The sequence below is a fragment of the Streptomyces sp. M41 genome (assembly GCF_043673425.1).
In the GTDB taxonomy this organism is placed as follows: domain Bacteria; phylum Actinomycetota; class Actinomycetes; order Streptomycetales; family Streptomycetaceae; genus Streptomyces.
Genome location: NZ_JBIMKE010000026.1, coordinates 1 through 112155, shown reverse-complemented (window position 1 = coordinate 112155; position 112155 = coordinate 1). Strand labels below are relative to the sequence as shown.

The window sequence follows — 112155 nt, the reverse complement described above, 5'->3', positions numbered from 1 at the left end:
GCCCGGCACGAGGTTGCAGCGGACCCCTTCGGTGTCCGGGTGCTCGGGACGCGGGCCGAGGCCGTGGACGTACGACACGGCCAGGGCACGCTGCGGCTCGCTGTAGGGGGACCGCTCCGCGTCCCGGCCGAACATCTGGACGAGCTCGCCCTTGCCCGCCGCGACCAGCACCAGGTCGTAGGTGCGGGAGAAGTAGTCGAGGTCGCCGACGGCCGCGCCGTGGATGACGAGCTGCCCGCCGCGCTGGGCGAACGTCTCCATCCAGCCGGCCATCTTCACCCGCTGGTCGACGGACTGGGCGTACCCGTCGAGCCGGCCCAGCCAGTCGATCGCGCGCGCGGCGGGGCCCTCGGCCCAGGAGCCGGGGGCGGCGACCGAGACACCGAGTCCTTCGATCTTCGGGGCCTGGGACTCCCAGAAGTTCAGCTGGAGATCACGCTCGTGCTGGAGGGCCGTGTGGAACATGCACTGCGTGGACATGACCCGACCGGTGCGGATCTCGTCCGCGGTCCGGTTCGACATCAGGGTGACCTCGTACCCCTGCGACTGGAGGCCGAGAGCGATCTGGAGCCCGGACTGACCGGCTCCGACGACGAGTATCTTCCGCATGCGGGGCTGTCTCCTACTCGGGGGTTTCGTCGAGCGCGTGGCCCACGAGGGCCAGGAGGGTCTCGATCACGGAGATCCGGCGACGCGCGTCCATGATCATGACAGGTATGTGGCGCGGGATGGTCAGGGCCTCCCGCACGTCCTCCGGCTCGAACAGATCGCTGCCGTCGAAGTGGTTGACCGCGACGACGTACGGCAGGCCGCAGCTCTCGAAGTAGTCCAGCGCCGGGAAGCAGTCCTTCAGTCGGCGGGTGTCGGCCAGCACCACGGCACCGATCGCGCCGCGCACGATGTCGTCCCACATGAACCAGAACCGCTGCTGGCCCGGCGTGCCGAACAGATAGAGCACCAGGTCGTCGTCGAGCGTGATGCGCCCGAAGTCCATGGCGACGGTCGTGGTGGTCTTGCCTGGCGTGCCGGTGAGGTCGTCGGTGGCCTCGCTCGCCTCGGTCATCAGCGCCTCGGTCTGCAGCGGCGTGATCTCCGAGACCGCGGTGACCAGCGTCGTCTTGCCGACGCCGAAGCCACCGGCCACGACTATCTTCGTGGCGACGGGCGCGCGGGTGCGGTCCGTCTGCCAGGACCTCAGGTTCTCGTCGGGCGGGACGAACGGGGTGGCGCCGCCCACGGAGGGGGCGGCGTCAGAGACGACGGAGTCCACTCAGCACCCTTTCCAGCAGAGCGCGGTCCGGACGGCCCGTGCCGTGACCGGTTCCGGTGCCGTACACACGGATCTTTCCCTGGTCCGCGAGATCGCTCAGGAGCACGCGGACCACGCCGAGCGGCATCTTCAGCAGCGCGGCGATCTCTGCCACCGTGCGCATACGGCGGCACAGTTCGACGATGGCCCGCATCTCCGGCATGACCCGGGTGGCGAGGGAGCCCGTCGTCAGCTCCTTGCGCTCCTCGGCGGCCTCCAGGGCGGCCGTGCTGCCGACGAAGGTCTCGACGAGCAGCACATGGCCGAAGCGGGTACGGCCGCCGGTGAGCGAGTAGGGGCGCACCCGGGCGGGTTTGCGGTCGCCGCCGCGGGTGGGGAGGTGGGGTTTGGTGGGCGGCTTCTTCTGGATGTTGCTCATCGGGTACTCCCTGCCGACGGGGTCTCGAGGGATTTCCGTAGCTCGCTGCGCAGTTCCGGGGTGAGGACATGGCCGGCGCGGCCGACGAAGAGGGCCATGTGGTAGGCCACCACGCTCATGTCGCAGTCCGCGGAGCCGTGCACGCCGAGCAACGAACCGTCGCTGATGGACATCACGAAGAGGCTGCCCTCGTCCATCGCGACCATCGTGTGCTTGACCCCGCCGAACTCCATCAGCCGGGCGGCGCCGATGGTGAGGCTGCCGATGCCGGAGACGACGGTGGCGAGGTCCGCGGAGGATCCGCGGGGGCCGGTCGGACGGTCGGTCCTGGCCGCGCGGGCGGCGGAGTTGCGGGCGTGGTCGGAGGAGAGCAGAAGCAGTCCGTCGGAGGAGACCACTGCGACCGACTGGATGCCCGGCACCTCCTCGACCAGATTCGTCAACAACCAGTGCAGGTTGCGGGCTTCACTGCTCAGTCCGAAGGTACTGGGCGCGGTCAACTGCTTGCCTCCTCGACTGTGCCCCCCGTGGCTGCTTCGGATTCCGTGCTCGGTGTGGTGCTCCGGCCGGTCTGTTCGGCGATCTCGGCTCGTACGTCGCGGTATCCGGCCTCCGCCCCCCGGCGGAAGCCCCCCAGCCTCCGGCGCAGGGCTTCGGCGTCGACACCACCGGTGCGCTGGCGCGGGGCCGGGGCGGGGGCGGTGATCTTCGGCGTGCGCTTGGGGAGGCCCTTGTCGGTGAGCTGGTCCTCGTCCGGGGTGCGGGTGTGTTCCGCGCCGGCCCCGGCCGCTGCTTCGTCAGGTGCGGGTGGCCCTTGCCGGGTGTCCTCACCGTCGGCGACCGCGGGTTCATGGGTCACGTGCTCCCCGGTCGGCTGCGCAGGGATCAGGAGCTCCATCGTGGTCTCGGCAGGATGCTCCCGCCCACGCTCAGGCTCCGGATCGACCGACACGACCTCCTCGGCCCCGCCGGCCTCCTCTACGGAGTCCTCCGCGCCCTCGGTTTCCGGTACGGAGTCCTCCGCGTCCTCGGATTCCCGTACGGGCGCGTCGGAGTCCCCGGCGTCCCGTACGGGCGCGTCGGCGTCCTCGGTCCCCCGGGCCGCCGCCTGCTCGGCGAGGGCCACCAGGGGGTCAGTGCTCTTCGCCCGGCCGTGCAGGACGTTGGAGTTGGCCTCCGCGTCGGCGCCGGGGAGGGAGAAGGTGTGGGTGCCGGTGTGGTGCGGGGACTGGGCGGGCACCGCGGCCGTGGGCGCCGCCGCCAGCAGGCTCTTGGGCAGTACGGCGACCGCCGCGACGCCGCCCTGCTTCTGCTCGCGGAGCTGCACGCGGACGCCGTGCCGGTGGGCGAGCCGGGCGACGACGTAGAGGCCGAGACCGAGGCCCTCGTCGCCCTCCTGGTCGTAGGTGGCCTCGGGGTCGAAGTCGGAGAGGCGGGAGTTGAGACGCGCCAGGCGCTCCTCGGTCATGCCGATGCCCTCGTCCTGGACGGAGAGCATGACCTCGCCGTTCTCCAGCAGCCAGCCGGAGACCTCGACGGGCAGGTCGGGCGGGGAGAACGAGGTGGCGTTCTCCATCAGTTCGGCCAGCAGGTGGGAGAGGTCGTCGGCGGCGAACCCGGCCACGTGCGCGTGCGGCGGAAGCGCGGCGATGCGGACGCGTTCGTACCGCTCGATCTCGCTGACCGCCGCGCGGACGACGTCGACGAGCGGCACCGGCCCGGCGTGCTGCTGGACGTGCTCGGTGCCGGCGAGGACGAGCAGGTTCTCGCTGTGCCGGCGCATGACCGTGGCGAAGTGGTCGAGCTTGAACAGGGTCGCCAGGCGATCCGGGTCCTGCTCGCGCTCCTCCAGGCCCTCGATGACGGCCAGTTGCCGCTCGACCAGGCCGAGGGTGCGCAGCGCGAGGTTCACGAAGGTGCCGCCGATGCTGCCCCGCAGCCGCTCCAGCTGGGCGGCGGAGTCGGCGAGTTCGGCGCGCAGCTGCTCGCGGGCGTCCGCCATCTTCTGGCGCTGGCCGACGAGGTGCTTGCGGTCGGCCTCCAGGGTGCCGATGCGCTCGTGCAGGGCGGCGGCGTGCGCGTGCAGGGCGTTGACCGAGTCAACGACCTGGGCGAACTCGTCCTTGCGGCCGGTGAACTTGACCGGCTCCTCGGCCGCCGGGTCCTCGGCCCGGGCGAGCCGGGCGGAGCCGAGCCGCAGCACGGCGAGCGGGCGGGTGAGGCTGCGGGCCATGCCGGTGGCGACTCCGACGGCGAGCAGCATCAGGGCGCCGAGGATCGCGATCCGGATCTCCAGCGCGGTGACGTCGTCGTCGCGGAGCTCTTCGAGGGCCTTGGTGCGGCGGTCGTACAGGGCGGACTCGGCGCCGCGCATCAGGTCGACGCGGGCGGAGAGGGCGGCCTCGGCGCGCCGGAGGTCGGTGGCCAGGTCCCGGTCGGAGAAGGCGGGCTGGTCGGTGAGGGCCGCCAGGTACTTCGCGGCGCTGTTGACCTCGGGGCCGGTGACCGTGGAGTCGTAGGACGCCCGTGCGGTCTTGGGGGCGGTGTCGCGGAAGTCGGAGAGGGCCGCGTCGGAGCGCACCCGGGCCTGCTGGGCGGCGGCGCTGAGCAGGGCGCGCTGCTTCGCGCCGGCGGCCGAGGAGGTCTTCTGCGTGGTCGCGACGCCGGTGAGCGGGTCGATGACCGTCTCGGTCGTGGTCGGCACGCTGAGGGCGGCGAGCAGCAGCCCGCGGGTGGCGGCGGCCTGCTGGACGGCGGAGTCCAGCTCTGCCAGGGCGTGTCCGCCGGCACCGGCGCGGGGCGGCAGCTGCTCCGCCAGCCGCTCGGCGAGCCGGTGGAGTTCGGTGATGGTGGCGGAGTAGGCGCCGTGTGCTTCCAGCGCCGTGCTCTTGCCGGTGAGCGCGGCCCTGCGCACGGCCGCGATGCCGTCGAGGTCGTCGCGCAGCGAGGCGGGGGCGTCGGAATCGGCCCGCAGCTCCTCGACCTGCCGGTCGACGCGGGCGCTGCGCTGCTCGCTGGGCGCCTTGGCCTTGGGCCGGCCGGCGGCGATGTAGGAGGTGACCTCGTCGCGCTCGTCGGCCAGGGAGTGCGCGAGCGTGAGCGCGTTCTCGGTCTGCTCGCCGAGGGTCACCAGTTCCTGGGAGTCGTGCAGTTGCCCGGAGGCGGCGACGACCGAGGGCACACCGGCGCCGGCGATGGCGGCGGCCACGACGGCGACGGCGACGATCAGCCGGTTCCGTACGTGTGTGGGGCGCCCCTTGCCGGCGGGTGCCGCGTCGGTCGTGGTGCCGGGAGTGGGCTGCGTGGCCCCTGCGGAGGCCGACTGCTTGCCTGAGCGACGAGGCCGCATCTTGTGCACCGGTGCTCGCATTCCTGACTCGTGATACCCATGGGTCCGGATGACGCTCCGTCAACTACGGCTGACCTCGCGTCCATCCCTCCCCCAAGCTCTCGACATTGCTCGAGCAGGGGGTGCCCTCACCGGTCCCCGACCCTCCCAGTGCCGGTGGGCAACGGTCGCGCATCACCTGACCCGCCACCCGAAGGAGTGAACCCCGGAGGGGAGTTGGCGGGCAAGTTCCTCCGGCGTGTGCACGGGCTCCGTACGGCGGGCCGGTTGGACGTCTGCGGCAGGCGATGGCAGGATTCGCCGCCACGCCTCCCAGGAGGCGACCATTCCGCCCCAAATCCGGCGCCTGACCAGCGTGACCGCGCCCTTTCGGCGACCGATGCAGGCCACCGGCGAACGTTGTGAAGGGCTCGTGCAGACTGGCCGGATGCGAACCCAGCTTGTTTCGGAACCCGGCGATCCGGCCCGCCCCAACGAGGACTTCGCGAGCGTCGCGCTGCCCGCCTCGGGACAGGGCGGCGTACTGGTGGTCCTGGACGGGGTGACACCGCCGAGAGGCGAGACCGGCTGCCTGCATTCCGTCCCCTGGTTCACCGCACGGCTCGGCGGAGCGCTGACCGAACTGACCGTTTCACTCCCGGATGTTCCTCTCACCGAGGCCCTGACCCGCGCCATCGCGCGTACCGCGGAGTTCCACGCCGAGACCTGTGACCTTTCTCACCCGCGCACTCCCCAGGCAACCGTGGCGCTCGCCCGGTGGTCGCCGGCGTCGGTGGAGTACCTGGTCCTGTCCGACTCGGCGCTCCTGGTGGAGTCGCCCGACGGCACCGTCACCCCGCACCTGGACGACCGCCTGACCCTCCTGCCGCGCGCCTCCCTCGCCACGGACGCACTGATCGACGCGGAGATCCGCAACAAGGAGGGCGGCTTCTTCACGGCCGCCGCGGATCCGTCGGTGGCGGCCCGGGCGGTGACAGGGACACTGCCCCGCGCGGAGGTACGAGCACTGGCCGCCCTCACGGACGGGGCGACCCGTTGGGTGGAGAAGTTCCACGAGGGCGACTGGGCGGACTGCTTCGGCTTCGTACGAAAGGAGGGGGCCCGGGCCCTGATCGACCGCGTCCGGGAACTGGAGGCCGCGGACACCGAGGAGCGAACGTTCCTGGGACGCAGCAAGACGCACGACGACGCGACGGTGGTGTTCGCGGAGCTGTGAGCCGCGCGAAGCGTGGTCCTACCTCTCCATCCCCCGGTTCAGCTGATTGAGCAACCGCGCCAGTTCCGCCACCTCGCCCCGGTCCCAGTGGGAGAGCTGTTCGACGTATCGTGCCCGCCGGGCCTCGCGGACCTTGGCGACCCGGCCGCGGCCCTCTTCCGTGAGGTGCACCAGCCAGGCCCGTCCGTCGGCGGGGTCGGGTTCGCGGGCGACCAGGCCCAGGTCCTCCAGGGCGCGCAGCTGGCGGGACATCGTGGCCTTGCCGACGCCGATGTAGGCGGCGAGCTCGGTCGCCCGCTGCCGGCCGCACTCACCCAGTCGTACCAGCAGCCCGTAGGCGGCGGACTCCAGGTCGGGGTGGACCTCGCGGGCCATCTCGCCCTGCTTGGCCCTCGCGCGCCGCAGGAGCACGGTCAACTCGCGCTCCAGGTCGAGGAACTCGGGCTGGTCCATGCCACCACCGGACGCGCCGGTTCCGACACCACGCCCGTCGCCGTTCCCGTTGTCGTGCACGTCAGCCCCTGCCTTGAGTTTCCCGGTCCGGAAAGTTCCGCCGGCCGCCGTCATTGCCCCCGCTCCGCCAGTATTTCGCAGGCCTGGACCAGTGGCAGCCTTCGGACCCCTTCCACACCCCCTCCACCTGCCGTTCTGCCCGCCCGGCGTCGGCACCGGCCACCTTGACCGGCATGTGCGCGCCACGCCCTGCGCCTGAGCCGCGGCGGGCCGGCTCGACGAGCACCACCGAGCCTTCGGAGGCACGCTGTGCCCGTGCCCAGACCCGAACCGCTCCGCCCCCGGCGCCCGCACCTCGCCGTGCTCGCGCTCGCCGCCGCCCTCGCTCTCCTGCTCGCCACCCAGACCTCCCCCGCCGGTGCCGAGGACACCCCGCCCCGCGGCTCCGCCCACATGGGCATGGGCGTCGCGGAGCACGACGGTGTGCACGGCCATCCGGCCGGAACCAAGGCCGCCCAGACCGAAGGCGTGGACGTCTCCAGCCACCAGGGAGACGTCGCCTGGCCGACCCTGTGGAACAGCGGGGTCAGATGGGCCTATGTGAAGGCCAGCGAGGGGACGTACTACACGAATCCGTACTTCGCCCAGCAGTACAACGGCTCCTACGACATCGGCATGATCCGCGGCGCCTATCACTTCGCGACCCCGGACACCTCCGATGGCGCAACCCAGGCCGACTATTTCGTCGACCACGGCGGCGGGTGGTCCCGTGACGGCAAGACCCTGCCGGGCGCCCTCGACATCGAGTGGAACCCGTACGGCGACGCCTGCTACGGCAAGACGCCGAGCGCGATGGTCACCTGGATCCGTGACTTCCTGACCCGCTACAAGGCCCGCACCGGCCGCGACGCCGTCGTCTACACGGCGACCAGCTGGTGGACCCAGTGCACCGGCAACCACGACGGCTTCGCCGCCGCCAACCCGCTGTGGATCGCCCGGTACGCGGCGACGGTGGGACAACTCCCGGCGGGCTGGAGCTACTACACGATGTGGCAGTACACGTCCTCCGGGCCGACGGTCGGCGACCACAACCGGTTCAACGGAGCCATCGACCGGGTCCAGGCCCTGGCCAACGGCTGATCCGCCGCCGTACCGCATCCGTCGTGATCCGCCGTGATCCGTCGTGATCTGTCGTACGGCGAGGGCCCGGCCTCCCGTGCGGGAGATCCGGGCCCTGCCTGTCCGGCCGCGTCCGTCACGCCGCGACCGGAACCTCGGGGGCCGCGCCGTCGGTGGCCGGCGACAGGGCCAGTTCCAGGACCTGGCGGACATCGGTCACGGCGTGGACGTCGAGCTTGTCCAGCACCTCGGCCGGGACGTCGTCCAGGTCGGGCTCGTTGCGCTTGGGGATGATCACCGTGGTGACCCCCGCCCGGTGGGCCGCGAGCAGCTTCTGCTTCACACCGCCGATCGGCAGGACCCGGCCGGTCAGCGAGACCTCACCGGTCATCGCCACGTCGGTGCGGACCAGCCGGCCCGACAGCAGTGACGCCAGGGCCGTCGTCATCGTGATGCCGGCGCTCGGGCCGTCCTTCGGCACCGCGCCCGCCGGGAAGTGGATGTGCACACCCCGGTCCTTGATGTCCGCGACCGGCAGTTCGAGTTCGGCGCCGTGGGAGCGGAGGAAGGACAGGGCGATCTGGGCGCTCTCCTTCATCACGTCCCCCAGCTGACCCGTCAGCGTCAGGCCCGCCGCACCCGTCTCCGGGTCGGCCAGCGATGCCTCCACGAACAGCACGTCGCCGCCCGCACCGGTCACGGCCAGGCCCGTCGCCACGCCCGGCACGGCCGTGCGGCGCTCGGCCGGGTCCTGCGCGGACTCGGGCACATGGTGCGGCCTGCCGATCAGCGCACGCAGGTCGCCGTCGGTCACGGTGAACGGCAGCTCGCGCTCGCCCAGTTCGTGCTGTGCCGCGACCTTGCGCAGCAGCCTCGCGATGGAGCGCTCCAGATTGCGCACGCCCGCCTCGCGCGTGTACTCGCCGGCGAGCCTGCGCAGGGCGCCCTCGTCGATGGTGACCTCGTCCTGGTCCAGCCCGGCCCGCTCCAGCTGGCGCGGGAGCAGATGGTCCCGGGCGATGACGACCTTCTCGTCCTCGGTGTAGCCGTCGAGGCGGACCAGTTCCATACGGTCGAGCAGGGCTTCCGGGATGGCTTCCAGGACGTTGGCCGTGGCGAGGAAGACCACGTCGCTCAGGTCCAGCTCCACCTCCAGGTAGTGATCCCGGAAGGTGTGGTTCTGCGCCGGGTCCAGGACCTCCAGCAGGGCCGCCGCCGGGTCGCCCCGGAAATCGGACCCCACCTTGTCGATCTCGTCGAGGAGGACGACCGGGTTCATCGAACCGGCCTCTTTGATCGCGCGCACGATCCGGCCGGGCAGCGCGCCGACGTAGGTACGCCGGTGGCCGCGGATCTCGGCCTCGTCCCGGACACCGCCGAGCGCGACCCGGACGAACTTGCGGCCCATGGCGTGCGCGACGGACTCGCCGAGCGAGGTCTTGCCGACGCCGGGCGGGCCGACCAGCGCGAGCACGGCACCGCCGCGCCGGCCGCCGACGACGCCGAGGCCGCGGTCGCCGCGGCGCTTGCGCACCGCCAGGTACTCGGTGATCCGCTCCTTCACGTCCTCCAGTCCGGCGTGCTCGGCGTCCAGCACGCCCTTGGCGCCCTGGATGTCGTAGGCGTCCTCGGTCCGTTCGTTCCACGGCAGTTCGAGGACGGTGTCAAGCCAGGTGCGGATCCAGGAGCCCTCCGGGGACTGGTCGCTGGACCGCTCCAGCTTGTCGACCTCCTTGAGCGCGGCCTCACGGACCTTCTCCGGCAGGTCGGCTGCCTCCACACGGGCGCGGTAGTCGTCGGACTCCTCGCCGTCCTGCTCGCCGTTCAGCTCGCGCAGCTCCTTGCGGACCGCCTCCAGCTGACGGCGGAGCAGGAACTCGCGCTGCTGCTTGTCGACGCCCTCCTGGACGTCCTTGGCGATGGTCTCGGCCACGTCCTGCTCGGCGAGATGGTCGCGCAGCTGCTGGGTGGCGAGCTTCAGGCGGGCGACCGGATCGGCCGTCTCCAGGAGCTCCACCTTCTGTTCGGTGGTCAGGAAGGGCGAGTAACCGGAGTTGTCGGCCAGCTGGGACACGTCGTCGATGGCCTGGACGCGGTCCACGACCTGCCAGGCGCCGCGCTTGCGCAGCCAGGCGGTGGCCAGGGCCTTGTACTCCTTGACCAGTTCGGCGACCTGTCCGGGCAACGGCTCGGGCGCGCCCTCGTCGACCCGGGTGCCCTCGACCCACAGCGCGGCGCCCGGCCCGGTGGTGCCGGCGCCGATCCGCACCCGGCCCCGTCCGCGGATCAGGGCGCCCGGGTCGCCGTCGGCGAGCCGGCCGACCTGCTCGACGGTGCCGAGCACACCGGTGCCGGCGTAGGTCCCGTCGATGCGTGGCACCAGCAGCACCCGTGGCTTGCCCGGCTGTGACCGGGCGGCGGCCTGCGCGGCCTCCACCGCGGCGCGCACATCGGCGTCGTTCAAGTCCAGCGGGACCACCATCCCGGGCAGTACGACCTCACCGTCGAGCGGCAGCACGGGCAGGGTGAGCGGTGTGGACGTCGAAGCCATGATCTCCCCTTCGGCAGTCAAGTTGAGTTATGCCGACTCAATGCACGGGAGGATCCGAATGTTCCCCGACCGCCGTTCGCTCTGAGCGATCACTGGCGGACACCCGGCGCTCTCCGCCGTCCCGGGTATTTCCCTCGGCCCGCCCGCACCGACCTGAAAGGATGACCGGATGCCCACTTCCTACGACACCCCGGAAGTACTGGACCGGCGCGAGGGCCCGCACGGCGAGGTCGTGCTGCGGCGGCACGGTGAGCTGCTCCAGATCATCGCGAACGGCTGCTTCCTGATGGACACCTCCGACGGGCGCTCGGAGCGGCTCCTCGTCGACGCGGCGCTCGACGCCCTGGACGGGCGGGCGCGGCCGGACGTGCTGATCGGCGGGCTCGGGGTCGGGTTCTCGCTCGCACACGCCACCGCTGACCCCCGCTGGGGACGGATCACGGTGGTGGAGCGCGAGCGCGCGATCATCGACTGGCATCTCGACGGGCCGTTGTCCGAATTCTCCGCCGATGCCCTCGCCGACCCGCGCACCCGGATTCTGGAATCCGATCTCGTGGCCCATGTACATGAGACTTCCGCCACGTATGACGCCCTGTGTCTCGACATCGACAACGGCCCCGGCTGGACCGTCACGGAGGGCAACGACAGCCTCTACTCACCGGCCGGACTGGCAGGCTGCGCAGGGGCGTTGAGACCGGGTGGAGTGCTGGCCGTATGGTCCGCCCAGCCCTCTCCGGAATTCGAAGAAACCTTGCGTAATGCCGGATTCCAGCAGGTGCGTACCGAAGAGATCCCCGTTGCCCGGGGCGTTCCGGACGTCGTCCACCTCGCCGTCCGACCTGGATAGCCGTGGCGCGGTGACTCCCCGTACTCTGCTTCTCTGACGCGGATCATTCAAGCGTCAATCGCAAGCATGCGCAGGCACAGCCAGTCAGAGGAATCACCCCCACGGATTCCGGAAAGCAACTTGGGGCGGGCGATGGAGCAGACACACACCTCCCACAACGGCACGGCGGCAACCCCTGGCGCACAGCGCCGGGTCCTCGTGGTCGAGGACGATTCGACCATCGTGGACGCCATCGCGGCCCGTCTGCGCGCCGAGGGGTTCCTCGTGCAGACCGCGGGCGACGGTCCGGCGGCGGTCGACACGGCCGAGGCGTGGCAGCCCGACCTGCTGATCCTCGACATCATGCTGCCGGGCTTCGACGGCCTGGAGGTGTGCCGCCGGGTGCAGGCCCAGCGGCCGGTGCCGGTGCTGATGCTGACGGCGCGGGACGACGAGACCGACATGCTGGTCGGGCTCGGCGTCGGCGCCGACGACTACATGACCAAGCCGTTCTCGATGCGGGAGCTGGCGGCGCGCGTGCATGTGCTGCTGCGCCGCGTCGAGCGGGCCGCGCTGGCCGCCACGACCCCGCGCTCGGGCATCATGCGGCTCGGTGAGCTGGAGATCGACCACGCGCAGCGGCGCGTGCGGGTGCGCAGTGAGGATGTTCACCTCACCCCCACCGAGTTCGATCTCCTGGTGTGCCTGGCGAACACCCCGCGCGCGGTGCTCTCCCGCGAGCAGCTGCTTGCCGAGGTGTGGGACTGGGCGGACGCCTCCGGCACGCGCACGGTCGACAGCCACATCAAGGCGCTCCGCCGGAAGATCGGCGCCGAGCGGATCCGTACGGTGCACGGCGTGGGCTACGCCCTGGAGACACCGACTCCATGAGCGACGGGCCGGCCGCGCCAAGACGCCCCGGGCAGCCCTGGGGCAGCGTCAGTCCGTTCTCGATCAAGACCAAGCTGGGCGCACTGGTCGTCATCGCGGTGCTGATCACGACAGGTCTGTCGATGATCGCGGTGCGCACCCAGACGGAGCTGCGCTTCATCACGGTCTTCTCGATGATCGCCACACTGCTCATTACGCAGTTCGTGGCCCATTCGCTCACCGCACCGCTGGACGAGATGAACGCGGTGGCCCGGTCCATCTCGCACGGCGACTACACCCGCCGGGTGCAGGACAACCGCCGCGACGAGCTGGGCGACCTCGCCGGCACGATCAACCTCATGGCCGACGAGCTGGAGGCCCAGGACCAGCAGCGCAAGGAGCTCGTGGCGAACGTCTCGCACGAGCTGCGCACCCCCATCGCGGGCCTGCGGGCCGTCCTGGAGAACGTGGTCGACGGCATCGCCGAGGCCGACCCCGAGACGATGCGCACGGCGCTGAAGCAGACCGAGCGCCTCGGCCGCCTCGTGGAGACCCTCCTGGACCTGTCCCGCCTGGACAACGGCGTCGTACCGCTGCGCATGCGGCGTTTCGAGGTGTGGCCCTATCTGTCGGGGGTGCTGAAGGAGGCCAACATGGTCGCCTCCGCGCGCGGGGGCATGGCGTCGGGCTCCGGGAGCCACACCCGCACGGACGTCCATCTGCATCTCGACGTCTCCCCGCCGGAGCTGACCGCGCACGCCGACCCCGAGCGCATCCACCAGGTCGTCGCCAACCTCATCGACAACGCGATCAAGCACAGCCCGCCGCACGGCCGGGTGACGGTCAAGGCGCGGCGCGGGGCCCAGCCGGAGTCGCTGGTGCTGGAGGTCCTGGACGAGGGTCCGGGCATTCCGAAGTCCGACTGGCACCGGGTGTTCGAGCGGTTCAACCGGGGGGCCGTCAGCCGGCCGCACGGACCGGGCAGCGACGGCGGTACGGGTCTGGGGCTGGCGATCGCGCGCTGGGCCGTCGATCTGCACGGCGGCCGGATCGGTGTGGCCGAATCCGAGCGGGGTTGCCGGATCCTGGTCACGCTTCCGGGGCAGCCTTCTTTGCCAAGTTGACGTAAAGTTCGAGGCGGAGCCACAAGATCCATGTGCGTCCGGGCTGACGGACACGTGTGATCAGGCACAGGCCCGCACCTTCGCAGTGCACGGGGCCTGCCGGGCCTTTCCCTGCTGCAGCGGAACCACGCTTGTTTCCCGCCATTTACAGGCCCGAAACACGGTTTCCGATGTGACTTACACGACGATGACCATGCCCGGCCTGACCTTCCCGGCCGGGGAGGCGTAGCCTTTATTCCCGCTGTCCATCACCTTGTGAAGCGGAAGAGGGCGGTTGCCGCCGTGTCGCCACAGTCCCCCAGTAACTCGAGCTCCCCCACCCTTCGGGCGGGTGGTACCCCCACGACCGACACCGACCAAGCGGGCAAGAACCCCGCGGCCGCGTTCGGTCCGAACGAGTGGCTCGTCGACGAGATCTATCAGCAGTACCTCCAGGACCCGAATTCGGTAGACCGCGCCTGGTGGGACTTCTTCGCCGACTACAAGCCGGGGGCGGCTGCCGCCTCGGCTCCGGCGGGTACCGCGGCCACGGGGGCCGCGGGCACCACCACGCCCCCGGCGGCGCCCGCCGCACCGGCCGCTCCCGCCGCTCCGTCGGTCCCCGCGCCGGCTCCCGCGGCCCCGAAGCCCGCCGCCGCGGCTCCGGCTCCCGCCCCGGCGAAGCCTGCCCCGGCCGCGAAGCCCGCTCAGCCGAAGAAGGCCGAGCCCGCCGCCGCTGCCGACGGTCCCGAGCTGGTGACGCTGCGCGGCCCCGCCGCCGCGGTCGCGAAGAACATGAACGCCTCGCTGGAGCTGCCCACGGCCACGTCCGTGCGCGCGGTGCCGGTGAAGCTGCTCTTCGACAACCGCATCGTCATCAACAACCACCTCAAGCGCGCCCGGGGCGGGAAGATCTCCTTCACGCACCTGATCGGCTACGCGATGGTGCAGGCCATCAAGGCCATGCCGGCGATGAATTACGCGTTCGGCGAGAAGGACGGCAAGCCGACGCTGATCAAGCCGGCCCACGTCAACCTCGGCCTCGCCATCGACCTGGTCAAGCCCAACGGCGACCGCCAGCTGGTCGTCGCGGCGATCAAGAAGGCCGAGACGCTGAACTTCTTCGAGTTCTGGCAGGCCTACGAGGACATCGTCCGCCGCGCCCGCGACGGCAAGCTGACGATGGACGACTTCACCGGCGTCACGGTCTCCCTGACCAACCCCGGTGGTCTCGGCACCGTCCACTCGGTGCCCCGCCTGATGCCCGGCCAGTCGGTCATCATGGGCGTCGGCTCCATGGACTACCCGGCGGAGTTCCAGGGCACCTCCCAGGACACCCTGAACAAGCTCGGCATCTCCAAGGTCATGACGCTCACGTCGACCTACGACCACCGGGTCATCCAGGGCGCCGCCTCCGGCGAGTTCCTGCGCCAGGTCGCGAACCTCCTGCTCGGCGAGAACAACTTCTACGACGAGATCTTCGAGGCGCTGCGCATCCCCTACGAGCCGGTCCGCTGGCTCAAGGACATCGACGCCTCCCACGACGACGACGTCACGAAGGCCGCCCGCGTCTTCGAGCTGATCCACTCCTACCGGGTCCGCGGCCACGTCATGGCCGACACCGACCCGCTGGAGTACCAGCAGCGCAAGCACCCCGACCTGGACATCACCGAGCACGGCCTCACGCTCTGGGACCTGGAGCGCGAGTTCGCCGTCGGCGGCTTCGCCGGCAAGTCGATGATGAAGCTGCGCGACATCCTCGGCGTCCTGCGCGACTCGTACTGCCGCACCACCGGCATCGAGTTCATGCACATCCAGGACCCGAAGCAGCGCAAGTGGATCCAGGACCGCGTCGAGCGCCCGCACACCAAGCCGGAGCGCGAGGAGCAGCTGCGCATCCTGCGCCGGCTGAACGCCGCGGAAGCCTTCGAGACCTTCCTGCAGACCAAGTACGTCGGCCAGAAGCGCTTCTCCCTGGAGGGCGGCGAGTCCGTCATCCCGCTGCTGGACGCCGTGCTGGACTCGGCCGCCGAGTCCCGCCTGGACGAGGTCGTCGTCGGCATGGCCCACCGCGGCCGGCTGAACGTCCTCGCCAACATCGTCGGCAAGTCGTACGCGCAGATCTTCCGCGAGTTCGAGGGCAACCTCGACCCGAAGTCGATGCACGGCTCCGGCGACGTGAAGTACCACCTGGGCGCCGAGGGCACCTTCACCGGCCTGGACGGCGAGCAGATCCGGGTGTCGCTGGTCGCGAACCCCTCGCACCTCGAGGCCGTCGACCCCGTCCTGGAAGGCGTCGCCCGCGCCAAGCAGGACATCATCGGCAAGGGCGGCACGGACTTCACGGTCCTGCCGGTGGCGATCCACGGCGACGCGGCCTTCGCGGGCCAGGGCGTGGTGGCCGAGACCCTGAACATGTCGCAGCTGCGCGGCTACCGCACCGGCGGCACGGTCCACATCGTCATCAACAACCAGGTCGGCTTCACGGCCGCCCCGGAGTCCTCCCGCTCGTCGATGTACGCGACGGACGTGGCGAGGATGATCGAGGCCCCGATCTTCCATGTGAACGGCGACGACCCGGAGGCCGTGGTCCGCGTGGCCCGCCTGGCCTTCGAGTTCCGTCAGGCGTTCAACAAGGACGTGGTGATCGACCTCATCTGCTACCGCCGCCGCGGTCACAACGAGTCGGACAACCCGGCCTTCACCCAGCCGCTGATGTACGACCTGATCGACAAGAAGCGCTCGGTGCGCAAGCTCTACACCGAGTCCCTGATCGGTCGTGGCGACATCACCCTGGAAGAGGCCGAGCAGGCGCTCCAGGACTACCAGGGCCAGCTGGAGAAGGTCTTCACGGAGGTCCGCGAGGCCACCTCGCAGCCGGCCGCCGCGGAGCCCTCCGACCCGCAGGCCGAGTTCCCGGTCGCCGTCAACACCCCGGTGACCACCGAGGTCGTCAAGCGGATCGCCGAGTCCCAGGTCAACATCCCCGACCACATCACCGTCCACCCGCGGCTGCTGCCACAGCTGCAGCGCCGGGCGTCGATGGTCGAGGACGGCACCATCGACTGGGGCATGGGCGAGACCCTCGCCATCGGCTCCCTGCTGCTGGAGGGCGTCCCGGTCCGGCTGGCCGGCCAGGACTCGCAGCGCGGCACCTTCGGCCAGCGGCACGCGGTCATCATCGACCGTGAGACGGGCGAGGAGTACACGCCGCTGCAGTACCTCTCCGAGGACCAGTCGCGGCTGAACGTCTACAACTCCCTGCTGTCCGAGTACGCGGCCATGGGCTTCGAGTACGGCTACTCCCTGGCCCGCCCGGACGCGCTCGTGATGTGGGAGGCGCAGTTCGGCGACTTCGTCAACGGCGCCCAGACGGTCGTGGACGAGTTCATCTCCTCCGCCGAGCAGAAGTGGGCCCAGACGTCCGGCGTCGTCCTGCTCCTGCCGCACGGCTACGAGGGCCAGGGCCCGGACCACTCGTCCGCCCGCCCGGAGCGGTTCCTCCAGCTGTGCGCGCAGAACAACATGACGGTCGCCATGCCGACGTCGCCGTCGAACTACTTCCACCTCCTGCGGTGGCAGGTGCACAACCCGCACCACAAGCCGCTGGTGGTCTTCACGCCGAAGTCGATGCTGCGTCTGAAGGCGGCGGCCTCGTCGGCGGAGGAGTTCACGACGGGCCAGTTCCAGCCGGTCATCGGCGACGCGTCGGTCGACCCGGCCGCCGTGAAGAAGGTCGTCTTCTGCGCCGGCAAGGTCTACTACGACCTGGAGGCCGAGCGGAAGAAGCGCGGCGTCACGGACACGGCGATCATCCGCATCGAGCGCCTGTACCCGCTGCCGGGTACCGAGCTCCAGGCCGAGATCGCCAAGTACCCGAACGCCGAGAAGTACCTGTGGGCCCAGGAGGAGCCGGCGAACCAGGGTGCCTGGCCGTTCATCGCGCTCAACCTGATCGACCACCTGGACCTGGCGGTCGGCGCCGACGTGCCGCACGGCGAGCGCCTGCGGCGCATCTCGCGTCCGCACGGCTCGTCCCCGGCCGTCGGTTCCGCGAAGCGGCACCAGGCCGAGCAGGAGCAGCTGGTGCGGGAGGTGTTCGAGGCGTGAGCCTCTGAACCCGCCTGTACGAGCTGTGCGAGCCTTACGAAGGGGCCCGCTTCCGGAGCATTCCGGGGGCGGGCCCCTTCGTCATGGGAGGTTCGGGGGGTCGTAGTGGATGACCAGGTGCCGCACCCAGGCCGCGTCGGGGTAGGGCTCGGCGCCGGCGTTGAGGATGCGCAGACGGGCCACGCGGCTGAGGAGTTCACCGGGTGAGGGTGCCCACTCGACCAGTTCCTCGGCCCGCTCGTGGAACTCGCCGCAGTCCTGGTGAAGTTCGGCACGACTCCAGAGGATGAGGGGGCAGCCGTGCCTCCATGCCTCGTGCAGCGCGGCCGGCTCATGCAGGCAGCCCACGACCACCGCGGACGGCGGAGCCTCCTCCAGGAGCACGCGGAGCAGCGTGCCGCTGGAGGCGGGTAGGCGGACCGGCCGCAGCGGGCCCTCCAGCAGGGCGTTCCAGCGTCGCAGCCAGGGGTCCGACGGGCGGCCCACGCGGTCTCGGGCGCGTACCACGACCGATCGCGGTGTCCCTCCCGGCGGTCCCGTCAGCTCGGCCACCGTCCGCTCCTCCCAGGGCGGCGCCCACACGAGTTCCGCGGGCAGGGAGAACATGACGTTGGTCCCGGTCTCGGCGATGCCGCAGTCGCGTACCGCGTCCATCAGCTGCCGGCCGAGGTCGTGCGGAACGCCCGCGTGGTGGTCGGCCTCGCCCTCGGAGAGGAGCACGCGCTCGTCGCCCCGTATCCGGGTGATGCTCCACAGATACCGCTCGCGTACCGGAAGCCGGGGCCAGACATCGACCAGAAGGCAGTCGTCCGAGAAGGGCATGACCCCACGCATCGACTCGAAGACGTCCACGACGGCCCGCTGGACCTCCTGGTCCCGGGTCCGGGCGGTCCGCGTGATCCAGGCCCGCAGCCCCACGAGCCCCGCATCCCAGGCCGACCCTCCGCGCGCCGCGAGCTCGGCCCATACGCGCGCCGCGTACGTCAGGGCGAGGTCCGCGGAGTCGCCCGGGTGCATCAACCCGACCCCGTCCCGCCAGCTGTACGGCGGATAGCGGTCGTCCCGGAGCTCACCGAGAAGTTCGACCACGATCTCGGGCCGCTCCGGCGGCGGGAGTTCGGCCAGGTGGCCGTACAGTTCCGTGCGCTCGGCGGGCGACAGCTTCCCGACGGTGAGCGATCGCCCGGCAAGCCATTCGTGCACCCCGGTCCACGTCATGTAGGAGCCGCGCTCCCGCAGCCGTCGTGCATGGTGACGATCATGCTCCCGCACGATGCCGTGCCACAGTTCGGCCCTCCCGGCCTGGCAGAGCATCCGCAGCAGCCCCACGCGTACGGCTGCCCCGCCCGCGTCGAGCCCCGGCCGGGTCACCACACCGACGACCGAACCGTGGACGGCGTCGACGAGCGGCCCGCCCCGGCTGTCGAGCGGTAGGGGCTCGCCCCCCGTCGTGAGGGCGTCCCGGCCCCGGGCGCTCCTGAGCGTCGTCGCGATCGACCGCGGATGCACGGCGTTCGACGCGCCCGTGGCCATGTACAGGGTCGCCGCGGTTCCGGGGGACACCTGAGGGAGGTCGCTCAGCCACAGGCAGTCGGGGTCGATCGCGTCCGGTACGTGCACGAGGGCCAGGTCACCGATCCGGTGGACCTGTTCGCCGCGGTAGGACTGGCCGTCCATCGTGATGACCTCGACGGAGGGGTGACGCCAGCGATCGACGAACGGCTCGCTGCTGACCGCCCAGCCCGGGGCGACGAAGAACCCGCTGGCGAGACCCCCTCCGGCCGTGTCATGGATGCGCACCAGCGCACGGCGTACGAGTTCCTCGCGGTCGGCCTCCGGCCTGGGCAGTTCCGCCTCTTCGACGGTCCTGATCCGCACGGACGGCATGATCTCCTCCCAGGCGGAGTCCCTGGTGGTGACCAGGACATGCCCTCCGCTGAACAGCCATTGCGAAGCGCCGTCGAGGTCGTCCCAGCCGTCGTGGACGATCAGCCAGCGGATGTTCGCGGAGCCAAGGTCCCGCAGCAGTGCTCCCAGGTGGCCGACCGGCGTCGGTGGCAGCAGCCCGAGGATGTCCGCGAATCGGCCTGCCTCCGCGAGACGTTCGGCTTCGTCGCGTCCCCGGATCCACCACACGAAGTCGTACTCGTCGGCGTGACGCCGTACGTACTCGGCGGCGGCATAGGACTTACCCCCGGACGGAGAGCCGATCAAGGCACAGGAGGCGACGGCGGCTTGGGGTCCGAGGACCGCTCGGAGCTGTTCGAACACATCCTCCCGGTAGACGTATCCGGGGGTGCGCTCGGGCAGGTCGCCGATGATCAGATGGGCGGGTCCCGGGTAGTCCGGCAGGGCCCGGCCGGGGGCGTAGGCGCCCTGATCGATGCCGAGCCGGCCCAGCAGCAGCCAGCGGGCGACACCCTCCGTCACGGCCGCCAGGGACACGTCGGGTGCCCGGACGGGCACGGCCGACGACGAGAGGCCGTCGCTGCGGACATCGAGGGTCAGGAGCCTGTCGAGCCGGCGCAGGCTCTCCCACGCTTCCGCGGAACCGTCCGTCCGGTCACCGAGCAGGAGCAGGACCTCGCGGTCGGCTCTGGGCCGTGCCCACACGGACGGTGTCAGGGAGAACACCACGTTCCCGCCGTCCCACGGCCGCAGGGTGACCTCGTGGCCACAGGCTCCCAGCACACTCGCCAGCCAGGTCGCCCACGGCAGGTCTCGCTCGTCGGACACCACAACGAACTTGCGCGGCCGCGCCGACCGCACCCCCGTGGGCCGCCCTCCATACCGCCCCACCACCAGTGCCGACACCTCGGCGAACGCCTTCGGCACCGTCTGCGCGTCCCCGGCCGTCGTGGGGTCCCCGGTGAGCTGTGCGAGCGCCAGCGCCGGGAAGTTGCGGGCCCGGCGCCCGAAGTGCCGCTCCACGTACGCGCCGCAGTGCTTGAGCAGGAGCAGCGCGTCTCCGCGTGGCAGCAGCCGGAGCAGTTCCTCGCGGACGCCGGGGACGAACTCGTACCAGCCGTCGTCGTCCCCGCGCCGCAGCAGGCCGCCGAGCAGGACTTCGGCCAGGACGGCCGGCCCGCTCCGGGGCAGCATCACGCGCTGGACGAGTTGCATGACGGGCAGGGCGAGGGGAACGGCGGAGAAGCAGACGGCGAGCGACACGGCCTGCCGGGAGGCGGTGCCCCGGAAGGCTTCGACGAGGGTTGTGGCGTCCGCCGCGGTCGCGGTCGTCCGGGGGGATCCGGCGGGGTGATCGGCCCGCACCCATGCCGCCGCCGCGGGCAGCGACAGCCCGGTGTTCCCCGACAGCAGCCGGGCCCACGCACCCAGCGCATGCCGCGCGGGCGCGAGCACCGGGACCGGAAGGGGGTGCGGCGGTGCCGGGAGGGTGTGCGCGGTTACGGCAAGGCGGTCCGCGGATACGACCAGGGGGTGCCCCGGCGTCGGCGGGGCGGGCGGCGCTCCGGTGGTGTCGTCGGGGCGGAACTCCAGCCGCGCTCCCAACCCTTCCCGACGCCTCAGCCGTCCGGGGAGGGCGGGCAGATGCGTACGCCGCCACATGCGCTGGGGCAGCGGCTGCACCACGGCGACGGGTGCCACCAGTCCCCAGTGGTGGAGCAGTCGCTGCATCCGTCCGGAGCGCCACAACGGACCCGCGCAGTCGCTGAGGACCAGGGTCAGTTGCCGTCCCGTGGGGTCGCGCAGTTGCTCGGCCGGCCGCAGGGTCCCGCAGCCCGGGTCCGGTGAAGTGCCGGCCAGCAGCCGCCCGTCGGCGCCCTCATGCACGTAGTGCGCCGGCACCTCACGGAACGCTCCTACGCCGGCACAGACCTGACGCAGCTCCTCGAGGGTGCTCTGCCAGACCACGGTCGAGGTCGAGACGTCCATGAGCAGGCGCAGTCGTGCCTCGCGCCGTGTCCCGGCCCGCATGACCGGGAGCAACAGCCCGCTCTCCGCCGCCCGTTCCGCGGTCGCCTGCTCGTCGAGGCGGTCGGGGGCGGTGCGCACGGGCGGGCGGTAGTGCTGGAGCGGACGCAGGGCGCGCTGGAGAGGGAGCGGGTTCGGGAGGGTCGGGGCGACGGGGGCCCGGACCGGGGTGGAGCCGGCGTGCGGGTCGGCGGCCCGAGCCGAGCCGGGGGCCGTGGGAGGGCGGGCGTGCAGGTGAGCCCGACCGGGCGGGTCGAGCGGCGTCGGCTCCGGGCGGGGTGGTGCCGGGCTGTCCGCGGACGGGGATGCCGGTTGCCGCTGATCTCCCGCGACGGGCGGTTCGGCCGGCTGCCGCGAGCGGTCCGGCTCCGCACGGCCCAGGTGCTGGGCGAGCCACAGCGCCTCGGCCATCTCGCGCGCCGAGGGTTCGACGCCCAGCGCACCGCGCAGCCTGTGGACCAGCGCGCCCACGTGCCCGCTCATGGGCTCGCCGCGCTCCCCCGGCATCAGCGTGTTCCGTGGTCGCCCTGGTCGAGCGGGCGCATCAGCAGCTCTGCGAGCCGTCGGCGGTCGGGTTCGCTGTCCCGTACGGCCTGCTGGGTGAGGTAGATGGCGTTGAGCAGCTGGTCGGCGGCGCGCAGTGAGCCGGGGCTCGACTGGAGGAAGTCCCGGATGAGGGCGTCGTGAGCGGGCCGGTCCGCATCGCCGAAGTGTGCGCGGACCATGGCCTCCAGGCGGGCCGCTCCGGACTCGTCGTTCCGCGGCGAGGGCAGGTCGAGATGGAGGCACCGGCGCAACAGCGGTGCGGGGAAGTCGCGTTCGCCGTTGCTGGTCATCACGACGACGGGAAAGGACCGGCACCGTACGCGGCCTTCCTGGACCGGGGCGCGTGTGCCGTCGTCGGTGAGGACGTCCGCCCGCGGCTGGCGGCGCGCGATCCGCTGGAGTTCGGTGATGAGGAATTCGCCCTCCTCCAGCGCGTTCAGAAGGTCGTTGGGCAGGTCGATGTCGCTCTTGTCGAGCTCGTCCACGAGCAGGACGCGCGGGCGGTCGTATGGCAGCAGAGCGGTGCCCAGCGGGCCGAGTCTCAGGTACTCGCCGATGTCCTCGGCGTACGGTTCACCGCGCTCACCGCGCCGGCCGTGTTCGCCGCGCTCCTTGGCGAGTTGCATGTCCTGGAGTCGGGCGATCGCATCGTAGGTGTAGAGGCCCTCGCGCAGTGTCGAGCGGCTCACGATGGGCCAGTGCAGCACGCGTCCGAGGTCCAGTTCGTGGGCGAGGGAGTGGGCGAGCGTGGACTTGCCGGAACCCGGGTCGCCGGTGACGAGGAGGGGGCGGCGCAGATACAGCGCGGCGTTGATCAGCTCCAGTTCCTCCTGCCGCCAGGCGATGCCGCGCCGGCCGCGGGTCCCGAGGCGCCGGGTGGACTCGGTGCCCAGGGGCGGTGCCGGGACGACCGCCGGCCCGCCGTCGAAGTCCCGCCACGGCGGCGGTGCGGGCAGTTGGGAGATGCCGTCGTGCGGCTCACCGGTACCCCGGTAGACGAACCAGTCGGGGATGGTCACGCGGTCTCCTTCGGGCCGGGGACGGGGTGGTGACAGCGGGCTCAGGGGGATCCAGGGGGATCCAGGGGGATCGGGCGCACGGGGATTCGGGCTCAGGGGGATTCGAGCCGGTCCTCGCACAGCGGTATGGGGCGGTGCGGGTCGTCGTAGAGCAGGGCGAGGTGCTCGGCCCAGAAGGCGTCCTCGTCCGCCTCACTGATCCGTTCCCGCAGCGCCCGCACCCGCTCCGGCAGTGCGGTGGCCCGGCCGGTCGAGCCGAGCAGCCGTGCCGTCCGGTCGTGCAACTGTTCGCATCCCGCGCCGCAGCCGTGCGCGTGTTCCGCCTTGAGGTTCCACAGGACGACGGCGTAACCGGCGCCGATCGCCTCGGTCAGCGTGCCGCTGCTCTCGCCGGGGGACCTGCACAGCACCGGCACGGCGCCCGGGGGCGCGGCCTCCAGGGTGTCCTTCGCGTACGCCGGTGACGGCACCGGCAGCGCCTTGAGGCCGCCCTCGACCACCCCGCGCCAGCGCTCCCGCCACATGTCCGCGGGCTCGCCGCACCGCTTCAGGCAGCGCAGGACGACCTGCCGGTGCACGCCGAAGGGCCGTTCGGCCGGGTGCGGTCGCAGGCTGCGGACCACGGGGCCGGGGCGCCAGAGGTGGACGTCGACGTCGAAGTGCTCGACGGGCAGCGCGAGTTCGAGGCGGGTCTGCCGCGGTCCGGCGTCGAGCTGGGCGAAGGCACGGGCGAGTGGCCCGCCGAGCAGGTGCGGGAGCTCGGCGAGCGCGGCGCCTTCGTCGGACGGCCCCTCGTCCAGGGCGCGTACGGTCCCGGCGCCGCCGCGCCAGCACCAGATCCGCCAGTGGAAGCGGTCGTGCGGCCGGAAGAGGTCGGGTATCAGTTCGACGGCCACCACGGGTCCGTCACCGTCGTCCGCGCAGACGCGGTTCCTCGCGGTCGACGGGGTGACGCCCTTCTCGACGACCAGCGCCCGCAGATGGTCCGGGAGCCGGTCCGCCCGGCGCTCCACCCAGCGTTCCAGGGCTCGCGCGGCGTCGGGCGCCCGGGCCGCGGTGACCGCGGCCACCGCGCGCAGATAGTGCAGTGAGCGCAGGTCGGCGTCCTCGTAATCGTCGTACAGCCAGCCCTGGCCGTCGCGCCAGTCGACCGGGGCCGTCTCGTCCTCCCACAGCGGTTCGTGCCCCAGCACCCGGGCGATCACGTCCTGAAGCTGTGCCGAGGACTCGGGACGCGGCAGCGCGGAGAGAAGCGCCCCGGCCTGCGCGCTGTCCCGCGGTGCCCAGCACCGCGCGCCGCCCGGTCGGATCCCCTCCTGGAGCAGCACCCAGGACATGGGCCCCTCGGCCGCCTGGTGCCATCGGTCGTGGGCACGGATGAGTTCGCCGTACGGGTCCGCGCCCAGCCCGTCCTCTCCGCCGACCGGGCGTGCGGTGCGAAAGCCGCGCAAGGCGGTCGCGGACACCGCGAGGCCGCCGTCCCGGCCCGTCCTGCGCGCCTTGACGATCCCCGCGACCACCCCGTGCTCACGGTCGAGGAGCGGCCCTCCGGAGGCTCCGCTCGGGATTTCCATCTGGGGTCCGAGGGTGAGTCCGAAAGCGCCGTCCCGGCCGTTGCACTCGCTCTCGCCGTCCCAGCGCTGGGGCGTCCGGCCCTGCGGGGTCCGCCATCCGTACGCGGCCACGCGGAGGGGCCGGTCGCAGCGGTCGGTCAGCCGTACGCAGGCGTGTTCGACGTCCTCCGGAACGCGTACGAGGGCCAGGTCGTCCTCGGGGTCGCCGCCGCCCCCGAGCCAGTAGCCGAGGCGGGCAGGTGCGTCCAGCCGGTGGCCCCGCACCCGGAGTGGACCGACGCCCTCCGCGCCCCTGGTGAGCGGCAGGACGTGCGCGCAGGTCAGCAGCCATCCGGGCGCCACGAAGAATCCGGTGCCCCACAGGGTGCCGGGTTCGCCGTCCGGGCCGATGCGCACGGTGGCACGCACCGCGAGCTGGCCGATCCGGTCGGTCATGCCGAGGCGCTGTCCCGGTCCCCGGCCGCGGCCGGGACGGTGGCGTCGCCGGCCGCGGACGCGTCTGGCTGCCAGGTGAGGGTGATCGACAGGGCGGCCTTGGCCTCACCGTCGGCGAGCAGGGCGACGGCCTTGCCGGACTTGAGCACGAGCTCCACGCCGAAGGTGGCACTGACCTCGTCGGGCCGTGCCGCGCGGGCCGCGTCCAGGACCGCACCGCCGACCCCGCGGACGAGCTCGCCCAGCTGGTCGACGCGGGCGGCCATGTGATCGAGGGCGCCCACGTCCTCGTACGCGAACTCGTCGTCGCCGGCCGGCACCTCCTCGGGCGCCGGCACACCGACCCGTGCGAGCACCTTGGCCCCGCCGGGTAGCTCGATCTCCTGGATCCTGCGTTCCACCGCCGCCCCCGTACGCACTGGTCCAACTCGTGCTGCCGTGACGGTCGTTGCCGCCTCGGCACGTGTCCCCCATTGTGCCTGGGCACGCGCGCGTGAAGCTGTGGTTTCCGTGCAAACGCGAGGCGGGTTCGCGGGCCGCATAACCTGGAGTCGACAACCCGAGGTCCCCGGACCATTCCCAGGAGAGCACCCGTGTACTTCACCGACCGTGGCATCGAAGAACTGGAGAAGCGGCGCGGCGAGGAGGAGATCACCTTCGAGTGGCTGGCCGAGCAGCTGCGCACCTTCGTCGACCTGAACCCGGACTTCGAGGTACCGGTGGAGCGGCTGGCGACGTGGCTGGCCCGGCTGGACGACGAGGACGACGACATCTAGCCGACATCGGGACGGCGACTGTACGACGACCAGACATCGGGACGGCGACTGGCCGACGACCAGGGGATCGGCGGAACTCTCCGAGGAACCCGGTCCCTTCCCCTCACGTCCCTCCCCTCCCCTCCCCTCCCGCGTCAGTCCAGCGGTCGTACCGCCTCGTACGCCAGCCCCAGCGCCCCATGTGCCAGCAGCACCGTGCCCGCCACGATCCAGCCGGCGCTGCGGCGACGCAGGCCCCAGGCCGTGAGGGGCAGTCCGGCCGCGAGCTGGGTCAGGGCGAGCACGTGCGCTCTGGGACCGCCTGCCCAGGGCAGCCAAGGGCCGAGTCGGCCGCCCTCGACGGCGTCGAGTTCCGCGCGCAGGGCGTCGCGCCAGCCCGACCACTCGATCCGGACGTGGGGCTGGTCGCGGGCGGCCTCGTGGAGGTTGTCGGCGCTGTCGCCCGGGGTGAGCCCGGCGGGCAGGGACACGCCCGCGCGCGTGAGGACCGCGATGAGGCCGCGCATGCGTGCCCGTGCGTCGGCCGCGCGGTCGGGGTGCGTCAGCTCGTCCAGGGACTGCACGTCCAGGACCGGATCGAGGCCGAGCCGGCCGGCGAAGGTGCGCATGGCCTCGTCCTCGCCGACAGGTGTGCCGTTGGCGAGCCAGACGTAGCCGACGGGGCGCCGGAAGCCGGAGGCGAGGGTGTAGCCGGTGCGGTCGGCGTCCCACCACAGGGCGAGGACGGGCCATGGTGCGCCGACGGCGAGCGCGGTGGCCCAGCCGGTGAGGACACGGTCGACCGGTTCGTCGCCCTCGAGCCAGGGCCTGCCCTCGGGGACGAGCACGCTCCATTCCCGTCCGGCCGGCACGAGCAGCATGTGCTCGCGCAGCAACTGGGCGGCGGAGGCGACGGACTCGGGCGCCGCGCGACACAGGAGCAGGGCGCCCGGGGCGGGACGGGCCGGGCGGGCGGTCCTGGACTGTTCCGTCGACATGGCAACACGCTAGGCCGATTTGTCTGCCTGGCGTGATTTGTGATCACCAGAACGAGTGCCTTGACTTTCCCTGTCCGCGATATATCGTGTTTAACGGAATACGCGATATGGCGTGTCGTGTTCGCGTTCGTGTTCAGGTCCGGTCATGCGACCGTGCCCGGTCGCACAGGAGGTCCGCAGCATGTCCGAGTGGTCCGTGGCAGAACCCAGGAAGCTCATCTTCGACGAGCCGGTGAGCGAGCTCCACGTACGCATCGTCAACGGAACGGTGAACGTGGTGGGGACGGACGAAGGTTCCGCCCGCCTGGAGGTCTCCGAGATCGAGGGCCCGCCCCTGGTGGTGACCCAGGAGGGCGGCACCCTGACGGTGGCGTACGAGGACCTGCCCTGGAAGGGCTTCCTCAAGTGGCTCGACCGCAAGGGCTGGCGGCGCAGCGCGGTGGTCTCCCTGGCGGTGCCGCCCGACACCCGGGTCGAGGTGGGCGTGGTCGGCGCCGGGGCGGTGGTGTCGGGGATCCATGGACCGTCGGTCGTCAAGGGCGTCACCGGTGACACCACGCTGGTCGGCCTCTCCGGTCCGGTCCGCGCCGACACGGTCTCCGGCAACCTGGAGGCCCAGGCCGTCACCGGCGACCTCCGCTTCAACTCCGTCTCCGGCGACCTTACGGTCGTCGAGGGCTCCGGCTCCGCCGTGAAGGCCGACTCGGTGAGCGGCTCCATGATCGTCGACCTCGACCCGGAGGGCCCGACCGACGTCCGGCTGACCAGCGTCTCCGGCGAGATCGCCATCCGCCTGCCCGCCCCGGCGGACGCTGATGTGGAGGCCAACACGGCGAGCGGCACGATCTCCAACGCGTTCGAGGATCTGCGGGTCCACGGCCAGTGGGGCGCCCACAAGATCACCGGCCGTCTGGGTGCCGGCACGGGCAGGCTCCGGGCGACGACGGTCTCCGGCTCGATCGCCCTGCTGCGCCGGCCGCCCAAGGAGGAGGAGCCCTGGGAGGCGGAGGCGTGGGAGGAGCCCGAGCCCGACGCCGTGGGCAGGGACCACGCGGGCACGGACGCCGCGGCCCGCGCGGACGCCGCCGACCGCGCGGGCCAGAGCCCGACGACCGACCCGGTTAACGACCCGGTGAACGGCGCACAGGACGCCTCGGGGGACAATTCCGTCTCCGGCCGGGGAGACGGCCCCACCGACACCCCGGCCGGCGGCACGACCGACAAGAAGGTGCTCTGACATGCCTCCCGTCTTCGCCCACGGCCGCCTCCGCCTCTATCTGCTGAAGCTGCTGGACGAGGCCCCGCGCCACGGCTACGAGGTGATCCGTCTCCTGGAAGAGCGCTTCCAGGGGCTGTACGCACCATCGGCCGGCACCGTCTACCCGCGCCTGGCCAAGCTGGAGGCCGAGGGCCTGGTCACCCACACCACCGAGGGCGGGCGCAAGGTGTACGCCATCACGGACGCGGGCCGCGCCGAACTGGCCGACCGCAGTGGCGAACTGGCCGACCTGGAGCTGGAGATCAGGGAGTCGGTCGCCGAGCTGGCCGCGGAGATCCAGGCCGATGTGCGGGGCGCTGCGGGCGATCTGCGGCGCGAGGTGCGGGCGGCGGCGTCCGAGGCCCGCCAGGGCAACGGCACCAAGGGAGAGCGCCCGTTCGGCGACTTCACGGAGTACACCGACAACGAGGCGTGGCGCGCCGCCAAGGAAGAGATGCGCCGGGCCAAGCAGGAGTGGAAGGAGCAGGCCCGCCGCGCCAAGGACGAGAGCCGCCGCGCCCGCGAGGAGGCGCAGCGTGCCCGGCGCCAGGCCAAGGAGGCACAGGACCGTGCCCGGGCACAGGCCCAGGAGGAGGTCCAGCGCATCGCCCGCCGGGTCCAGGAACATGTCCAGGACCACTTCGCGCGCGGCGACTGGCCGACGGGAGTGCGAGAGGGCCTGACGGAACTGGCCAAGGAGTTCGGCGACTTCGGCAAGGACTACGGCAAGGGGCTCGGCAGGGACTTCGTCTTCGGCCGCCAGAGCGGCACCTCCAAGTCGGCGCCGCAGCACCCCGAGTACTCCGACACCCCGGAGGACTTCCCCGCCGGCTTCGAGCCCACCTGGGCCCATGAGCCCCCCACCGGCGAACCGGCCCGCGACCTGGACCGGCTGCTGGACCGCTTCCGCGACGACATCCGCGACGCGGCCAGGGACCACGGTGTGACACCGGACCAGCTCCGCGATGCCCGCCACCACCTGTCGACGGCGGCGGCCCACATCGGGGCCCTCCTGCGCACACCGAAGCCCTGAGAGCAACCCGCCTGATGTACGGCCCTTCCTGGACGGTAGGGCCTGGGCGGTACGGCCTGGGCGGTGCGGCTTCTTCCTGCGCGGGCGGCCCGTACCGCTACCGCCCAGGGCTGGGAGACCGGTGCCAGGACCGACGCCGACGCGCGGGTCGCCGTGCGGCCTGTGGAGCGGCCCGGCGCGTGGAGGAGTCGGGCCGGTGGAGAGAAGTCCGGCCTGTGGAGAGAAGTCCGGCCGGTGGAGCAGCCCGGCCCTGGAGAAAGCCCGCAGTGGACGAGTGCGGCCTGGTTGTTGAGACGTGCGCCCCATGGAGAAGTGCGCCCGAAGGCCGGGGGTGCGCCGGCCGGTCCCTCAACCGGCCTTGGCCTCCCCTCCCCCGTAGAGCACCCGCATGAGCGCCTCGTACGTCACCCCGTGATCCGCAAGCACCTCGGCGGGTACGCCGGGCCGCGCCGTCAGCGACAGCAGGATGTGCTCATCCCCGATGTGCCGGTCCCGGCGGGCGACGGCGATGCGCAAGGACCGCTCCAGCACGTCCTTGGCACCCCGGCTGAAAGGCCGGTGCCCCGACCACCATTTCTTGTCCCGCCGGGCCCCGGACATCGCCCCGACTCCATGGACCTCCTCCACCCGGGCGACGATCTCCGCCACGTCGATCCCCAGCCCGGCCAGCGCCTCCGCCTCGGCCTGCGACAGCCCGCCCCGCCGCCGGGCCTCCCCCAACGCCCGCCGCACGGACTGCGGCCACTGCCCGCCGCCGAGTGCGGCGAGAGCGAACGAGGCCCGGGTGCCCTCCCGATCGAGCAGCGCAAGCAGCAGATGCTCGGCGTCGACGTGCCGCGCCTCACCCCGCTCGGCGTGCTCGACGGCGCCCGTCACCACCGCCCGGGCATCCTTCGTGAACCGCTCGAACATCAACGCCTCCCGTACTTCTTGTGCACGGCCTGCCTGCTGACCCCGAGTTCCGCGGCGATCTCCTGCCACGACCACCCCTGATTACGCGCACTGCGCACCTGCACGGCCTCCAGCTGCTCCAGCAGCCGGCGCAACGCCGCGACGGCCCGCAGCCCGACGCGCGGATCACGATCACCGGCACGCTCGGCGAGATCTGTTGCTTCGGTCATGATGTCAACTTACGTTGACACACGGAGTCGCGTCAACCCCAATTGACAACACAATGGGGCCCCACCCGCGCCCGGGCATGCGAACGGCGGGCCCGGGCAAAGCCCGAACCCGCCGGTGACAGCGCAGGAGCCCGCAGTCGGAGGGAGAGGGAAAGGCGAAAGGCGTCAGTTCGTGAGCACGATCTTCCCGAACAGCTCCCCCGACTCCATCCGCTCGAAGCCCTCCCGGGCCCGGTCCATGGGAAGCACGTCGTCGATGACGGGCCGCACGCCCGTGGCGGCGCAGAAGGCGAGCAGATCCTCGAGCTCGTCCTTCGTCCCCATCGTGGACCCGACGACCTTCAGCTCCAGGAAGAAGATCCGTGTGAGCTCGGCATGCGAGGGCCGGTCACCGCTGGTGGCCCCGGAGATGACCAGCGTGCCGCCCGGCTTCAGCGACTTCACCGAGTGCGACCAGGTCGCGGCGCCCACGGTCTCGATCACGGCGTCGACCCGCTCCGGCAGCCGCGCCCCCGACTCAAAGGCCTCCACGGCACCCAGTTCGACGGCACGCTTGCGCTTGGCCTCGTCCCGGCTGGTGGTGAAGACACGCAGCCCCGCGGCCTTCCCGAGCACGATGGCGGCGGTGGCGACACCGCCACCCGCACCCTGCACGAGCACGGAGTCACCGGGCCGCACACCGGCGTTGGTGAACAGCATCCGGTACGCCGTCAGCCACGCGGTCGGCAGACAGGCGGCCTCCGCGAAGGTGAGCTCCTTGGGCTTGGGCAGGATGTTCCAGGTCGGCACGGCCACCTGCTCCGCGAAGGTGCCCTGATAGCGCTCGGTGAGGATGGACCGAGGCTCCTTCGGCCCCACCCCGTGCCCGCTCTGCCCGATGACGGAGTGCAGGACGACCTCGTTGCCGTCCTCGTCGACCCCGGCGGCGTCACAGCCGAGGATCATCGGCAGACGGTCCTGAGGGAGGCCGACGCCTCGCAGTGACCAGAGGTCGTGGTGGTTGAGGGAGGCGGCCTTGACATTGACGGTGCTCCAGCCTGGACGGGCCTCGGGGGCCGGGCGCTCCCCCAACTCCAATCCGGAGAGCGGCTGGTCGCGGTCGATCTGGGCGGCGTAGACAGCGAACATGACCTTGACGATAGGGGCCCGTGACCACCGACGGAACCGTGGCGGCTTGTGAGACACGCCCTCTTGTCAAGGGCCCTCGCGTGAGGGCCGGACGATCGGCCCGCCTGCCGCCGCCCGGACTCCCCGCCACCGAGAACCACCCGATCGGCCCCGCGGCGAGCCGAGAAACCCGCGAGACCGACCCACTGCCCCAGTGACCCACCAACCCACCGACCCACGCACCCACGCACCCACGCACCCACGCACCCACCGGACAAAGAAGTGGCCCCGTCCACCCGGACGGGGCCACCTCTCACAGCCTCAGCGGCGTGTCACCGACGGGCGACACCCTCCGCCCGGGCGGCGGCGGCCACGGCGGCGGTGACCGCGGGGGCCACCCGCTCGTCGAACGGCGACGGGATCACATAGTCGGCGGCGAGATCGTCACCGACGACGCCCGCCAGGGCCTCCGCCGCGGCGATCTTCATGCCCTCGGTGATCCGGGACGCCCGCACCTGGAGCGCGCCCGCGAAGATCCCGGGGAACGCCAGCACGTTGTTGATCTGGTTCGGGAAGTCCGACCGGCCGGTGGCCACGACCGCCGCGTACTTGTGCGCGACGTCGGGGTGCACCTCGGGGTTCGGGTTGGCCATGGCGAAGACGAACGCGCCCTCGGCCATGGAGGCGACCGCCTCCTCCGGCACCGTACCGCCGGAGACGCCGATGAAGACGTCGGCGCCCGCCAGCGCCTGCTCCAGCGAGCCGGTGATGCCCGCCTTGTTGGTGAAGCCGGCCAGCTCGCGCTTGACCGACGTCAGGTCCTCCCGGTCGGCCGACACGATGCCCTTGCGGTCGGCCACCGCGACGTCTCCGATACCGGCCTCGACCAGCATCTTGGCGATGGCGACACCGGCGGCGCCAGCGCCCGAGATGACGGCCCGCAGATCCCCGAGCCCCTTCCCGGTGAGCCGCGCGGCATTGCGCAGCGCGGCCAGCGTCACGACGGCGGTGCCGTGCTGGTCGTCATGGAAGACCGGGATGTCCAGCCGCTCCTGGAGCTGCTTCTCGATCTCGAAGCAGCGGGGCGCCGAGATGTCCTCGAGGTTCACACCACCGAAGGACGGCGCGAGCCGCACCACGGTCTCGACGATCTCGTCGACGCCGGTGCAGCTCAGCGCGATCGGCACGGCGTCGACGCCGCCGAACTGCTTGAACAGGATGGCCTTGCCCTCCATCACCGGGAGGGAGGCCTCGGGCCCGATGTCGCCGAGCCCCAGCACGGCCGTACCGTCGGTCACGACGGCGACGACGGACGACTTCCACGTGTAGTCGTGCACCAGCTCCGGCTGCTCGGCGATCGCGCTGCACACCTTCGCGACGCCGGGCGTGTACGCCAGGGACAGGTCGTCCTTGTCCCGGACCGGCACGGTGGCCTGCACGGCCATCTTGCCGCCGCGGTGCAGCGCGAACGCCGGATCGAAGGAATCGAGGGGCTCGGCCCCGCCGTCCTGATCGGTATTGCCTTCGCTGCGAGGATTGACAATCTCCGCTGCCACTTTGTCTGACCCCTTAAGTGTTCATGGTTTGAGGGTGGAACCACTCCTGGTGAGAAGTGGGCGGGACCGCGTATGACCCTGCTCGTTGATACGTACGACGTACGACGTACGGCCCATACACGACGGCGCGCCGCACACGCGCCCTGAGCCCCGGATGAGGGGTGTAAAGAACCTTCTTACCGGACGGACGCCGCCGACGACGAGTCCAATTGGTGCAAGATCACATGACGGGCGCGCAAACAACGGCGCCGACGACACGAATCGGACACGGTCGGACGGCCACACCGTCCCGTTTCGGGACCCGATAAGCTGACAATCGACAGCAAAGATCGCAAAAGCCACCGATGGCGACAATCCGGGCGCGCGACAGCTTCGCAGCTTGAGATACGCCGGAGATCTTCCGGCCGGAAGCCCAGATTCCCGCAGAAGGTGCGGTCGCGATGTACCGGCCTGAGACGGTTCGGAAGGTAACCCGTTATCCGATTTTGACATTGCGGGATCCCTGAATGGCTCAGTCCGAATGGCAAGATGCCGTAATCACACGGGGTCGCGACACTCGAAGACGTGTGTCCCAGTCGACCACGGACAGTGCCGAGCCATCGGTAGCTGTAAGCCCCATCGGCAACTCCACCCATCCGCCGGAGGAACCCACCATGACCGCAAGCACCACTCGTCGTACGACCGCCGCACGCTCCCGGTTGGCAGCGGTCGGCTCGATCGCGGTCGCAGGCGCCCTGATTCTCACCGGCTGCGGTGACCAGACCCAGGACAGCGGCACGGAAAGCGGCTCGAAGAGCGTCGCGCCGCTGGCCGAGAAGCTGCCGCAGGCGATCCGCGACAAGGGCGTCATCAAGGTCGGCTCGGACATCGCCTACGCGCCTGTCGAGTTCAAGGACGACTCCGGCAAGACGGTCGGCATCGACCCCGACCTCGCCGCCGCCATGGGCAAGCAGCTCGGCGTGACCTTCCAGTTCGAGAACGGCACGTTCGACAGCCTGATCACCGGTCTGCGCTCCAAGCGGTACGACATCGCCATGTCCGCGATGACCGACACCAAGGACCGCCAGGAGGGCATCGACTCCGACACCGGCAAGAAGGTCGGTGAGGGCGTCGACTTCGTCGACTACTTCACGGCCGGTGTCTCGATCTACACCCAGAAGGGCAAGAACACCGACATCAAGACCTGGTCGGACCTGTGCGGCAAGAAGATCGTCGTGCAGCGCGGCACGGTCTCCGAGGACCTGGCCAAGGCCGAGGCCAAGAAGTGCACCGGTGGCAAGACGATCACCATCGAGCCCTTCGACAACGACCAGCAGGCCCAGACCCGCCTGCGCGCGGGCGGTGCGGCTGCCGGTTCCTCCGACTTCCCCGTCGCCGCGTACGCCGTGAAGACCTCCGGCGGCGGCAACGACTTCCAGCTCGTCGGCGAGCAGGTCGAGGCCGCGCCGTACGGCATCGCCGTCGCCAAGACCAACACCCAGCTGCGGGACGCCCTGAAGGCCGCGCTCGACGCCATCATCGAGAACGGCGAGTACGACAAGATCATCAAGAAGTGGGGCGTCGAGGACGGCGCGGTGAAGGAAGCCACCATCAACGGCGGCAAGTGACCGCACCGAACAGCGGGCACTGAAAGGCAACACCTGTGACAGACATCGACAAGAAGGACGGGCCGGCGGACACCCCGCCGGCCGGTCCTGAGGCCATCAAGGCCATCCCGGTCCGCCACTACGGGCGGTACGTCTCCGCCGTCGTGGCGGTCGGCCTCCTCGCCGCCATCGTCTACGCGTTCTCCCAGGGCAAGATCAACTGGGGCGCGATCCCGGACTACTTCTTCGACGACCGCATCCTGGACGGCGTCGGCAAGACGCTTCTGCTGACCGTCCTGTCCATGGCGATCGGCATCGTCGGCGGCATCCTGCTCGCTGTGATGCGCCTGTCGAAGAACCCGGTGACCTCGACAATCGCGTGGTTCTACATCTGGTTCTTCCGCGGCACCCCGGTCCTGGTCCAGCTCATCGTCTGGTTCAACCTGGGCCTGGTCTTCGAGTACATCAACCTCGGCCCGTTCTACCGGGACGAGTGGTCGGACTTCATGACGCCGTTCCTGACGGCGCTGCTCGGCCTCGGCCTCAACGAGGCGGCGTACATGGCGGAGATCTGCCGCGCCGGTCTGCTCGCGGTCGACGAGGGTCAGACCGAGGCGTCCCACGCGCTCGGCATGAGCCACACCAAGACGCTGCGCCGGATCGTGATCCCGCAGGCGATGCGCGTGATCGTGCCGCCCACGGGCAACGAGGTCATCAACATGCTGAAGACGACCTCGCTGGTCTCGGTCGTCCAGTACCCCGAACTGTTCCGCGCGGCCCAGGACATCGGCCAGACCTCCGGTGCCCCGGCCGAGATGCTGTTCCTGGCGGCGGCCTGGTACCTGCTGCTGACCTCGATCTTCAGCGTCGGCCAGTACTACCTGGAGCGGTACTACGCACGCGGTTCGAGCCGGTCGCTGCCGGCCACCCCGTTCCAGAAGATCAGGGCGAACCTGCTGTCCCTGTCGAACCGTTCGTCGACGGGAGGTCCCGCATGACCGCCATGGTGAAGGCCGAGGGCGTGCACAAGTCCTTCGGGCTCGTGGAGGTGCTCAAGGGCATCGATCTGGAGGTGAAGTCCGGTGAGGTCTTCTGCCTCATCGGCCCCTCCGGCTCCGGAAAGTCCACCTTCCTCAGGTGCATCAACCACCTGGAGAAGATCAACGCCGGCCGGCTGTACGTCGACGGCGAGCTGGTCGGCTACCGCCAGAAGGGCGACAAGCTGTACGAGCTCAAGGACAGCGAGGTCGCGCTGAAGCGCCGGGACATCGGCATGGTGTTCCAGCGGTTCAACCTGTTCCCGCACATGACGGCGACCGAGAACGTCATGGAGGCGCCGATCCAGGTCAGGGGCGTGAGCAAGAGCCAGGCCAGGGAGCGCGCGATGCAGCTTCTGGACCGCGTCGGCCTCGCCGACAAGGCCGGCAACTACCCCTCGCAGCTCTCCGGCGGCCAGCAGCAGCGGGTGGCGATCGCCCGGGCGCTCGCGATGGACCCGAAGCTGATGCTCTTCGACGAGCCGACCTCGGCCCTCGACCCGGAGCTGGTCGGTGACGTCCTCGACGTCATGCGCGACCTGGCCGAGTCCGGCATGACGATGGTCGTCGTCACCCACGAGATGGGCTTCGCCCGCGAGGTCGGCGACAGCCTGGTCTTCATGGACGGCGGCGTGGTCGTCGAGTCGGGCGACCCGCGCGAGGTGCTGACCAACCCGCAGCACGAGCGGACCCAGGCGTTCCTGTCCAAGGTGCTCTGACGGTACGCACGAAAGGGGCGGTACGGGATTCCCGTACCGCCCCTTTCGCCTGTCCAGCCGCCCCGCGGTCCTGCTCTGTCCCGCTGCCCTACTTCAGCGCGAGCAGCAACGTGTCCGACGGTGAGCACCACACCGGCCGGGCCTCGCCGAAGCCCTTTTCGCGCAGCACGCGCGCGTGCCACTGGACGGACGGCATGTCGCCGTCGGCGTGCTCGCCGTAGATCTCGTAGCGGCGGGCCGTCGGACCGGCGAGGACCGGGTCCTTCGCGGCCAGCTGCCACCACTCGGCCCAGTCGAGGGCGCCGTCCGCCTTGGCCTGATCCATACGGGCGTGGCGCTGGGCGCGCTCGGCCGCGTTGATCCGGGGCGTGGACTCGTCGATCATGTGGTCCGCGTTGAGGAAGACACCGCCGTCGCGGACGAGGCCCGCGACCTGACCGTAGAGGGTCGCGAGGGGTTCACGGTGCAGCCAGTGCAGGGCCGTGGCGGTCAGCACGGCGTCGTAGGAGTCGTACGGCAGCTTCGCCGGCCAGTCGGGGTCCTTGAGGTCGGCGGTGACGAACGAGACCCGCCGGTCGCCCGCGAAGGTGCCCTCGGCGATGGCGAGGAGCGCCGGGTCGAGGTCGACGCCCGTGCTGGTGGCCTCCGGGAACCGGGCGAACAGCCGGGCCGTGATACTTCCCGTGCCGCACGCGAGATCCAGCACGCGTGGCGTGGGGCCGACGAGGGCCTCCACCATGTCGAGCATGATCCGGAACCGGTCCTCGCGGTCGGGCATGTACCACTCCTGCTGCCGGTCCCAGCTCTCCTGCCAGGCGGGCCAGTCGGTACCGGTCGTGGTGGTGGACGTGTCCGTCATCGAGCCCTCCGTAGCGCAAGTCACGTAATACCCTGGAAGCACGATCAGCTCTTACTCGACCGCACCCCGACGATAGAACGCCTCCGTAAGGACTACAAGTGGAACTGGCCTATTACTCGGACTACGCCGTACGACTCGTCAACAGCGAGGACCCGGCCCGGGGCAAGGACTCGATGACCTCGGTCGAGGCCATCCGCGACCTGTTCGGCGTCAACCAGTCGGCGGCCCGCCGCGCCACCGACGCGGACGTCACACGGTTCCGCTCGGTCCGGGCGCGGCTGCGCTCGGTCTTCGAGGCGGCGGACCGGGGCGACGAGACACTCGCCGTGGACCTGCTGAACGCGCTGCTGCTGGAGTTCCCGGTGAGCCCGCAGATCTCCGGCCACGACTTCCGGGACGACGACGGCCGCCCCCTGTGGCACATGCATCTGGCGGACCACCCGTCGAACGCGACCTCCGGCTACGCCGCCATCGCGTCCATGGGTCTGGCGTTCCACCTGACCGAGTACGGCGTCGACCGCCTGGGCCTGTGCGAGGCGCCGCCGTGCCGCAACGCCTACCTGGACACGTCCACCAACCGCTCCCGGCGCTACTGCTCGGACCGCTGCGCGACCCGGGCCAACGTGGCGGCCTACCGCGCCCGCAAGCGCCTGGCGGCCGACCGGTCGGCGAGTACGGGCCGCAGCGCCGACAGCGCCCAGCGCGCCAGCGCGAACGGCGAGCGCTGATCCGGCTTGCGGGGCCGGTAGCGCAGCCGCACCTTGCCCAGGATCAGCTCGTCGGGCACTACGCCGTAGTCGGTGCTGTCACCACCGGCGTACACGTTGTCGCCGAGTACCCACCAGCCGCTCTCGCGGCGCTCGGCCGCGCGCTTGACGACCAGCAGGTCCTGCTGGAACGGATGCCTCAGGATGACCACGTCACCGGCCCTGATCCGCCCCCGGTGCAGCACGACGAGCAGATCGCCGTGGTACAGCGTGGGAACCATCGACGGTCCGGTCACCTCGGCCCACCCGAAGGGCCGGCCCGCACGCCCGCGCTCGGTCTCCTGTGACAGCTCCGGCATCCCCGGCACCTCCCCGGTACGGTCCTCCACCAGTCTCAGTCTGACCCTGGACTTTTGTCCTAAGCCCATGGGGGCACCCGCGAAAACCCGTCTTGCAGGGAGTAATGTCCCACCTGAGAAGACGATCACGAGGAAGGAATGCTCCATGCTTTCCCGCCTGTTTGCCCCCAAGGTCAAGGTCAGCGCGCACTGCGACCTGCCCTGCGGTGTGTACGACCCGGCCCAGGCCCGCATCGAGGCGGAGTCGGTGAAGGCCGTCCAGGAAAAGATGGCCGCCAACGACGACCCGCACTTCCAGGCGCGCGCCACCGTCATCAAGGAACAGCGCGCCGAGCTGGCCAAGCATCATGTCTCGGTCCTCTGGAGCGACTACTTCAAGCCCCCGCACTTCGAGAAGTACCCGGAGCTGCACCAGCTGGTCAACGACGCCCTCAAGGCCCTTTCGGCCGCCAAGGGTTCCACCGACCCGGCGACGGGTCAGAAGGCGCTGGACTACATCGCCCAGATCGACAAGATCTTCTGGGAGACCAAGAAGGCCTGACCCAAGGCGCTCTGCCACGGTCTCCCGAAGGGGCCCAGCCGGACCACCGGCCGGGCCCCTTCGACGTCTCCGCCCGGACCGGCACAAGCAATCGCCGCCACCGCGCCCCACTTCCCCGCTCGCCGCCCATACGACGGCTGAGCAGGCTCGAGGTTCCCCGCAGCGCCGGTGATTGTGTTCACGCCGCGGACGCTGGCCGGTGCCCGACCGCGTGCCGTAGGTTCTGGCGTGTCCACTGCGTCGGCCGATCTTGGCCGCGAGGGACGTATCGGGGGAAAAGCCGCAGCACACCCGTCCCGTCTCGGCCCGCATGGCCGGGGCGTTCTTCGGCGTGCCCCTTGACGGCGCACGGGTGGGACCACATCACCGGGCGGCCCGGCCCCCGCCGGTCGGAATATCGAGTCCCTGGAGCCACCCCTGCGCCGCCGCCCGCCCCTGTGGCCGATCCCGTTCCTGTGGACCCTCGCCCTCGGACTGTGGGGGCTGTCCCGGCAGCACAGTGTGTGGCGGGACGAGGCGGCCACCTGGCAGGTGGCCCGGCGGTCCGTCGCCGACATCTGGCACATGCTCGGGCACGTCGACGCCGTGCACGGGCTCTACTACCTGCTGATGCGCGGGCTCTTCGTGTGCTTCGGCGCCGGCGTCACGACCCTGCGCCTGCCCTCGGTGCTGGCCATGGCGGTCGCGGCGGCATGCGTGGCGGCCATCGGCCGGCGTCTGGCCGGGTACTGGGCGGGCCTGGCGGGAGGGCTGGCGTTCGCACTGCTGCCGGCCGTGCAGTTCCATCTCCAGGAGGGCCGCCCCTACGCCCTGATCACCGCCGGGGCCGGGGTATCGACACTGCTGCTGGTCACCGCCCTACAGGGCCGCGGACGAGCGGGACTCTGGGCCGCGTACGGCGGCACGGTGGCGGTGTGCGGGCTGCTCAACTGGCTGTCGCTGCTGATCCTGCCCGCGCATCTGGCGACCCTGCTGTGGACGCGGACCGGACGCCGGACCTGGGCCTGCTGGGCGACGGCCGCGACCGGTGCCGTGTCGGCGGTGCTGCCGTTGATCCTCTTCAGCCGGCGCCAGGCCGCCCAGGTCTCCTGGATACCGCCGCTGACCTGGCACATGCTGATCGGCCCTGCGGTCCTGCTGGCGATCGGCGGCCTCGGTGCCCTGCTGGACCGGCCCCGCGCGGGCCGGCTGTCGTTGGCGGCCGTCGGGCTCCCCTTGCTGGCGGTGCCGCAACTCGGCCTCCTCGGCCTGTCCTTGGTGCGGCCGCTGTTCCTGGACCGCTACGTCCTGTTCAGCATGGTCGGTCTGGCCCTGCTGATCGGCGCCGCGCTGGGCACGGCGGTTCGGGTCGCCGGGCCACGCTTCCCGAGAGCGTCACGGTGGCTCGTCCCGGTCGTGGTCGCCGTCGCGATGGCGGCACTGTTGCCCCAGTCGCTGGCCAAGCGTTCGCCGGCGAGCCGCGTGGACGACGTCCTGTCGGTGGCGTCGGAGGTCCGGCGACTGAAGCAGCCCGGGGACGCGGTCGTCTTCATACCGGCGGCCCGGCGGGACACCGCCCTGGTCTCCCCCGGACACTTCAGGGGCCTGCGGGATGTCGCACTGGCGGAAAGCCCCGTGGCGTCCGGGACGTTGAAGGGCGTGGAGGCGGCCCCGGCCCGGATACGGACGGCGATGCTGGCCCAGCGTCGGATCCTGCTGGTCACGGACACGCCCGCGGTGGCCCGGCCGCTGTCCGCCAAGCGGGACGAGGTGAAGACCGCCGTACTGGTAGAACACTTCAGGGTGGTGTCCGACGAGCAGATCCGCGGGCGGCGGGTGACGGTGTACGAGCGGATCCGCGGATAGCCGAAGCACGGCCCCGGTCAGTGGAACTGCGGCACGATCAGATGGATCCCGTACGCCACCACCGCCCCGCACGCGAGGAAGCACAGCCCTGCCTGGGCAAGGCCCAGGGCCAGGACGCCGCCCTTCTCCCGCGCCTCCTCGCAGCGGGCCAGGCCCACCACGCCGAGGGCGAAGACGGCGACCACGGCCACCGTGCCGACGAGGCTCACCGCGGCGACCTGGCCGAGTGCGGTCCAGTCGAGGTTCATGACATGAACTCCCCTTGTTTCAGGAGGCTTTCAGGCGGTACTTCAGGCGAATTTCACGCGACTTTCAGGCCCATGGCGCCGGATCGCGTGGGACGGACCGTCAGGCCGCCGTGCCGACCTTCGCCGGCTCCGAGCCGCGGACCGTGACCTCGTGGTCGTCGTTGACGTTGTGCGCGGACACCGGGTTGCGGCGGGAGACGAGCACGATGGCGCCGGCCAGGCCCGCGCCGACCAGGGCGACCACGGCCGTACCGATGTCGCCGCCGAGCCTGACCACGCCCGCCGAGACACCACCGACCAGCGCGGCGGCGGGCAGGGTGACCAGCCAGGCCACGATCATGCGGCCGGCCACGCCCCAGCGGACCCCGGCCAGCCGTCGGCCGAGGCCCGCGCCGAGGATGCTGCCGGAGGCGACCTGGGTGGTGGACAGGGCGAAGCCCAGGTGGGCCGAGGTCAGGATCACCGTCGTGGAGGCCGTCTCGGCGGCGAAGCCCTGCGGGGAGTGGATCTCCGTCAGGCCCTTGCCCAGCGTGCGGATGATCCGCCAGCCGCCGAGGTAGGTGCCGAGGCCGATGGCCAGACCGGCGGAGGCGACCACCCAGAAGGGCGGGCCCGCGTCGGGGCCCAGCGCGCCGGCCGAGATCAGGGTCAGCGTGATGACGCCCATCGTCTTCTGCGCGTCGTTCGTGCCGTGCGCCAGGGACACGAGCGAGGCCGAGGCGATCTGGCCCAGACGGAAGCCCTTGGTGACGGTCTGTTCGCGGGCGCGGGAGGTCAGCCGGTACGCCAGGTGCGTGGCGAGCAGCGCCGCGAGCCCGGCCACGAGCGGTGAGGCCACCGCCGGGATCAGAACCTTCTCGACGACCTTGTCGAAGTGCACCCCGTGTGCCCCCGCCCCGACCCAGACGGCCCCGATCAGTCCGCCGAACAGTGCGTGCGACGAACTGGACGGCAGCCCGACCAGCCAGGTGAGCAGATTCCACAGGATCGCCCCGACCAGGCCCGCGAAGATCATGCCCGGCGTGACCAGAGCGTCCTGGACGATGCCGCCGGAGATCGTCCTGGCGACCTCGGTGGACAGGAAGGCGCCGACGACATTCAGCACGCCGCTGATGAGAACGGCCGTCCTCGGCCTCAGTGCCTCCGTGGCGATGGACGTGGCCATCGCGTTGGCCGTGTCGTGGAACCCGTTGGTGAAGTCGAAGGCGAGGGCCGTCACGATGACGACCACCACCAAGAAGGTGATGTGATCCATTCCCCCATGCAAACAAGCGCGGGCCGATATGCGGGGAACTCGGGGCAAAGCGTGTCCCAGCGCCTGTCGAGGACGCCGGGCCCTCCTTCCGTCGCGTGGCCGGCGGGGCCGCCCGATCTACGATCGCCCCATGAGCATCCGCTGGACCTACGCCTTCGTCGACCGCCCCGCTGCGTCCTTCGGCCTCGCACACACCTTCTGGACCGCGGTGACCGACACCCGGCTGTCCGAATTCCGTGGTGATCAGGGCGAGTTCGTGACCCTGCTGCCCGGTGGCGGGGCCGACCCCTGTGTGAAGGCGCAGGGGGTCGACACGGGCGCGGGCGGCGCGCATCTCGACTTCGCGGTGGACGACGTACCGCGATTCATCGACTCGGCGCTTCGGCTGGGGGCCGGTGTCGCCGCCGAGCACGAGGGGTGGGCCGTGCTGCGTTCGCCCGTCGGGCAGTTGTTCTGCGCGGTGCCATGGCACCAAGAGGCGGTGCGCCCGCCCGTGGTGCACGGCAGCCGGCTCGACCAGGTCTGCCTCGATGTGCCGCCGTCGGTGTACGAGGCCGAAGTGGCGTTCTGGAGCGCCCTGCTGGACGGCTGGACGTCCCGTCCCGGCTCCCGCCCCGAGTTCCATGTGCTGGCGCCGCCGCCCGGGCTGCCGATCCGCATCTTGCTCCAGCGGCTCGACGAGCGGGGGCCCGGCGGCGAGGAGCGTGCCGCCTGCGCCCACCTGGACCTCGCCTGCGCGGACATCGCGGCGACCCGCGCCCGGCACGAGGAGCTGGGCGCGAGCTTCGTGGCCCAGGGGTCCCACTGGACGGTGATGCGGGACCCGGCGGGCGGGGTGTACTGCCTGACGGGGCGGGACCCGGAGACGGGCGGGCTGCCCGCCGCTAGCGCGTACTGAAGATGCAGAGCACCTGAGTCGCCTCGGCCGCGGAGGGGCTCGGGCACGCCGACTCCCACCCGCCCGGCAACGACGGTGTCGGGCGCGCCTCCTCCCACCGGTACGGCTCCCGCGGCGCCGCCGAGTCCTGCAACCACAGCGTCAGACCGCCCGAGACGGCCACCAGGACCACCCATGACGCCGCGATCCACCGCCACGTCCGGTGTCGCCCCGTCACCGCCGCGATCCACCGCCAGGACCGATGTCGCCCCGTCACCGCCACGGCTCCACCGCCACCACCGCGTCCACCGGAATCGGCCCGTACACATGCGGGAACGCCTCGCCCCCGGGCTCCGGCGCCTCGTACTTCACCGGCGCCTCCAGCCGCGCGGGGTCCACCACCAGCACCACCAGCTCGTCGGGACCATCGTAGGAGCCGTATAGGAAGGCGGCCACGGACGGGAGTTGGGCGCGGGTCGAGCAGTGGATGAAGCCCTCCTGCGCGAGGGTGCGACCACGCGTCGACATCGCGTACGCGCCGTGCTCGCGGGCCGCCTCCCACAGGGAGCGCTCGGTGAGGTGAAGGATGTACGTGTGTTCGGGCATGGGCCCACGCTATGGCCTCAGCCGGGCCGCCCGCGCGTGCAAATAGCGCTGTTCGGGCAGGCTCAGCGTCTTGGCGGCGGCGGACTCGTAGGCCGCGCGGGCCTCCTCGTGGTCGCCCGCCCGCTCCAGGAGGTGACCACGGACCGCGTCCAGGCGGTGTCCGGCACCCAACTCGTCCTCCAGTTCGCCCAGTTCGGCGAGCCCCGCACGCGGACCATGGACCATGGCGACGGCGACCGCGCGGTTGAGCCGCTCGACGGGGCCCGGGACGAGGCGTACGAGGACGTCGTAGAGGCCGAGGATCTCCCGCCAGTCGGTCTCCTGCGCGCTGGGCGCCTCGTCGTGGACGGCGGCGATGGCGGCGCGCAGCTGGTACGGGCCGGCCCGGCCGCGGGCGAGGGCCCCGGTGATCAGGGTGACACCCTCGTCGATCGCCGCCTTGTCCCACCGGCCCCGGTCCTGTTCATCGAGCGGGATGAGTTCCCCGTGCCGGCCGGCGCGCGCGTCGCGGCGGGCGTCGGTGAGCAGCATCAGGGCCAGCAGCCCGGCCGCCTCGCCGGTGTCGGGGAGGAGGCGGTGCACCGCGCGGGTCAGCCGGATCGCCTCGCCCGCGAGGTCCCGGCGTTGCAGGCCGGCGCCCGAGGTCGCCGTATAGCCCTCGTTGAAGATCAGATACAGGATCTGCAGGACCGCGGGCAGCCGGTCCTCCCAGTTGTCGGGGCGTCCGAAGCGCACCCCGCGGACCTTCTGCTTGGCCCGGCTGATGCGTTGGGCCATGGTCGCCTCGGGGACCAGATACGCGCGGGCGATCTCGGCCGTGGTGAGGCCGCCGACGGCACGCAGGGTGAGGGCGATCTGGGCGGCCGGGGTCAGGTTCGGGTGGCAGCACAGGAAGAGCAGGGTGAGGGTGTCGTCCTCACGGGGAGCCCGGTCGGCTCCCGGCGGCGGCGCGGTGAAGGCGTCCCGCGGTGTGAGCGCCGCGACCCTGTCCTCCCGGGCCCGGCGGGCCTCCTCGGCGCGCAGGGCGTCGGTGAGCCGGCGTGCGGCCACCCTGATCAGCCAGCCGCGCGGATTGTCGGGGAGCCCGGTCCGCGGCCACTGCTCGTCCGCCGCGACCAGGGCTTCCTGTACGGCGTCCTCGGCGGTGTCGAAGTGGCCGTACCGCCGTACCAGCGCGCCGAGGACCTGCGGCGCGTGGCGGCGCAGCAGGTCCTCGGTCTCCGGCGTGACGCTCATCTACGGCTCAGATGTCCCCGGTGCCGTCGTCGATGGGCCGGATCACCACCGGGTACACGGGTGCCCCGGCGGGCTGGGGGCAGCGGATGATGCGGTCGGCGATCTCGGTGACCCGTTCCAGGCTCGCGCAGTCGAGCACCCAGTAGCCGGCCAGCAGCTCCTTGGTCTCGCTGTACGGCCCGTCGGTGATCACCGCCTTGCCGTCCTCGCCCAGCGTGACGTGCCGCGTCCTGGCCGGTTCGGCCAGCCCCTGCCCGTCGACCATCTCGCCGGTCTCGGCGAGGTCGTCGTTGAGGGCGCTCATGAAGGCGTACATCGCCTGGACGTCCTCCTGGCTCCAGGCCACGGAGTGCTCGGACGCCTTCCCCTGCATCGCCTCGTAGTCCGCCTGTGTGCCCTGCACCATGACCAGGTACTTCATGACTGAACTCCTTCGGTGTCCGTCGGCTCGGGCCGCCCTCGGTGGGCGGCTCTCACAGGGGACGTCGGAGCCGGACCGGGATTCTCGACAGGGGTTTCAAGATTGTTCCGCGGCTGTCGCACCGGCCGCCGGCCCGTCGGTCTCGCGGGCTGTCTCCCCGGCCTCCCGCACGGCCTTGCCACCGCCCCCGTGCGCAGCTGCACCCCCGGCCCCCTCGTCGGCGGCGGTCGCCCCGCCCTCCTCGACGCGGGCCTCGCACTTCAGGTTGTGGCAGGGGCCGGCCACCCAGGTCGGCACCCATGCGCCCAGCGTCTTGTGGCGCTTGACGACCGTCTCCACGGGCTGTCCGCAAGCGGGACAGACGTGTGTGTCGCTGTCCATGTCTTCAGAGTAGGGCGGACGGGGCGTCAGCGCTTCCTGCTGAACGTCCGCACCATGACGCCGTTGCCGAACGTGCGCACCGAGTCGAGGCTGAGTTCGGTGAGGGCGAAGCCGGAGCCGAACATCGGCATGCCGGTGCCGAGCACGATCGGGTAGGTCTTGATGACGAGTTCGTCGATCTCGTCGAGGAGTTCACCGGCGAGCTGCGAACCGCCGCACAGGTAGATCCCCAAGGGGCTCTCCTCGGCCTTGAGTTCACGCACCTTGCCGACCAGGTCCTCGCCGATGATCCGGACGTCGGGGTCGGGTGACTGCGTCAGGGTGCGCGAGGCGACGTACTCGCGCAGATGGGCGTACGGGCTGGTGTTGCCCTCCTTCAGGGCCAGGTCGTAGCTGCGGCGACCTTGGACGACCGTGTCGAACCGCTTGTTCTCCAGGTCGTCGACCCCGCGGATCCGACGGCCGACGGTGGAGATGGTGTCCGGGTACTCGGTCTTGAGGAACTCGAAGAACTCCTCGTCGACGAACGGGAACATGAACGAGGCGTCGCCGTCCGGGTCCCCGATGAATCCGTCGACGGAACAGGCGATGAAGTACGTGAGCTTTCGCAAGTCGGACTCTTTTCGTGCTGGACTCCAGTTACCACTCCATTTGTAGTACTCCAGTTGTAGTGGTCGCAAGGGCATTCCGGAGCACGCCGCAAGTGAGAGAGTAAATTCCGCTACCGGCCCGATGATCGTGCGAGGTGCGCCTGGTCCGCGCCGGGTCCGCGCCCGGCCAGGTCAGCCGCGCGGGTCGCGCCACATCGGCCACATCCGCGGACCGTCCGGAAGGTCCAGCGGACCGCCCAGCAGCTCGAAGCCCAGACGCTCGTACAGCTTCCGGCTGCGGGCGCTGCTCGCCTCCAGATACGCCGGAAGGCCCTCACGGTCACAGCGGTCGAGGGCCGACGCCATGAGCGCGGTGCCGAGGCCCTCACCCTGGCGGCCGGGTGCCGCGGCGATCATCCACAGGTACGCGTGCGCACGGCCGGCCGGATGGATGTCCGCCGTCAGCCGGCCGATCAGCTCGACACGCGCGTTCTCCGGGTCGACGGCCGCCCGCAACTGCGCGGGCCCGTCCTCGTCCTGGTCCTGCGCACCGGCCGGTACGGACATCCACAGCGCGCACGCCGTGCCGTCCTCGGTGACATCGATCCGACCGGCGGCCAGCACGATGTCGGTGAACGCGGCCACGAGCAGCGGGTGAGTGCTACGGCGGTGCTCCGCGTCCGGGAACACCCAGGCGCTGACCGGATCGTCCTGGAAGGCCGCGTCCAGCAGCCCGACCACCAGCTCCCGGTCCGCCTCGCCCGCTGCCCGGATCGCCACACCCATGTCCGCCGCCCCTTCATCTCAACCGGCCTCGATCGTAGGTCGGTTCGGGGGGTGCATGACGTCCACGGCACCGCTTTGACGCGATCTGGTGGAAGAGGTGCTGGATCTCGGGGACGGTGCGGCAAGGCGGGCCCCGCACACCGTGGGGATGTGCGGGACCCGCCGGTCCGGAACCGCCTTCCGGTCGTACGGGGTCAGGAACCGTACGGCCCCGGCGACTCCGGGGTCTGCGCTGCGGCCGGCCACACCGACCGCGGGTCTTGCCACTGCCGGCGGCCGGACCTGCCGCCGGCGCCGCGGGCCGTGCGGCCCGTCTCAGCTGCTGCGCCGGGTCACGAACTCGGCCAGGGCCAGCAGTCCGCCCGCCTCCTCCGGGTCGGGGACCGCACAGGCCAGTTCCTGCATGGCGCGGGCCATCCGGTCGGCTGCCTGGGCCTGCGCCCAGTCACGTCCGCCGGCCCGTTCGACGGCGAGCGCGGTCAGCGTGACGTCGTCATCGCCCTCCTTGTCGTACGGCGACTCGTACAGCGCGGCCAGTTCCGCCGCGGCCGGACCACCGGAGGTCAGCGCGGCGACGACGGGCAGCGACTTCTTGCGGGCCGTGAGATCCGCGCCGGCCGGTTTCCCGGTGTGGCTCGGGTCCCCCCATATGCCGATCACGTCGTCGATGAGCTGGAACGCGAGCCCGGCCTCCCGTCCGAAGGCGTCCAGCGCCACCACGTCCTCGTCCGGCGCACCCGCGTACAGCGCACCCAGGGCACACGCACACCCCAGCAGCGCGCCCGTCTTGGCCTCGGCCATGGCGAGCACCTCGTCGAGACAGACGTCCCCGGGGTCCCTTCGCTCCATCGCCGTGTCCGCCTGCTGACCGGCGCACAGCTCTACGACACAGTCCGCGAGCCGGGCGGCGGCCTTCGTGGACGCCGGATGCGGGTCCTGCGCGAGCAGGCGCAGGGCAAGTGCCTGGAGGGCGTCCCCGGCGAGGATCGCGTCGGCGTCACCGAACACGGTCCATGCGGTGGGCCGGTGCCGTCGCGTGGTGTCCCGGTCCATCACGTCGTCGTGCAGCAGTGTGAAGTTGTGCACCAGTTCCACCGCGACGGCCGCGTGGACGGCAGCCGTCCGCGCCTCCGGCCCGCCGAGCGCGGCGGCTGCGGTGAGGACGAGGGCCGGGCGGATCGCCTTGCCCGCATGGCCCGTCGCCGGGGAGCCGTCCGGATGCTCCCAGCCGAAGTGGTAGCGCGCGATCCGCCGCAGGGGGCCCGGCAAGGACTCGACGGCCGCGCGCAGTTCGGGCTCGACCGAGGCCCGGGCGCGCTCCAGGATCACCGCCGCCTCGGGGCCGTCGGCAGGCCCCGGCCCGCCGTCCCGTGGGATCGCGATGGGCCCCCGCCTTTCGAGCGCCTCGGTGGACGGCCGCGCCCCGACGGGGCGTTGCTGCGTCTCCGTCATGAACTCACCCATGGCATCGTCTCGGAGGTGCGGCGGACGGTGGCTCTTGCGCCGCGGCTGGGGGCCTACCCCGAGGGTGTACCCACGCGTGGGGCGCGGGACACGGCGGATGGGCGAGGAAGGTCACCGCCAGCGCCCGATCTCGACGTTCTCCAGCACACCGAGCGCGTCCGGGACGAGCACCGCGGCGGAGTAGTAGGCCGTCACCAGGTACTTGATGATGGCCTGTTCGTTGATGCCCATGAACCGGCAGGACAGGCTCGGCTCGATCTCGTCCGGGAGACCGGCCTGCTGAAGCCCGATGACGCCCTGTTCCGTCTCGCCCGTACGCATGGCGATGATCGAGGTCGTGCGGGCGTCGGTGACCGGGATCTTGTTGCACGGGAAGATGGGCACACCGCGCCAGGTGGGGATGCGGTTGCCCGCCATCTCGACGGTCTCGGGGACGAGGCCGCGCTTGTTCAGCTCGCGCCCGAACGCGGCGATCGCGCGCGGGTGGGCGAGGAACAGCTTGGTGCCGCGCCGCCGGCAGAGCAGCTCGTCCATGTCGTCGGGGCTCGGCACGCCGTCGTGCGGCTGGAGCCGCTGGTCGTACTCGCAGTTGTGGAGCAGCCCGAACTCGCGGTTGTTGATCAGCTCGTGCTCCTGGCGCTCCTTGAGCGCCTCGACCGTCAGCCGCAACTGCTGCTCGGTCTGGTTCATCGGCTGGTTGTAGAGGTCGGCCACGCGCGAGTGGATGCGCAGCACGGTCTGGGCAATGCTCAGTTCGTACTCGCGGGGCCGGGCCTCGTAGTCGACGAAGGTGTGCGGGATGTCCGGCTCGCCGCTGTGGCCGGCCGCGAGGTCGACCTCCTTCTCGCCGTACTTGTTGGTGCGCTGCTCGGGGATCGACCGCAGCTGCTGGAGGTGCTCGCGCAGGGAGTCGGCGCGCTCCGCGATGTGTTCGACGTCCTGACGGGGCAGGACGAGGACCGTGCAGGCGGTGACCGTCCGGGCGGTGTACTCCCAGATGGCGTCGGAGTCCAGGAGCGACTGGTCACCGAGGTAGGCCCCGTCGGCGAGGACCCCCAGCGACTCGTCCTCGCCGTACGGACCTGTGCCGATCTTCTCCACCCTGCCGTGGGCCAGCAGGTACACCTCGTCGGTCTGGCTGCCGAACGAGGCGATCACCTGCCCCGCCGCGAACTCCCGCTGCTGACAGCGCTGGGCGAGCTCGGACAGCACGTCCTCGTCGTCGTACGACCGCAGCGCCGGCAGCTCGCACAGCTCCTTCGGGATGACCTCGACGCGGTCGCCGGTCTTCACGAAGGTGATGCGTCCGTCCCCCACGGCGTAGGTCAGACGCCGGTTGACGCGGTACGTGCCGCCCTGCACGTTCACCCAAGGCAGCATGCGCAGCAGCCAGCGGGAGCTGATCTCCTGCATCTGGGGTGCGGACTTGGTCGTGGTGGCCAGGTTCCGCGCAGCCGCAGTGCCGAGGCTCTGCTGCGGCTTGCCCTGCTCTGTGCGGACCTCTTCGCCTACCGACATAGAGAATTGCCCTCCCGGTCATGCGGCGGCTCCGATCTGGCGCCGCGCATCGCAATCTGCACGACAGAGCCTTCCATCACGGAGTGTGTCTGTGCTATTACCCGAAAGAGCGGGAATGGATCACTCGGGCACTGGGCAAATAGAAGGCCCTTGTCCACTCTGGGACGCGACAGCGGCACCGATGCCTGCCCGGACGACGCCCTCCGCCCGCCCTCACAGCCCCCGCCGGCCCCGATCCCCTCGACTGGCCAAATCCAGTCGCACAGCGTGCGATTCAACAAGTCCGAGGAGTCCCGTCTGCCCGTTTTCGGTAAAGCACCGTTACGGGACGGCCGCGCACGGCGGCCGACGCACGGCACGAAGGAGGCGGCCATGGCCACACCCATGTCCGCGAGCAGATTCCTGGAGAGACTGAGAGCCGAGGGCGCGACGATCGTCGAGGTCGGCGATTGGGAGCACCACAACCGCAACCATGTGGGCCCTTGGGGCCCCGTCCACGGCGTGATGATCCACCACACCGTGACCAAGGGCAGCGCGCACACGGTCGAGCTGTGCCGCAAGGGCTATTCGGGCCTGCCGGGCCCGCTCTGTCACGGAGTCATCACCAAGGACGGCAGAGTCCACCTCGTCGGCTACGGCCGCGCCAACCACGCCGGCCTCGGCGACGACGACGTACTGCGCGCCGTCATCGCCGAGACGGCCCTGCCGCCCGACAACGAGGCCAACACCGACGGCAACCGCCACTTCTACGGCTTCGAGTGCGAGAACCTGGGCGACGGACAGGACCCCTGGCCGGCGGCGCAGCTGGAGGCCATCGAACGGGTCTCGGCGGCGATCTGCCGTCACCACGGCTGGAACGAGCGGTCGGTCATCGGCCATCTGGAATGGCAGCCGGGGAAGGTGGACCCCAGGGGCTTCACCATGGCGTCGATGCGGGAGCGGATCCGGGAACGCCTGCGATAGCGGACGCGTGGGGCGGGGCGCCGGGCGCGGGTCGGAGAGCTGGACGGTGAGCTGGTCCGTGGGTGGGGCGACAATGGCGACGTGACCAGCGCCGACTTCTCCGCTCTCCGTCCCCGGCTGCCCTCCGAGGTGCAGGAGCTCACGGACGGACGGTTCAGCCGTCACGGCGTCCGCCTGGTCCTCAAGCGTGACGATCTGATCCACCCGGAGCTGATCGGCAACAAATGGCGCAAGCTCGCGCCGAACCTGAAGGCCGCGGCCGGCCGCACCGTCGTCACCTTCGGCGGCGCCTACTCCAACCACCTGCGCGCCACCGCCGCCGCGGGACGCCTCCTCGGCATTCCCACGGTCGGTGTGGTGCGCGGCCAGGAACTCGCCCACCGCCCCCTCAACCCGTCGCTGGCGCGGTGCGTCGGCGACGGCATGCGGCTGCACTTCATCGACAGATCGACTTATCGCCGTAAGGCCGAACCGGAGACGCAGGCCGCCGTCCTGCGGGCCGCGGGCGCGCAGGACGCCTACGTCGTACCGGAGGGCGGCAGCAACGCCCTTGCCGTACGGGGCTGCCGGGCGCTCGGGGAGGAACTGCGCGGGCGGGGCGATGTGGTCGCGGTGGCGTGCGGCACGGGCGGGACGCTGGCCGGGCTGGCGGCCGGACTGGGTCCGGGGCAGCGGGCCCTCGGCTTCCCCGTGCTCAAGGGGGGCTTCCTGAGCGATGACATACGGGCGCTCCAGGCGGAGGCGTTCGGCGGGCCGAGGGGTGACTGGAGGCTGGAGGAACGGTTCCATTTCGGGGGGTACGCACGGACGACACCTGAACTCGAGGCCTTTGCGGAGGACTTCGAGCAACGGCATGGGGTGGCTGTGGAACGGCTTTATGTCGCCAAGTTGCTGTACGGGCTGGCCGTGTTGGTGGAGGAGGGGGCGTTCGAGGCCGGGGAGGTGGTGGTTGCCGTGGTGACGGGAGCGCCGTTCGGCGGGTGATCAGCGGGACTTTCTGCTGAAGCGACGCTTCGGCTTCGCCGTCAGCTTCTGCGCCTTGCGGTGGAGTCCCAGCCGCCGGTAGGCCGCGGCCAGCGACAGCATGGTGGTCCGGGTGGCCTCGTGGTCGTCGCCGAGCTTGCGGCGACGACGGGCGTGCACGTCCTCCAGCACCTTCGCGCCCGCCGCCAGAGAGCGCAGGTGGCACAGGGTGACACCGAGGTTGTGAGCCGAGGTGAGGGTGTCGTCGTGGTCCTCACCGAACACACGGCGACGCCGTACGACCGTGTCCTCCAGCAGGCGGCGGCCCTCCTCGTAGTCATGGGATTTGCGCAGGACAGCAGCGAGGGCGTCCGCGGAGTCCAGGGTCTGCGGGTGATCGGGCCCCAGAACGCGACGCCGCCAGGCGAGAACGTCCGCCATCATGCGGCGGGACTCGCTGTGCTCTCCCAGAGCGTTCAGGTTGACGGCGAGCGCGTACACGGCCTTGACGGTTTCGGGGTGATCCTCGCCGGAGGCGCGCCGCCGACGGGCGAGACCGTCCTCCAGCATGGTCCGCGCCTCGCGGTGTTCGCCCATCTCGTTCAGGGCGTCGGCAAGGCACTGAACGGCGTACAGGGTCACCGGATGGTCGTCGCCGAGGGTCTCCCTGCACCGGGCCTGGGTCTCCTCCTCCAAGCGGCGGGCCTCGGTCACGTCGCCAAGCGCCTGGAGGGACAGGGCGAGGCTCAGGGCTGACCGGAACGTCTCGGGGTTGTCGTCGCCGAGGATCCGACGCCGACGGCCCAGCGTGTCCTCCAGCATGTCGCGCGCCACGACATGCTCACCCATCCGGCCGAGGGCCGCGGCCAGGTTGTCGGCGGACTGAAGGGTCTCGGGGTGCTCGTCACCGAGCACGCGGCGCCGGTGGTCCAGCGTTTCCCGGTGGATGCGCAGTGACTCCTGATACTCACCGAGTGAGGCGAGCACCACGGCGAGGTCGTTGGCGGACTGCAAGGTGTCGGGGTCGTCATCGCCCAGCGTCCTGCGGCGACGTACCAAGGCATCCTCGATGATCGGCCGTGCACCCCGGATGTCGCCGAGGTCCGATGTCGCGTGGCCGAGGTACTGCGTGCAGGTCAGCACGTCGGGATGGTCCGGGCCCGACTCCGCGCTCCAGGTGTCCCGCAGGGTGGTGGCTAGCTCGGCCGCGGTCCGCGGCTGGGCGCTGCGGATCAGGAAGTTCACCGCGTTGCGGAGCAACGGGCGCAGCTCGGGCCGGCGAGCGACGTCTATGTGCTGCGCGATGAGATGCGATGTCAGGCTCGCCCAGCCGGGCCAGTCGCCCGGAGAGTACGGGTCTCCCGGGTCGACGGCCGCCAGGACCGCCGCCGCGTCGTCGTGGATCGCCTCCAGCTGCGCGGTGTCGACCTGGTCGCGCAGGACGGCCTGGGTGAGGCGATGGAGCTGCAACGCCTCACCGTCGATGCGGGCGAGGCCGTAGCGGCGCAGCGGTTCGAGCGCGGTCCGCGTCCACAACGGGTCGCCGGGGTCGCCGGGGATGGTGGTCAGCCGGGGGCGCGCGTTCACCAGCCACCCGGTGGGGATCGGTTCGGGGCCGAGAAACGCGGCGAGCCGGAGCAGGGCCGCCGCACCGGGGTGCTTGTCATCGAGGCCCTCGGTGGCGATCCCGACCGAGGCCGCCAACGGGACCGGATAGTCCGGCACTTCACCCAGGCGCAGAATCCGGCTCGTGCTGTCGCTCAGCAGCCGCCGGTAGAGGTCGACCGGCGGCCCGTTCTCGATCACGCCGGCAGCCTGGGCGAGTGCGAGCGGCAGATCACCGAGTTCCTGGGCCAGCGTGTCCGCCTGTTGCTCGGCGATGCCCGAGATCCGGGTCCGCAGATACGCCAGCGAGTCGGCCCTGGAGAACACGTCGAGGGCCGTGGTGTGGGCGAGGCGGCGCCAGTTGGGGTTGCGCGAGGTGATGAGCACATGTCCGGGGCCCTCGGGCAGCCACGGCTCGATCTGCTCCGGGTCCTCCGCGTTGTCGAGGATGATCAGCCACCGGGGGCGGGTGCGCAGGTGCTGAAGCAGCATCCGGGCGTTGTGCTCGGCACCGGCCTCGGCGAGGGCCACGCCGATCCGGTCGGCCAGCTCGGTGTAGTGAATCGGTATCTGGTCACTCTGTTCCGCGTCGATCCACCACACCAGGTCGTACTGACTGGCGAAACGGTGGGCGTACTCGACGGCGATCTGGGTCTTGCCGATGCCGCCCATGCCGTGCAGCGCGTAGACGACCGACTGCCGGCCGCTGAGCAGACTGTCGCGGAGCTGGACGATCTGGGCCTCGCGCCCGGAGAAGTCGCGATTGCGGCGGCGTACGTTCCACACGCCGGGTTCGTCCGGACCGCCGGGCAGTGCCGGCCTGGGCCCCTCCGGCAGCACGGGGGCCTCGGGCGCCTCGGGCGCGCTCCCCGGAAACGCCGGAGGCCCGGTCGGCCGCCCGCTCCCGTTGACCGCCTCCCGCAACGCCCTGATCGCGTCGGCCTCCCCCAGCCCGTGCAGGCTCTTGCGCACCTTCGAGGCGAGCAGCGGATCCACGTCGTGGTTGCTCAGCGGCTCGACCGCGAGCGGAATGATCCGGTCCCGGCGGGCGACCACCGCGGACCTCTCCTCCTGCGTCCAGCGCCCGACTTCGAAGTACGACTTGGAGAACAGGGCCACGACCGCGTCGGCCGTCTCCAGCCCGTCGTCCATGCGCCGGACGAAGTCGTCCCCGGTCCGCCAGTCCCAGACGTCGAGTTCGACGACGTGCCCGTCCCGCTCCAGATGCCACCCGACCCACTCCGCCCAGAGCCGGTCCGTCCCCGCGTAACTGATGAAGAACCGCTGTCCGGTGCCGCTCGTCATCGAGCCCCCCGAGTCACCCTGTGCCGACTGTGCCCACTTCGCCGATCGCGTCCCTTCTATGATCCACCGTCAGCCACGCGCGTGCACGGAAAAGCCGACGTACGGACAGCTCACCCACGAAAACCTGAGCCCGCCTCGAAGCCCGGTCCGCCTCCGCGCTCACCTCACTTCCGAGCTCACCCCACTTCCGAGCTCACCCCGCCTCCCGATACGCCGCCGCCTCCTCCAGGTCCAGCCTGCGCAGCAGTGTCCGGAGCATCTCGTCGTCGATGTACCGGCCGTCCCGCAGCTTCACGAACACCGCTCGCTCGGCACCGATCACCTCGCGGGACACGCGGCGGTAGGTGTCGTCGACGGACTCGCCGGTGACGGGGTTGGCCTGGCCCAGGCGCTCCCACACGGCGTTGCGGCGGCGTTCCACGACCGTACGCAGCCGGTCGGCCAGCGGCTCGGGGAGGGCGTTGCGCTCGTCGGAGAGGAGTTCCTCCAGGCGGCGTTCGGCGGCACGGGAGGCCTGCGCCTGGGCGTTGGCCTCCGCGAGGGTCTCGGCCTGCACGTCCCTGCCGGGCAGTTCGAGCAGCCGGACCAGCGGCGGCAGCGTCACGCCCTGGACGACGAGCGTGCCGATGACGGTCGTGAAGGTCAGGAAGAGGATGAGGTTGCGCTCGGGGAAGTCCTCGCCGTCGTGCAGGGTGAGCGGGATGGAGAAGGCGATGGCCAGGGACACCACACCGCGCATACCGGCCCAGGAGATGATGAACGGCCCCTTCCAGGTCAGGTCGGCCTCGCGCTCCCGGATCCGCGCCGACAGCATCCGGGGCAGGAAGGTCGCCGGATACACCCAGACGAACCGCGAGACGACGACCGCGAGGAACACGGCGAACGCGTACCAGGCGGCACGGCCGCCCTCGTACTCGCCGAGGCCCTTGAGGACCACGGGCAGTTGGAGTCCGATCAGCGCGAACACCGCGGACTCCAGCACGAACGCGACCATCCTCCACACCGCCTCCTCCTGGAGCCGGGTGGCGAAGTCGACCTCCCACGCGCGGTGTCCGAGGAACAGCGCGACGACCACGACAGCAAGCACTCCGGAGGCATGCACCTGCTCGGCGGCGGCGTAGGCGGCGAACGGGATCAGCAGGGAGAGCGTGTTCTGTAGCAGCGCCTCCTTGAGGTGCGTGCGCAGCCAGTGGATCGGCACCATCAGCACCAGCCCCATGCCGATGCCGCCGACCGCGGCGAGCAGGAACTCGCCGATACCACCGGCCCAGGTGGCGCCCTCCCCGACGGCAGCCGCGAGCGCCACGCGATAGGCGGTGATCGCGGTGGCGTCGTTCACCAGGGACTCACCCTGCAGGATCGTGGTGATCCGGGACGGCAGCCCCACCCGCCGCGCGACCGCCGTCGCCGCGACCGCGTCCGGCGGCGCCACCACCGCGCCCAGCACCAGCGCCGCGGTCAGCGGCAGATCCGGCACCACGAGATAGGCGACCCATCCGACGGCGAAGGTCGCGAAGAGGACGTACCCCACCGACAGCAGCATCACGGGCCGCAGTTGGGCCCGCAGATCGAGGTACGAGCTGTCCGTCGCCGCGCTGTGCAGCAGCGGGGGCAGCACCAGCGGCAGGACGATGTGCGGGTCGAGGGTGTACTCGGGCACGCCCGGCACGTACGACACCGCGAGGCCCGCGGCGACCAGCAGCAGCGGCGCCGGGACCGGCGACCTCCGGCCGGCCGCCGCGACGGCGGCGCTGCCCGCGATCAGCAACAGCAGCGGCATCACGTCCATACGCCTCGCCCACCCATCGCACCACCGGCCCGCCGGCCGGTCACACCGCCACGACGCTCACCGATCACACCGCCACCACGCCCAGCGGCCGCACCACCATGCCGGCCGTACGATCCGCCGCCATGCCGGCCGTACGACCCGCCGCCGTGCCCGCCGTACGACCCGTCGCCGTGCCCGCCGGTCGGCCCGCTCCCCGGCCGCCCACCCGTCAGCACCGGCCGGAGTCCTCTCTCGGCTGCGCCGCCACCGCGACCCGGTTCATGGTCTTCGCCCGCTCTCGTTCATCTCCGCCGCGGCCCGCCCTCGATTTTTCCGCGCGATCGCGCACGTGGCCGTCGTAACCTGGCAATCATGAAACAGTGCACGCACGCCGACGCGCTGCCGCACCCGGAACCCGTCCCGCTCAGCGAGACGTGCCTGGAGTGTCTGGCGGACGGAGCGCATCCGGTACAGCTGCGGCTGTGCCTGTCCTGCGGTCACGTCGGCTGCTGCGACTCCTCTCCGGGACGGCACGCCACGGAGCACCACAAGGAATCCGGGCATCCCGTCATGCGGACGTTCGAGCCCGGCGAGGCCTGGCGCTGGTGCTTTGTCGACCACGTACTCGTATGACGGGGACGTACCCTGGACGACCGAGGAACCGGACGGTTCGACCGTCTGACGTCTGGGTACGTCAAACCGGCGCGCGCTCTTCCCAATTGGGCCCGCAGACCCCCTAGCCACGGAGCGTATCCGTGTGTTTACTATGAGTGACAGCAAGGGGTTGGGGTCCTGGGGACAGGAAACTTCGAAGCGCGGTAGCGTCACCGCTGAACCACACATCGCGTTACCCCGAGGGGCGACCCTCGGCCCCGAGAAGCTTGTACCACCTTGGAGGTGAGGGTGTCCCAGATCGCAGGCGAGCCCGCGACCCAGGACTTCGTGGAAGTCCGGCTGCCGGCTGCGGGTGCCTACCTGTCGGTGCTGCGTACGGCGACTGCCGGCCTCGCGGCCCGTTTGGACTTCACCCTCGACGAGATCGAGGACCTGCGCATCGCGGTGGACGAGGCCTGCGCGATCCTGCTCCAGCAGGCCGTGCCCGGCTCGGTGCTCAGCTGTGTCTTCCGACTCGTCGACGATTCGCTCGAGGTCACCGTCTCGGCCCCGACCACGGACGGCCACGCCCCCTCCAGGGACACCTTCGCCTGGACCGTGCTGTCCGCCCTCGCGGGCAAGGTCTCCTCCGCCGTGGACGAGGACAAAACCGTTTCGATCAGCCTCTACAAACAGCGCGGCGCGGGACCAGGGCCGGCGTGAGGAACGGGGACGGGCCGGTGCGGGACGAAGAGCGCGGCACACGGGAGCTGCCGGAAAGCACTCCCCCCTGCTCGGACGGAGCCGAGAGCCTGGGGGCGGGCCCGAGTGGCCCGAGCGCTTCCCGACGCATGGTCGACGGCATCGACGGCATCCCCGAGCAGGCCCGGCCACACCCGGAGGACGACTCCGTGGCGACCGGCCTCCTCGACGACGGACGGGCTGACGAAGGTGCCGTACAGGGCGCGCCTCCGGGCGGGCGGATCGGGATCGCCCCTGTCCATGGGGGTCCCTCCGCTCGAGCCAATCCGAGACTGGGGGCGGAGGCGAGGGCTCGGGAGAGGGCGACGGGCAGGACGATGAGCGAGCACGAGCGAAACGCCGAGGACGCGGCGACGGGCACGCACGGCGCGCAGGCCACGCATCACGAACCACAGGACCGCAGCGGGGCGCGCGCCATGTTCGTCGAGCTGCGCAAGCTGACAGACGGCAGCCCTGAGTACGCCGAGCTGCGCAATCGGCTGGTCCGGATGCATCTGCCGCTCGTCGAACACCTCGCACGCCGCTTCCGCAACCGCGGCGAGCCGCTGGACGACCTCACCCAGGTCGCCACGATCGGCCTGATCAAGTCGGTCGACCGGTTCGACCCGGAGCGCGGCGTCGAGTTCTCGACATATGCGACCCCGACGGTCGTCGGCGAGATCAAGCGGCACTTCCGCGACAAGGGCTGGGCGGTGCGGGTGCCGCGGCGCCTCCAGGAGCTGCGGCTGGCCCTGACCACGGCCACGGCCGAGCTGTCCCAGCTGCACGGCCGCTCGCCCACCGTCCATGAACTCGCCGAGAAGCTGGCGATCTCGGAGGAGGAGGTCCTGGAGGGCCTGGAGTCCGCCAACGCGTACTCCACGCTGTCCCTGGACGTCCCCGACACGGACGACGAGTCCCCGGCGGTCGCCGACACCCTCGGCGCGGAGGACGAGGCACTGGAGGGCGTCGAGTACCGGGAGTCGCTCAAGCCGCTGCTGGAGGATCTCCCGCCGCGCGAGAAGCGGATCCTGCTGCTGCGCTTCTTCGGCAACATGACTCAGTCGCAGATCGCGCAGGAGGTCGGCATCTCCCAGATGCATGTCTCCCGGCTGCTGGCGCGCACCCTGGCCCAGCTGCGGGAGAAGCTGCTGGTGGAGGAGTGACGGCAGGCTGAGAGCCGCCGGTCACTTCTGGTCGGGTGCGCTGCCGGGCCCCCGGATCCCGAGGGCCTCGGTCGTCGCCGGATTGACCAGGAACACAAGCGTGACGACGGCGGCCACCGCGAGCACGATGCCCGCCGGGATGGCGATGCTGTCGGCCTGGAGCAGGCTGTAGGCCACCGGCAGCGCCAGGATCTGCGTGATGACGGACGGTCCGCGGCTCCAGCTGCGCTGAGCGAACAGGCCCCGCGCGGCGAGCAACGGCAGCAAGGCCAGCGCCACGAGCGTCACCCCCAGGGTGACGGCCTGCTGCCGGTCGTCCGGCTCACCGGTCAGCCCCAGCACCAGCACCCACACGCCCCCGACGGCGAGCCCCAGCCCTTCCAGCGCGGTGAGGATCGCCGCGTAAGTCAGCCGCCGCGGACGCGGTCCGGTGGTCTCCGGGGTGAGAGGGCTCTGCTGCTTGGTCACCCCTGAAGGGTAGCCCGCCCGGACATCGCCCTCGCAGGCCGAGGCACGCGCCGGCCGACACAGTCCCCCGTGTCGAGGCTCACGCCCGCTCTCTTCCCCGATCCCCACCTCGACCTGTGCCCAGTACCCCCCAGTAGGTACGCTGCCACTCATGCGTGCACTTCTCGTGGTCAATCCGGCAGCAACCACCACAAGCGCACGTACGCGCGATGTCCTGATCCATGCGCTGGCCAGCGAGATGAAACTCGAGGCGGTCACCACCGAGTACCGAGGCCACGCCCGTGACCTGGGCCGGCATGCCGCGGAGAGCGACGACGTCGACCTCGTGGTCGCCCTGGGCGGCGACGGCACGGTGAACGAGGTCGTCAACGGCCTCCTGCACCACGGCCCCGACCCCGATCGCCTCCCCCGCCTCGCGGTGGTCCCCGGTGGCTCCACCAACGTCTTCGCCCGCGCCCTCGGCCTGCCGAACGACGCCGTAGAGGCGACCGGCGCCCTGCTCGACGCCCTGCGCGAGGGCAGCGAACGTACCGTCGGCATGGGCATAGCGGCGGGCACCCCGGGCACCGCCGACGAGGCCGTACCGGGCAGATGGTTCACCTTCTGCGCGGGGCTCGGCTTCGACGCGGGCGTCGTCGGACGGGTCGAGCAGCAGCGCGAGCAGGGCAAGCGGTCCACGCACGCCCTTTATCTGCGCCAGGTGGCACGCCAGTTCCTCCAGGAACCCAATCGCCGGCACGGCACGATCACGCTGGAGCGCCCGGGCCATGATCCCGTGACCGATTTGGTGCTTTCCATAGTCTGCAACACCGCTCCGTGGACGTATCTGCTCAATCGTCCCGTGTACGCGGCACCTAAGGCATCGTTCGATACCGGACTCGACGTACTCGGTCTCAGCCGCATGTCCACCGTCGCGGTTGCCCGGTATGCGACCCAGTTGCTCACTTCGTCCCCCGAGCGGGGACCCCATGGCAAGCACGCCGTCTCACTGCATGACCTGGACCAGTTCACCTTGCATTCGAAGGTCCCGTTGCCCCTCCAGATGGACGGCGACCACCTCGGGCTGCGTACGAGCGTGACGTTCACAGGCGTACGCCGTGCACTGCGTGTGATTGTGTGAGCGGAACGGGCTAAAGTCCTTTCACTCGAACGTTTAGGCCAGGATCCACCCCATGGAAGTACGGCTGTGACCTAGTCGACACCGAGGAATCAAAAAAAACTTTCCGGAAGGGGTTGTATCCGCCGCTGAGGTTTGCGAGTCTCTACGTGGCGATCGGGACGGCCCGCAAGACCGGCCTCCACTGATCACCGGAACCCCTCTCCAAATCACAGGACCTCGTCAGGGAACCTGACGGTCGGCCCTTCACTTGTTGAGGGATTCGTGAAAGCGTTCACATTCACAAGCAATCAGCAGTAATACAAGGAGAGGTAGCAGCCATGGACTGGCGTCACAACGCCGTTTGCCGCGAGGAAGACCCCGAGCTCTTCTTCCCCATCGGCAACACCGGTCCTGCGCTGCTGCAGATCGAGGAAGCCAAGGCCGTCTGCCGTCGCTGCCCGGTTATGGAGCAGTGCCTGCAGTGGGCGCTCGAGTCCGGTCAGGACTCCGGCGTCTGGGGTGGTCTCAGCGAGGACGAGCGCCGCGCCATGAAGCGCCGCGCCGCCCGCAACCGGGCCCGTCAGGCCTCCGCCTGACACACCCACCCCGTTAAAACAGCCTGAGCTTGGCGGCGCGTACAGCGAGTACGCATCTCCCGCCCCCGAGCCGCAGCGCGCAGTACCCCCGATGCGCAGCAAAAGCTGGCAACGAGCATGTTGAGCCCCAGCCCCCTGAACGGGCTGGGGCTCTTTGCTGTCCAGGGGCGGCCACGGCGCTGTCGTTGACAGCGGCCGGCCGCGCGCCTCGGCGCTACTTGGGTGTCCGCACCGGAATGTCGAGGATCACCCGGGTCCCCCGCTCCGGCGCGGGAACCATGTCGAACGTGCCCCCCAACTCGCCCTCCACCAGGGTCCGTACGATCTGGAGGCCGAGGTTGCCCGCGGTGTGCGGGTCGAAGTCCTCGGGCAGGCCCACGCCGTCGTCCTGGACGGTGACCAGCAGGCGGACCTGCTTCGACGTGCCGCCGCGCACCGCCGAGACCTCGACCGTGCCGGCGTCGCCGTCGCGGAAGCCGTGCTCCAGCGCGTTCTGGAGGACCTCGGTCAGGACCATCGACAGCGGGGTGGCGACCTCGGCGTCAAGGGTGCCGAAGCGGCCGGTGCGACGGCCGGTGACCTTGCCCGGTGAGATCTCGGCGACCATCGCCAGGACCCGGTCGGCGATCTCGTCGAACTCCACGCGTTCGTCGAGGTTCTGGGAGAGCGTCTCGTGCACGATCGCAATCGAGCCGACCCGCCGCACCGCCTCTTCGAGAGCCTCACGACCACGGTCGGACTCGATACGCCGGGCCTGGAGGCGGAGCAGGGCGGCCACCGTCTGGAGGTTGTTCTTGACGCGGTGGTGGATCTCCCGGATGGTCGCGTCCTTGGTGATCAACTCGCGCTCGCGACGGCGCAGTTCGGTGACGTCCCGGAGCAGGACCAGCGAACCGATGCGGGGGCCCTTGGGTTTGAGCGGAATCGCCCGGAATTGGATGACGCCGTCACCCGACTCGATCTCGAACTCGCGGGGCGCCCACCCGCTCGCGACCTTGGCGAGCGCCTCGTCCACCGGCCCATGGGTGGGGGCGAGTTCGGCCGTGGTCTTGCCCAGGTGGTGGCCGACCAGGTCGGCGGCGAGGCCGAGCCGGTGGTAGGCGGACAGCGCGTTCGGGGAGGCGTACTGGACGATGCCGTCGGCGTCGACGCGGATCAGGCCGTCGCCGACGCGGGGCGAGGCGTCCATGTCGACTTGCTGATTGGCGAACGGGAACGCTCCGGCCGCGATCATCTGCGCGAGATCCGAGGCGCTCTGGAGGTAGGTCAGCTCCAGGCGGCTCGGGGTGCGGACCGTCAGCAGGTTGGTGTTGCGGGCGATGACACCCAGGACGCGGCCGTCCCGTCGTACCGGGATCGACTCGACGCGGACCGGCACCTCCTCGCGCCACTCGGGGTCGCCCTCGCGCACGATCCGGCCCTCGTCGAGCGCGGCGTCCAGCATCGGACGGCGGCCACGCGGGACGAGATGGCCGACCATGTCGTCCTGGTACGAGGTGGGGCCGGTGTTGGGCCGCATCTGTGCCACTGAGACATACCGCGTGCCGTCACTGGTGGGTACCCACAGAACGAGGTCGGCGAAGGAGAGGTCGGAGAGCAGCTGCCACTCCGAGACCAGCAGATGGAGCCACTCGAGGTCGGAGTCGTCGAGGGCCGTGTGCTGGCGTACGAGTTCGTTCATGGAGGGCACGTGGCCGAGCGTACCTGGCGGTTCGGACATCACTCGAAACCAGCCACCGGGGAAGCGATCAGGCCGATCGGGCCGTTCGACCGACCGCGCTGAATCCGTCGCAGAAACACCCGCGGGCCGCGGCGCCTGAGAGGGACCCTCAACCCTCCCGGCACCGCAGCCCGGAGCAATATCGGCCGTGGGGTGTGCGGTCCCGGTCGGCCGAAGGATGAGGAGCCGGGGCAGTCAGGGCAGAGAGCTCCGGTTCCTCGGTCCGCCTTCCTGTGCGGGGAAGACGGAAGTCGGTGCGTTCTTGTCCTACGCACTCCTTCGCATTGTGGACTAGACCACTCTGGTGTGTCCATGCGTGGGAGGCTGTTTGCCGTTGATGCTTTCTCTCGGCGTCCCGGCCGGTCTGAGTGACCAGTAGGACGCTCTGGCATGCACCACGCAGCCTAACCCGTGTGGGTTCATGTGCGGGGCCAGATGGCCATGGCAATTTCCGCGAGCGCCTCCAGTTCCTCCCGGCTCGCCCCGTCGCGCGCCTGTTGTGACATGCCCTGGATCATCGCGCCGGCATGCCGGGCCAGCGCGGCGGAATCGGTGCCGGCGGGGAGGGTGCCCGCGGCGACATCCGCGTCGATCCGACTGCGGATGGCGGCGATGTTGGCATTGCGCCGCCCTCGCAGCGACTCCTCGACCTCGGGTGTCGAGCAGTTGGTCGCCGCATGGACGACCAGGCAGCCCTGCGGATGGGCGGGATCGGTGTACTCGGCGGCGGCTTCGCGCAGCATCCGCGCCACGGCGGCACGGGCGGTGATCTCCTCGGCGAGGGCGCGATCGGCGAAGGAGCCGTAGCGCACGCCGTATTCGCGGACGACCTCCTCGAACAGCGACTGCTTGTCGCCGAAGGCGGCGTACAGGCTCGGGGCGCCGATGTCCATGACACGAGTGAGGTCGGAGACGGAGGTCGCCTCGTAGCCGTGCTCCCAGAAGGCGAGGATCGCCTTCTCCAGGGCGGTCTCGCGATCGAAGGAGCGGGGACGGCCGCGGGGCTTGGTCGTGCGCCCGGCCTTCGCCTCGGTCTCGTTGCTCACCATGGAGTGCATTTTATAGCGGGCGCTAGACAAATGACGAGCGCGTGATCTACGGTCATTTTTGTATCGACCGCTAGAGAAATCAGAGGGGGCGTCGGCATGGGTGCGCTTGCGGGCAGGACGGTTCTCGTCACGGGGGCGAGCCGCGGGATCGGCCGCGGCATCGCGGAGCGACTGGGACGCGACGGTGCGCGGGTCGGCGTGCACTACGGCAGGAACGAGGCGGCGGCGAAGGAGACGGTCGCCGCTATCGAGGCGGCGGGCGGTTCGGCGTTCACCCTCGGCGTCGAGCTGGGGGTGCCCGGGGACGCCGAGGCGCTGTGGGAGGAGTTCGACCGGCACGCGGACGGGCTGGACGTGTTGGTGAACAACGCCGGGATCGGCAACACACGGCCGATCGAGGAGATCGAGGAGCGGGAGTACGACGCCGTCTTCGCAGTGAATGTGAAGGCGCCGTTCTTCATCGTCAAGCACGGCATGACGCGACTGCGGGACGGCGGCCGGGTCATCAACATCTCGTCGGGCCTGGCCCGGACCGCGGTGATGCCCGAGAACATGGCGTACGCGATGACGAAGGGCGCGCTGGACGTCCTCACCCGGGACCTGTCCAAGGTTCTGGGTCCTCGGGGCATCAGGGTGAACTCCGTGGCACCGGGCCTGATCGACACCGACAACACCGCCGAGTTCCTGCACGGCACCGAGGGCGGCTGGGCGCGGGCAGAGGCGATATCGGCGCTGGGCGGGGTCGGGACGCCGGCCGAGGTCGCGGACGTGGTGGCGTTCCTGGCCTCGGAGGATGGCCGGTGGGTCACGGGGAGCTGGGTGGACGCGACGGGGGGCTCGATCACCTGAGGGGACCGGCGGGCTCGATGGACCTCAGCTGGTCTCCGTCACCTTCGCCAAGGCGCGCGGGGCGTCCGGGTCCTGTCCGCGGGCGATGGTGACCTCGTACGCCAGGAGCTGGAGCGGGAGGATCTCCAGGATCGGCTGCACCTCCTCGGCGGCCTCCTCCGTGGGCAGGACGAAGCCGGCCGAGGCCCGCTCGACCTGGTGCCGGGGCCCGATGACGACCAGGTCGGCGCCGCGGCCACGGAGTCGGTCGAGCACCGGCTGGAGCGCCTCGCCGCCCTTGCCGTCGGGGACGACCGCGATCACCGGGGAGACGTTGTCGACCATGGCGAGCGGGCCGTGCAGGAGGTCGGCGCCGGAGTAGGCGAGTGCCGGGATGTAGCTGGTCTCCATCAGCTTCAGGGCGGCTTCCTTGGCCGTGGGGTAGCCGTAGCCACGGGAGGTGATGACCATGCGTTCGGCGAATCGGTAGCGGGCGGCGAGGACGCGGACCTCGTCCTGCCGGGCGAGCAGTTGCTCGGCCTGGTGCGGCAGCACCTTGGCGGGGACGCCGTCGCCGCCGCGCAGACCCTCGACGAGGAGGTACAGAGTGAGAAGGGAGGCCGTATAGGTCTTGGTCGCGGGGAGGGCCCTCTCGGGTCCGGCCATGATGTCGAGGTGGTACTCGGAGACGGCGGCCAGCGGTGAGTCGGGGTTGTTGGTCACCGCGAGCGTGATCGCACCGGCCTGCCTGGCGGCCCGGGTCGAGGCGACGAGGTCCGGGGAACCGCCGGACTGACTGACGGTGACGACGAGGACATCGGTGAGGTCGGGGCGGGCGCCGTACGCCGTGGTGGTCGACATCGAGGTCAGACCGCAGGGCAGGCCGAGGCGGATCTCCATCAGGTACTTGGCGTACAGCGCGGCGTGGTCGGAGGTGCCGCGGGCGGTGAGCAGGGCGAAGCGGGGGGCTCGGGCGGCGATCTCCTGGGCGACCTTGCGGATGGCGGGGGCGCCCTGGGTCAGGATCCGGCGCAGCACGGCGGGCTGTTCGGCCATCTCGCGGGCCATGATGCGGCCGGGGAGGTCGTTGTGCGGGGCGTGGGGGTCGGGCGGGTACGGGGTGCTGGCGGTGGTCATGGGGCCCTTCCTGCTCTAGCGCTCGCCGTGGCTCGCGCTGGTCGCGCCGGGCGGGGCGTCGGCGGCCGGTCACCGGTGGCTCGTCGTCGGTCGCCGGTCGCCGGTCGCCGGTCGCCGCTGGTGCTTTGGACGCACAGCTCCATTCCACTCCCGAACAGGGGATGACGCCCGCCCACGATTCCCGGGCGCCCGGCTCCTCTGCCGCCGGCGCCGTCCCCTGCCACCGGCGCCGACCTCTCCCTCCCCTCCCCTCACCTCGCCCCCTGCCGTCCCCTCTTCTCCCGTCCCCTCCCCCCTCCGAGCCATGGCGCGCCCCCAGCTCTCTCCCCCTGCCCGTCCGCAGGTTTCGCCCTCTCCCGACGCCCGCAGGTCGCCCTCCGCCGACGCCCGCAGAAACGCCCGCCAACCCCCTGCGGAGCCGCCGGCAACCCGCTCCTTCGTCCCCCGCTCAATCGCCGGCAACCCGTTCCTTCGCCTGGGCCCCGAAGGCCCGCTCTGTTAGATTGGTCTAAACCACATGCCCCTTCAGGGTGCCCTTCGAGTCCCTCTTCAGATCGGCAGGCCAGCGTGGAAGTTGTCATCGTTCCGGACGCCAAGGCGGGTGGCGAGCTGATAGCCGAAGCCATGGCGCAGCTGCTCAGGCGCAAGCCCGACGCCGTGCTCGGCGTGGCCACCGGGTCGACTCCGCTGCCCGTCTACACGGCGCTCACGGCCAAGGTGGCTTCCGGTGCCGTGGACGCCTCGCGCGCTCGGATCGCGCAGCTCGACGAATATGTGGGGCTGCCCGCCGAGCACCTGGAGTCTTACCGGTCGGTGCTGCGGCGTGAGGTGCTGGAGCCCCTCGGGATCGGGATGGACGCGTTCATGGGGCCCGACGGTACGGCCGAGGATGTGCAGGGGGCCTGCGAGGCGTATGACGCGGCGCTCGCCGCGGCGGGGGGCGTCGATCTCCAGTTGCTCGGGATCGGGACGGACGGACACATCGGGTTCAACGAGCCGTGCTCGTCACTGGCCTCCCGGACCCGGATCAAGACGCTGACCGAGCAGACACGGGTCGACAACGCGCGGTTCTTCGACGGGGACATCGAGCAGGTGCCGCATCACGTCATCACCCAGGGGATCGGGACGATCCTGGAGGCACGGCACCTGGTTCTGCTGGCCACCGGTGAGGGCAAGGCGGACGCGGTCGCCGCCACCGTCGAGGGGCCGGTCGCTGCGGTCTGCCCGGCCTCGGCGCTGCAACTGCACCCGCACGCCACGGTCGTCGTGGACGAGGGGGCGGCGTCCAAGCTGAAGCTCGCGGACTACTTCCGGCACACCTATGCCAACAAGCCGGACTGGCAGGGGATTTAGGGACGGGCCAGGAAGGGCCGGGACAGGACGGGCCGGGAAGGGCCGAGATCGGCTCCCCGGAGAGCGTCGAAGGCGCCGGTTCCTGCGTGGGAACCGGCGCCTTCGTCGTCGTAGCCGCTACTCGCCCGCGATGATCTCCGCCGCCGCACGTCCGCACACACGGGCGGCGCCGTTCGTGGCGATGTGCAGGGCGCCGCGGGGTGGGGCCTGGGGGACGCCCATCTCGACCACGATGGTGTCCGGGCGGGACCGCAGCAGGGTGTCGAGTGCCGCTGCCATCCAGGGGTGGCGGTGTTCGTCGCGGACCACTGCCACGATCCGCCGTTTCCCCGCCGCCTGAAGCGCCTGCGCTGCCGCGTCCTGCCCGGCGAAGCTGCCCGTCTCGGTCCCGGGCAGCAGTCGGGTGAGCTCCACCGCCACGCCCCATGGCGTCTCGTCGCCGACGGCGATGTTCGCGACCGGAGTGAAGGCGGCGACAAAGGGGGCCTCGGTGAGCGGGCCGAAGCCCTCCGTGCTGTCCGTGCTGTCAGTGGTCCGCAGCGCGCGGCGGGCCGCGACGAGGCCGATGTCCGGCCGGGGCTCGGTCTCCGCCTTGGCCTCGGTGGCGGTCCAGCGGGCCAGCTCGCGCACTCGTTGCGCCGCGTCGGCCAGCCGCTCCTCGGGGAGTTCGCCGGCCCGGACCGCCTTGACGAGGGCGTCGCGCAGTCGCCGTACCGTCTCGTCGTCGGCGAGGCCGCCGCCCACGCAGATCGCGTCGGCGCCGGCCGCGATGGCAAGGACGCTGCCGCGTTCGATGCCGTAGGTCGCGGCGATGGCCTGCATCTCCATGCCGTCGGTGACGATCAGGCCGGTGTAGCCGAGTTCGCCGCGCAGGAGGTCGGTCAGGACCGGCCGGGAGAGTGTCGCCGGGCGGTCGGGGTCCAGGGCGGGGACGAGGATGTGGGCGCTCATCACCGCCCTGGTGCCGGCGGCGATCGCCGCGCGAAAGGGGCTGAGTTCGCGCTCCGCGAGTGTCGAGGTGTCCGCGTCGATGCGGGGCATGGCGTGGTGGGAGTCGACCGCCGTGTCGCCGTGGCCCGGGAAGTGCTTGGTGCAGGCCGCGACGCCCGCCGCCTGGAGGCCGGTGACATAGGCCGCGGTGTGGCGGGCGACCAGGGCGGTGTCGGCGCCGAAGGAGCGCACGCCGATCACCGGGTTGGAGGGGTTGGAGTTGACGTCCGCCGACGGAGCCCAGTTGAGGTTCACCCCGCAGGCGGCGAGGCGCCGGCCCAGCTCGAAGGCCACCTGCCGGGTCAGCTCCACGTCGTCCACCGCGCCCAGGGCGTGGTTGCCGGGGAAGCTGGAGCCGGTCCGCACCTCCAGCCTCGTCACATCACCCCCCTCCTCGTCGATCGCGACCAGCACGTCGTCCCGCTCGGCACGCAACTGCGCGGTCAGCGCGGACAGTTGCTCGGGCGAGGCGATGTTGCGGCCGAACAGGCCGACGGAGGCGAGGCCCTCGTCGAGGCGGCGCAGCAGCCAGTCGGGGGCGGTGGTGCCGGTGAAGCCGGGCTGGAGCACCGTCAGCGCGTCGCGCGCGAGGCCGTCGTTTCCCGAGTTCGATGCACTGGTGTCGCTGGCGAATGTCGTCATCGGGTGGCGTTATCCCTTCACGGCGCCGGCCGTCAGGCCGCTGACAGCCTTGCGCTGCAGGAAGACGAAGAGGATCAGGATCGGGATGGCGAAGAGGGAGGACGCCGCCATCGTCGCGCCCCAGTCGTTGCCGAAGGCGGTCTGGAAGCTGGACAGCCACAGTGGCAGGGTCTGCGCCTCCGCCTCCTTGTTCAGCACCAGTACCAGGGGGAATTCATTCCATGCGGTGATGAAGCCGAACAGCGAGGTGGACATCAGGCCCGGTGCCAGCAGCGGCAGGATGACCTTGCGGAAGGCCTGGGCGCGGGTGCAGCCGTCGACCATGGCGGCCTCCTCCAGCTCCCGGGGCACCGCGGCGACGAAGCCGCGCAGGGTCAGGATGGTGAAGGGCAGGATCATCATCATGTAGAAGACCGTCAGCGGCAGCAGGCTGTTCAGCATCGACGCGTCCCGGACGATCATGTACATCGCGATGATCATGACCTCCCAGGGGGCCATCTGGGCCATCATGAAGCCGATGACGAAGCCGCGCCGCCCCCTGAACCGCATCCGGGCCAGGGCGAAGGAGCCCGCCAGCGCGATGACCAGGGCGAAGCCGACCGCGCAGAGCGTCACGATCAGGGAGTTGGTGACGTACGTCCAGAAGTGGTCGACTCCGGTCGCCCGCTTGAAGTGCTCGAAGGTGAAGTCGGTCGGGAACCACACCGGGTTCTCCGAGATGATGTCGCCGGTCGGCTTGAAGGCCGTGGAGAACATCCAGTACACGGGGAAGACGAAGCCGATGAACAGAACGACGGCCGTGACGTTGGGCCACAGGCGGCCGAAGAGCGAGCGCTTCACAGCTCGTCCTCCTCTTGCTTGAGCACGATCCTGAGGTAGTACGCGGTCAGGCCGAGCAGGATCAGGATGGTCAGGACGGCGATCGCCGCGCCCATGCCGTAGTGCTGGTTGCCGACGCCCTCGATGTAGGCGTAGACGGGCAGGATCTCGGTGAGCCGGTCGGGGCCGCCGCCGTTGATGGTGAAGACCTGCACGAACGCCTTGAAGACCCAGATGATCTCCAGGAAGGTCGTGGCGTAGAGGAAGGGGCGCAGGAAGGGGAGTGTCACCGTGGTGAAGCTCTTCCACACGCCCGCCCCGTCCAGCGCCGCCGCCTCGTACAGCTCGTCCGGGATGGTGGTCGTGGCCGCGTAGAGGTTGATCGCGACGAACGGGATCGACATCCACACGATCAGCAGCGTGACCACGAAGAACGTCGACATCTGGCTGCTGGTCCAGCTGTAGTCGGCCATGGAGTGCCAGCCCAGCTTGTCCAGCACCCAGTTGACGACGCCGAAGCGCTGCGCGAACAGCCACTGGTAGACGGTGCTCGCGGCGACCACGGGCATCGCCCAGGCCAGCACCAGCCCGAGCAGCAGCATGACCCGCATCCGTCTGCCGAGGCGGGCGAGCAGCAGGCCGACCAGCGCGCCGAAGATCATGATCAGGGCGACGTTGACCGCCGTGAACAGGATCGAGCGCAGGGTGACGCGCCAGAAGTCCTCGCCGGTGAGGACCTGCTTGTAGTTGTCGATGCCGTTCCACTCGGTGACGTGCTGGATCAGCTGCGCCATGTTGAGGTTCTGGAACGACAGCAGGACGTCCTTGACCAGCGGCCAGCCGAGCAGCAGCACGGTGGCCGCGCAGGCCGGCAGCAGCAGGAGGTAGGGGGTGAGCGCGCCGGCGCGCGACGCGGCTCGGGGCCCCGGCCGGGCGGACCCGCTCTTGTCCCTTTTGGCCACGTCCACCGGACCGGAGGGCGGCCGTTCGGTCTGCACGGTCATGCTCGCGCTCTCTCTTCTCGACCTACGTCGTGGGCCCGCGTACGGTCGCCGGGGCGGGGGGTGTCATGCGCTTCCCCCGCCCCGGCGTGCACACCGGTGCCGTTACTGCTGCTGGGCCAGACGCTTGTTGAAGTCGTCCTCGACCTGCTTGGCGGCCTCGGCCGGCGACTTGCCGTTCAGCACGGCGGTCATGTACGTCTTGACCGGATTGGGCGCGTTCTCCACGGCGGCCCACTCCGGTATCAGCGGCGTGGTGCCACCGCCCGCGGCGGCCGGCGCGGCGGCCTCGGCGACGGCGTTGCCCTTCAGGTTGGTCTGCAGGGCCTCCTTGTTCGGGATGACGCCGTTGAGCTTGGCCAGCTGGCCCTCGTACTTGTCGCTCAGCGCGATCTTCAGGAACTCCTTGGCCAGCTCCTGCTTCTTGCTGCCCGCGGCGACCGCGAGGTTGGAGCCGCCGAGGAAGACACCCTCGGGCTTGTCGGCCGTGGCTCCCGGGATGGTGAAGTAGCCGATCTCCTTCTCGATCTTCGGGTTGGCCTTGATGGCGATGCCGGCTTCCCAGCCCATGCCGATGAACGCGCCGACATCGCCCTTGCCGAAGACCTCGCCCTGCTGCGGGGTGGCCTCGTCCTTGTCCTTGGGCGCCTTGGACAGCGACTGGAACTTCTTGTACGTCTCCATGGCCGCGGCGACCTTGGGGTCGGCGAGGTTGGAGACGTACCTGCCGTTCTCCTCCTTCACCAGCTGGACGCCCTCACCGATGGTGAGGCCCACGAAGTGGTACCAGTTCTGGCCCGGCAGGTAGATGGGCTCGGCGTCGGTCTTCTCGCCGATCTGCTTGAGGTCGGCGTAGAACTCGTCGCGGGTCTTGGGGGTGTCCTTGATGCCGGCCTCGGCCCAGACCTTCTTGTTGTAGAGGACGACGCGGTTGGCGAAGTACCAGGGGGCGGCGTACTGCTTGCCCTCGAAGATGGAGGACTCGTTGAGGGACGCGGTCCACTCGCCGCCGATCTCGTTCTTGAGGTCGGCGAGGTCGGCGAGGCCACCGGTCTTGGCGTAGGCCGGGGTCTGGGTGTTGCCGATCTCGAAGACGTCCGGCGGGTTCTCCTCGGACAGGGCGGTGGTCAGCTTCTGCTGGATGCCGTTCCACTGCTGGATCTTGAACTCGACCTTCGCCTTGGTCTTCTTCTCGAAGGCCGCGGTGACGTCCTTCTGCCACTGGTCGGGCGAGGAGCCGTCCATCACCCACACCGTGAGCGTCTCGCCCGCGTACCCGTCCGCCCCGGCCTTGTCGCCGTCGCCGCCGTCGCCCCCGCACGCCGCCAGGGAGATCATCATGCCCGCGACACCGATCGCGGATATCAGCTTGCGCTTCACGCCACCCTCCTCAGGGATGCCACAAACCCCCCTGCCTCCCCGCACGAGCGTTGGGCCGGGACCTGGACCAATGGTGTAGACCAGTACGGGGAGCTTGGACCAGACCAGAAAGGGTGTCAAGGGTGCTCGAATGGGCTCCGACCAGCCGTTATGCGACCTACATATGCAGGAACCTTTAAGTAAGAAGGCAGCGAAAACAGCGCGGCCGGAGTACTCTCGTCCGCTAGACCACTTGAGGCTGTGGACTAGACCAAAAGAGGTGGCGACGGTATACAGAGGGGATCACGATGTGATCCGCATCCGGAGCCGGGAAGGCAGGCCATGAGCACCGACGTCAGCAGTGCGGAGAACGAGAACGGCACCACCGTCCGTACCGCCCGCGTGCCCAAGTACTACCGCCTGAAGAAGCACCTCCTCGACATGACGGAGACCCAGGCGCCCGGTACCCCGGTCCCGCCCGAGCGCACGCTGGCCGCCGAGTTCGACACCTCCCGCACCACCGTGCGCCAGGCGCTCCAGGAACTGGTCGTCGAGGGCCGCCTGGAACGCATCCAGGGCAAGGGCACGTTCGTGGCCAAGCCGAAGGTCTCGCAGGCGCTGCAACTCACCTCGTACACCGAGGACATGCGCGCCCAGGGCCTCGAGCCCACCTCGCAGCTCCTCGACATCGGCTACATCACCGCCGACGACCGCCTCGCCGATCTGCTCGACATCACCGCCGGCGGCCGGGTGCTGCGCATCGAGCGGCTGCGCATGGCGAACGGCGAGCCGATGGCCATCGAGACCACCCACCTCTCGGCCAAGCGCTTCCCCGCCCTGCGCAGGTCCCTGGTCAAGTACACCTCCCTCTACACCGCGCTCGCCGAGGTCTACGACGTCCATCTCGCCGAGGCCGAGGAGACCATCGAGACCTCCCTGGCCACCCCGCGCGAGGCCGGCCTGCTCGGCACCGATGTGGGCCTTCCCATGCTGATGCTGTCCCGCCACTCGCTGGACCGGGACGGGCAGCCGGTGGAGTGGGTGCGGTCGGTCTACCGGGGCGACCGGTACAAGTTCGTCGCGCGGCTCAAGCGACCCCGGGATTAAGAGCTGTCAGGTGGTGCGGGTGGTGTAGCGCATCCGCCCTTGCTGCTCTACGTTCGTCGCCGCATGGACGGGAGGACCCCCGATGCGCACCGAGAACGCCCGGACCGTCGCCGTCCGGAGGCGTACCCGCACCAGGGTTCAGCTGCCGCTGAGGGCGCCGACGCCGGCCGGCTGTCGTGCACACCAATCCTCCACATCCGATATGCGGACAGGGTCTTCCGCTGTAGTTGCACCGTCACCTAGATTGCCCGGGCGTTTCTCAGGTGATCAGCGAGGGGACGGAGCCGTCAGATGTCAGATGCCCCAGAAGTGAACAGAGGGACGGTGACGCCCGTGCGGGTCGTCATCGCGCTCTGTCTCGGCGCGCCCTTCGTGGCGATGCTGTGGGTGGGTTCGTACGCCAAGGCCGACCCGGAGCTCGCCGGCATCCCGTTCTTCTACTGGTACCAGATGCTGTGGGTCCTTCTCTCCACGCTGCTGACGATGGTCGCCTACAAGTTGTGGCAGCGTGACCAGCGCTCCCGCGCGTCCCGGAAGGGCGGTGCGTCGAAGTGAAGGACGGCGTGAACGGCGTGGCACTCGCCGTCTTCATCTTCTTCTTCCTGCTCGTCACGGTCATGGGCTTCCTGGCCGCGCGCTGGCGCAAGGCCGAGAACGAGCACAGCCTCGACGAATGGGGCCTGGGCGGCCGGTCGTTCGGCACCTGGGTCACCTGGTTCCTGCTCGGCGGCGACCTGTACACGGCGTACACCTTCGTGGCGGTCCCCGCGGCGATCTACGCGGCCGGGGCTGCGGGCTTCTTCGCGGTGCCGTACACGATCCTGGTCTACCCCCTGATCTTCACGTTCCTGCCCCGCCTGTGGTCGGTCTCGCACAAGCACGGATATGTCACGACCTCGGACTTCGTGCGCGGGCGCTTCGGCTCCAAGGGCCTGTCGCTGGCGGTGGCGCTGACCGGCATCCTGGCGACGATGCCGTACATCGCGCTCCAGCTCGTCGGCATCCAGGCCGTGCTGGACGTGATGGGCGTCGGCGGCGGGGAGAACACGAACTGGTTCATCAAGGACCTGCCGCTGCTCATCGCCTTCGGTGTGCTGGCCGCGTACACCTACTCCTCGGGCCTGCGGGCCCCCGCCCTGATCGCGTTCGTGAAGGACACGCTGATCTACATCGTCATCGCGGTGGCGATCATCTACATCCCTATCAAGCTCGGCGGCTTCGACGAGATCTTCGCCAAGGCGGGCGAGGCGTACAGCCAGACGAACCCGGCCACGGGCGCGCCCCGCGGCGCGCTGGTCCCGGCCGAGGCGGGCCAGTGGACGTACGCCACACTGGCGCTGGGCTCCGCGCTCGCGCTGTTCATGTACCCGCACTCCATCACCGCGACGCTGTCCTCCCGCAGCCGTGAGGTGATCCGCCGCAACACCACGATCCTGCCGCTGTACTCCCTGATGCTGGGCCTGCTGGCGCTGCTCGGTTTCATGGCGATCGCGGCCGGCATCAAGGTGCAGAACGGCCAGCTGGCGATCCCGCAGCTGTTCGAGACGATGTTCCCGGACTGGTTCGCGGGCGTGGCCTTCGCGGCGATCGGCATCGGCGCCCTGGTGCCGGCGGCCATCATGTCGATCGCGGCGGCGAATCTCTTCACCCGCAACATCTACAAGGACTTCATCAAGCCGGACGCGACACCCGCGCAGGAGACCAAGGTCTCCAAGCTGGTCTCCCTGCTGGTGAAGGTGGGCGCGCTGGCCTTCGTGCTCACCATGGACAAGACGGTCGCCATCAACTTCCAGCTCCTGGGCGGCATCTGGATCCTCCAGACCTTCCCGGCCCTGGTCGGCGGCCTGTTCACCCGCTGGTTCCATCGCTGGGCCCTGCTGGCCGGCTGGGCGGTCGGCATGATCTACGGCACGGTCGCCGCGTACGGTGTCGCCTCGCCGACGCAGAAGCACTTCGGCGGCTCGGCCAAGGAGATCCCCGGCATCGGTGAGATCGGCTACATCGGTCTGACGGCGTTCGTGCTCAACGTCGTCGTCACGGTGGTCCTGACGTTCGTCCTGAAGGCCGCCAAGGCTCCGGAGGGCATCGACGAGACGAAGCCCGAGGACTACACGGCGGACGCGGGCGACCCCGGCGTCCAGGTGGAGCTGCCGCCCGCCACGGCGGGAAGCTCGCACTAGGGCCTGTCGTTCGGATCGGCCGGCTCCGAAGGGCGCCGGCCCCCACCCACAGCGGGCCGCCGAGGGCACGACCCTCGGCGGCCCGCTGTCGTGCGCTCGGGTGCCCCGGGCCCGGCATCACTCTCCTCGCCCATGAGTTGACGCTCTGAAACCAGCGAGACACTACATCTGGGGGTGACACGACAGCCCGGCACAAGATGTATGCTCATGCTCGCTGTCGCCGCAGGGGAATCCGGTGCGAATCCGGAACTGTCCCGCAACGGTGTACTTGTGCATGTCTGTTCCCAACAGCGTCCCGCACAGGAGTCAGTCCGAGGACCTGCCGACAGCGCGCCCGGCCACCCGGTCGGTGCGCCCTGACGTCCGGGCCTCGTGGAATGGGCCGGTGGACGCGACGCCCCGTGCGCTCGTGTGCTGCCCCCTGCCCTCCGCAAGGCCCCCGTGCCGAGCGAGGGAGAGCCCCACGTGACCATCGCGCCAGCCGAACCGGCTTCAGCAGCGGTCGAGCAGGAGAACGACGGTCCCGGTGCCGCGCTGCTGCGGACCCTGACCGAGCTGACCGCCGACCTCCCCGACGCCGACCCCGGCCGGGTCGCCGCCGCCGCGCTGCGCGGCCGGTCCGCCCGGGCCGACGAGTCGGAGCTGCGCGAGCTGGCCACCGAGGCGGCGGCCGGACTGATCTCCGAGGACCCCGCCTACAGCAGGCTCGCCGCCCGTCTGCTGACCATCGGCATCGCCGCCGAGGCCGCCTCGCAGGGCGTCACCTCCTTCACGGAATCGGTCACGGTCGGACACCGCGAGGGCCTCATCGCCGACCGCACCGCACAGTTCGTGACGATGCACGCCGCCCGCCTCGACGCGCTCATCGACCCCGCCGCCGACGACCGCTTCGGCTACTTCGGCCTGCGCACCCTGCACAGCCGGTATCTGCTCCGGCACCCCATCACCCGCAAGGTCGTCGAGACGCCCCAGCACTTCATGCTGCGCGTCGCCGCGGGCTTGGCGGAGGACGACACCCTCCGGTCGGTGGACGAAGTCGCCGCGCTCTACGGGCTCATGAGCCGCCTCGACTACCTGCCCTCCTCCCCCACCCTCTTCAACTCCGGCACCCGGCACCCCCAGATGTCGTCCTGCTACCTCCTGGACTCCCCCAAGGACGAGCTGGACTCCATCTACGACCGCTACCACCAGGTCGCCCGCCTCTCCAAGCACGCCGGCGGCATCGGACTCTCGTACTCCCGCATCCGCTCCCGGGGTTCGCTGATCCGCGGCACCAACGGGCACTCCAACGGCATCGTCCCGTTCCTGAAGACCCTCGACGCCTCGGTGGCCGCCGTGAACCAGGGCGGCCGGCGCAAGGGTGCCGCCGCGGTGTACCTGGAGACCTGGCACTCCGACATCGAGGAGTTCCTGGAGCTGCGCGACAACACCGGTGAGGACGCCCGCCGTACGCACAACCTGAACCTCGCGCACTGGATCCCGGACGAGTTCATGCGCCGGGTCAACGCGGACGCGCAGTGGAGCCTGTTCTCCCCCGCCGACGTGCCCGAGCTGGTCGACCTGTGGGGCGAGGAGTTCGAGGCGGCCTACCGCAAGGCCGAGGAGCAGGGCCTCGCGCGCAAGACCCTCCCGGCCCGTGACCTGTACGGCCGGATGATGCGCACCCTCGCGCAGACCGGCAACGGCTGGATGACCTACAAGGACGCCGCCAACCGCACCGCCAACCAGACGGCCCTGCCCGGCCATGTCGTGCACTCCTCCAACCTCTGCACGGAGATCCTGGAGGTCACCGACGACGGGGAGACGGCGGTCTGCAACCTGGGTTCGGTCAACCTCGGTGCCTTCGTGAACACCGGGGCCGACGGGGTCGACGGGGACATCGACTGGGAGCGCCTGGACGAGACCGTCCGCACGGCCGTCACCTTCCTCGACCGGGTCGTCGACATCAACTTCTACCCGACCGAGCAGGCGGGCCGGTCCAACGCCAAGTGGCGCCCGGTGGGCCTGGGCGCGATGGGCCTCCAGGACGTCTTCTTCAAGCTGCGGCTGCCCTTCGACTCTCCCGAGGCACGCGCCCTGTCCACGCGCATCGCCGAGCGCATCATGCTCGCCGCGTACGAGGCGTCCGCCGACCTCGCCGAGCGCAGCGGCCCGCTGCCGGCCTGGGAGAAGACCCGCACGGCGCAGGGTGTGCTGCATCCCGACCACTACGGCGTCGAGCTCACCTGGCCCGAGCGCTGGGACGCCCTGCGCAGCCGTATCGCCACCACCGGACTGCGCAACTCCCTGCTGCTGGCCATCGCCCCCACTGCCACCATCGCGTCCATCGCCGGCGTCTACGAGTGCATCGAGCCGCAGGTCTCCAACCTGTTCAAGCGCGAGACGCTGTCGGGCGAGTTCCTCCAGGTCAACTCCTACCTGGTCGACGAGCTGAAGGCCCTGGGTGTCTGGGACGCCCGCACTCGTGAGGCGCTGCGCGAGGCCAACGGCTCGGTACAGGACTTCGCCTGGATCCCGGCCGACGTACGGGCGCTGTACCGCACGGCGTGGGAGATCCCGCAGCGGGGTCTGATCGACATGGCGGCGGCGCGGACCCCGTTCCTGGACCAGTCGCAATCCCTGAACCTGTTCCTGGAGACGCCGACCATCGGCAAGCTCTCCTCGATGTACGCCTACGCCTGGAAGTCCGGCCTGAAGACGACGTACTACCTGCGCTCGCGCCCGGCGACCCGTATCGCCCGCGCCGCCCAGGGCCAGGCCGCCCAGCCCGAGAAGACCATCCCCGTCCAGCAGATCGCCGAGCCCGACGCCGTCGCCTGCTCCCTGGAAAACCCCGAGTCCTGCGAGGCCTGCCAGTAATGAGTACCCGTAACGCCAATCTCCTCGACCCGGGCTTCGAACTGACCCTGCGCCCCATGCGCTACCCGGACTTCTACGAGCGCTACCGGGACGCGATCAAGAACACCTGGACCGTGGAGGAGGTCGACCTCCACTCGGACGTCGCCGACCTCGCGAAGCTGTCCGAGGGCGAGCAGCACATGATCGGCCGGCTTGTCGCGTTCTTCGCGACGGGAGACTCGATCGTCGCGAACAACCTGGTGCTGACGCTGTACAAGCACATCAACTCCCCGGAGGCGCGCCTGTACCTGTCGCGCCAGCTCTTCGAGGAGGCCGTGCACGTCCAGTTCTATCTGACGCTGCTGGACACCTACCTCCCCGACCCGGAGGACCGGGCGGCGGCCTTCGACGCGGTCGAGAACATCCCGTCCATCCGCGAGAAGGCCGAGTTCTGCTTCAAGTGGATCAACGAGGTCGAGAAGCTGGAGAGCCTGCAGACCCAGGCCGACCGGCGCCGCTTCCTGCTGAACCTGATCTGCTTCGCGGCGTGCATCGAGGGCCTGTTCTTCTACGGCGCCTTCGCCTACGTCTACTGGTTCCGCAGCCGGGGCCTGCTGCACGGCCTCGCGACCGGCACCAACTGGGTGTTCCGCGACGAGACGATGCACATGTCCTTCGCCTTCGACGTGGTCGACACCGTCCGCAAGGAGGAGCCGGAGCTGTTCGACGACCAGCTCGAGCAGCAAGTCACCGACATGCTGAGGGAGGCCGTCGAGGCCGAGCTGCAGTTCGCGCGCGACCTGTGCGGTGACGGCCTCCCGGGCATGAACACCGACTCGATGCGGCAGTACCTGGAGTGTGTCGCCGATCAGCGTCTGACGCGGCTCGGCTTCGCTCCGGTGTACGGCTCCGAGAACCCCTTCTCCTTCATGGAGCTGCAGGGGGTTCAGGAGCTCACCAACTTCTTCGAGCGGCGTCCGTCGGCGTACCAGGTGGCGGTGGAGGGCACCGTCGACCTGGACGAGGACTTCTGAGTCTGCTGGGCCGAGGCGGCGTCCTCCGCCGCCTTGCGGGCCTCCTGGGCCTCCCTGATCTGACGGTCGATGCGCCGGTCGTGCACGATCCCGATCACTGACGGGAGGACCAGGAGGACGAACATGCCGGCGACGACGAGCATGGCGAGCAGTGTCTGTGTCTGTTCCGTATTCATGACACCACTGTCGCGCCGGACACTCCTTACGAACAGTGGCAGGACTGCCGTGGACCCTCGATTTACTGCCACTTCCGAGGCATACTGGCAGCATGCTGAAGAACGTGGCGGCCGTCCTGCTCGACGGCGTGCACCCCTTTGAACTGGGCGTCGTCTGCGAGGTGTTCGGCATCGACCGCAGCGACGAGGGACTGCCCACCTACGATTTCTCGGTCGTCTCGGCCGAGGGACCGACGCTGAGCACCCATGTCGGCGGGCTCACCGTCTCCACACCGTACGGCCTGGAGCGGCTGGCGGAGGCCGACCTGATCACCCTGCCGGCCGGCCGTGACTATGTCGTCCGGGACTACCCGGCCGAGCTGCTGGACGCCCTGGTCAGGGCCGTCGACCGGGGTGCGCGGGTGCTCAGCGTGTGCTCCGGCGTCTTCGTCCTGGGGGCGGCCGGACTGCTCGACGGGCGGCGGTGCAGTGTGCACTGGCGGCAGGCCGGCGAACTGGCGCTGCGCAACCCGAAGGCGATCATCGAGCCGGACGTCCTGTACGTCGACGAAGGCCCGGTGATCACGTCGGCCGGCACCGCCGCCGGCATCGACGCCTGTCTGCACATCGTGCGCCAGGAGCAGGGGCCCGAGGTCGCCAACAAGATCGCCCGGCGGATGGTCGTCCCGCCGCATCGGGACGGCGGGCAGGCCCAGTACATCGAGCGCCCGCTGCCCCGCTCCCAGTGCGACACGGTCGGCGAGGTACTGGCGTGGATGGAGCGGCACCTCGACGAGGAGGTCACCGTCGAGCAGCTCGCCGAGCGCGCGCACATGTCCCCGCGCACCTTCGCCCGCCGCTTCCAGCAGGAGACCGGCACCACTCCCTACCGCTGGCTGCTGCGTCAAAGGGTGCTGCTGGCCCAGGAGTTGCTGGAAGCCACCGACGAGACGGTGGACGCGATCGCCGGCCGCACGGGGTTCGGTACGGCGGCGGCGCTGCGCCACCAGTTCATGCGGGCCCTCGGGACCACCCCGAACGCCTACCGCAGGACCTTCCAGGGGCCGACCGCCGCCTGAGCCGCCCCTGGACCACGCGTCCCCTCCGCTCCAGCCCCTCCGCTCTAGCCCCTCGGCAACGTCCTCAGCAGCAGTTTGTTCGGGTGGAGGGTGATGCCCACCCGGGTCGCGTCCTTGGAGCCGGGCACCTGCTCGAAGCGGTACGCGCCGGCGAGCGCCGCCGTGATCAGCGTCAGCATCGCCATCGAGAAGTGGTCGCTCGGGCACTTGCGGTTACCGACGCCGAACGGACTCATGGCGTACTTCGGCACCTCCTTGGCGCGCTCCGGAAGCCAGCGGTCGGGCTCGAAGCGGAGGTTGTCCCTGTACGACTTCGGGTCGCGCTGGATGGCGTACGGGCTGTAGACGATGTCGGCCCCGGCTGGAATGCGATAGCCACCGAGTGATGTATCGGAGACCGCCCGCCGGGTCAGAATCCAGATGGCGGGGCGCAAACGCATTGCCTCCACGACGACATTGTTGGTGTGCCGGAGCCTGCGGGCGTCCTCGAATGCCACGGGCCGGCCGCCGGTGACGGATTCGACCTCCGCGCGTACCCTCTCGGCGTGTTCCGGGTGTTCTGCGAGCACATGGAGCAGCCACATGATCGTGGAGCCCACGGTTTCGGCGCCCGCAGTGAGTATCGCGACGACCTGATCGTGGATCTCCTGCTCCCCAATGGGGTCGCCATTTTCGTCCTTCGCCTCCAGCAATGCCGTCAGCAAATCGTTCGGCTTTTGACCGGATGCCCGGCGTTCGGTCACGATCTCGTCGACCAGGAGATGGAAATCGGCCAAGGCGCGATTGAATGCGCGGTTGGCCGGAACCGGCAGTTTGTAAAGCGGCCCGAGCGGGATCACCATCCGCCGGTACATGCCCCTGAAGAGGGTGTCCAGCGCGGCGGCCAGCCGCTCGGCCCGCGCGTCCATGTACGCGCCCCGCAGCAGACAGCGGGCGGCCACGCGCACGGCGATCCGGAAGGACTCGAAGGTGCAGTCGATGATCTCGCCGGGCTGCCAGCGCACCGTGACCGCGTGCGCCTCCTCCTCCATGATCGGCCCGTACCCGGGGATCGCGTCGAGCCGGAAGGCGGGCTGCATGGTGCGCCGCTGACGGCGATGCCGAGGGCCGTTCGCCGTGGCCACACCCTCCTTGCCGAGCAGACCTTCCAGGGACTCCCACAGCGGCCCGGCGATCTCGAAGTCGGTGCTCAGTGCCAGTGCGCCGGTGAGCTCCGGCGTGGTGACGGCGTACACCGTCTTCGGGCCGAGCTTCAGCCGAACCACGTCTCCGTGGTCCCGGAGCCGGGACATGAAGGCGAGTGGGTCGCGGACCATCTTCCAGCCGTGGCCGAGAAGGGGGACTCCGCCGCCCGCAAGGGGCGGTTCACGCAGGTCCGAAGCCGCTCGGGGCTGGGCTTCGGGGTGCACGGACTCGACGGTCATTTCTCACCTGCCGCTTCGTTGTGGACGTACGGGGGCGTGGACCGGTCGTCCCAGCTGTCGACCTTGTACCGGCCGGACTCGTGGTGGAACCAGTAGACCGAGCTGAACCAGTTGCGCATATTGCCGACGCAGGTCCGCACGGCGACGCCGAGTTCTTTTCCGCGCACCGTGCCGTCGGCCAGCGAGTCGGCGAATTCCAGAGCGTCCCGCTCGGCGTCGAGGAAGTCGGATATACAGGTCTCGACGCGCCGCCTGATTTCCGTCACCGCTTCTTCCAGAGTCAGCCCGTCGTGAGTGACAAGACTGATTCCGAGATTATGGACCTCATCCCCCGCGATTTCCTTCGGGAGCGAGCAGAGATCGTTGTACCAGGCTGCGAAATCCTGGCTCAGTAAAGCCGCCCGCCGGTATGCCGGGTGTTTTCGTACCGCGTCCGGCAGTTCTAGTTGTGCGCTCGGCTCCAGCAGATCGGTCCAGATCCGGTGTGCGAAGGTGAGCCGGCGCAGTGCGAGGTATTCCTCCACGGTGGGGACATGTCCGGCGGTCCGGTTTCCGAATTCCCGGTCGTACGCCTCGATCACCGCGTGGAAGTGGCGTGCGAACCGGGTGTTCCAGCTGTGGGGCAGGAACGAGTACAGCCGCACCATGCTGTCGGCGAAGCCCGCGACCAGCGGGTCGCCGTGGCGCAGATGGTCCTCGGGGGAGTCGAGGGCCGCGTGCAGGCGGACTCGCAGCCGCCGCCAGTCGGCCGGGCGATGGTGCACGATGTCACGGTCGTGCCGGTCGTCCCAGACGAAGAACCACGCGCTGTAGTCCGCTATCGCCTGGAGGACGTCCTCGGGGGCGCTGGTGTAGTACCCCGCCATGAGGTCGGTGTAGCAAAGGCCGTCGGCATATTCTTCGACCTTGTCGGCCGGCATCAGCCGCTTTTCGAGGAGCCAGGTGCGGGTCTTCTCCTGGAGCCTGGGCCAATACGGGTGGAGTTGCCTGGGAAACGCTTCTTCGATCACCGGGAGAGAGAGCGTCGGTGGTACCGGTACCGCCGTCGGTGTCGATGTGGTGCTGCGTGAGAAAGCGTGCACGAACAAACCCCTCTCAGCCCGCCAGTTGTACACGCCCCGCCCGCTGTGCCGGGCGTGCGCCGTTGCGTATCCCCGCACTTACATTCAGCACCACAACTGACCGTTCTGGGAACGAGTTTGCTTCATTCACTACCCCACGAGATCAGTATCTACAGGTATGGGATCGAACGTACGACGGACATACGAACGGCGCCCGTTCAGGGTGGGGGTCCTGAACGGGCGCCGTACGAAGGGCACTTGAGGGGTTCGCCGAGGGGCTTCGAGCCGGGGCTTCGAGCCGGCGCGGCCCGCGTGCCTCAGTCGTTGGCGACCACGGGGTAGCGAGGCTCGTTCTCGGCCATCTGCCGCAGCGCGTCCTTGCGCTCCCGCTTGGAGAGACGGTCGATGTAGAGGTAGCCGTACAGATGGTCCGTCTCGTGCTGCAAACACCGGGCGAAGTAGCCGGTGCCGCGCACCTTGATCGGGTTGCCCTTCTCGTCCTGCCCGCTCACCTCGGCGTAGTCCGGGCGGGCCAGCGGCGCGTACGCCGTCGGCACCGACAGGCAGCCCTCGTTGCTGTCGTCCAGCCGGCGCTGGTCCGCGGGCAGCTCGACAAGGGTCGGGTTGCAGACGACACCGACGTGCCGCTTGCCCTCGTCGTCCATGCAGTCGTAGACGAAGACCTTCAGGTCGACGCCGATCTGGTTGGCGGCCAGGCCCACGCCCTCGGCGGTGCGCTGCGAGGCGAACATGTCCGCCACCAGCTGGTCCAGCTCGGCCCCGAACTCGGTGACGTCCTTGCACTCCTTGTGCAGCACCGGGTTCCCGACGACGGTGATCGGCCGCGAGGTGCCGCGCTCACGCCAGGCGTTCTCGCGCTCCTCCGTGTCCTCGGTGTCGACGACGAAGCCCTCGTCGTCCACGGGGAGCACGCCCGCGTGCTGCTGCTCGGTGTCCTGCTGCGCCATGACCGACGTATGCCTTCCTGCAAGCATGAGAAATTCTGCGGAGTACAGCCTAAAGGGGAACCGTCGGGCAGAAACCGCTCAGCAGACCTCTTCGAGGTCCCGCCAGTCCCGCGAGTCCGGGCTGTCGGCGACCCATCCGTCCAGCAACCCCCGGACCAGGGCGGCCGGCGCGGCCACCCCGCACTCCCGCTCCGGCACCCAGAGCTGCCCGTCCGTGCGGTGGCCCAGCGGCCCGGGGTGACCGGGTTCACTGTGGTCGTGCGGGTCCAGGTGCTCGCCGTCGCCCTCGTCGGACGGCATCCGCGACTCCGAGCACATCCGGCACAGCAGCCGCACGGACGACGACCAGTCCTCCGCGGCGAAGCCCGCGTCCGCGGCCAGCTGCTCCAGCGCGTCCCGGTCGGCCTCGGTGGCGGCCTCCAGGAGGACCACCCAGGTGGGCACCGGTGAGGGAGCCCACAGCTCGATCTCGTCGAAGACCGGATAGGCGTGCCCGGACGACGTGGTCCGCTCCCCGTGCGGCACCCCGTCGTGCAGCACGACCTCGCCCCAGCGCCGCCCGGAGGACGGCAGTGGGATCGACAGCACCTCGATCCGGGCGGGGTCCAGCCGGCGCCCCCACACCACCTCGGCCTCCCCCTCCGGGGAGAGCCGTACGGCCGCGCTGCCCAGGTCCATCCCGACCGGCTCACCGGACTCGGTGGCCCCGCCGGGCATCCGCAGTCCGTACGCCTGCCAGGCACGCCGGGCCAGCGGCCAGTCCTGGAGTGCGGTCGCCGCGATGCCGACGTTCCACCAGTCGGGCGCCCCGGTCTCCCGGTCCAGCAGCGCCACGGCCCGCAGTCCGGCCGCCCGGGCCTGTTCCCAGTCGTGCCGGAACTTGTGGAGCAGCGCGAGGTTGAACCAGGACTCCGACAGCCAGGGCTCCAGATCGGCGGCCCTTGTCAGCAGCGCGCCCGCGTCCTCGTACCGGCCGTCGCCGATGAGCGTGAACGCCCGGTCGGTGGCCTGCCGCCAGGAGGCGGAGGGCCGGTGCCGTCCCTTGCCGAAGATCCTCACGATTCCCGCCTGCCAGTTCCGTGGAGTGGGCTGGCTAGTGCTCGCCCCCGGACACACTCTCATTCGCATCCAACCACGTACGGCTGGAAGGGCGCTCATTACCCATGGGTTACCCAGCCACAGGGGGTGTCAGACAGTCTCGTGCCCGTCACCCGCCACCCCCTTGCCCGAGGCTCCCCCGGAGCCGAGCGCCTGGGGAGACCCCCAGCGCGCCGGAGTCTTGTACCCCACCCCCTGGACGCGAAGCACCCGTGCGAGCGACCCCACCACCTCCGGCGCGTAGTCCCCGGCGGTGCCCAGTCGCAGCTCCTCCAGCGCCTTCAGCGGCCCGTCGGGCCCCGCGTCGCGCGCCTTCTCCTCATAGGCGTTCACCGCCCGCACGATGCGCGCGGCCACCGGCTGCTCCGGACAGGGATCCGCCAGCCGCTCCACGACCGTCGCCACCTGCGGATTCACCCCCGTCTGCCGTACGACCGCGCCGCCCAGCAGCGCGATCCGCCGCTGTTCCTCGACGGGCAGCACCGCGGTGGCCCCGGCGGGCACCGGGTCGACCAGGCTGAGCTGCCCGATGTCGTGCATCAGGGCCGCGTACTCCAGCACGGTGAGTTCGGCCCCGGAAAGGCCGAGATCGCGCCCGACCTCCCGGCTGAGCGCGGCGACCCGCCGGGCGTGTCCCGTGGGCGTGTACCCGGCGATCTCGGTGGCCCGGGCGAGGGAGGCGATGGTCTGCCGGTAGGTGGCCCGTACGGCCGCGTACCGGCGCAGCGACATCTGGGTGAGCAGCAGCGGGAGCGAGAAGACGGGCAGCGCCCACAGCCCGACCACCGCGACGGCGAGCGCCATCACCGCGCCGGTCGCACAGACGGCCGATCCGATCCCGAGAGTGGCCCGCAGTTCGTCCCGCAGCAGCGGCCCGAACGGCCACCGGGTGCGCGCGTGCGCGAGCGCCGCGGCGAGCAGGGCGTCGCACAGCGCGGTGAGCGTGAGGATCGCCAGCAGGAGCAGGGCGTAGGCGGTGCCCCAGCCGTGGAACGTGCCCTGGTTGTACAGCGGCTGGAAGCAGACGGCGGCGAAGCCGACGGTGAGCGTGCGCCGGGCGAGGTGGTCGAGCACGGGCCGTCCACGCGCGATGTGCGGCACGCCGCCGAGGAGCGAGGCGGCGAGGACGACGGTCAGGACCTGGAAGACGCCGTGGTGCGTCGGCACTCCGCCGTCCTCCCCCAGCAGGGCGTACGCCAGGGCTCCGGCGGCGCCGAGGGGGGCGGCCTCCCTGCGCTCCCTGCCGGTCCACCGGGTGAGCTCGCCGGCGGTGACGAGGACGCCGAAGGCGAGGGCGACGCCGCGTTCGTCGAGGCCGTGCCCGAGGGTGTCGAGGAGGGACACGGCGGCGAGGAGGGCGGCGGCGGTGTGGACGAGAGTGAGCAGGACGCGCGGTCGGGCGGCGGCGCCCGGCGTGTTCATCGGTGCGCTCCCGGGGCGCTGGTGGCCGGGGGGCGGGCAGGGGGCGTACTCGCTTCGTCGGCAGTGACCGCGGGATGCCATCCGTGGCGGTGCACGGCCGCGACGAGGGCCGCGACCATCCGGGGGTCGAACTGCGAGCCCGCGCACCGCTCCAGCTCACGCAGGGCGACGGGCACCGGCCGGGCCCGTGAGTAGGAGCGGGTCGACGTCATCGCGTCGAAGGCGTCCGCGACCGCCACCACCCTCGCCGACTCCGGGATCTGGCCGCCTCGGAGCCCGTAGGGGTATCCGCTGCCGTCCAGCCGCTCATGGTGGTGCAGCACCGCGGCCCGGGCCTCGCCGAGGAAGGAGATCCCCCGGACCATCTCGTGCCCGTACTCGGGATGCAGCTCGATCACCCGCCGCTCCTCGGGGGTGAGCGGCCCGTCCTTGCGCAGCAGCCGCGTGGGCACCCCCAGTTTTCCCACGTCGTGCAGGATCCCGGCGAAGCGCACCACCTCGACGCGCTCGTCGGCCATGCCCAGCTCACGCGCGATCAGCATCGAGGCCTGCCCGACCCGCTCGCTGTGGCCGCGGGTGTAGCCGTCCTTGATGTCCACGGCCTGGACGAGCGCCCGGATGGTCGCCTGATGGGCCGCGCGCTCCTGGTGGTACTGGGCGAACACCCACCAGGACACGCACATCGGCAGCAGCACGAGGAGCGCGGCGACCGGGCCGTAGGGGCTGCGCCACAGCACGGCCATCATCAGCCCGGCCAGCCCGTGCACGGCGATGGGCGCGAGGGAGCGCAGGAACAGTCCCCGCCAGACGCGCCGCCGCCCCGGCAGCCTCCCCCACTGCCGCAAGGGCGTGGGCGGTGCCCCCATGGCGAGCACCAGGATGCCGCCCTCCAGCGCGGTCAGCACCAGACAGAACGTCAGCACCGCGGCGCCGGCGGGCACCAGGGCGTAGGGGAAGTCGGACGCCACGACGGCGTCCCGGCCGCCGAGCGCTCCATGCACCTTCGCGGTGGCCGCCACGGCGAGGGTGAGCTGGGCGGCCCGCCACACCCGTCGCAGCCGGCGCGGCGGCCCGTCGAGAGGGGCGGTCAGCGCCCCCGGCACCGCCACCAGCGCGGCGGCCGACGGGGGCAGCAGAAAGGCCCCGGCGAGGAGGACGGGATAGAAGGGGCCCGAGATCCGGCCGCGGGCCGAGATCTGCTCGCCGGCGGCGTACAGCACGGCGAGCAGGGCGACCGCCCACAGGGATGTGCCCGTCGTGGGCGGCGGAAGCAGGCATCCGAGAGCGGCAGGCACCGCGCAGGCGACGTACACACGCGCCCGGGCCGGTGTCGCGTCCATCTTCGTCGCCCCTCCTCGGCATGACCTGCTCAGCTCAACGCGGAGCCTAGGTCGGAAAGAGGGGCAACTGCGGGCCTATCACCCGCCGATTAGCACGTTCGAGTGACGACCGCCCGTTCCAGGGAGGGGAGTTCAGGACTCCTGCGGCGTCGCCGTCACATCGTGCTCGGGGACGGCCTGGCCGGAGCGGATCAGATCGATCCGCCCCATGACCTTGGCACGCAGGTCCGTGGGCACGTCGTCATGGCCGCAGCATCGCTTGACGAGCTTCTTCACGGCCTCCTCGAGGCCGTACTTCTCCAGGCACGGCGAGCACTCCCGGAAGTGCTGCTTGAACTTGTCGCGATCGACGTCCGGCATCTCGCTGTCGAGGAACTCGTAGAGGTGGTCGAGTACCTCGGAGCAGTCCGTCTCGTGCGGCTCTCCGCAGCTCATGAGCCCGAGCCTTTCGCTTCGTTCGACTCTCCGGCGCCCGCCGGGACCAGGCCGCGCTCACGGGCGTAGTCCTCGAGCATGCCGCGCAGTTGACGGCGGCCCCGGTGCAGCCGGGACATCACCGTACCGATGGGTGTCCCCATGATGTCCGCGATCTCCTTGTACGCAAAGCCCTCGACGTCGGCGAGGTAGACGGCGATGCGGAATTCCTCGGGAATCGCCTGGAGTGCTTCCTTCACGTCCGAGTCGGGCAGGTGGTCGAGCGCCTGCGACTCGGCCGAGCGCAAGCCCGTCGACATGTGCGACTCGGCCCGCGCGAGCTGCCAGTCCTCGATCTCCTCGGCCGCGGAGCGCTGGGGTTCGCGCTGCTTCTTGCGGTACGAGTTGATGAAGGTGTTGGTGAGGATCCGGTACAGCCACGCCTTGAGGTTGGTGCCCTCGCGGAACTGGTGGAAGGACGCGTACGCCTTGGCGTACGTCTCCTGCACCAGGTCCTCGGCGTCGGCCGGGTTGCGCGTCATGCGCAGGGCGGCCGAGTACATCTGGTCGAGGAATTCGAGCGCGTCCCGCTCGAAGCGCGCGCTGCGCTCGGCGGTCGTCTCCGTGGACGTGCCCACGCTCATGCCCTGGCCCTCGGGCTGCTCCGCCTGGCCGTTGTCGGTCCCTGCGTCGGTACCGGGAACCGGACCCACCTCCTCAAGATTCCGGGCAGGGCCGAAGCCGGTCCCACCTGAATCGGAGGATAGACGACCTGCCGTCCCCGCCGCCCCTCGAATAGGAGCGGTCCTGGCCGCGTGCAGCACCGTCCAGTCCAGGTCAGTGCGGCTGCTGCGGGCCGGGCAGATGGTCGAACCCATGCGGCGGACTTCCTCTCCTACGACGTCGGCGCTGGTGGCCCAGCACTGCTGTCCGCCACAACAGAGGGAGGGGCCCCGGCATTCCCGGAGCTTTACCCGAGTGACCCGACCCACTTGACGACCGCGTCCGTGACGATCGCCACGGCCTCGTCCTGATCGAGGGGCGCCCGCTTGGGCACGGCGAAGCCGTGATCGCCGTAGGGCACCTCGACGATCTCGTGGTCGCCGTCGGGGAACTCCTCGGGCCTGCCGAACGGATCGTTGCCGCCCTGGACGACGAGGGTGGGCACCCCGGCTCCGAGCAGCTCGTCGGCGCGGGACTTCTCGGGCTTGCCCGGGGGGTGCAGGGGGAAGCTCAGGGCGAGCACGGCGTGGGCACCGAGCTCGACGGCCGTACGGCAGGCGACCCGGGCGCCGGCGCTGCGTCCGCCGGAGATCACGGGCAGCCCGGGCGCGGCGAGCGCGGGCCACAGACCCCGCCAGCCGGTGTCCAGCGTCTTCGGCGCGGGCGCCACCTTCTTGCCGGCCACCCGCCAGGGCTGCTCCACTCGGGCGACGGTCACGCCGTGCCCGGGGAGGACCTGGGCGAGCGCCTTCAGGTCCCGCGCCTCGATGCCGCCTCCGGCGCCGTGGCTGACGGCCAGCACCAGCCGGGCCTGCTTCGCCGGGTGCCAGGTGATGCGGGCGTCGCCGGCCTCGGTGCCCATGATCTCTGTCGTCACATCGGACTTGTTCGTCACATCGGACTCGTTCGTCACGTCAGAAGAGTGTGCCCTCTTCGGGTCCGTCCAGCTCCTTCAGCAGCTCCGGGCCGTTGTTGCGGACGTTGCTGACCAGCGTGGAGACGGGGTAGGCGCGCATCATCCCGGGGGGCGGCGGGTCGAGCAGGGTGCGCAGCTCCTCCGGGTCGGTGCGGGAGGGGTCGAGCCAGGCGTCCCAGCGGTCCGGGGTCAGCATCAGCGGCATCCGGGGGTGGATCTCGGCCAGTGCGTGCGGGCCCTCGGCCGGGGCCACCGCCAGCGGGGTGGTCTCCGCCTCCGTGGTGATGACGGAGCAGGTCGCCCACCATGCCTGCGGATGCTCGTCCGGCAGCGTCCGGTCCCGCCAGAACTCGTACAGCCCCGCCATCGCGAACACCGACCCGTCGGCGGGCAGCACGAAGTACGGCTGCTTGCGCGGCCGTTTCTTCCTCCCCTCGACCTCCAGGTCCCGCTCCTGCTTTCCGGTGACCCACTCGTAGTAGCCGTCGGCGGGGATGATGCAGCGCCGGGTGGAGAAGGCCCGCCGGTACGACGGCTTCTCGTGCACCGTCTCCGCACGGGCGTTGATCATCTTGAAGGCGCTCTCGGGGGTCTTGGACCAGCTCGGCACCAGCCCCCATTTCAGCTTGCGCAGCTGTCGAACCGGTCGCGGGTCGGACACGTCTTTCAGAGGACGGTCGAGAACGACGTGGACCTCCTTGGTCGGAGCCACATTGAAGTCCGGCTCCAGGGTTTCCTCGGGTTCCCACTTCTCGATCTCAAAGATTCCTGCGAGATCCTCGGGCCTACGACTCGCTGCATACCGTCCGCACATACGTGCCACACTGCCAGGCCCGGCCACCGCCCGACCACCACTCCTCGACAAAGCGCCGAGCGCCGACCCCCTTTGACTCGCCCACAGGGAGCCATCGCCTTACATGGACAGCACCGCATCCGCCTCGCTCGCCTCCCTCTGGGACGAGGTCTCCGGCACCCAACCCGACCCCGATCTGTGGGTCGTCGCCGCCACCCTGCTCGCCGCGCTCGCCGTCGTCGTCCCGCATGCCACGTGGCGTCTGTCGCGCAACGCCATCACCATCGCCCACGAGGGCGGCCACGGTCTGGTGGCGCTGCTGACCGGCCGGACCCTGACCGGCATACGCCTGCACTCCGACACCAGCGGCCTCACCGTCAGCCGCGGCAAGCCGCACGGCATCGGCATGATCCTCACGGCGGCGGCGGGCTACACGGCGCCGCCCCTGCTGGGCCTCGGCGGCGCGGCGCTGCTGGCCTCCGGCCGGATCACCCTGCTGCTGTGGCTGGCGACGGCTCTGCTGGTGGCGATGCTGGTGATGGTCCGCAACGCGTACGGGGCGCTGACGGTGTTCCTCACCGGCGGCACGTTCGTGGCGGTCTCGTGGCTCGCGGGGCCCCAGGTGCAGGCGGCGTTCGCGTACGTGGTGGTGTGGTTCCTGCTGCTGGGCGGGGTGCGGCCGGCGTTCGAGCTCCAGGCGAAGAGGGCGCGCGGGGGCGCGGGGGACTCCGACGCGGACCAGTTGTCGCGGCTGACCAATGTGCCGGCGGGCTTGTGGCTGTTCCTGTTCCACGCGGTGTCGCTGTGCTCGCTGATAGGCGGCGGCAGGTGGCTGCTGGCCCTGTGACGCGTCCCGAAGGGCCCAGGTCACAGCGGCCGGGGGAACCGTGCGACCAGCCCCGACGGCGCAGCACCCCGGAGACCGCCTGCTTATAAAGTGAACCCATGGCCCAAAACCCCGCCGCACCCACCGCCCTCTGGCCCGCCCCGCACGCGAGCGGAGCCGTCGACGCGACGGTCCACGTGCCCGGGTCCAAGTCGGTCACCAATCGCGCCCTCGTCCTCGCCGCCCTGGCGAGCGAGCCCGGCTGGCTGCGCCGCCCGCTGCGCTCCCGCGACACCCTGCTGATGGCCGGCGCGCTGCGGGCGATGGGCGTCGGCATCGAGGAGGGCGTCGGCCCCGAGGGCACCGGCGAGGCATGGCGTGTCCTGCCCGCGGGCCTGCGCGGACCGGCCACGGTCGACGTCGGCAACGCCGGCACGGTGATGCGCTTCCTGCCGCCGGTCGCCGCGCTCGCCGACGGCCCCATCCGCTTCGACGGCGACCCGAGGTCGTACGAGCGTCCCCTGCACGGCGTGATCGACGCCCTGCGTGTCCTCGGTGCCCGGATCGACGACGACGGCCGGGGTGCGCTGCCGCTGACGGTGCACGGCGGGGGCGCGCTGGAGGGCGGCCCGGTGGAGATCGACGCCTCGTCGTCGTCCCAGTTCGTGTCGGCGCTGCTGCTGTCCGGCCCGCGTTTCAACCAGGGCGTCGAGGTCCGGCACACCGGCTCCTCCCTCCCTTCCATGCCGCACATCCGCATGACCGTCGACATGCTGCGCTCGGTCGGCGCCCAGGTGGACACCCCGGAGTCGGGCGGCGAGCCGAACGTCTGGCGGGTCACGCCGGGCGCCCTGCTCGGCCGGGACCTGACCGTCGAGCCCGATCTGTCCAACGCCCAGCCGTTCCTGGCTGCCGCGCTGGTGACCGGCGGCAAGATCCTCATCCCGGACTGGCCGGCCCGCACCACCCAGCCCGGTGACCGGCTGCGCGAGATCTTCACCGAGATGGGCGGTTCCTGCGAACTCACCGAGTACGGGCTCGTGTTCACCGGTTCGGGTGCGATCCACGGTATCGACGTGGACCTGGGCGAGGTCGGTGAGCTGACCCCGGGCATCGCGGCGGTCGCGGCCCTGGCCGACTCCCCCTCGACCCTGCGCGGGGTGGCGCACCTGCGGCTGCACGAGACGGACCGCCTGGCCGCGCTCACCAAGGAGATCAACGAACTCGGCGGTGATGTCACCGAGACCGCCGACGGCCTGCACATCCGCCCGCGCCGGCTGCACGGCGGCGTCTTCCACACCTACGAGGACCACCGCATGGCGACGGCCGGCGCGATCCTCGGCCTCGCGGTCGAGGGCGTACGCATCGAGAACGTGGCGACGACGGCGAAGACCCTGCCCGACTTCCCCGAACTGTGGACCGGGATGCTCGGGGCGTAGGGACGCGGGGAAACAGTCATGCGCCGCTACGGCAAGCACACCGACGAGGACGACATCCGTACGCGTCCCGGCCGCCGGGGCACCCGGCCCCGTACGAACATCCGGCCCAAGCACGAGGACGCGGCCGAGGGAATGGTCCTCACCGTCGACCGGGGGCGGCTGACCTGCCTTGTCGGGGACCGGGTCGTGCTGGCGATGAAGGCCCGCGAGCTCGGCCGCAAGGCCGCGGTGGTCGGGGACCGGGTCGCGCTGGTCGGCGACCTCTCGGGGAAGAAGGACACGCTGGCGCGGATCGTACGGATCGAGGAGCGGACGTCGCTGCTGCGCCGTACCGCCGACGACGACGATCCGTTCGAACGCGTGGTCGTGGCGAACGCCGACCAACTCGCCATCGTCACCGCCCTTGCCGACCCCGAGCCGCGGCCACGGCTGATCGACCGCTGCCTGGTCGCGGCGTTCGACGGTGGGCTGGAGCCGCTGCTGGTGATGACGAAGTCGGACCTGGCGCCGCCGGACAAACTCCTGGAGCTGTACGGCGCGTTGGACATCCCCCATGTCGTCACCAGCCGTGAGGAACTGGACGACGGCGGTGCGGCCGACCGGGTGCGGGAGCATCTGGACGGCCGGGTCACGGCGTTCGTCGGGCATTCGGGCGTGGGCAAGACGACGCTGGTGAACGCGTTGGTGCCCAAGGAGCGCCGGCGTTCGACGGGTCATGTGAACGCGGTGACGGGGCGGGGGCGGCACACCACGACGTCGGCGCTTGCGCTGCCCCTGTCGGAATCGGACGGCTGGGTGATCGACACTCCGGGGGTGCGGTCGTTCGGCTTGGCGCACATCGATCCGTCCCGGGTGATCCACGCCTTCCCCGACCTCGGACCGGGAACCGAGGGCTGTCCGCGCGCGTGCAGTCATGACGAGCCGGACTGCGCCCTGGACGACTGGGTGTCGCAGGGGCATGCCGATCCGGCGCGGCTGTACTCGCTGCGGCGGCTGCTGGCCACGCGGGAACGCACGGAAGGTGACTGACCTCCGCGTTGTTTGTCCCCGTACGAGTCCGGTAAGGGCATAATCGCACCGAGCCGGATCCAAGCCTGGGCACAGCCTGACGAACCTGACTGAGCGGCACAGTACGTGGGGAAACGGGAGGACAGCACATGGCGTGGCTGCTGGTCATCGTGGCGGGGCTGCTCGAAACCGGCTTCGCCGTCTGCCTGAAGCTGTCGCACGGCTTCACCCGGCTCTGGCCGACCGTCGCGTTCTGCGTCTTCGCCCTCGGCAGCTTCGGTCTGCTGACGTTGGCGCTGAGAAAGCTGGACGTGGGCCCGGCCTACGCGGTGTGGACGGGGATCGGGGCGGCGGGCACCGCGATCTACGGGATGGTCTTCCTCGGGGACATCGTCTCAACGTTGAAGATCGTGTCGATCACCCTGGTGATCGTGGGGGTCGTCGGACTGCAACTGTCGGGGTCGGCGCACTGAGTCGCGCCCGGCGAAGCCCGCCTCAGCCCGTCAACTGCCGTTGCAGTGCGCAGCGTACGAGGTCGGATACGCCGCCCTCGCCGGGCGGGGCGGCCACGCAGGACAGGGCCAGGCGGACGACCAGTTCGCAGGAGCGGGCGACCTCGGCGGTGTCGGACTTGGTGCTGCCGGGGCCGGAGAGGACCGCCACGGCCCGGTCGCGCACGAGGGCCACGAAGTCGCCGGGCGAGGGAAGCGGCCCGTCGGCCCGCCGCTGTGCGGGTACGGCCGAGGAGGACGGCACCGCGGACAGCGTCGGCGAGGGCAGTCGCTCGCTCCAGCAGCCGGTGAGCATGGCGCGGACGAGGCCGTTCTCGCGGGCGAGGGCGGCCGTCCACTCCGCGGTGGCGGTGAGCCGGTCGCGGGCGTCGCTGTGGCCGGCCAGCGCGCGGTCCACGCCGGCGAGATAGCCGTCGGCCTCGCGCCTCACCAGGGCCCGGGCGAGCCCTTCCTTGCTGCCGAACTCGTTGTACAGCGTCTGCCGGGACACTCCGGCCGCCGCGGCCACGTCCACCATGCGCACGGCGGACCACGGCCGGCGCGCCAGCGCCGTGTATGCGGCGTCCAGCAGTGATTCCCGCGCTGCAGGCATCATCGCCTCCCTGGGCGAGCGGCTCTGCGCCCAGATTTGACGCGCACAGAGGCACTGTCAAGGGTTCGCGACGGCACGCGGGGGCGCCATTCGGCCGCTCTGCGCGGGGCCGTGGCGGGCCAGTGGCGTCGGACGCCGCCTCCCGCGGTGCGGACGACCGCTTCGCCGGCCTCCCCGCCCGACATGGCCGCTTCTTGATCCCAGGGCCCGGTAGCCCCATCCCGACCACGGCAGATACCGTTCGTTCCATGCCGGACTACCTCGACGACCTCCGCCTCGCCCACGTCCTCGCCGACGCCGCCGACGCCGCCACCATGGCCCGCTTCAAGGCGCTCGACCTCAAGGTCGAGACCAAGCCGGACATGACCCCGGTCAGCGAGGCCGACAAGGCCGCCGAGGAGCTGATCCGGGGGCAGTTGCAGCGGGCCCGGCCGAGAGACGCGATCCTCGGCGAGGAGTACGGCGTCGAGGGCACCGGTCCCCGCCGCTGGGTGATCGACCCGATCGACGGCACCAAGAATTACGTACGCGGCGTGCCGGTGTGGGCCACCCTCATCTCCCTGATGGAGGCGAGCGAGGGCGGATACCAGCCGGTCGTGGGTGTGGTGTCCGCCCCCGCCCTCGGCCGCCGCTGGTGGGCGGCCCAGGGACACGGTGCCTTCACCGGCCGCAGCCTCTCCTCCGCGACCCGGTTGCAGGTCTCCCGCGTCTCGAAGCTGACGGACGCTTCGCTGGCGTACTCCTCGCTGAGCGGCTGGGAGGACCAGGGCCGGCTGGACGGCTTCCTCGACCTCACCCGCGAGGTGTGGCGCACGCGCGCGTACGGCGATTTCTGGCCGTACATGATGGTCGCCGAGGGCTGCGTCGACCTCTGTGCGGAGCCGGAGCTCTCGCTCTGGGACATGGCCGCCACCGCGATCATCGTCACCGAGGCCGGCGGCACCTTCACCGGCCTGGACGGCCGCCCCGGCCCCCACAGCGGCAACGCAGCCGCCTCGAACGGCCTGCTGCACGACGAGTTCCTGGGCTATCTGAACCAGCGTTACTGAAGGAGCCGGCGGTCATCCGCGAACGCGGGGAAGATCAACACGCCACGCCGTCGGACGCCTGACCAGTTGTGGCGGGTGATCTGTGGCGGACTTGTGGCGGATCAGTCCGCCGCTTCGCGGACGTCCTTTCCCCGCTCGGCGAACGCCTTGAAGTCCTGCATGTGCTGGTGCGACTGCTTGCGAAAGGCGCCGGGCATCAGAAGCCCCACCAGCTTCATCAGAATGCCGCTGAACCGGTATTCGTTCTCGCTCTCCCAGAGCGTCGACTTCGGGCCGGTTTCGGTCAGCCGGTCGCGCACGGCGCTCCACATGCCCTCGCCGACGATCTCGCGGTCGAAGTGAACGACGCTCGTTCTCGGGATCGCGCGCAGGTCAGCCGGTTCCCGGCGTGTGATGGTCTCGGTGCACTCGACCTTCCGCCGGCCCATTTGCAGCACGACTCGCGACCTGGTGCCGAGCTGCCCGTGTTCCCCGCTCAGCGGCTCGTGCACCACGAGGCCGCGCAGCCATTTCGGCAGGTGTGCCGGGTCGGCGAGCAGTTGGGCCACCTTCTCCCGCGGCAGGGCGATCTCGATGGAGACGGTGTATTTCATGGGGCGCATCACTCTTTTCCTTGCAGGTGCTGGACGACGTGCTTTGTCGAGCGCCGGGGGCGCAGGTCAGTTACAGCAGTGGGTATGCGCCCTCAACCAGCCACACACGCCCCCTTGTTGACCCGCGCTTTACCTGCCACCCTGAGAGTCCCCCCACTTGTGCATTTGTGAAAATATGAACAAAGGCCGGGGGCACTCCAGGAGGTGGCTCCATTCCATGCTCGTCCGTGACGCCATGAGCACAGTGGTCCTCACCATCGGCCCGACGCACACGCTCCGCCAGGCCGCCGCACTCATGTCCGCCCGCCGGGTCGGCGCGGCCCTGGTCCACGACCCCGACGCCGGCGGCACCGGCATTCTCACCGAACGCGACATCCTCAACTCCGTCGGCCTCGGACAGAACCCGGACCTCGAACGCGCCCACGACCACACCACCAACAACGTGGTGTTCGCAGCCCCGTCGTGGACCCTGGAGGAGGCGGCCCGCGCCATGGCGCACGGCGGCTTCCGGCACCTGATCGTCCTGGATCACGACGAGCCCGTAGGCATCGTCTCGGTCCGCGACATCATCCGCTGCTGGGCCCCGGTACGCCAGCAGGTACCGGCCTAGCACGCCGAACACGCACCGCCCAGGTGACCCTGGGTGCGCGGGGCGGGCCGGACCCGGCCGGGTCCGGCCTGCCCCTCATCCGCACACACCCCCGCCACAGGCGACCGGTCGCTCGCCCGTACCGCCGATGTGGACTTCAGTCCAATTCATGTAGACAGAGTCCAAGTCAAGCCAAGATCCAAAGTCACACCCATTCGGAACCTGGTCCCCCTGCTGTTAAGGTGTCCCCATGAGTGACCTTCTGGAGCGGCTGCGCGGACGCGGCTGGCGGATGACCGCACAGCGGCGCGTCGTGGCCGAGGTCCTCGCCGGCGATCACGTCCACCTGACGGCCGACGAGGTCCACGCGCGAGCCGTCGCCAAGCTGCCCGAGATCTCCCGCGCGACCGTCTACAACACGCTGGGCGAGCTGGTCAGCCTCGGCGAGGTGCTCGAGGTCTCCACCGACCGGCGTGCCAAGCGGTACGACCCGAACGCCCACCGGCCTCACCACCACCTGGTCTGCGCCCAGTGCGGCGCCATCCGGGACGTGCACCCGACGGGCAACCCGATGGCCGACCTGCCCGACTCCGAGCGCTTCGGCTTCACGGTCTCGGACGTCGAGGTGACGTACCGCGGCGTCTGCCCGAACTGCGCGGCGGCGTAGGCCCCAGCCGCCTCACCCCGAGCCCCGGCACAGACGAGTGCCGGGGCTTTGCGCTGCTCGGCCGCGGGCGGGACCGTCGTCACAAACGCCTAGGGCCGGGATCCATATGGATCCCGGCCCTAGGCCTTCAGTAGCGGGGACAGGATTTGAACCTGCGACCTCTGGGTTATGAGCCCAGCGAGCTACCGAGCTGCTCCACCCCGCGTCGGTGAACGCAACATTACGTCAACACCGCCGACAGAGGCAAATCCCTTCTCACCTGCATGTCAGCACCCGTCGCTCCGCACCGCCGCCGAGCCGGGACTGCACCCCGGAAGCCGCCCCGGCTCCGCCTCACGCGGACAGTTCCTCCCGCAGGGCGTCCCGCAGCCGAGCCGCCCGTTCCGCCACCTCCGCCGGACCCAGCGCGACCGCGCGGTCGGCCCAGCGCTGTCCCTCCGCCAGTTCGCCGCGACGCGCGTAGACCAGGGCCAGCCGCAGCGCCGACCGCCCGTGCCCGGCGTCGGCCGCCCGCGTCCACCAGACCGCCGCCTCCGGCTCACTGCCCTCCCGGGCCAGCAGCAGCCCCAGGTTGAACGCGCCGTTGCGCGAGCCGGCCTCCGCGGCCGCTCGGTACCACCGAGCCGCCTCCACCACGTCACCCCGGGCGGCGGCGAGCATGCCGACCCGCACCTGAGCCCTGCGATGCCCCTGGGCCGCGGCACGCTCGTACCACTCCTCGCACTCGGCCTTCTCGTGCACCGGCTCCCCGAGCTCATGCGCGGGCTCCGGCGGTCGCCGGGCGTCCAGCAGGGTCGCCAGCCGGTACGCCGCCTCCGCGCTGCCGGCCCCGGCCGCGCACCGCAGATGCCGCTCCGCCTCGGGCTCGTCGCCGTCCCGCAGCCGCGCGATGCCCACCTGTAGGGCCGCCTCCGAGTGCCCGGCAGCAGCCGCACGCTCGTACCACCGCAGCGCGGCACGCTCCTCGCCCCGCCCGGCGTGCAGGATCCCCAAGTTGAACGCGGCGTCCACGCTTCCGGCCTCCGCGGCCTTGGAGAACCACGGCTCGGCACCGGCCGTGTCCCCGCCCTGGAGCAGCAGGATCGCCAGCGCGTTCGCCGCCTCGCGGTGACCGGCGTAAGCCGCCCGCCGGTACCACTGCTCGGCCTGCGGGGTACGGGCCTGCTCGGCGCAGAGCAGGCCGAGGTTGTACGCGCCGTTCACATCACCGGCATCCATGGCGGCCCGGTACCAGCGCTCGGCGGTCTGTGTCTGGCCCCGCTCGGCGTGCAGCGCGCCCAGCGCGTTGGCCGCGTTGCCGTCGCCGTCCTGCGCGGCCCGCAGCCACCACACGGCGGCACTCTCGCTGTCCCCGGCGTCCCGCAGCAAGAACCCGAGCGCACAGGCGGCGCGGGCCTCGCCGTCCTTGGCGGACGTCAGGTACCAGCGTCCGGCCTCCTTGAGCTCCCCGCGCTTCTCGAGGATCGCCCCGAGGTGCAGTGCGGCCCTGCGGTGACCGCGCGCGGCGGCCTGCCGGTACCACTGCTCTGCCTCTTCCGTCGGCGCCCCACCGGGCACGACACCGTTGTCGGCACCGTCCGCCCCTGCGCACCCCGCCCGCCGGTCCAGCGCACGCGCCAGCCGGTACGCCGCCTCCCGGTGCCCGCGCTCCGCCGCGGCCCGCATCCACCGCCTGGCCCCGTCGTCGCTGCGGTGCTCCAGCAGATCGGCGAGCGCGTACGCGCCCAGCACATGTCCCTGCTCGGCGGACTGGCGCAACCAGTACTCGGCGGCGGGCTCGTCGCCCCGCTCACGGTGGTGACGTCCCAGGGCGTGCGCGGCGGCGGCCGACCCCGCGACGGCGGCGATCCGCCACCAGCCGGCGGCCTCGTCGGCGTATCCGCGCTGGTGGAGCAGGACCCCCAGGTTGTTCGCGGCGGCCCGGTCCCCTGCCGCGGTGGCGGCACGCAGATGGGGCTCGGCCCCGTCGAGATCGCCGCGGCGCAGCAGCATGGCGCCAAGGACGCTCATCGCCTCGACGTCACCGGCCTCGGCGGCGAGCCGCTGCCGCGCCACCTCGGCGGCCTCCCCGGCCTCTCCGACTTCCCCGGTCTCTGTGACTTCCCGGGCCTCTGTGACTTCCTCGGTCTCCGCGACTTCCCCGGCCGCTTCGGCCTCCCCCGATGCCTCGACCTCTTCCCGGTTCGCGCGCCGGTCCAAGGTGAGGTCACCTTCCGGCCGCACGAAATCGCCCGTCGGCTGCACAAAGTCGGCAGGCTGCACAAACCGCCCTGTCTCCAACAGAGTTGCCTTGTCCCCCATAACGTCCATCGTCGCACCACCTGCAACCCGGGTACACCTGGTATACCGCAGCCCGTGAGGTCACTTCAGCGTTTTGTCGACATGCCCACAGAGAGACAAGTCAAACACAGTTCTCCCAACTCCCCACAGCGGCACGACCGTCCCGCCTTCCCGGCACATGCGTTCGCACACCACAAAGGCCCGGATCCTTTTCAGGATCCGGGCCTTCGCTGTCGTGCGAAATACTCGCCGACTTCAGTAGCGGGGACAGGATTTGAACCTGCGACCTCTGGGTTATGAGCCCAGCGAGCTACCGAGCTGCTCCACCCCGCGCCGTTGTGTAGCAACCGTATCACGGCGCGAGGTGGGCTTTTCGATCAGTCGGGCCCCTAGCCGTCGCTGGGACTACCGGACGGCTTCGGACTCGAACTCGGGCTCGCGCCGCTGTTGCCGGCGCCGCCTCCGCCTCCTCCGCCGCCCTGGTCCGACTGGCCCTGTGCGTCCTCGGCGCGCTTCAGCGCCTCCTGGAGGTCCTCCTGCGCCCGGCCGTACGCCTCCCAGTCACCCTTCTTCAGGGCTTCCTGCCCGGCGTCGAAGGCCTTCTGGGCGTCGTTGAGCGCGTCTTGGACCGTCGGGTCGGTGGACGTCGGTGGCGGCGGCGTCGTATCGCCACCGTCCTGGTCACCCTCGTCCGGTGGCTCGGTGGTCGGACCCTGGGCTCCGAAGACCTTGTTGAGCGCCTCGTCGAGCGTGTCCTCGAAGGCGGTGGTGCCTCCGTAGGACACCAGTACCTTCCGCAGCAGCGGATACTTGAGTCCACCACCGCGGACATAGACCGGCTCGACGTAGAGCAGTCCGCCGTCGAGCGGGACCGCCAGCAGGTTGCCGTACTCGACCTCGGAGTCGCCGCCTCTGAGGAGCCTGATCGTCTCGGCGATGTTCTGCTCGGAGTTGAACTGGCTCTGGACCTGACTCGGGCCGTTGACCGTGGTGTTGGTCGGCAGCTTCAGAATTCTGATCTTGCCGTAGCCATTGGTCCCCGCCTCCGCGTCGACGGCCATGAAGGCGCTGAGGTTGTCCCGGCCACTCGGCGTGAGCGTCGTCGTCAACGAGAACGCCTGTGCCTGCTGGTCGGGCATCTTCATGCTCAAGTAGTACGGCGGCACCGCGCTGCCCGACTTGTTGGTCGGATCGTCCGGCACCTCCCATACCTCGCTGCCGCTGAGGAACGTCGTTGCGTCCTTCACGTGGTAGCGCGTGAGCAGCTCACGCTGGACCTTGAACAAGTCCTGCGGGTACCGCAGATGGGCCATGAGCGAATTGGAGATCGCACTCTTCGGCTCGACCGTGTCCGGGAAAGCCTTCATCCAGGTCTTCAGGACCGGGTCCTTGGTGTCCCACTGGTAGAGCTTGACCTCGCCGGTGTAGGAGTCGACGGTCGCCTTCACCGAGTTGCGGATGTAGTTGACCTGGTTCTGCTGCGCCACGACCGCCCGCTGGTTGTTGCTCGCGGTCAGCGAGTCGGCCGTCGTGTCACCGAGCGTCGTGCGTGAGGAGTACGGGTAGCCGTTCGTCGTCGTGTACGCGTCGACGATCCACTGGATACGTCCGTCCACGACCGCCGGGTAGGCGTCGCCGTCGATGGTCAGCCACGGGGCGACCGCCTCGACGCGCTCCTTGGGCGTGCGGTTGTACAGGATGCGCGAACCGTCGCCGATGGCACCGGAGTACAGGATCTGCGGCTCGCCGAACGCCACCGCGTACGCGGCCCGGTTGACCGGGTTGGAGAGGCTGACGCCGCTGTCGCCCTTGTAGCTGTAGGTCTTCTCACCGCTGTCGTCGGAGTAGTCGATCTCCTTCTGGGGACCGCCGACGATCGAGTACATCGTGGTCTTCTCGCCGTAGTAGACCCGCTGCTCGTAGCTCCCGAGGTCGCCCTTGGACGGCAGGTCGGACTCGGTGAAGTCCGGCCGGCCCTGGGAGTCGGCGCTGGTGCCCTCGGCGGCGACCACACCGTAACCGTGCGTGTAACGGAAGTGGTCGTTGATCCAGTTCCGCTTCGGAATGCCGTTGAGATTGATCTCACGCAGACCGATGACGGTGTCCTGGTCCTTGCCGTCCTTGCTGTACCGGTCGACGTCCAGGTTGGTCGGGAACGCGTAGTAGTTCCTGATCTGCTGGAGCTGCTGGAACGTCGGCGAGACGATGTTCGGGTCCATGATCCGGATGCTCGCCGTGGCGTCCACGTCGTCGCGCAGCTTGGTCTTGTCCTCGGTCTTGCTGGTGCCCGAGTAGTCGGTGACCTTGGTGCCGTCGATGCCGTAGGCATCGCGCGTCGCCTTGAGGTTCTTCTCGACGTACGGCGCTTCCTTCGCCTGCTCGTTCGGCTGGACCTGGAACTTCTGGACGATCGCCGGGTACAGGCCGCCGATGAGGATCGCCGAGAGCACCATCAGGCCGAAGCCGATCACCGGCAGCTGCCAGGTGCGCCGCCACAGGGTGGCGAAGAACAGCAGCGCGCAGATGACGGCGATGCAGAACAGGATCGTCTTGGCCGGCAGATAGGCGTTGGCGTCGACGTACCTCAGTCCGGTCCAGTTGTCGGTGGCCTTGAAGTCGCTGGACTTCACCGCGAGTCCGTACCGGTCGAGCCAGTACGCGACCGCCTTCAGCGCGACGAAGATGCCGAGCAGGACCGACAGATGGCCGGTGGCCGCGGCCGTGGCTCGCGCGCCGGGGCTGGTGATGCGCAGCCCGCCGTAGAGGTAGTGGGTCAGCGCGGCGGCGATCACGGAGAGGATCGCGGCGGCGAAGCCGAAGCCGAGCAGGAACCGGTACCAGGGCAGGTCGAAGGCGTAGAAGCCGACGTCCAGGTGGAACTGCGGGTCCTTCTCACCGAAGGGCACGCCGTTGACCCACATCAGCCAGGTGCGCCACTGGCCGGAGGCGGAGGCACCGGCGATCAGCCCGACCAGCGCGGTGATCGCGATCAGCAGCCACTTCTTGTACGGCGCGATGCCCATGCGGTAGCGGTCGAGGCTCTGCTGCTCCATGGACATGGCGCTCAGCGGCGGGCGCAGCCGGTGGGCCAGCCAGATGTTGAAGCCGACCGCGAGGGCCATGAGCAGGCCGAAGACGAAGAAGAGCCCGATCTTCGTCCAGAGCGTGGTGGTGAACACGGACGAGTAGTTCACCGACCGGTACCACAGCCAGTCCGTCCAGAAGCCCGCGAACATGGTGAAAGCCATGCCGAGGACGGCCAGCACGCCCAGTGTCATGAGCAGTGTCCGGACACGCCGGGACGGGCGGCCCACTCTCATCCGTGGCCCGGTAGGAGGGCCTCCGCCGCGGTCCGGCATCTGGAAAGCCAAGGTTCGCACCCCGAAGTTCGCTGTTGATCCGTCAGGCCCGCGTCTTCGTGGACCCTCCGTGGCCCCCCGTGATCGTGGGCCCACACCTATGCAACTTACTCACCCTTTACTCGGTTCCCGATTTCGGTCAGGAACGAGGCAGGATTGTGACCATGTCCAACACTCCCATGGCGGCGAACCCGCTGACCCGGGCCGTTCTCGAGATCGACGAGTACGCCTCCGGCCTCGGCTGGGACCAGCCCGCCCGCCTCTTCGCCCTCGTAGACACCGCACGGCTGCGGGCCCAGGAACCCGGCCTCGCCGCCCAGCTCGGCCTGGGGGACGAGCAGGAGTCCTCCGGCCTGACCCCGATCGAGCAGGACGAACTTCCAACGGGCAAGCCGCTCGATGAGTTCCTGGGCACGATCGCCTGGCCCGACGCGGTGGTCGGGTGCGCTCTGACCGTCGAGCGTCTGATGCTGCCCCCGTCCGCCGAGACCCAGGTCCCGCAGGGTCTGAGCGAGGCCAAGCTGACGAAGTGGGTGGCCGACCACCCCGAGCGTCAGGAGGTCCGGATGACGGTCGCGGTCCTGCGCGACGGCACCCGCGAGTCGGCCCTGCGCCTGCGCGAGAAGGACACCCCGACCGAGGTGCTCACCGGCCCGGATCTCGTCCCGGGCCTCGCGGAGGCACTTTCGGTGACCTTCGCGGACTGAGGTCCTCCGGTACGTCGGCGCGGGCCTCGGCCGCCGAGGAGAGAACGACGACACCGGCGATGAGACCGGCGACGACGGCTGCGCCGTACGCAGTGGGGGCGCCCCTCGAGGTGAAGGGCGCCCCCACTGCCGTACTCACGTCCTGGCGCTCAGCTCTTGGTCGTGCACCTGGACAGGTCGTCGGTGTCGCCGGAGCGGATGTCCTTCAGGGCGCCGAGAGCGTCGTCCATGGAGCCGACCTTGACGAGGGTGAGTCCCTCGGGGACGTCCCTGGCGGCGGTCGCGCAGTTGTCGGCGGGGGTGAGGAAGTACTTCGCGCCCTTCTCGCGCGCGGCGATGGTCTTCATCTCGATGCCGCCGATGGGCCCGACCTTGCCGGCGTCGTCGATGGTGCCGGTGCCGGCGACGAACTTGCCGCCGGTGAGGCTGCCCGGGGTGAGCTTGTCGTAGAGCCCGAGCGAGAACATCAGGCCCGCGCTGGGCCCGCCGACGTCGGCGAGCTTGATGTCGATGGTGAACGGGAAGGTGTGATCGGTCCCGGCGGAGATCCCGACGATGGCGCGCTTCTCGCCGCTGTCGTCGGACTCGGCGGTCCTGATCGTGATCTTCTCGGTCTTCGTCGGCGCCCTGCGCTCCTTCTCGGCGGCGGCCTGCTCCTTCGCCGGCACGATCGTGAACACGACATCCTGGCCAGGCTCGTGCTTGGTCACCAGCTTGGCGACGTCCCCGGGCTGCTTGACCGCCGTACCGTCGACGGCCTTGATCACATCACCGGCGTGCAGACTGCCCTCGGCCGGGCTTCCCTTGACGACGGTGGAGACGATCACCCAGCTCTGCACCGGGATGTCCAGCGCCTTCAGGGCGGCGACCTTGGCGGTCTCCTGGGACTGGCTGAACTCCTCCGCGTTCTCCTGGGTGGACTGCTCCTCCGTCTTGCCGTCCGGGTACAGGGTGTCGTGCGGCACGACCTTGTTGTCGTGCGCGAGCCACCCGTACACCGCCTCCACCAGGTTCATCTTGTAGTCGGCGCTGGTGACCCGGACGGTGGTCATGTTGAGATGGCCGGTCGTCGGATAGATCTTGTGCCCGGAGATCTGAAGGACCGGCTCGCCGTCGTGCTCGCCCAGGGTGTTCACCGTCGGCCCCGGGGACATCTCCGCGTACGGCACGGGGATGAAGACTCCCGCGCACAGGAGCGCGATCAGCATCAGGGTGGAGGCGAGCATCGTCGCGGTGCGGCGTGGCATGCCAAGACAGTACGTGACACCTCTGTCGGAGCACCGTCAGGGCCGCTGAACCGGCCGCCCGCTGCTCATGTGCGCGAGGGCGGCTTCTCCATGGCCGCACGGAACCGGGCATAGCCGTCGAGTTCCGGGCCGTCCCCTCGTGCCTTCCTGGTCCGGTTGGCCCAACTGCCCCACAGACCGGCGCCGATCGCAGCCACGAGCGGAATCAGCAACCAGGCGAGCGCCGCCATGCCGTCCTCCCATCCCCAATGAGTGACCGCAACTGACTGATCAGCAGATTAACCACTGGCACTGACAACGCTCACGCCGGGGGTGCGGTTACGCAACCGGAGTGCGGTGGACGGGTCGGCGGGCGAGCGGATCGGGTGCTCGGCGGGCGCCGACCCACCCTGCCGTCGCCGGGGACACGGCCCTCAAGTACGGCGCTATGCGCCGACCCATTCGTCGGTGCCGTCCAAGAACTTCTGGTGCTTCCAGATGGGCACCTCGTGCTTGAGGTCGTCGATCAGCTTCCGGCATGCCTCGAAGGCCTCGCCGCGATGGGGGCAGGAGACGGCGACGACCACGGCCAGATCCCCGACCGCGAGATCGCCGACGCGATGGACGGCCGCGAGCGCCCGGACCGGGTACTCGGCGACGACCTTCTCGGCGATGCGCCGCATCTCGGCCTCGGCACTGGGATGGCACGAGTAGCCGAGCTCGTCGACATCGGCACCCCCGTCGTGGTTGCGGACGGTCCCCACGAACAACGCGGTACCACCGGCGGCATCGTCCCCGACGGCCCGGAAGACCTCGTCCACGGACAGGGCCGTCTCGCGAATGCCGATGAGCCTGATGGGGTCCTGAGCGCCCTGCTCACCCGGGTGGTCGTTGGTAGGTGCCATGTCCCCATCGTGCCCCACGCGTGTGAGGAGGGGGAATAGCGTGATCGCCCGGCACGCGCGCGTGCCGGGTTGGAGCCTCCTACAACCGCCGGTGCCGGGTGTACCGCGCTCAGGGCGACCCGACGACCCGGCAACGCCGACCCGGCTGTGCGGTGGGCGGGCCCGTCGCTCAGATCCGCCGGCGCGCCTTGCGTGCCCGCCGGACCACCGCCGCCGCGCCCAGCAGGGCCACCGTCGCTCCGGCGGCACCGGCCGCCGTCGCGTCCTTGCGCCCGAGCCGCCGCCCGGCCACGGTGTGCCGTCCGGAGACCTCCTCCAGCAGTTCCGCGAGCACTTCCTCGTTGGTCCACTGCGGGCGCCACCCCGCGTCATGGAGCCGGCTCCCGCTCACGACCCAGGGGTACATCGTGTAGGCCAGGTCACCGGCCGGAGAGGGGGTCAGGCCGATCCGGTGCAGCCGGGCCGCCGCTCCCAGGGCGACCGCCGACGGCAGCTCCATGCGCCGGATCCCGCTGAGCTCCTCGACCTCCTCCTGCTCCAGCCATCCGTCGCACCCGACGGCGAGCTCCCCTTCGACCTTCTCCAGGACGGCGTACTCGAGGGCGCTGCACAGATCCTCGACGTGGCAGAACTGCCAGGCGGGCCGCGACCCGGCGACAACGAGCAGCCTGGGCGACTCGAAGTACCTGGTCAGCGCCGTGTCGGTGCCTCCGACCAACACGGCGGGGCGTACGACGGTGACATTGAGGCCGGGATGGGCCCGGGGCGCCCTGCGCGCGAGGCGCTCGATCTCCAGCAGGTCCCCGACGCCGGTGGCCTCCGCGGTCGCCCGCAGTTCCGCGTCCTCGGACAACGGCAGCTCGTTGTCCGGGAGGGCGCCGTAGACCATCGCCGAGGTGCACAGCACGACCCGGTGGATGCCGGCCGCCGCCGCGGCCGTCAGCACGGTCTGCGTCCCCCGGACGTTGTAAGCCGTCCGGGCGGCCGGATCCGTCTCCAGATCGAGGTCGAGCGCCAGGTGCACGACCACGTCGGCGCCGCGCAGTTTGTCGGCGATCGCCGGGTCCCGGACGTCCAGAATGTGCCATTGCGCCTCGGCGCACTCGCCGCGCCGCTCGTCGATGGCGATGACCTGCTTGACCTCGTCCGACGCGACGAGCCGCTCGGTGAGCAACGCGCCGATGCCGGACGCGGCGCCGGTCACCGCGACGACGGGTCCGCGCGCGGCGGCAGGGGTTGACCGGTTTCGCGCTGCGCGAACCTGCGGATCAGGGGAACTCACCGGGCGTCTCCAGCGGTTGTCTTCAGTACGGACGCGAGTGACGCGTACGTACCAGGTGGCATCCATCCTGCCGCAGGCAATGAGTCGGCGAAGCACCGAGGCCCGAACGGCTCGCGGTGTCTACGCTGGGTGGTGTTATCGGGCAGTCGCGCCGCCGGTGCCAGCCGGTGGCCTTACCAGCCGAGGAATCCCGTGAGTGACACCCCATTCGGATTCGGCCTTCCGCCGGAGGAGCCGGACGACGGCGACGAGGGCAAGAAGAAGGACCAGCAGAGCGGTGGTGGTCAGGGACCGGCCAACCCGTTCGGTTTCGGAGGGCTGCCCGGCGCCGGGGGCTTTGGTGGCCCCGGCGCGGACAATCCGTTCGCTGCCATGTTCGGTTCGCTGAACCCCTCCGACCTGGGCGCCGCGTTCCAGCAGCTGGGCCAGATGCTCTCCTACGAGGGCGGCCCGGTGAACTGGGACATGGCCAAGCAGATCGCCCGCCAGACGGTCTCGCAGGGCGCCGCGGACGGCACCAAGGACGCGAGCGTGGGCCCGGCCGAGCGCAATGCCGTCCAGGAGGCCGTCCGGCTGGCCGACCTGTGGCTGGACGATGCGACGTCCCTGCCGTCCGGCGCGGGCACCGCCGTCGCGTGGAGCCGCGCGGAGTGGGTGGAGGCGACCCTGCCCGCCTGGCAGGAGCTCGTCGACCCGGTCGCCGAGCGCGTCGGCACCGCGATGGGCGATGTCCTACCGGAGGAGATGCAGGCCATGGCCGGCCCGCTGATCGGCATGATGCGCTCGATGGGCGGCGCCATGTTCGGCACGCAGATCGGGCAGGCCGTCGGTGTGCTCGCGGGCGAGGTCGTCGGCTCGTCCGACATCGGCCTGCCGCTCGGCCCGGCCGGCAAGGCCGCGCTGCTGCCGGCCAACATCGAGTCGTTCGGCAAGGACCTGAGCGTCCCCCAGGAGGAGGTGCGGCTGTATCTCGCCCTGCGCGAGGCGGCCCACCAGCGCCTGTTCGCGCATGTGCCGTGGCTGCGCTCGCACCTGTTCGGCGCGGTCGACGGCTACGCGCGCGGGATCAAGGTCGACACGGCCAAGCTTGAGGACGTGGTCGGCCAGTTCGACCCACAGAACCCCGAGCAGCTTCAGGACGCGCTCCAGCAGGGCATGTTCCAGCCCGAGGACACGCCGGAGCAGAAGGCCGCCCTGGCGCGTCTGGAGACCGCTCTGGCGCTCGTCGAGGGCTGGGTCGACGCCGTGGTCCACGCGGCGGCCAAGCCGCGCCTGTCGTCGGCGGACGCGCTGCGCGAGACGCTGCGCCGCCGTCGCGCCTCGGGCGGCCCGGCCGAGCAGACGTTCGCCACGCTGATCGGACTGGAGCTGCGCCCGCGCCGCCTGCGCGACGCCTCGCGCCTGTGGGCCTCGCTCACCGACGCGCGCGGTGTCGACGGCCGTGACGCCCTGTGGCACCACCCGGACATGCTGCCGACGGCGTCCGACCTGGACGACCCGGACGGCTTCGTGCACCGCGAGCAGATCGACTTCTCCGAGCTGGACAAGATGCTCGGCGAGGCGGCCGGTGGCTCCGCCGGGAAGCCGGACCTGAAGAAGGACGAAGGCCCCGAGGGCGGCACCTCGGGTGACACCAAGGGCGACGACACCGAGTGAGCCTGTTCGACGACGCGGTCCTCGTGCTGAAGGAGTACGAGGGCCAGGACGAGCTGCGCCGGACATATCTGGAGCATCTGGACGCCCACCCGGACGGCATGTGGAAGGCGTGCGGGGACGGTCACATCACGGCGAGCGCGCTGGTGATCGACCCCTCGCGCGGGCGAGTGCTGCTCACGCTCCACAAGAAGCTGCGCATGTGGCTGCAGATGGGCGGCCACTGCGAGCCGGTCGACGAGACGCTGGCCGCGGCGGCCCTGCGTGAGGGGACCGAGGAATCGGGCATCGCGGGCCTGGCCCTGCTGCCCGGCGGCCCCGTGCGCCTGGACCGGCATCTCACCCCCTGCGCGTGGCACCTGGACGTCCAGTACGCGGCGCTCGCTCCGGCCGGTGCCGTGGAGGCGATCAGCGACGAGTCGCTCGATCTGCGCTGGTTCGCCTACGACGAAGTGGCGGAGGCGGCGGACCAGTCGGTCGTACGGCTGCTGGAGGCCACCCGCGCGCGGCTCACGGCCTGAGACACACGTCCTGAAGGACGGGCACGGGGGCGCCCGCGTAAGGGACAACGAGTGCGGGGCAATGTGCGGCAATGTGTAAGGGGCGATCGCAATGGCGACCGCCCCTTACGGCTGCTTTCCGGACGGTCAGTTCCAGACGTTGCCCTGGTTCTGCCCCCGGGCCCCCTGCTGACCCATGCCGTACTGCGCGGAGAGGCCCGAGCCGATCTGGGCGTTCTGCGGCGGCAGCAGCTCGCTGGGCTGCACGAGCGCGTAGCCCGAGCCCATGAAGCTGAGCTCCCAGCCCTCTCCGGTGTTGCCGCGGCGCCGCCACACCCCGGAGGAGTGCGTCTGGGCCTGCATCTGCACCCGCAGGCCGGTCGACCAGGCCACGATCGCGTCGGCGTCGCAGTTGACGTACTTGTCGGGCGTCACCTGCATCATCAGCGGCATGCCGGAGGTCATCAGGGCGACCTTGCCGCGTCCGGTGATGTTGAGCTGGTACTTCCCGGATCCGGAGATGCCGTAGAGGCTGTCCACGGCGATGACCTCGTGGTGGAGGGAGGACTCCATCGCAAGCACATAGCTGCTGTCGACGGTCAGTCCGTCCTGGTCCACGTCCATCAGGTGCACGTGCTGCTTGAGATTGGCGAGGTAGACGGTGCCCTGCCCGTGGCAGCGCATCAGGTCCAGGCCCTCGCCGGTCTGCGCACGCGCGCGTCCCTGCTGGTTGCTCTGGAACTCGGCGTCGAACTCGACGAGTCCCTGGTAGGCGACCATCGTGCCCTTACGGGCGAGGATGTCGTCGTGTCCTTCCAGGTTGACGCGGAGCATCTGCTTGTTCTGCAGGCTCCAGCGTTCCTGGGACTGCTGGTCGCTATAGGCGAAAAGCGGACTCTGCATGATGTTCCTGGTCCCCCTCAGCCCCGGATCCGGAGGCGGTCGGTGCTGTCCTCGCTGGGCTGGACGACGACGATGCCCTGGCCGGAGAAGGCCATCTGGTAGGCCTCGCCGCTGCCCCGTCCGATGAGCGACTGCGCCTTGAAGCTGCGCTTGCCCTTCACCTTGAGGTTCGGGGACCAGGCGACCAGCGCGTCCGGGTCGACGTAAGTCTCGTCCTCGCCGCCGCCGCAGTCGACGACGATCGGCTTGCCCCGGGAGGTCAGCGCGACCCAGCCCTGCCCGGAGATCTTGGTGTTCCACATGCCCTGCCCCGCGAACTTCGCCAGGCCCTTCACCCGCTCCACGCCCCACTGGAGGTGGGCGTCGAAGGCGAGCAGGTTGGTGGCGTTGACGGAGATGCCGTCGCCGTTGAGGTTGATGACGACGACGTTGGCGCCGTAGTCGGCGAGGTAGAGCAGTCCGTCACCGGAGCACTTCATCAGGGGCGCGCCCTCGCCGGTCATCCAGTCCTTGGCGATCTGGCGCACGGCCGGCGGGTTGGGCTCGTACTGGACGAAGCCTTCGTAGGCGACCATCGACCCCACGCGCGCGAGGAGGTCGTTCCCGGTCTGCATGGCGACCTTCAGCATGTGGTTGCCGTGGTTCTCCATGCGGGCGGTGACGGGTGCGGGGGCGTAGCCCGCGAGCGACTGGTTCATGACGGGCTCTCCCTCAGATCTCGTACGGCTGGACGACGATGAAGTTGCCGGGCGCGCCCCTGAACTGGAGGTTGACGCTCTCGCCGGTGTCGCCGGGGTAGGCGTTGCGGCGCATGCGCACCTGGCTGGAGACGACCACCTGGGCGGCTGCGGACCAGGCGACCACGGCGTTGCAGTCGGCGAACGTCGTGGGCGTGACCGGAAGAACCACGGGCGTGCCGTGCGTCTTGACGACGATCGTGCCGGTGCCCGTGAACTGCATCGTGAACAGCGCGCCGCCGGGAATGCCATGGCCCTCGATGCGGCGGACCTCGTACTGGAGGCCCTCGTCGAAGGCGAGGACGTTCTCCGCGGAGACGCAGATGCCGTCGCCCTGGAGCTCGATCGGGTGCAGCATCGTCGAGTTCTCGGCGAGGAAGACCTGGCCCTGGCCGGTACAGCGCATCAGCTGCATCTCCTGGCCGGTCGCGTTGCCCGCGATCCGGCCGGCGAATCCGGCGCCCTTGTAGCTGAAGTCGACCTTGCCCTGGTAGAGCACCATGCTGCCCTGCCGGGCCAGCACGGGCTGCCCGCCGATGCCGAGGTCGACGCGGACCATCTTCTTGTTCTGCTGGGTCCAGCGCTGGCCGGTCGGAGTCTCCTTGAACTGCTGGAGCGCACCGCCGACACCAGGCCCCTGGGGCGCGCCCTGAGGCATGCCGTGGGGGGCGCCCTGCGGGGCGCCGTAGGGCGCCTGCTGGCCCGGGACCTGCCCATGAGGCGGCTGCTGGCCGTAGCCGGGGGGCGGGGTGGGCTGGCCGTACCCCGGCGGCGGGGCGGGTGCCTGGGGCTGGCCGTACCCGGGGGGCGGCGGGGCGGTCGGGGCCTGGGGCTGGCCGTACGGCGCCTGCTGCCCGGGCTGGCCGTAGGGCTGCTGCTGACCCGGCTGGCCGTAGGGCGCGGGTGCCGGGGCGGGGGGCGGCGGGGTGCCGCCGGGCGGCGTCAGATCGGA

General features: G+C 70.5%; 101 protein-coding genes, 2 tRNA genes and 1 riboswitch (1 of these 104 only partly in view). Of the genes, 41 read left to right on the top strand and 62 right to left on the bottom strand.

What is annotated here, in order from left to right; genetic code table 11:
* The 5 genes in view from ACHBTE_RS27350 to ACHBTE_RS27330 are tightly spaced (at most 13 nt apart) and all read right to left on the bottom strand, a layout consistent with a single transcriptional unit that may run on beyond the window.
* Positions 1–609, bottom strand: partial view of a styrene monooxygenase/indole monooxygenase family protein gene (locus ACHBTE_RS27350; RefSeq protein WP_394726768.1) — the 5' portion only. It extends 645 nt beyond the left edge of the window; only the first 609 of its 1254 coding nucleotides appear in the window; its start codon is at positions 607–609; its stop codon lies off the left edge, out of view.
* Positions 610–622: 13 nt separating this feature from the next.
* Positions 623–1270: an ATP/GTP-binding protein gene (locus tag ACHBTE_RS27345; protein ID WP_394726767.1), complete on the bottom strand. Its 648-nt coding sequence runs from the start codon at positions 1268–1270 to the stop codon at positions 623–625.
* Entirely contained in the window at positions 1251–1688 is a 438-nt protein-coding gene (locus tag ACHBTE_RS27340; protein WP_394726766.1) for a DUF742 domain-containing protein, read from the bottom strand. Before ACHBTE_RS27340 ends, ACHBTE_RS27345 begins: the two co-directional genes overlap by 20 nt.
* Positions 1685–2188: a roadblock/LC7 domain-containing protein gene (locus ACHBTE_RS27335; RefSeq protein ID WP_394726765.1), complete on the bottom strand. Its 504-nt coding sequence runs from the start codon at positions 2186–2188 to the stop codon at positions 1685–1687. The genes ACHBTE_RS27340 and ACHBTE_RS27335 overlap by 4 nt, the downstream gene beginning before the upstream one ends.
* Entirely contained in the window at positions 2185–5058 is a 2874-nt protein-coding gene (locus tag ACHBTE_RS27330) for a nitrate- and nitrite sensing domain-containing protein (protein ID WP_394726764.1), read from the bottom strand. The genes ACHBTE_RS27335 and ACHBTE_RS27330 overlap by 4 nt, the downstream gene beginning before the upstream one ends.
* A gap of 406 nt (positions 5059–5464) precedes the next feature.
* On the opposite strand from ACHBTE_RS27330, the gene ACHBTE_RS27325 reads away from it, so the two are divergent.
* Entirely contained in the window at positions 5465–6253 is a 789-nt protein-coding gene (locus ACHBTE_RS27325; protein ID WP_394726763.1) for a protein phosphatase 2C domain-containing protein, read from the top strand.
* A gap of 18 nt (positions 6254–6271) precedes the next feature.
* On the opposite strand, the gene ACHBTE_RS27320 is transcribed toward ACHBTE_RS27325, so the two are convergent.
* Entirely contained in the window at positions 6272–6766 is a 495-nt protein-coding gene (locus ACHBTE_RS27320) for a MarR family winged helix-turn-helix transcriptional regulator (RefSeq protein ID WP_394726762.1), read from the bottom strand.
* Positions 6767–7066: 300 nt separating this feature from the next.
* Between ACHBTE_RS27320 and ACHBTE_RS27315 the strand changes: the two genes are divergently transcribed.
* Positions 7067–7846, top strand: a complete 780-nt coding sequence (locus ACHBTE_RS27315; protein ID WP_394726780.1) for a lysozyme — start codon at positions 7067–7069, stop codon at positions 7844–7846.
* A 115-nt stretch (positions 7847–7961) separates the two neighbouring features.
* On the opposite strand, the gene lon is transcribed toward ACHBTE_RS27315, so the two are convergent.
* A complete protein-coding gene (gene lon, locus ACHBTE_RS27310; RefSeq protein WP_394726761.1) occupies positions 7962–10376 on the bottom strand; it encodes an endopeptidase La in 2415 nt (804 codons plus the stop codon).
* Positions 10377–10545: 169 nt separating this feature from the next.
* Between lon and ACHBTE_RS27305 the strand changes: the two genes are divergently transcribed.
* The 4 genes from ACHBTE_RS27305 to ACHBTE_RS27290 all read left to right on the top strand — a co-directional run bounded on the left by ACHBTE_RS27305 (position 10546) and on the right by ACHBTE_RS27290 (position 17285).
* The gene (locus ACHBTE_RS27305) at positions 10546–11223 is read left to right on the top strand and encodes a spermidine synthase (RefSeq protein ID WP_394726760.1); all 678 of its coding nucleotides are present in this window, start codon (positions 10546–10548) and stop codon (positions 11221–11223) included.
* Positions 11224–11355: 132 nt separating this feature from the next.
* Positions 11356–12093 carry a response regulator transcription factor gene (locus tag ACHBTE_RS27300; RefSeq protein WP_394726759.1) on the top strand — a complete coding sequence of 246 codons (738 nt, stop codon included), beginning with the start codon at positions 11356–11358 and terminating at the stop codon, positions 12091–12093.
* Positions 12090–13196, top strand: coding sequence for a sensor histidine kinase (locus ACHBTE_RS27295; protein WP_394726758.1), 1107 nt, complete (start codon positions 12090–12092; stop codon positions 13194–13196). The genes ACHBTE_RS27300 and ACHBTE_RS27295 overlap by 4 nt, the downstream gene beginning before the upstream one ends.
* A 282-nt stretch (positions 13197–13478) precedes the next feature.
* A complete protein-coding gene (locus ACHBTE_RS27290; RefSeq protein WP_394726757.1) occupies positions 13479–17285 on the top strand; it encodes a multifunctional oxoglutarate decarboxylase/oxoglutarate dehydrogenase thiamine pyrophosphate-binding subunit/dihydrolipoyllysine-residue succinyltransferase subunit in 3807 nt (1268 codons plus the stop codon).
* A gap of 81 nt (positions 17286–17366) precedes the next feature.
* On the opposite strand, the gene ACHBTE_RS27285 is transcribed toward ACHBTE_RS27290, so the two are convergent.
* From ACHBTE_RS27285 to ACHBTE_RS27270, 4 genes are all read right to left on the bottom strand, one after another.
* Positions 17367–21704 (bottom strand): SAV_2336 N-terminal domain-related protein, encoded by a 4338-nt coding sequence (locus ACHBTE_RS27285; RefSeq protein ID WP_394726756.1) that lies wholly within the window; start codon positions 21702–21704, stop codon positions 17367–17369.
* A gap of 23 nt (positions 21705–21727) precedes the next feature.
* Complete coding sequence (locus ACHBTE_RS27280; protein WP_394726779.1) at positions 21728–22780, bottom strand: AAA family ATPase; 1053 nt, start codon at positions 22778–22780, stop codon at positions 21728–21730.
* 98 nt (positions 22781–22878) lie between these two features.
* Positions 22879–24795 carry a trypsin-like peptidase domain-containing protein gene (locus tag ACHBTE_RS27275; protein WP_394726755.1) on the bottom strand — a complete coding sequence of 639 codons (1917 nt, stop codon included), beginning with the start codon at positions 24793–24795 and terminating at the stop codon, positions 22879–22881.
* Positions 24792–25196, bottom strand: a complete 405-nt coding sequence (locus ACHBTE_RS27270; protein ID WP_394726754.1) for a CU044_2847 family protein — start codon at positions 25194–25196, stop codon at positions 24792–24794. The genes ACHBTE_RS27275 and ACHBTE_RS27270 overlap by 4 nt, the downstream gene beginning before the upstream one ends.
* 192 nt (positions 25197–25388) lie before the next feature.
* On the opposite strand from ACHBTE_RS27270, the gene ACHBTE_RS27265 reads away from it, so the two are divergent.
* Entirely contained in the window at positions 25389–25571 is a 183-nt protein-coding gene (locus ACHBTE_RS27265; RefSeq protein ID WP_055624112.1) for a DUF6104 family protein, read from the top strand.
* 134 nt (positions 25572–25705) lie between these two features.
* On the opposite strand, the gene ACHBTE_RS27260 is transcribed toward ACHBTE_RS27265, so the two are convergent.
* Positions 25706–26548, bottom strand: a complete 843-nt coding sequence (locus tag ACHBTE_RS27260) for a hypothetical protein (protein ID WP_394726753.1) — start codon at positions 26546–26548, stop codon at positions 25706–25708.
* 181 nt (positions 26549–26729) lie between these two features.
* Here ACHBTE_RS27260 and ACHBTE_RS27255 point away from each other — a divergent pair, with 181 nt between their 5' ends.
* Positions 26730–27785: a DUF4097 family beta strand repeat-containing protein gene (locus ACHBTE_RS27255; protein ID WP_394726752.1), complete on the top strand. Its 1056-nt coding sequence runs from the start codon at positions 26730–26732 to the stop codon at positions 27783–27785.
* Position 27786: 1 nt separating this feature from the next.
* On the top strand, positions 27787–28839 hold the full coding sequence (locus ACHBTE_RS27250; protein ID WP_394726751.1) for a helix-turn-helix transcriptional regulator: 1053 nt from the start codon (positions 27787–27789) through the stop codon (positions 28837–28839).
* Positions 28840–29187: 348 nt separating this feature from the next.
* Here the strand turns inward: ACHBTE_RS27250 and ACHBTE_RS27245 are convergent, their stop codons facing one another.
* The 4 genes from ACHBTE_RS27245 to ACHBTE_RS27230 form a co-directional block, all read right to left on the bottom strand.
* The gene (locus tag ACHBTE_RS27245; protein WP_394726750.1) at positions 29188–29751 is read right to left on the bottom strand and encodes a Clp protease N-terminal domain-containing protein; all 564 of its coding nucleotides are present in this window, start codon (positions 29749–29751) and stop codon (positions 29188–29190) included.
* Positions 29751–29960 carry a helix-turn-helix domain-containing protein gene (locus ACHBTE_RS27240; RefSeq protein WP_003997975.1) on the bottom strand — a complete coding sequence of 70 codons (210 nt, stop codon included), beginning with the start codon at positions 29958–29960 and terminating at the stop codon, positions 29751–29753. The genes ACHBTE_RS27245 and ACHBTE_RS27240 overlap by 1 nt, the downstream gene beginning before the upstream one ends.
* A gap of 165 nt (positions 29961–30125) precedes the next feature.
* Positions 30126–31088, bottom strand: coding sequence for a zinc-binding dehydrogenase (locus tag ACHBTE_RS27235; protein WP_394726749.1), 963 nt, complete (start codon positions 31086–31088; stop codon positions 30126–30128).
* A gap of 311 nt (positions 31089–31399) precedes the next feature.
* The gene (locus ACHBTE_RS27230; RefSeq protein ID WP_394726748.1) at positions 31400–32623 is read right to left on the bottom strand and encodes an NADP-dependent malic enzyme; all 1224 of its coding nucleotides are present in this window, start codon (positions 32621–32623) and stop codon (positions 31400–31402) included.
* 653 nt (positions 32624–33276) lie between these two features.
* Between ACHBTE_RS27230 and ACHBTE_RS27225 the strand changes: the two genes are divergently transcribed.
* Genes ACHBTE_RS27225 through ACHBTE_RS27215 form a run of 3 tightly spaced genes read left to right on the top strand, consistent with a single transcriptional unit; the run spans position 33277 to position 35965 of the window.
* The gene (locus tag ACHBTE_RS27225) at positions 33277–34230 is read left to right on the top strand and encodes an ABC transporter substrate-binding protein (protein ID WP_394726747.1); all 954 of its coding nucleotides are present in this window, start codon (positions 33277–33279) and stop codon (positions 34228–34230) included.
* 35 nt (positions 34231–34265) lie between these two features.
* Positions 34266–35207 (top strand): amino acid ABC transporter permease, encoded by a 942-nt coding sequence (locus ACHBTE_RS27220; RefSeq protein WP_394726746.1) that lies wholly within the window; start codon positions 34266–34268, stop codon positions 35205–35207.
* A complete protein-coding gene (locus ACHBTE_RS27215) occupies positions 35204–35965 on the top strand; it encodes an amino acid ABC transporter ATP-binding protein (protein ID WP_394726745.1) in 762 nt (253 codons plus the stop codon). The genes ACHBTE_RS27220 and ACHBTE_RS27215 overlap by 4 nt, the downstream gene beginning before the upstream one ends.
* A gap of 88 nt (positions 35966–36053) precedes the next feature.
* Here ACHBTE_RS27215 and ACHBTE_RS27210 read toward each other — a convergent pair whose 3' ends face one another.
* On the bottom strand, positions 36054–36824 hold the full coding sequence (locus tag ACHBTE_RS27210) for a class I SAM-dependent methyltransferase (RefSeq protein WP_394726744.1): 771 nt from the start codon (positions 36822–36824) through the stop codon (positions 36054–36056).
* 98 nt (positions 36825–36922) lie between these two features.
* Here ACHBTE_RS27210 and ACHBTE_RS27205 point away from each other — a divergent pair, with 98 nt between their 5' ends.
* Complete coding sequence (locus ACHBTE_RS27205; RefSeq protein WP_394726743.1) at positions 36923–37552, top strand: CGNR zinc finger domain-containing protein; 630 nt, start codon at positions 36923–36925, stop codon at positions 37550–37552.
* Here ACHBTE_RS27205 and sodX read toward each other — a convergent pair.
* Positions 37456–37890, bottom strand: coding sequence for a nickel-type superoxide dismutase maturation protease (gene sodX / locus ACHBTE_RS27200; RefSeq protein WP_394726778.1), 435 nt, complete (start codon positions 37888–37890; stop codon positions 37456–37458). The genes ACHBTE_RS27205 and sodX overlap by 97 nt on opposite strands.
* A gap of 145 nt (positions 37891–38035) precedes the next feature.
* Here sodX and sodN point away from each other — a divergent pair, with 145 nt between their 5' ends.
* Positions 38036–38431, top strand: a complete 396-nt coding sequence (gene sodN / locus ACHBTE_RS27195) for a superoxide dismutase, Ni (RefSeq protein ID WP_007491258.1) — start codon at positions 38036–38038, stop codon at positions 38429–38431.
* A gap of 405 nt (positions 38432–38836) precedes the next feature.
* A complete protein-coding gene (locus ACHBTE_RS27190; protein ID WP_394726777.1) occupies positions 38837–40276 on the top strand; it encodes a glycosyltransferase family 39 protein in 1440 nt (479 codons plus the stop codon).
* A 17-nt stretch (positions 40277–40293) separates the two neighbouring features.
* Here the strand turns inward: ACHBTE_RS27190 and ACHBTE_RS27185 are convergent, their stop codons facing one another.
* Positions 40294–40524, bottom strand: coding sequence for a hypothetical protein (locus ACHBTE_RS27185; RefSeq protein ID WP_394726742.1), 231 nt, complete (start codon positions 40522–40524; stop codon positions 40294–40296).
* A 100-nt stretch (positions 40525–40624) separates the two neighbouring features.
* A complete protein-coding gene (locus ACHBTE_RS27180; RefSeq protein WP_394726741.1) occupies positions 40625–41779 on the bottom strand; it encodes an inorganic phosphate transporter in 1155 nt (384 codons plus the stop codon).
* Positions 41780–41909: 130 nt separating this feature from the next.
* On the opposite strand from ACHBTE_RS27180, the gene ACHBTE_RS27175 reads away from it, so the two are divergent.
* The gene (locus ACHBTE_RS27175) at positions 41910–42677 is read left to right on the top strand and encodes a VOC family protein (protein WP_394726740.1); all 768 of its coding nucleotides are present in this window, start codon (positions 41910–41912) and stop codon (positions 42675–42677) included.
* Positions 42678–42929: 252 nt separating this feature from the next.
* Here the strand turns inward: ACHBTE_RS27175 and ACHBTE_RS27170 are convergent, their stop codons facing one another.
* From ACHBTE_RS27170 to ACHBTE_RS27135, 8 genes are all read right to left on the bottom strand, one after another.
* Positions 42930–43262 carry a DUF952 domain-containing protein gene (locus tag ACHBTE_RS27170; RefSeq protein WP_394726739.1) on the bottom strand — a complete coding sequence of 111 codons (333 nt, stop codon included), beginning with the start codon at positions 43260–43262 and terminating at the stop codon, positions 42930–42932.
* Between the two features lie 9 nt (positions 43263–43271).
* Positions 43272–44498, bottom strand: a complete 1227-nt coding sequence (locus tag ACHBTE_RS27165) for an RNA polymerase sigma factor (protein WP_394726738.1) — start codon at positions 44496–44498, stop codon at positions 43272–43274.
* A gap of 7 nt (positions 44499–44505) precedes the next feature.
* A complete protein-coding gene (locus tag ACHBTE_RS27160; RefSeq protein ID WP_394726737.1) occupies positions 44506–44919 on the bottom strand; it encodes a YciI family protein in 414 nt (137 codons plus the stop codon).
* Between the two features lie 96 nt (positions 44920–45015).
* The gene (locus ACHBTE_RS27155; protein ID WP_394726736.1) at positions 45016–45300 is read right to left on the bottom strand and encodes a hypothetical protein; all 285 of its coding nucleotides are present in this window, start codon (positions 45298–45300) and stop codon (positions 45016–45018) included.
* A 26-nt stretch (positions 45301–45326) separates the two neighbouring features.
* Positions 45327–45911, bottom strand: coding sequence for a dihydrofolate reductase family protein (locus ACHBTE_RS27150; protein ID WP_394726735.1), 585 nt, complete (start codon positions 45909–45911; stop codon positions 45327–45329).
* Between the two features lie 171 nt (positions 45912–46082).
* Positions 46083–46676: a GNAT family N-acetyltransferase gene (locus ACHBTE_RS27145; protein ID WP_394726734.1), complete on the bottom strand. Its 594-nt coding sequence runs from the start codon at positions 46674–46676 to the stop codon at positions 46083–46085.
* Between the two features lie 315 nt (positions 46677–46991).
* A complete protein-coding gene (locus ACHBTE_RS27140) occupies positions 46992–48140 on the bottom strand; it encodes a family 2 encapsulin nanocompartment cargo protein polyprenyl transferase (RefSeq protein WP_394726733.1) in 1149 nt (382 codons plus the stop codon).
* A 111-nt stretch (positions 48141–48251) separates the two neighbouring features.
* Positions 48252–49658 (bottom strand): family 2B encapsulin nanocompartment shell protein, encoded by a 1407-nt coding sequence (locus tag ACHBTE_RS27135; protein ID WP_394726732.1) that lies wholly within the window; start codon positions 49656–49658, stop codon positions 48252–48254.
* A gap of 372 nt (positions 49659–50030) precedes the next feature.
* Here ACHBTE_RS27135 and ACHBTE_RS27130 point away from each other — a divergent pair, with 372 nt between their 5' ends.
* Positions 50031–50621 (top strand): N-acetylmuramoyl-L-alanine amidase, encoded by a 591-nt coding sequence (locus ACHBTE_RS27130; protein ID WP_394726731.1) that lies wholly within the window; start codon positions 50031–50033, stop codon positions 50619–50621.
* An 81-nt stretch (positions 50622–50702) separates the two neighbouring features.
* Positions 50703–51605, top strand: a complete 903-nt coding sequence (locus ACHBTE_RS27125; RefSeq protein ID WP_394726730.1) for a 1-aminocyclopropane-1-carboxylate deaminase/D-cysteine desulfhydrase — start codon at positions 50703–50705, stop codon at positions 51603–51605.
* On the opposite strand, the gene fxsT is transcribed toward ACHBTE_RS27125, so the two are convergent.
* Complete coding sequence (gene fxsT / locus ACHBTE_RS27120; protein WP_394726729.1) at positions 51606–54494, bottom strand: FxSxx-COOH system tetratricopeptide repeat protein; 2889 nt, start codon at positions 54492–54494, stop codon at positions 51606–51608. It lies immediately after the preceding gene.
* 193 nt (positions 54495–54687) lie between these two features.
* A complete protein-coding gene (locus tag ACHBTE_RS27115) occupies positions 54688–56283 on the bottom strand; it encodes a Na+/H+ antiporter (protein ID WP_394726728.1) in 1596 nt (531 codons plus the stop codon).
* A gap of 351 nt (positions 56284–56634) precedes the next feature.
* Between ACHBTE_RS27115 and ACHBTE_RS27110 the strand changes: the two genes are divergently transcribed.
* The 3 genes from ACHBTE_RS27110 to ACHBTE_RS27100 all read left to right on the top strand — a co-directional run bounded on the left by ACHBTE_RS27110 (position 56635) and on the right by ACHBTE_RS27100 (position 58763).
* Entirely contained in the window at positions 56635–56895 is a 261-nt protein-coding gene (locus tag ACHBTE_RS27110; RefSeq protein ID WP_394726727.1) for a UBP-type zinc finger domain-containing protein, read from the top strand.
* A gap of 270 nt (positions 56896–57165) precedes the next feature.
* Positions 57166–57579, top strand: coding sequence for an anti-sigma regulatory factor (locus tag ACHBTE_RS27105; RefSeq protein WP_004925829.1), 414 nt, complete (start codon positions 57166–57168; stop codon positions 57577–57579).
* A gap of 17 nt (positions 57580–57596) precedes the next feature.
* Positions 57597–58763: an RNA polymerase sigma factor SigF gene (locus ACHBTE_RS27100; protein ID WP_394726726.1), complete on the top strand. Its 1167-nt coding sequence runs from the start codon at positions 57597–57599 to the stop codon at positions 58761–58763.
* Between the two features lie 21 nt (positions 58764–58784).
* Here the strand turns inward: ACHBTE_RS27100 and ACHBTE_RS27095 are convergent, their stop codons facing one another.
* Positions 58785–59231, bottom strand: a complete 447-nt coding sequence (locus ACHBTE_RS27095; protein WP_394726725.1) for a hypothetical protein — start codon at positions 59229–59231, stop codon at positions 58785–58787.
* A 151-nt stretch (positions 59232–59382) separates the two neighbouring features.
* Between ACHBTE_RS27095 and ACHBTE_RS27090 the strand changes: the two genes are divergently transcribed.
* Positions 59383–60351 carry a diacylglycerol/lipid kinase family protein gene (locus ACHBTE_RS27090; RefSeq protein WP_394726724.1) on the top strand — a complete coding sequence of 323 codons (969 nt, stop codon included), beginning with the start codon at positions 59383–59385 and terminating at the stop codon, positions 60349–60351.
* A 317-nt stretch (positions 60352–60668) separates the two neighbouring features.
* Positions 60669–60926, top strand: a complete 258-nt coding sequence (locus ACHBTE_RS27085) for a WhiB family transcriptional regulator (protein WP_016639615.1) — start codon at positions 60669–60671, stop codon at positions 60924–60926.
* A 214-nt stretch (positions 60927–61140) separates the two neighbouring features.
* On the opposite strand, the gene ACHBTE_RS27080 is transcribed toward ACHBTE_RS27085, so the two are convergent.
* Positions 61141–62607, bottom strand: coding sequence for a sensor histidine kinase (locus ACHBTE_RS27080; protein WP_394726776.1), 1467 nt, complete (start codon positions 62605–62607; stop codon positions 61141–61143).
* Between the two features lie 458 nt (positions 62608–63065).
* Positions 63066–63704, bottom strand: coding sequence for a TetR/AcrR family transcriptional regulator (locus tag ACHBTE_RS27075; protein ID WP_394726723.1), 639 nt, complete (start codon positions 63702–63704; stop codon positions 63066–63068).
* Between the two features lie 87 nt (positions 63705–63791).
* Here ACHBTE_RS27075 and ACHBTE_RS27070 point away from each other — a divergent pair, with 87 nt between their 5' ends.
* The gene (locus tag ACHBTE_RS27070; RefSeq protein ID WP_394726722.1) at positions 63792–64544 is read left to right on the top strand and encodes an SDR family oxidoreductase; all 753 of its coding nucleotides are present in this window, start codon (positions 63792–63794) and stop codon (positions 64542–64544) included.
* Between the two features lie 24 nt (positions 64545–64568).
* Here ACHBTE_RS27070 and ACHBTE_RS27065 read toward each other — a convergent pair whose 3' ends face one another.
* Positions 64569–65660 carry an SIS domain-containing protein gene (locus ACHBTE_RS27065; protein ID WP_394726721.1) on the bottom strand — a complete coding sequence of 364 codons (1092 nt, stop codon included), beginning with the start codon at positions 65658–65660 and terminating at the stop codon, positions 64569–64571.
* Positions 65661–66227: 567 nt separating this feature from the next.
* On the opposite strand from ACHBTE_RS27065, the gene nagB reads away from it, so the two are divergent.
* Positions 66228–67013 carry a glucosamine-6-phosphate deaminase gene (nagB, locus tag ACHBTE_RS27060; RefSeq protein ID WP_394726720.1) on the top strand — a complete coding sequence of 262 codons (786 nt, stop codon included), beginning with the start codon at positions 66228–66230 and terminating at the stop codon, positions 67011–67013.
* Between the two features lie 117 nt (positions 67014–67130).
* Here nagB and ACHBTE_RS27055 read toward each other — a convergent pair whose 3' ends face one another.
* The 4 genes from ACHBTE_RS27055 to ACHBTE_RS27040 form a co-directional block, all read right to left on the bottom strand.
* Positions 67131–68645 (bottom strand): glycoside hydrolase family 3 protein, encoded by a 1515-nt coding sequence (locus ACHBTE_RS27055; RefSeq protein WP_394726719.1) that lies wholly within the window; start codon positions 68643–68645, stop codon positions 67131–67133.
* 9 nt (positions 68646–68654) lie between these two features.
* Positions 68655–69485 (bottom strand): carbohydrate ABC transporter permease, encoded by an 831-nt coding sequence (locus ACHBTE_RS27050; protein ID WP_394726718.1) that lies wholly within the window; start codon positions 69483–69485, stop codon positions 68655–68657.
* Positions 69482–70468 (bottom strand): carbohydrate ABC transporter permease, encoded by a 987-nt coding sequence (locus tag ACHBTE_RS27045; RefSeq protein WP_394726717.1) that lies wholly within the window; start codon positions 70466–70468, stop codon positions 69482–69484. The genes ACHBTE_RS27050 and ACHBTE_RS27045 overlap by 4 nt, the downstream gene beginning before the upstream one ends.
* Before the next feature lie 102 nt (positions 70469–70570).
* Positions 70571–71845: an extracellular solute-binding protein gene (locus ACHBTE_RS27040; protein WP_394726716.1), complete on the bottom strand. Its 1275-nt coding sequence runs from the start codon at positions 71843–71845 to the stop codon at positions 70571–70573.
* 321 nt (positions 71846–72166) lie between these two features.
* On the opposite strand from ACHBTE_RS27040, the gene ACHBTE_RS27035 reads away from it, so the two are divergent.
* From ACHBTE_RS27035 to ACHBTE_RS27015, 5 genes are all read left to right on the top strand, one after another.
* The gene (locus ACHBTE_RS27035) at positions 72167–72931 is read left to right on the top strand and encodes a GntR family transcriptional regulator (RefSeq protein ID WP_394726715.1); all 765 of its coding nucleotides are present in this window, start codon (positions 72167–72169) and stop codon (positions 72929–72931) included.
* Positions 72932–73222: 291 nt separating this feature from the next.
* Positions 73223–73486, top strand: a complete 264-nt coding sequence (locus ACHBTE_RS27030) for a DUF3311 domain-containing protein (RefSeq protein WP_394726714.1) — start codon at positions 73223–73225, stop codon at positions 73484–73486.
* Positions 73483–75111 (top strand): monocarboxylate uptake permease MctP, encoded by a 1629-nt coding sequence (gene mctP, locus ACHBTE_RS27025; RefSeq protein WP_394726713.1) that lies wholly within the window; start codon positions 73483–73485, stop codon positions 75109–75111. Before ACHBTE_RS27030 ends, mctP begins: the two co-directional genes overlap by 4 nt.
* Before the next feature lie 226 nt (positions 75112–75337).
* A riboswitch (cobalamin riboswitch) is annotated at positions 75338–75431 on the top strand.
* Positions 75432–75576: 145 nt separating this feature from the next.
* Positions 75577–77970: a ribonucleoside-diphosphate reductase subunit alpha gene (locus ACHBTE_RS27020; protein ID WP_394726712.1), complete on the top strand. Its 2394-nt coding sequence runs from the start codon at positions 75577–75579 to the stop codon at positions 77968–77970.
* A complete protein-coding gene (locus ACHBTE_RS27015) occupies positions 77970–78983 on the top strand; it encodes a ribonucleotide-diphosphate reductase subunit beta (RefSeq protein WP_394726711.1) in 1014 nt (337 codons plus the stop codon). The genes ACHBTE_RS27020 and ACHBTE_RS27015 overlap by 1 nt, the downstream gene beginning before the upstream one ends.
* Here the strand turns inward: ACHBTE_RS27015 and ACHBTE_RS27010 are convergent.
* Entirely contained in the window at positions 78896–79159 is a 264-nt protein-coding gene (locus ACHBTE_RS27010) for a hypothetical protein (protein ID WP_394726710.1), read from the bottom strand. The two genes, ACHBTE_RS27015 and ACHBTE_RS27010, sit on opposite strands and share 88 nt — an antisense overlap.
* 92 nt (positions 79160–79251) lie before the next feature.
* Between ACHBTE_RS27010 and ACHBTE_RS27005 the strand changes: the two genes are divergently transcribed.
* On the top strand, positions 79252–80217 hold the full coding sequence (locus ACHBTE_RS27005; RefSeq protein ID WP_394726709.1) for a helix-turn-helix domain-containing protein: 966 nt from the start codon (positions 79252–79254) through the stop codon (positions 80215–80217).
* Between the two features lie 44 nt (positions 80218–80261).
* Here the strand turns inward: ACHBTE_RS27005 and ACHBTE_RS27000 are convergent, their stop codons facing one another.
* The 10 genes from ACHBTE_RS27000 to ACHBTE_RS26955 form a co-directional block, all read right to left on the bottom strand.
* Positions 80262–81641, bottom strand: a complete 1380-nt coding sequence (locus ACHBTE_RS27000) for a cytochrome P450 (RefSeq protein ID WP_394726708.1) — start codon at positions 81639–81641, stop codon at positions 80262–80264.
* Positions 81638–82723 carry an epi-isozizaene synthase gene (gene cyc1, locus ACHBTE_RS26995; RefSeq protein WP_394726775.1) on the bottom strand — a complete coding sequence of 362 codons (1086 nt, stop codon included), beginning with the start codon at positions 82721–82723 and terminating at the stop codon, positions 81638–81640. The genes ACHBTE_RS27000 and cyc1 overlap by 4 nt, the downstream gene beginning before the upstream one ends.
* 296 nt (positions 82724–83019) lie before the next feature.
* Complete coding sequence (def, locus tag ACHBTE_RS26990; RefSeq protein WP_394726707.1) at positions 83020–83670, bottom strand: peptide deformylase; 651 nt, start codon at positions 83668–83670, stop codon at positions 83020–83022.
* Between the two features lie 78 nt (positions 83671–83748).
* Positions 83749–84729, bottom strand: a complete 981-nt coding sequence (locus tag ACHBTE_RS26985; RefSeq protein ID WP_394726706.1) for a tetratricopeptide repeat protein — start codon at positions 84727–84729, stop codon at positions 83749–83751.
* 129 nt (positions 84730–84858) lie between these two features.
* The gene (locus ACHBTE_RS26980) at positions 84859–86190 is read right to left on the bottom strand and encodes an HD-GYP domain-containing protein (protein WP_394726705.1); all 1332 of its coding nucleotides are present in this window, start codon (positions 86188–86190) and stop codon (positions 84859–84861) included.
* Positions 86187–87530: an HD-GYP domain-containing protein gene (locus ACHBTE_RS26975; RefSeq protein WP_394726704.1), complete on the bottom strand. Its 1344-nt coding sequence runs from the start codon at positions 87528–87530 to the stop codon at positions 86187–86189. The genes ACHBTE_RS26980 and ACHBTE_RS26975 overlap by 4 nt, the downstream gene beginning before the upstream one ends.
* A gap of 132 nt (positions 87531–87662) precedes the next feature.
* Positions 87663–87965: a mycothiol system anti-sigma-R factor gene (rsrA, locus tag ACHBTE_RS26970; protein WP_394726703.1), complete on the bottom strand. Its 303-nt coding sequence runs from the start codon at positions 87963–87965 to the stop codon at positions 87663–87665.
* The gene (gene sigR, locus ACHBTE_RS26965) at positions 87962–88657 is read right to left on the bottom strand and encodes an RNA polymerase sigma factor SigR (protein WP_394726702.1); all 696 of its coding nucleotides are present in this window, start codon (positions 88655–88657) and stop codon (positions 87962–87964) included. Before sigR ends, rsrA begins: the two co-directional genes overlap by 4 nt.
* A gap of 257 nt (positions 88658–88914) precedes the next feature.
* Positions 88915–89529: an alpha/beta family hydrolase gene (locus ACHBTE_RS26960; RefSeq protein WP_394726774.1), complete on the bottom strand. Its 615-nt coding sequence runs from the start codon at positions 89527–89529 to the stop codon at positions 88915–88917.
* Between the two features lie 52 nt (positions 89530–89581).
* Positions 89582–90397, bottom strand: a complete 816-nt coding sequence (locus tag ACHBTE_RS26955; protein ID WP_394726701.1) for an SOS response-associated peptidase — start codon at positions 90395–90397, stop codon at positions 89582–89584.
* A 103-nt stretch (positions 90398–90500) separates the two neighbouring features.
* On the opposite strand from ACHBTE_RS26955, the gene ACHBTE_RS26950 reads away from it, so the two are divergent.
* The 4 genes from ACHBTE_RS26950 to ACHBTE_RS26935 all read left to right on the top strand — a co-directional run bounded on the left by ACHBTE_RS26950 (position 90501) and on the right by ACHBTE_RS26935 (position 94122).
* Positions 90501–91223 (top strand): M50 family metallopeptidase, encoded by a 723-nt coding sequence (locus tag ACHBTE_RS26950; RefSeq protein WP_394726700.1) that lies wholly within the window; start codon positions 90501–90503, stop codon positions 91221–91223.
* A 98-nt stretch (positions 91224–91321) separates the two neighbouring features.
* Positions 91322–92641, top strand: a complete 1320-nt coding sequence (aroA, locus tag ACHBTE_RS26945; RefSeq protein ID WP_394726699.1) for a 3-phosphoshikimate 1-carboxyvinyltransferase — start codon at positions 91322–91324, stop codon at positions 92639–92641.
* Positions 92642–92659: 18 nt separating this feature from the next.
* Positions 92660–93670: a ribosome small subunit-dependent GTPase A gene (gene rsgA, locus ACHBTE_RS26940; protein WP_394726698.1), complete on the top strand. Its 1011-nt coding sequence runs from the start codon at positions 92660–92662 to the stop codon at positions 93668–93670.
* A gap of 128 nt (positions 93671–93798) precedes the next feature.
* Entirely contained in the window at positions 93799–94122 is a 324-nt protein-coding gene (locus ACHBTE_RS26935) for a DMT family transporter (RefSeq protein WP_394726697.1), read from the top strand.
* A 22-nt stretch (positions 94123–94144) separates the two neighbouring features.
* Here the strand turns inward: ACHBTE_RS26935 and ACHBTE_RS26930 are convergent, their stop codons facing one another.
* A complete protein-coding gene (locus tag ACHBTE_RS26930) occupies positions 94145–94753 on the bottom strand; it encodes a TetR/AcrR family transcriptional regulator (protein ID WP_394726773.1) in 609 nt (202 codons plus the stop codon).
* 248 nt (positions 94754–95001) lie between these two features.
* On the opposite strand from ACHBTE_RS26930, the gene hisN reads away from it, so the two are divergent.
* Positions 95002–95802: a histidinol-phosphatase gene (gene hisN, locus ACHBTE_RS26925; RefSeq protein WP_394726696.1), complete on the top strand. Its 801-nt coding sequence runs from the start codon at positions 95002–95004 to the stop codon at positions 95800–95802.
* A gap of 101 nt (positions 95803–95903) precedes the next feature.
* Here the strand turns inward: hisN and ACHBTE_RS26920 are convergent, their stop codons facing one another.
* A complete protein-coding gene (locus ACHBTE_RS26920; protein ID WP_394726695.1) occupies positions 95904–96404 on the bottom strand; it encodes an SRPBCC family protein in 501 nt (166 codons plus the stop codon).
* A gap of 208 nt (positions 96405–96612) precedes the next feature.
* Between ACHBTE_RS26920 and ACHBTE_RS26915 the strand changes: the two genes are divergently transcribed.
* Positions 96613–97005 (top strand): cyclic nucleotide-binding/CBS domain-containing protein, encoded by a 393-nt coding sequence (locus ACHBTE_RS26915; RefSeq protein ID WP_394726694.1) that lies wholly within the window; start codon positions 96613–96615, stop codon positions 97003–97005.
* A gap of 229 nt (positions 97006–97234) precedes the next feature.
* Positions 97235–97651 carry a Fur family transcriptional regulator gene (locus tag ACHBTE_RS26910; protein ID WP_394726693.1) on the top strand — a complete coding sequence of 139 codons (417 nt, stop codon included), beginning with the start codon at positions 97235–97237 and terminating at the stop codon, positions 97649–97651.
* Between the two features lie 131 nt (positions 97652–97782).
* On the opposite strand, the gene ACHBTE_RS26905 is transcribed toward ACHBTE_RS26910, so the two are convergent.
* From ACHBTE_RS26905 to ACHBTE_RS26890, 4 genes are all read right to left on the bottom strand, one after another.
* A tRNA-Met gene (locus ACHBTE_RS26905) sits at positions 97783–97856 on the bottom strand.
* Between the two features lie 128 nt (positions 97857–97984).
* A complete protein-coding gene (locus tag ACHBTE_RS26900; RefSeq protein WP_394726692.1) occupies positions 97985–99961 on the bottom strand; it encodes a sel1 repeat family protein in 1977 nt (658 codons plus the stop codon).
* A 229-nt stretch (positions 99962–100190) separates the two neighbouring features.
* Positions 100191–100264 (bottom strand) — tRNA-Met (locus tag ACHBTE_RS26895).
* 56 nt (positions 100265–100320) lie between these two features.
* Positions 100321–103290, bottom strand: a complete 2970-nt coding sequence (locus tag ACHBTE_RS26890) for a UPF0182 family protein (protein WP_394726772.1) — start codon at positions 103288–103290, stop codon at positions 100321–100323.
* Between the two features lie 164 nt (positions 103291–103454).
* Between ACHBTE_RS26890 and ACHBTE_RS26885 the strand changes: the two genes are divergently transcribed.
* A complete protein-coding gene (locus tag ACHBTE_RS26885; RefSeq protein WP_394726691.1) occupies positions 103455–103997 on the top strand; it encodes a PPA1309 family protein in 543 nt (180 codons plus the stop codon).
* A gap of 149 nt (positions 103998–104146) precedes the next feature.
* Here the strand turns inward: ACHBTE_RS26885 and ACHBTE_RS26880 are convergent, their stop codons facing one another.
* From ACHBTE_RS26880 to ACHBTE_RS26865, 4 genes are all read right to left on the bottom strand, one after another.
* On the bottom strand, positions 104147–105244 hold the full coding sequence (locus tag ACHBTE_RS26880; RefSeq protein WP_394726690.1) for a PDZ domain-containing protein: 1098 nt from the start codon (positions 105242–105244) through the stop codon (positions 104147–104149).
* Positions 105245–105309: 65 nt separating this feature from the next.
* Positions 105310–105474, bottom strand: coding sequence for a hypothetical protein (locus ACHBTE_RS26875; protein WP_394726689.1), 165 nt, complete (start codon positions 105472–105474; stop codon positions 105310–105312).
* A 195-nt stretch (positions 105475–105669) separates the two neighbouring features.
* The gene (locus tag ACHBTE_RS26870) at positions 105670–106128 is read right to left on the bottom strand and encodes a molybdenum cofactor biosynthesis protein MoaE (RefSeq protein WP_394726688.1); all 459 of its coding nucleotides are present in this window, start codon (positions 106126–106128) and stop codon (positions 105670–105672) included.
* Between the two features lie 169 nt (positions 106129–106297).
* A complete protein-coding gene (locus ACHBTE_RS26865; protein ID WP_394726687.1) occupies positions 106298–107410 on the bottom strand; it encodes an SDR family oxidoreductase in 1113 nt (370 codons plus the stop codon).
* 192 nt (positions 107411–107602) lie between these two features.
* Between ACHBTE_RS26865 and ACHBTE_RS26860 the strand changes: the two genes are divergently transcribed.
* Positions 107603–109066 carry a zinc-dependent metalloprotease gene (locus ACHBTE_RS26860; protein WP_394726686.1) on the top strand — a complete coding sequence of 488 codons (1464 nt, stop codon included), beginning with the start codon at positions 107603–107605 and terminating at the stop codon, positions 109064–109066.
* On the top strand, positions 109063–109584 hold the full coding sequence (locus ACHBTE_RS26855) for an NUDIX hydrolase (RefSeq protein WP_394726685.1): 522 nt from the start codon (positions 109063–109065) through the stop codon (positions 109582–109584). The genes ACHBTE_RS26860 and ACHBTE_RS26855 overlap by 4 nt, the downstream gene beginning before the upstream one ends.
* 126 nt (positions 109585–109710) lie before the next feature.
* On the opposite strand, the gene ACHBTE_RS26850 is transcribed toward ACHBTE_RS26855, so the two are convergent.
* From ACHBTE_RS26850 to ACHBTE_RS26840, 3 genes are all read right to left on the bottom strand, one after another.
* Positions 109711–110466: an AIM24 family protein gene (locus ACHBTE_RS26850; RefSeq protein WP_394726684.1), complete on the bottom strand. Its 756-nt coding sequence runs from the start codon at positions 110464–110466 to the stop codon at positions 109711–109713.
* Positions 110467–110483: 17 nt separating this feature from the next.
* On the bottom strand, positions 110484–111164 hold the full coding sequence (locus ACHBTE_RS26845) for an AIM24 family protein (protein ID WP_394726683.1): 681 nt from the start codon (positions 111162–111164) through the stop codon (positions 110484–110486).
* 13 nt (positions 111165–111177) lie between these two features.
* The coding region (locus tag ACHBTE_RS26840; RefSeq protein WP_394726682.1) for an AIM24 family protein at positions 111178–112155 on the bottom strand (978 nt) is incomplete at its 5' end.

What these genes read in the sequence shown, in the direction of transcription:
- ACHBTE_RS27340 (WP_394726766.1), bottom strand. Translation starts at nt 1,688, where the DNA reads ATGAGCAACATCCAGAAGAAGCCGCCCACCAAACCCCACCTCCCCACC.
- ACHBTE_RS27330 (WP_394726764.1), bottom strand. Translation starts at nt 5,058, where the DNA reads ATGCGAGCACCGGTGCACAAGATGCGGCCTCGTCGCTCAGGCAAGCAG.
- ACHBTE_RS27325 (WP_394726763.1), top strand. Translation starts at nt 5,465, where the DNA reads ATGCGAACCCAGCTTGTTTCGGAACCCGGCGATCCGGCCCGCCCCAAC.
- lon (WP_394726761.1), bottom strand. Translation starts at nt 10,376, where the DNA reads ATGGCTTCGACGTCCACACCGCTCACCCTGCCCGTGCTGCCGCTCGAC.
- ACHBTE_RS27305 (WP_394726760.1), top strand. Translation starts at nt 10,546, where the DNA reads ATGCCCACTTCCTACGACACCCCGGAAGTACTGGACCGGCGCGAGGGC.
- ACHBTE_RS27300 (WP_394726759.1), top strand. Translation starts at nt 11,356, where the DNA reads ATGGAGCAGACACACACCTCCCACAACGGCACGGCGGCAACCCCTGGC.
- ACHBTE_RS27295 (WP_394726758.1), top strand. Translation starts at nt 12,090, where the DNA reads ATGAGCGACGGGCCGGCCGCGCCAAGACGCCCCGGGCAGCCCTGGGGC.
- ACHBTE_RS27285 (WP_394726756.1), bottom strand. Translation starts at nt 21,704, where the DNA reads ATGAGCGGGCACGTGGGCGCGCTGGTCCACAGGCTGCGCGGTGCGCTG.
- ACHBTE_RS27275 (WP_394726755.1), bottom strand. Translation starts at nt 24,795, where the DNA reads ATGACCGACCGGATCGGCCAGCTCGCGGTGCGTGCCACCGTGCGCATC.
- ACHBTE_RS27260 (WP_394726753.1), bottom strand. Translation starts at nt 26,548, where the DNA reads ATGTCGACGGAACAGTCCAGGACCGCCCGCCCGGCCCGTCCCGCCCCG.
- ACHBTE_RS27255 (WP_394726752.1), top strand. Translation starts at nt 26,730, where the DNA reads ATGTCCGAGTGGTCCGTGGCAGAACCCAGGAAGCTCATCTTCGACGAG.
- ACHBTE_RS27250 (WP_394726751.1), top strand. Translation starts at nt 27,787, where the DNA reads ATGCCTCCCGTCTTCGCCCACGGCCGCCTCCGCCTCTATCTGCTGAAG.
- ACHBTE_RS27245 (WP_394726750.1), bottom strand. Translation starts at nt 29,751, where the DNA reads ATGTTCGAGCGGTTCACGAAGGATGCCCGGGCGGTGGTGACGGGCGCC.
- ACHBTE_RS27240 (WP_003997975.1), bottom strand. Translation starts at nt 29,960, where the DNA reads ATGACCGAAGCAACAGATCTCGCCGAGCGTGCCGGTGATCGTGATCCG.
- ACHBTE_RS27235 (WP_394726749.1), bottom strand. Translation starts at nt 31,088, where the DNA reads ATGTTCGCTGTCTACGCCGCCCAGATCGACCGCGACCAGCCGCTCTCC.
- ACHBTE_RS27225 (WP_394726747.1), top strand. Translation starts at nt 33,277, where the DNA reads ATGACCGCAAGCACCACTCGTCGTACGACCGCCGCACGCTCCCGGTTG.
- ACHBTE_RS27215 (WP_394726745.1), top strand. Translation starts at nt 35,204, where the DNA reads ATGACCGCCATGGTGAAGGCCGAGGGCGTGCACAAGTCCTTCGGGCTC.
- ACHBTE_RS27210 (WP_394726744.1), bottom strand. Translation starts at nt 36,824, where the DNA reads ATGACGGACACGTCCACCACCACGACCGGTACCGACTGGCCCGCCTGG.
- sodX (WP_394726778.1), bottom strand. Translation starts at nt 37,890, where the DNA reads ATGCCGGAGCTGTCACAGGAGACCGAGCGCGGGCGTGCGGGCCGGCCC.
- sodN (WP_007491258.1), top strand. Translation starts at nt 38,036, where the DNA reads ATGCTTTCCCGCCTGTTTGCCCCCAAGGTCAAGGTCAGCGCGCACTGC.
- ACHBTE_RS27185 (WP_394726742.1), bottom strand. Translation starts at nt 40,524, where the DNA reads ATGAACCTCGACTGGACCGCACTCGGCCAGGTCGCCGCGGTGAGCCTC.
- ACHBTE_RS27180 (WP_394726741.1), bottom strand. Translation starts at nt 41,779, where the DNA reads ATGGATCACATCACCTTCTTGGTGGTGGTCGTCATCGTGACGGCCCTC.
- ACHBTE_RS27175 (WP_394726740.1), top strand. Translation starts at nt 41,910, where the DNA reads ATGAGCATCCGCTGGACCTACGCCTTCGTCGACCGCCCCGCTGCGTCC.
- ACHBTE_RS27170 (WP_394726739.1), bottom strand. Translation starts at nt 43,262, where the DNA reads ATGCCCGAACACACGTACATCCTTCACCTCACCGAGCGCTCCCTGTGG.
- ACHBTE_RS27165 (WP_394726738.1), bottom strand. Translation starts at nt 44,498, where the DNA reads ATGAGCGTCACGCCGGAGACCGAGGACCTGCTGCGCCGCCACGCGCCG.
- ACHBTE_RS27160 (WP_394726737.1), bottom strand. Translation starts at nt 44,919, where the DNA reads ATGAAGTACCTGGTCATGGTGCAGGGCACACAGGCGGACTACGAGGCG.
- ACHBTE_RS27155 (WP_394726736.1), bottom strand. Translation starts at nt 45,300, where the DNA reads ATGGACAGCGACACACACGTCTGTCCCGCTTGCGGACAGCCCGTGGAG.
- ACHBTE_RS27145 (WP_394726734.1), bottom strand. Translation starts at nt 46,676, where the DNA reads ATGGGTGTGGCGATCCGGGCAGCGGGCGAGGCGGACCGGGAGCTGGTG.
- ACHBTE_RS27140 (WP_394726733.1), bottom strand. Translation starts at nt 48,140, where the DNA reads ATGGGTGAGTTCATGACGGAGACGCAGCAACGCCCCGTCGGGGCGCGG.
- ACHBTE_RS27135 (WP_394726732.1), bottom strand. Translation starts at nt 49,658, where the DNA reads ATGTCGGTAGGCGAAGAGGTCCGCACAGAGCAGGGCAAGCCGCAGCAG.
- ACHBTE_RS27130 (WP_394726731.1), top strand. Translation starts at nt 50,031, where the DNA reads ATGGCCACACCCATGTCCGCGAGCAGATTCCTGGAGAGACTGAGAGCC.
- fxsT (WP_394726729.1), bottom strand. Translation starts at nt 54,494, where the DNA reads ATGACGAGCGGCACCGGACAGCGGTTCTTCATCAGTTACGCGGGGACG.
- ACHBTE_RS27115 (WP_394726728.1), bottom strand. Translation starts at nt 56,283, where the DNA reads ATGGACGTGATGCCGCTGCTGTTGCTGATCGCGGGCAGCGCCGCCGTC.
- ACHBTE_RS27110 (WP_394726727.1), top strand. Translation starts at nt 56,635, where the DNA reads ATGAAACAGTGCACGCACGCCGACGCGCTGCCGCACCCGGAACCCGTC.
- ACHBTE_RS27090 (WP_394726724.1), top strand. Translation starts at nt 59,383, where the DNA reads ATGCGTGCACTTCTCGTGGTCAATCCGGCAGCAACCACCACAAGCGCA.
- ACHBTE_RS27085 (WP_016639615.1), top strand. Translation starts at nt 60,669, where the DNA reads ATGGACTGGCGTCACAACGCCGTTTGCCGCGAGGAAGACCCCGAGCTC.
- ACHBTE_RS27080 (WP_394726776.1), bottom strand. Translation starts at nt 62,607, where the DNA reads ATGAACGAACTCGTACGCCAGCACACGGCCCTCGACGACTCCGACCTC.
- ACHBTE_RS27075 (WP_394726723.1), bottom strand. Translation starts at nt 63,704, where the DNA reads ATGCACTCCATGGTGAGCAACGAGACCGAGGCGAAGGCCGGGCGCACG.
- ACHBTE_RS27070 (WP_394726722.1), top strand. Translation starts at nt 63,792, where the DNA reads ATGGGTGCGCTTGCGGGCAGGACGGTTCTCGTCACGGGGGCGAGCCGC.
- ACHBTE_RS27065 (WP_394726721.1), bottom strand. Translation starts at nt 65,660, where the DNA reads ATGACCACCGCCAGCACCCCGTACCCGCCCGACCCCCACGCCCCGCAC.
- ACHBTE_RS27055 (WP_394726719.1), bottom strand. Translation starts at nt 68,645, where the DNA reads ATGACGACATTCGCCAGCGACACCAGTGCATCGAACTCGGGAAACGAC.
- ACHBTE_RS27045 (WP_394726717.1), bottom strand. Translation starts at nt 70,468, where the DNA reads ATGACCGTGCAGACCGAACGGCCGCCCTCCGGTCCGGTGGACGTGGCC.
- ACHBTE_RS27035 (WP_394726715.1), top strand. Translation starts at nt 72,167, where the DNA reads ATGAGCACCGACGTCAGCAGTGCGGAGAACGAGAACGGCACCACCGTC.
- ACHBTE_RS27030 (WP_394726714.1), top strand. Translation starts at nt 73,223, where the DNA reads ATGTCAGATGCCCCAGAAGTGAACAGAGGGACGGTGACGCCCGTGCGG.
- ACHBTE_RS27015 (WP_394726711.1), top strand. Translation starts at nt 77,970, where the DNA reads ATGAGTACCCGTAACGCCAATCTCCTCGACCCGGGCTTCGAACTGACC.
- ACHBTE_RS27010 (WP_394726710.1), bottom strand. Translation starts at nt 79,159, where the DNA reads ATGAATACGGAACAGACACAGACACTGCTCGCCATGCTCGTCGTCGCC.
- ACHBTE_RS27005 (WP_394726709.1), top strand. Translation starts at nt 79,252, where the DNA reads ATGCTGAAGAACGTGGCGGCCGTCCTGCTCGACGGCGTGCACCCCTTT.
- ACHBTE_RS27000 (WP_394726708.1), bottom strand. Translation starts at nt 81,641, where the DNA reads ATGACCGTCGAGTCCGTGCACCCCGAAGCCCAGCCCCGAGCGGCTTCG.
- def (WP_394726707.1), bottom strand. Translation starts at nt 83,670, where the DNA reads ATGGCGCAGCAGGACACCGAGCAGCAGCACGCGGGCGTGCTCCCCGTG.
- ACHBTE_RS26980 (WP_394726705.1), bottom strand. Translation starts at nt 86,190, where the DNA reads ATGAACACGCCGGGCGCCGCCGCCCGACCGCGCGTCCTGCTCACTCTC.
- ACHBTE_RS26975 (WP_394726704.1), bottom strand. Translation starts at nt 87,530, where the DNA reads ATGGACGCGACACCGGCCCGGGCGCGTGTGTACGTCGCCTGCGCGGTG.
- rsrA (WP_394726703.1), bottom strand. Translation starts at nt 87,965, where the DNA reads ATGAGCTGCGGAGAGCCGCACGAGACGGACTGCTCCGAGGTACTCGAC.
- ACHBTE_RS26960 (WP_394726774.1), bottom strand. Translation starts at nt 89,529, where the DNA reads ATGGGCACCGAGGCCGGCGACGCCCGCATCACCTGGCACCCGGCGAAG.
- ACHBTE_RS26955 (WP_394726701.1), bottom strand. Translation starts at nt 90,397, where the DNA reads ATGTGCGGACGGTATGCAGCGAGTCGTAGGCCCGAGGATCTCGCAGGA.
- ACHBTE_RS26950 (WP_394726700.1), top strand. Translation starts at nt 90,501, where the DNA reads ATGGACAGCACCGCATCCGCCTCGCTCGCCTCCCTCTGGGACGAGGTC.
- aroA (WP_394726699.1), top strand. Translation starts at nt 91,322, where the DNA reads ATGGCCCAAAACCCCGCCGCACCCACCGCCCTCTGGCCCGCCCCGCAC.
- rsgA (WP_394726698.1), top strand. Translation starts at nt 92,660, where the DNA reads ATGCGCCGCTACGGCAAGCACACCGACGAGGACGACATCCGTACGCGT.
- ACHBTE_RS26935 (WP_394726697.1), top strand. Translation starts at nt 93,799, where the DNA reads ATGGCGTGGCTGCTGGTCATCGTGGCGGGGCTGCTCGAAACCGGCTTC.
- ACHBTE_RS26930 (WP_394726773.1), bottom strand. Translation starts at nt 94,753, where the DNA reads ATGCCTGCAGCGCGGGAATCACTGCTGGACGCCGCATACACGGCGCTG.
- hisN (WP_394726696.1), top strand. Translation starts at nt 95,002, where the DNA reads ATGCCGGACTACCTCGACGACCTCCGCCTCGCCCACGTCCTCGCCGAC.
- ACHBTE_RS26920 (WP_394726695.1), bottom strand. Translation starts at nt 96,404, where the DNA reads ATGCGCCCCATGAAATACACCGTCTCCATCGAGATCGCCCTGCCGCGG.
- ACHBTE_RS26915 (WP_394726694.1), top strand. Translation starts at nt 96,613, where the DNA reads ATGCTCGTCCGTGACGCCATGAGCACAGTGGTCCTCACCATCGGCCCG.
- ACHBTE_RS26910 (WP_394726693.1), top strand. Translation starts at nt 97,235, where the DNA reads ATGAGTGACCTTCTGGAGCGGCTGCGCGGACGCGGCTGGCGGATGACC.
- ACHBTE_RS26900 (WP_394726692.1), bottom strand. Translation starts at nt 99,961, where the DNA reads ATGGACGTTATGGGGGACAAGGCAACTCTGTTGGAGACAGGGCGGTTT.
- ACHBTE_RS26890 (WP_394726772.1), bottom strand. Translation starts at nt 103,290, where the DNA reads ATGCCGGACCGCGGCGGAGGCCCTCCTACCGGGCCACGGATGAGAGTG.
- ACHBTE_RS26885 (WP_394726691.1), top strand. Translation starts at nt 103,455, where the DNA reads ATGTCCAACACTCCCATGGCGGCGAACCCGCTGACCCGGGCCGTTCTC.
- ACHBTE_RS26880 (WP_394726690.1), bottom strand. Translation starts at nt 105,244, where the DNA reads ATGCCACGCCGCACCGCGACGATGCTCGCCTCCACCCTGATGCTGATC.
- ACHBTE_RS26875 (WP_394726689.1), bottom strand. Translation starts at nt 105,474, where the DNA reads ATGGCGGCGCTCGCCTGGTTGCTGATTCCGCTCGTGGCTGCGATCGGC.
- ACHBTE_RS26870 (WP_394726688.1), bottom strand. Translation starts at nt 106,128, where the DNA reads ATGGCACCTACCAACGACCACCCGGGTGAGCAGGGCGCTCAGGACCCC.
- ACHBTE_RS26850 (WP_394726684.1), bottom strand. Translation starts at nt 110,466, where the DNA reads ATGCAGAGTCCGCTTTTCGCCTATAGCGACCAGCAGTCCCAGGAACGC.
- ACHBTE_RS26845 (WP_394726683.1), bottom strand. Translation starts at nt 111,164, where the DNA reads ATGAACCAGTCGCTCGCGGGCTACGCCCCCGCACCCGTCACCGCCCGC.